This window comes from Pseudomonas sp. GM25 (assembly GCF_000282255.1).
GTDB lineage: Bacteria > Pseudomonadota > Gammaproteobacteria > Pseudomonadales > Pseudomonadaceae > Aquipseudomonas > Aquipseudomonas aphyarum.
Genome location: NZ_AKJQ01000056.1, coordinates 1 through 113,136, shown reverse-complemented (window position 1 = coordinate 113,136; position 113,136 = coordinate 1). Strand labels below are relative to the sequence as shown.

General features: G+C 61.4%; 114 protein-coding genes, 2 tRNA genes and 1 riboswitch (1 of these 117 only partly in view). Of the genes, 51 read left to right on the top strand and 65 right to left on the bottom strand.

Going from position 1 to position 113,136, the window contains the following annotated elements; all coding sequences use genetic code 11:
- Positions 1-759, bottom strand: the 5' portion of a protein-coding gene (ppk2, locus tag PMI24_RS22555) for a polyphosphate kinase 2 (protein ID WP_007958028.1). Its footprint begins 66 nt before the window's first position; only the first 759 of its 825 coding nucleotides appear in the window; its start codon is at positions 757-759; its stop codon lies beyond the left edge, outside the window.
- Between the two features lie 257 nt (positions 760-1,016).
- On the opposite strand from ppk2, the gene PMI24_RS22550 reads away from it, so the two are divergent.
- Both PMI24_RS22550 and PMI24_RS22545 read left to right on the top strand, forming a co-directional pair.
- Positions 1,017-2,417, top strand: a complete 1,401-nt coding sequence (locus PMI24_RS22550) for a DUF3300 domain-containing protein (RefSeq protein WP_007958026.1) — start codon at positions 1,017-1,019, stop codon at positions 2,415-2,417.
- Positions 2,414-3,310 (top strand): DUF2950 domain-containing protein, encoded by an 897-nt coding sequence (locus PMI24_RS22545; RefSeq protein ID WP_007958023.1) that lies wholly within the window; start codon positions 2,414-2,416, stop codon positions 3,308-3,310. Before PMI24_RS22550 ends, PMI24_RS22545 begins: the two co-directional genes overlap by 4 nt.
- A 78-nt stretch (positions 3,311-3,388) precedes the next feature.
- Here PMI24_RS22545 and PMI24_RS22540 read toward each other — a convergent pair whose 3' ends face one another.
- The 6 genes from PMI24_RS22540 to dapA form a co-directional block, all read right to left on the bottom strand.
- A complete protein-coding gene (locus PMI24_RS22540; protein WP_045121851.1) occupies positions 3,389-3,673 on the bottom strand; it encodes a hypothetical protein in 285 nt (94 codons plus the stop codon).
- Positions 3,674-4,246: 573 nt separating this feature from the next.
- Positions 4,247-4,336: transfer RNA gene (locus PMI24_RS22535), tRNA-Ser, on the bottom strand.
- An 83-nt stretch (positions 4,337-4,419) separates the two neighbouring features.
- A complete protein-coding gene (gene purC / locus PMI24_RS22530; RefSeq protein WP_007958019.1) occupies positions 4,420-5,133 on the bottom strand; it encodes a phosphoribosylaminoimidazolesuccinocarboxamide synthase in 714 nt (237 codons plus the stop codon).
- 28 nt (positions 5,134-5,161) lie between these two features.
- The gene (locus PMI24_RS22525; RefSeq protein ID WP_007958017.1) at positions 5,162-5,920 is read right to left on the bottom strand and encodes an MBL fold metallo-hydrolase; all 759 of its coding nucleotides are present in this window, start codon (positions 5,918-5,920) and stop codon (positions 5,162-5,164) included.
- Between the two features lie 4 nt (positions 5,921-5,924).
- Positions 5,925-7,040 (bottom strand): outer membrane protein assembly factor BamC, encoded by a 1,116-nt coding sequence (gene bamC, locus PMI24_RS22520; protein ID WP_007958016.1) that lies wholly within the window; start codon positions 7,038-7,040, stop codon positions 5,925-5,927.
- A gap of 17 nt (positions 7,041-7,057) precedes the next feature.
- A complete protein-coding gene (dapA, locus tag PMI24_RS22515; protein ID WP_007958015.1) occupies positions 7,058-7,936 on the bottom strand; it encodes a 4-hydroxy-tetrahydrodipicolinate synthase in 879 nt (292 codons plus the stop codon).
- Between the two features lie 314 nt (positions 7,937-8,250).
- Between dapA and PMI24_RS22510 the strand changes: the two genes are divergently transcribed.
- Positions 8,251-8,811 (top strand): glycine cleavage system protein R, encoded by a 561-nt coding sequence (locus PMI24_RS22510; protein ID WP_007958014.1) that lies wholly within the window; start codon positions 8,251-8,253, stop codon positions 8,809-8,811.
- Positions 8,812-8,821: 10 nt separating this feature from the next.
- Positions 8,822-9,295, top strand: a complete 474-nt coding sequence (locus tag PMI24_RS22505) for a peroxiredoxin (RefSeq protein ID WP_007958013.1) — start codon at positions 8,822-8,824, stop codon at positions 9,293-9,295.
- Positions 9,296-9,329: 34 nt separating this feature from the next.
- On the opposite strand, the gene PMI24_RS22500 is transcribed toward PMI24_RS22505, so the two are convergent.
- Complete coding sequence (locus tag PMI24_RS22500; RefSeq protein ID WP_007958012.1) at positions 9,330-10,400, bottom strand: AI-2E family transporter; 1,071 nt, start codon at positions 10,398-10,400, stop codon at positions 9,330-9,332.
- A 32-nt stretch (positions 10,401-10,432) separates the two neighbouring features.
- The gene (locus tag PMI24_RS22495; protein WP_007958011.1) at positions 10,433-10,672 is read right to left on the bottom strand and encodes a sulfurtransferase TusA family protein; all 240 of its coding nucleotides are present in this window, start codon (positions 10,670-10,672) and stop codon (positions 10,433-10,435) included.
- A 97-nt stretch (positions 10,673-10,769) separates the two neighbouring features.
- Here PMI24_RS22495 and PMI24_RS22490 point away from each other — a divergent pair, with 97 nt between their 5' ends.
- Positions 10,770-12,203, top strand: coding sequence for a M48 family metalloprotease (locus PMI24_RS22490; protein WP_007958006.1), 1,434 nt, complete (start codon positions 10,770-10,772; stop codon positions 12,201-12,203).
- A 76-nt stretch (positions 12,204-12,279) separates the two neighbouring features.
- On the opposite strand, the gene PMI24_RS22485 is transcribed toward PMI24_RS22490, so the two are convergent.
- The 4 genes from PMI24_RS22485 to rpoE all read right to left on the bottom strand — a co-directional run bounded on the left by PMI24_RS22485 (position 12,280) and on the right by rpoE (position 16,106).
- Positions 12,280-13,728 (bottom strand): DegQ family serine endoprotease, encoded by a 1,449-nt coding sequence (locus tag PMI24_RS22485; protein ID WP_007958003.1) that lies wholly within the window; start codon positions 13,726-13,728, stop codon positions 12,280-12,282.
- Positions 13,729-13,934: 206 nt separating this feature from the next.
- Complete coding sequence (locus PMI24_RS22480; RefSeq protein ID WP_007958001.1) at positions 13,935-14,897, bottom strand: MucB/RseB C-terminal domain-containing protein; 963 nt, start codon at positions 14,895-14,897, stop codon at positions 13,935-13,937.
- A gap of 8 nt (positions 14,898-14,905) precedes the next feature.
- Positions 14,906-15,493, bottom strand: coding sequence for a sigma-E factor negative regulatory protein (locus tag PMI24_RS22475; protein ID WP_007957999.1), 588 nt, complete (start codon positions 15,491-15,493; stop codon positions 14,906-14,908).
- A 31-nt stretch (positions 15,494-15,524) separates the two neighbouring features.
- Positions 15,525-16,106 carry an RNA polymerase sigma factor RpoE gene (gene rpoE / locus PMI24_RS22470; RefSeq protein WP_003172477.1) on the bottom strand — a complete coding sequence of 194 codons (582 nt, stop codon included), beginning with the start codon at positions 16,104-16,106 and terminating at the stop codon, positions 15,525-15,527.
- A gap of 559 nt (positions 16,107-16,665) precedes the next feature.
- Between rpoE and nadB the strand changes: the two genes are divergently transcribed.
- Entirely contained in the window at positions 16,666-18,282 is a 1,617-nt protein-coding gene (gene nadB / locus PMI24_RS22465; protein ID WP_007957994.1) for an L-aspartate oxidase, read from the top strand.
- On the opposite strand, the gene PMI24_RS22460 is transcribed toward nadB, so the two are convergent.
- Together PMI24_RS22460 and PMI24_RS22455 are read right to left on the bottom strand one after the other, a co-directional pair.
- On the bottom strand, positions 18,251-18,703 hold the full coding sequence (locus PMI24_RS22460; protein ID WP_045121850.1) for a protein YgfX: 453 nt from the start codon (positions 18,701-18,703) through the stop codon (positions 18,251-18,253). The genes nadB and PMI24_RS22460 overlap by 32 nt on opposite strands.
- Positions 18,687-18,941, bottom strand: coding sequence for an FAD assembly factor SdhE (locus tag PMI24_RS22455; RefSeq protein WP_007957989.1), 255 nt, complete (start codon positions 18,939-18,941; stop codon positions 18,687-18,689). The genes PMI24_RS22460 and PMI24_RS22455 overlap by 17 nt, the downstream gene beginning before the upstream one ends.
- A gap of 149 nt (positions 18,942-19,090) precedes the next feature.
- On the opposite strand from PMI24_RS22455, the gene ygfZ reads away from it, so the two are divergent.
- Together ygfZ and PMI24_RS22445 are read left to right on the top strand one after the other, a co-directional pair.
- Positions 19,091-20,032 carry a CAF17-like 4Fe-4S cluster assembly/insertion protein YgfZ gene (gene ygfZ, locus PMI24_RS22450; RefSeq protein ID WP_007957987.1) on the top strand — a complete coding sequence of 314 codons (942 nt, stop codon included), beginning with the start codon at positions 19,091-19,093 and terminating at the stop codon, positions 20,030-20,032.
- 35 nt (positions 20,033-20,067) lie between these two features.
- The gene (locus PMI24_RS22445) at positions 20,068-20,889 is read left to right on the top strand and encodes an HDOD domain-containing protein (RefSeq protein WP_007957984.1); all 822 of its coding nucleotides are present in this window, start codon (positions 20,068-20,070) and stop codon (positions 20,887-20,889) included.
- Here PMI24_RS22445 and PMI24_RS22440 read toward each other — a convergent pair whose 3' ends face one another.
- Positions 20,890-22,275: a sensor histidine kinase gene (locus PMI24_RS22440; protein WP_007957982.1), complete on the bottom strand. Its 1,386-nt coding sequence runs from the start codon at positions 22,273-22,275 to the stop codon at positions 20,890-20,892.
- Positions 22,268-22,939 carry a response regulator gene (locus tag PMI24_RS22435; RefSeq protein ID WP_007957980.1) on the bottom strand — a complete coding sequence of 224 codons (672 nt, stop codon included), beginning with the start codon at positions 22,937-22,939 and terminating at the stop codon, positions 22,268-22,270. Before PMI24_RS22435 ends, PMI24_RS22440 begins: the two co-directional genes overlap by 8 nt.
- A 450-nt stretch (positions 22,940-23,389) precedes the next feature.
- On the opposite strand from PMI24_RS22435, the gene PMI24_RS22430 reads away from it, so the two are divergent.
- Genes PMI24_RS22430 through PMI24_RS22415 form a run of 4 tightly spaced genes read left to right on the top strand, consistent with a single transcriptional unit; the run spans position 23,390 to position 27,427 of the window.
- On the top strand, positions 23,390-24,367 hold the full coding sequence (locus PMI24_RS22430) for a Bug family tripartite tricarboxylate transporter substrate binding protein (RefSeq protein WP_007957978.1): 978 nt from the start codon (positions 23,390-23,392) through the stop codon (positions 24,365-24,367).
- A 58-nt stretch (positions 24,368-24,425) separates the two neighbouring features.
- On the top strand, positions 24,426-24,884 hold the full coding sequence (locus PMI24_RS22425) for a tripartite tricarboxylate transporter TctB family protein (RefSeq protein ID WP_007957976.1): 459 nt from the start codon (positions 24,426-24,428) through the stop codon (positions 24,882-24,884).
- Between the two features lies 1 nt (position 24,885).
- The gene (locus PMI24_RS22420) at positions 24,886-26,400 is read left to right on the top strand and encodes a tripartite tricarboxylate transporter permease (protein WP_007957974.1); all 1,515 of its coding nucleotides are present in this window, start codon (positions 24,886-24,888) and stop codon (positions 26,398-26,400) included.
- A complete protein-coding gene (locus PMI24_RS22415) occupies positions 26,393-27,427 on the top strand; it encodes an AbrB family transcriptional regulator (protein WP_007957972.1) in 1,035 nt (344 codons plus the stop codon). Before PMI24_RS22420 ends, PMI24_RS22415 begins: the two co-directional genes overlap by 8 nt.
- Positions 27,428-27,494: 67 nt before the next feature.
- On the opposite strand, the gene PMI24_RS29265 is transcribed toward PMI24_RS22415, so the two are convergent.
- Positions 27,495-27,938: a hypothetical protein gene (locus PMI24_RS29265; protein ID WP_157222957.1), complete on the bottom strand. Its 444-nt coding sequence runs from the start codon at positions 27,936-27,938 to the stop codon at positions 27,495-27,497.
- 162 nt (positions 27,939-28,100) lie between these two features.
- The gene (ung, locus tag PMI24_RS22410; RefSeq protein ID WP_007957971.1) at positions 28,101-28,796 is read right to left on the bottom strand and encodes a uracil-DNA glycosylase; all 696 of its coding nucleotides are present in this window, start codon (positions 28,794-28,796) and stop codon (positions 28,101-28,103) included.
- A gap of 132 nt (positions 28,797-28,928) precedes the next feature.
- Between ung and PMI24_RS22405 the strand changes: the two genes are divergently transcribed.
- Entirely contained in the window at positions 28,929-30,041 is a 1,113-nt protein-coding gene (locus PMI24_RS22405) for an enoyl-CoA hydratase/isomerase family protein (RefSeq protein WP_007957970.1), read from the top strand.
- 51 nt (positions 30,042-30,092) lie between these two features.
- On the opposite strand, the gene PMI24_RS22400 is transcribed toward PMI24_RS22405, so the two are convergent.
- Entirely contained in the window at positions 30,093-30,497 is a 405-nt protein-coding gene (locus tag PMI24_RS22400) for a hypothetical protein (RefSeq protein ID WP_007957969.1), read from the bottom strand.
- Between the two features lie 178 nt (positions 30,498-30,675).
- Positions 30,676-30,939 (bottom strand): hypothetical protein, encoded by a 264-nt coding sequence (locus PMI24_RS22395; RefSeq protein ID WP_007957968.1) that lies wholly within the window; start codon positions 30,937-30,939, stop codon positions 30,676-30,678.
- A 283-nt stretch (positions 30,940-31,222) separates the two neighbouring features.
- Positions 31,223-31,323, top strand: a riboswitch (guanidine-I (ykkC/yxkD leader).
- Positions 31,324-31,386: 63 nt separating this feature from the next.
- Here PMI24_RS22395 and PMI24_RS22390 point away from each other — a divergent pair.
- The 14 genes from PMI24_RS22390 to PMI24_RS22330 all read left to right on the top strand — a co-directional run bounded on the left by PMI24_RS22390 (position 31,387) and on the right by PMI24_RS22330 (position 46,154).
- Positions 31,387-32,454: a putative urea ABC transporter substrate-binding protein gene (locus PMI24_RS22390; RefSeq protein ID WP_007957967.1), complete on the top strand. Its 1,068-nt coding sequence runs from the start codon at positions 31,387-31,389 to the stop codon at positions 32,452-32,454.
- Positions 32,455-32,472: 18 nt separating this feature from the next.
- Positions 32,473-33,288 carry an ABC transporter permease gene (locus tag PMI24_RS22385; RefSeq protein WP_007957966.1) on the top strand — a complete coding sequence of 272 codons (816 nt, stop codon included), beginning with the start codon at positions 32,473-32,475 and terminating at the stop codon, positions 33,286-33,288.
- Positions 33,285-34,073, top strand: a complete 789-nt coding sequence (locus tag PMI24_RS22380; protein ID WP_007957965.1) for an ABC transporter ATP-binding protein — start codon at positions 33,285-33,287, stop codon at positions 34,071-34,073. The genes PMI24_RS22385 and PMI24_RS22380 overlap by 4 nt, the downstream gene beginning before the upstream one ends.
- A gap of 12 nt (positions 34,074-34,085) precedes the next feature.
- Positions 34,086-34,811, top strand: coding sequence for an urea amidolyase associated protein UAAP1 (locus PMI24_RS22375; protein ID WP_007957964.1), 726 nt, complete (start codon positions 34,086-34,088; stop codon positions 34,809-34,811).
- 11 nt (positions 34,812-34,822) lie between these two features.
- Complete coding sequence (locus PMI24_RS22370; RefSeq protein ID WP_007957962.1) at positions 34,823-35,464, top strand: urea amidolyase associated protein UAAP2; 642 nt, start codon at positions 34,823-34,825, stop codon at positions 35,462-35,464.
- Positions 35,465-35,639: 175 nt separating this feature from the next.
- Entirely contained in the window at positions 35,640-39,254 is a 3,615-nt protein-coding gene (gene uca, locus PMI24_RS22365) for an urea carboxylase (protein ID WP_007957959.1), read from the top strand.
- A 25-nt stretch (positions 39,255-39,279) separates the two neighbouring features.
- Positions 39,280-41,052, top strand: coding sequence for an allophanate hydrolase (gene atzF, locus PMI24_RS22360; RefSeq protein ID WP_007957957.1), 1,773 nt, complete (start codon positions 39,280-39,282; stop codon positions 41,050-41,052).
- A 157-nt stretch (positions 41,053-41,209) separates the two neighbouring features.
- Positions 41,210-42,697 (top strand): sensor domain-containing diguanylate cyclase, encoded by a 1,488-nt coding sequence (locus tag PMI24_RS22355; RefSeq protein WP_007957956.1) that lies wholly within the window; start codon positions 41,210-41,212, stop codon positions 42,695-42,697.
- Positions 42,698-42,702: 5 nt separating this feature from the next.
- On the top strand, positions 42,703-42,921 hold the full coding sequence (locus PMI24_RS22350; protein ID WP_007957955.1) for a cysteine-rich CWC family protein: 219 nt from the start codon (positions 42,703-42,705) through the stop codon (positions 42,919-42,921).
- 33 nt (positions 42,922-42,954) lie between these two features.
- Positions 42,955-43,647: a pseudouridine synthase gene (locus PMI24_RS22345; RefSeq protein ID WP_007957954.1), complete on the top strand. Its 693-nt coding sequence runs from the start codon at positions 42,955-42,957 to the stop codon at positions 43,645-43,647.
- A gap of 315 nt (positions 43,648-43,962) precedes the next feature.
- Positions 43,963-44,847 (top strand): alpha/beta fold hydrolase, encoded by an 885-nt coding sequence (locus tag PMI24_RS22340; RefSeq protein ID WP_007957953.1) that lies wholly within the window; start codon positions 43,963-43,965, stop codon positions 44,845-44,847.
- Positions 44,848-45,016: 169 nt separating this feature from the next.
- Positions 45,017-45,090 (top strand) — tRNA-Gly (locus tag PMI24_RS22335).
- 442 nt (positions 45,091-45,532) lie between these two features.
- Entirely contained in the window at positions 45,533-45,712 is a 180-nt protein-coding gene (locus PMI24_RS29000; protein WP_007957952.1) for a type II toxin-antitoxin system HicA family toxin, read from the top strand.
- Between the two features lie 34 nt (positions 45,713-45,746).
- The gene (locus PMI24_RS22330; RefSeq protein ID WP_007957951.1) at positions 45,747-46,154 is read left to right on the top strand and encodes a type II toxin-antitoxin system HicB family antitoxin; all 408 of its coding nucleotides are present in this window, start codon (positions 45,747-45,749) and stop codon (positions 46,152-46,154) included.
- A gap of 60 nt (positions 46,155-46,214) precedes the next feature.
- Here PMI24_RS22330 and PMI24_RS22325 read toward each other — a convergent pair whose 3' ends face one another.
- Complete coding sequence (locus PMI24_RS22325; RefSeq protein WP_007957950.1) at positions 46,215-46,583, bottom strand: DUF6124 family protein; 369 nt, start codon at positions 46,581-46,583, stop codon at positions 46,215-46,217.
- Between the two features lie 522 nt (positions 46,584-47,105).
- On the opposite strand from PMI24_RS22325, the gene PMI24_RS22320 reads away from it, so the two are divergent.
- Entirely contained in the window at positions 47,106-47,834 is a 729-nt protein-coding gene (locus PMI24_RS22320) for a class I SAM-dependent methyltransferase (protein WP_007957949.1), read from the top strand.
- A gap of 40 nt (positions 47,835-47,874) precedes the next feature.
- Here the strand turns inward: PMI24_RS22320 and tam are convergent, their stop codons facing one another.
- Positions 47,875-48,645 (bottom strand): trans-aconitate 2-methyltransferase, encoded by a 771-nt coding sequence (tam, locus tag PMI24_RS22315; RefSeq protein ID WP_007957948.1) that lies wholly within the window; start codon positions 48,643-48,645, stop codon positions 47,875-47,877.
- A gap of 373 nt (positions 48,646-49,018) precedes the next feature.
- Between tam and PMI24_RS22310 the strand changes: the two genes are divergently transcribed.
- From PMI24_RS22310 to PMI24_RS22300, 3 genes are all read left to right on the top strand, one after another.
- On the top strand, positions 49,019-49,522 hold the full coding sequence (locus tag PMI24_RS22310; protein ID WP_007957947.1) for an inclusion body family protein: 504 nt from the start codon (positions 49,019-49,021) through the stop codon (positions 49,520-49,522).
- A gap of 122 nt (positions 49,523-49,644) precedes the next feature.
- Positions 49,645-50,184: an AidA/PixA family protein gene (locus PMI24_RS22305; protein ID WP_007957946.1), complete on the top strand. Its 540-nt coding sequence runs from the start codon at positions 49,645-49,647 to the stop codon at positions 50,182-50,184.
- Between the two features lie 139 nt (positions 50,185-50,323).
- On the top strand, positions 50,324-50,734 hold the full coding sequence (locus PMI24_RS22300; protein ID WP_007957945.1) for a low affinity iron permease family protein: 411 nt from the start codon (positions 50,324-50,326) through the stop codon (positions 50,732-50,734).
- 46 nt (positions 50,735-50,780) lie between these two features.
- On the opposite strand, the gene PMI24_RS22295 is transcribed toward PMI24_RS22300, so the two are convergent.
- The 8 genes from PMI24_RS22295 to PMI24_RS22265 form a co-directional block, all read right to left on the bottom strand.
- Positions 50,781-51,284 (bottom strand): DUF4142 domain-containing protein, encoded by a 504-nt coding sequence (locus tag PMI24_RS22295; RefSeq protein ID WP_007957944.1) that lies wholly within the window; start codon positions 51,282-51,284, stop codon positions 50,781-50,783.
- A 75-nt stretch (positions 51,285-51,359) separates the two neighbouring features.
- Positions 51,360-51,515 (bottom strand): KGG domain-containing protein, encoded by a 156-nt coding sequence (locus PMI24_RS28995; protein ID WP_007957943.1) that lies wholly within the window; start codon positions 51,513-51,515, stop codon positions 51,360-51,362.
- 118 nt (positions 51,516-51,633) lie between these two features.
- Entirely contained in the window at positions 51,634-52,983 is a 1,350-nt protein-coding gene (locus PMI24_RS22290) for a sensor domain-containing protein (protein WP_007957942.1), read from the bottom strand.
- Positions 52,984-53,060: 77 nt separating this feature from the next.
- Complete coding sequence (locus PMI24_RS22285) at positions 53,061-53,699, bottom strand: LysE family translocator (RefSeq protein ID WP_007957940.1); 639 nt, start codon at positions 53,697-53,699, stop codon at positions 53,061-53,063.
- 60 nt (positions 53,700-53,759) lie between these two features.
- Positions 53,760-54,176, bottom strand: coding sequence for a fosfomycin resistance glutathione transferase (gene fos, locus PMI24_RS22280; RefSeq protein WP_007957938.1), 417 nt, complete (start codon positions 54,174-54,176; stop codon positions 53,760-53,762).
- 4 nt (positions 54,177-54,180) lie between these two features.
- Positions 54,181-54,900, bottom strand: coding sequence for a hypothetical protein (locus PMI24_RS22275; protein WP_007957936.1), 720 nt, complete (start codon positions 54,898-54,900; stop codon positions 54,181-54,183).
- 35 nt (positions 54,901-54,935) lie between these two features.
- The gene (locus PMI24_RS22270) at positions 54,936-55,673 is read right to left on the bottom strand and encodes a hypothetical protein (RefSeq protein WP_007957934.1); all 738 of its coding nucleotides are present in this window, start codon (positions 55,671-55,673) and stop codon (positions 54,936-54,938) included.
- Positions 55,674-55,693: 20 nt separating this feature from the next.
- Positions 55,694-56,605, bottom strand: a complete 912-nt coding sequence (locus tag PMI24_RS22265) for a LysR family transcriptional regulator (RefSeq protein WP_177323257.1) — start codon at positions 56,603-56,605, stop codon at positions 55,694-55,696.
- A gap of 78 nt (positions 56,606-56,683) precedes the next feature.
- Between PMI24_RS22265 and PMI24_RS22260 the strand changes: the two genes are divergently transcribed.
- Positions 56,684-57,172, top strand: coding sequence for a DMT family transporter (locus PMI24_RS22260; protein WP_007957930.1), 489 nt, complete (start codon positions 56,684-56,686; stop codon positions 57,170-57,172).
- Between the two features lie 34 nt (positions 57,173-57,206).
- Here PMI24_RS22260 and PMI24_RS22255 read toward each other — a convergent pair whose 3' ends face one another.
- The 5 genes from PMI24_RS22255 to yiaY all read right to left on the bottom strand — a co-directional run bounded on the left by PMI24_RS22255 (position 57,207) and on the right by yiaY (position 62,965).
- Complete coding sequence (locus PMI24_RS22255; RefSeq protein ID WP_007957928.1) at positions 57,207-58,538, bottom strand: MFS transporter; 1,332 nt, start codon at positions 58,536-58,538, stop codon at positions 57,207-57,209.
- An 81-nt stretch (positions 58,539-58,619) separates the two neighbouring features.
- Positions 58,620-59,546 carry a hydroxymethylglutaryl-CoA lyase gene (locus tag PMI24_RS22250; RefSeq protein WP_007957926.1) on the bottom strand — a complete coding sequence of 309 codons (927 nt, stop codon included), beginning with the start codon at positions 59,544-59,546 and terminating at the stop codon, positions 58,620-58,622.
- Positions 59,543-60,736 (bottom strand): CaiB/BaiF CoA transferase family protein, encoded by a 1,194-nt coding sequence (locus PMI24_RS22245; RefSeq protein WP_007957920.1) that lies wholly within the window; start codon positions 60,734-60,736, stop codon positions 59,543-59,545. Before PMI24_RS22245 ends, PMI24_RS22250 begins: the two co-directional genes overlap by 4 nt.
- Positions 60,737-60,839: 103 nt before the next feature.
- Complete coding sequence (locus PMI24_RS22240; RefSeq protein WP_007957919.1) at positions 60,840-61,748, bottom strand: LysR family transcriptional regulator; 909 nt, start codon at positions 61,746-61,748, stop codon at positions 60,840-60,842.
- Between the two features lie 68 nt (positions 61,749-61,816).
- Positions 61,817-62,965 (bottom strand): L-threonine dehydrogenase, encoded by a 1,149-nt coding sequence (yiaY, locus tag PMI24_RS22235; protein WP_007957917.1) that lies wholly within the window; start codon positions 62,963-62,965, stop codon positions 61,817-61,819.
- Between the two features lie 154 nt (positions 62,966-63,119).
- Between yiaY and PMI24_RS22230 the strand changes: the two genes are divergently transcribed.
- A complete protein-coding gene (locus PMI24_RS22230) occupies positions 63,120-64,139 on the top strand; it encodes a DUF4917 family protein (protein WP_007957915.1) in 1,020 nt (339 codons plus the stop codon).
- Here the strand turns inward: PMI24_RS22230 and PMI24_RS22225 are convergent, their stop codons facing one another.
- Positions 64,140-64,682, bottom strand: coding sequence for a helix-turn-helix domain-containing protein (locus tag PMI24_RS22225; RefSeq protein ID WP_007957913.1), 543 nt, complete (start codon positions 64,680-64,682; stop codon positions 64,140-64,142).
- Positions 64,683-64,790: 108 nt separating this feature from the next.
- On the opposite strand from PMI24_RS22225, the gene PMI24_RS22220 reads away from it, so the two are divergent.
- Complete coding sequence (locus tag PMI24_RS22220) at positions 64,791-65,573, top strand: aldolase (protein ID WP_007957912.1); 783 nt, start codon at positions 64,791-64,793, stop codon at positions 65,571-65,573.
- Between the two features lie 26 nt (positions 65,574-65,599).
- Positions 65,600-66,481, top strand: coding sequence for a dihydrodipicolinate synthase family protein (locus PMI24_RS22215; RefSeq protein WP_007957911.1), 882 nt, complete (start codon positions 65,600-65,602; stop codon positions 66,479-66,481).
- Positions 66,482-66,554: 73 nt separating this feature from the next.
- Here the strand turns inward: PMI24_RS22215 and PMI24_RS22210 are convergent, their stop codons facing one another.
- Both PMI24_RS22210 and PMI24_RS22205 read right to left on the bottom strand, forming a co-directional pair.
- Positions 66,555-66,899 (bottom strand): YegP family protein, encoded by a 345-nt coding sequence (locus PMI24_RS22210; protein WP_007957910.1) that lies wholly within the window; start codon positions 66,897-66,899, stop codon positions 66,555-66,557.
- Between the two features lie 22 nt (positions 66,900-66,921).
- The gene (locus tag PMI24_RS22205) at positions 66,922-67,503 is read right to left on the bottom strand and encodes a DJ-1/PfpI family protein (protein ID WP_007957909.1); all 582 of its coding nucleotides are present in this window, start codon (positions 67,501-67,503) and stop codon (positions 66,922-66,924) included.
- Positions 67,504-67,672: 169 nt separating this feature from the next.
- Here PMI24_RS22205 and PMI24_RS22200 point away from each other — a divergent pair, with 169 nt between their 5' ends.
- Positions 67,673-68,587, top strand: coding sequence for a DMT family transporter (locus PMI24_RS22200; RefSeq protein ID WP_007957908.1), 915 nt, complete (start codon positions 67,673-67,675; stop codon positions 68,585-68,587).
- Here PMI24_RS22200 and PMI24_RS22195 read toward each other — a convergent pair.
- From PMI24_RS22195 to PMI24_RS22180, 4 genes are all read right to left on the bottom strand, one after another.
- Positions 68,577-69,809 (bottom strand): class I SAM-dependent methyltransferase, encoded by a 1,233-nt coding sequence (locus PMI24_RS22195; protein WP_007957905.1) that lies wholly within the window; start codon positions 69,807-69,809, stop codon positions 68,577-68,579. The genes PMI24_RS22200 and PMI24_RS22195 overlap by 11 nt on opposite strands.
- A 90-nt stretch (positions 69,810-69,899) precedes the next feature.
- Positions 69,900-70,517, bottom strand: coding sequence for a TPM domain-containing protein (locus tag PMI24_RS22190; RefSeq protein WP_007957902.1), 618 nt, complete (start codon positions 70,515-70,517; stop codon positions 69,900-69,902).
- Between the two features lie 28 nt (positions 70,518-70,545).
- Positions 70,546-71,298: a TPM domain-containing protein gene (locus PMI24_RS22185; protein WP_007957900.1), complete on the bottom strand. Its 753-nt coding sequence runs from the start codon at positions 71,296-71,298 to the stop codon at positions 70,546-70,548.
- Between the two features lie 13 nt (positions 71,299-71,311).
- On the bottom strand, positions 71,312-71,920 hold the full coding sequence (locus PMI24_RS22180; RefSeq protein WP_007957897.1) for a LemA family protein: 609 nt from the start codon (positions 71,918-71,920) through the stop codon (positions 71,312-71,314).
- A 260-nt stretch (positions 71,921-72,180) separates the two neighbouring features.
- Between PMI24_RS22180 and bglX the strand changes: the two genes are divergently transcribed.
- Positions 72,181-74,472, top strand: coding sequence for a beta-glucosidase BglX (gene bglX, locus PMI24_RS22175; protein ID WP_007957895.1), 2,292 nt, complete (start codon positions 72,181-72,183; stop codon positions 74,470-74,472).
- 133 nt (positions 74,473-74,605) lie between these two features.
- Here bglX and PMI24_RS22170 read toward each other — a convergent pair whose 3' ends face one another.
- The 9 genes from PMI24_RS22170 to PMI24_RS22130 all read right to left on the bottom strand — a co-directional run bounded on the left by PMI24_RS22170 (position 74,606) and on the right by PMI24_RS22130 (position 83,745).
- On the bottom strand, positions 74,606-75,763 hold the full coding sequence (locus PMI24_RS22170) for a phospholipase D-like domain-containing protein (RefSeq protein ID WP_007957893.1): 1,158 nt from the start codon (positions 75,761-75,763) through the stop codon (positions 74,606-74,608).
- A gap of 1 nt (position 75,764) precedes the next feature.
- Positions 75,765-76,355 (bottom strand): YceI family protein, encoded by a 591-nt coding sequence (locus PMI24_RS22165; protein WP_007957891.1) that lies wholly within the window; start codon positions 76,353-76,355, stop codon positions 75,765-75,767.
- A gap of 81 nt (positions 76,356-76,436) precedes the next feature.
- Positions 76,437-77,207: an IclR family transcriptional regulator gene (locus PMI24_RS22160; protein WP_007957889.1), complete on the bottom strand. Its 771-nt coding sequence runs from the start codon at positions 77,205-77,207 to the stop codon at positions 76,437-76,439.
- Positions 77,208-77,266: 59 nt separating this feature from the next.
- On the bottom strand, positions 77,267-78,724 hold the full coding sequence (locus PMI24_RS22155) for an amidase (RefSeq protein WP_007957887.1): 1,458 nt from the start codon (positions 78,722-78,724) through the stop codon (positions 77,267-77,269).
- Positions 78,721-80,031, bottom strand: coding sequence for a citrate-proton symporter (locus PMI24_RS22150; protein ID WP_007957885.1), 1,311 nt, complete (start codon positions 80,029-80,031; stop codon positions 78,721-78,723). Before PMI24_RS22150 ends, PMI24_RS22155 begins: the two co-directional genes overlap by 4 nt.
- A 79-nt stretch (positions 80,032-80,110) precedes the next feature.
- Complete coding sequence (locus PMI24_RS22145; RefSeq protein WP_007957884.1) at positions 80,111-81,286, bottom strand: M20 aminoacylase family protein; 1,176 nt, start codon at positions 81,284-81,286, stop codon at positions 80,111-80,113.
- Positions 81,287-81,429: 143 nt separating this feature from the next.
- Entirely contained in the window at positions 81,430-81,732 is a 303-nt protein-coding gene (locus PMI24_RS22140; RefSeq protein WP_007957883.1) for a hypothetical protein, read from the bottom strand.
- Positions 81,729-82,808, bottom strand: a complete 1,080-nt coding sequence (locus PMI24_RS22135) for a serine hydrolase domain-containing protein (RefSeq protein ID WP_007957881.1) — start codon at positions 82,806-82,808, stop codon at positions 81,729-81,731. The genes PMI24_RS22140 and PMI24_RS22135 overlap by 4 nt, the downstream gene beginning before the upstream one ends.
- A gap of 31 nt (positions 82,809-82,839) precedes the next feature.
- Positions 82,840-83,745 (bottom strand): acyl-CoA dehydrogenase family protein, encoded by a 906-nt coding sequence (locus PMI24_RS22130; protein WP_007957879.1) that lies wholly within the window; start codon positions 83,743-83,745, stop codon positions 82,840-82,842.
- Positions 83,746-83,898: 153 nt separating this feature from the next.
- Here PMI24_RS22130 and olsB point away from each other — a divergent pair, with 153 nt between their 5' ends.
- A complete protein-coding gene (olsB, locus tag PMI24_RS22125) occupies positions 83,899-84,654 on the top strand; it encodes an L-ornithine N(alpha)-acyltransferase (RefSeq protein WP_007957877.1) in 756 nt (251 codons plus the stop codon).
- Positions 84,654-85,448, top strand: coding sequence for a lysophospholipid acyltransferase family protein (locus PMI24_RS22120; RefSeq protein WP_007957869.1), 795 nt, complete (start codon positions 84,654-84,656; stop codon positions 85,446-85,448). The genes olsB and PMI24_RS22120 overlap by 1 nt, the downstream gene beginning before the upstream one ends.
- Before the next feature lie 14 nt (positions 85,449-85,462).
- On the opposite strand, the gene PMI24_RS22115 is transcribed toward PMI24_RS22120, so the two are convergent.
- Positions 85,463-86,035 (bottom strand): acyl carrier protein phosphodiesterase, encoded by a 573-nt coding sequence (locus PMI24_RS22115; protein WP_007957868.1) that lies wholly within the window; start codon positions 86,033-86,035, stop codon positions 85,463-85,465.
- 171 nt (positions 86,036-86,206) lie between these two features.
- On the opposite strand from PMI24_RS22115, the gene PMI24_RS22110 reads away from it, so the two are divergent.
- The 5 genes from PMI24_RS22110 to PMI24_RS22090 all read left to right on the top strand — a co-directional run bounded on the left by PMI24_RS22110 (position 86,207) and on the right by PMI24_RS22090 (position 89,666).
- Complete coding sequence (locus PMI24_RS22110; protein WP_007957866.1) at positions 86,207-86,509, top strand: ArsR/SmtB family transcription factor; 303 nt, start codon at positions 86,207-86,209, stop codon at positions 86,507-86,509.
- 33 nt (positions 86,510-86,542) lie between these two features.
- Entirely contained in the window at positions 86,543-87,706 is a 1,164-nt protein-coding gene (locus PMI24_RS22105; RefSeq protein WP_007957864.1) for an MFS transporter, read from the top strand.
- A 32-nt stretch (positions 87,707-87,738) separates the two neighbouring features.
- Positions 87,739-88,788 carry an alkene reductase gene (locus PMI24_RS22100; protein ID WP_007957862.1) on the top strand — a complete coding sequence of 350 codons (1,050 nt, stop codon included), beginning with the start codon at positions 87,739-87,741 and terminating at the stop codon, positions 88,786-88,788.
- A 96-nt stretch (positions 88,789-88,884) separates the two neighbouring features.
- Complete coding sequence (locus PMI24_RS29540; protein ID WP_238553860.1) at positions 88,885-89,331, top strand: toxin-antitoxin system TumE family protein; 447 nt, start codon at positions 88,885-88,887, stop codon at positions 89,329-89,331.
- On the top strand, positions 89,328-89,666 hold the full coding sequence (locus tag PMI24_RS22090) for a hypothetical protein (RefSeq protein WP_007957859.1): 339 nt from the start codon (positions 89,328-89,330) through the stop codon (positions 89,664-89,666). Before PMI24_RS29540 ends, PMI24_RS22090 begins: the two co-directional genes overlap by 4 nt.
- 232 nt (positions 89,667-89,898) lie before the next feature.
- On the opposite strand, the gene emhR is transcribed toward PMI24_RS22090, so the two are convergent.
- The gene (gene emhR, locus PMI24_RS22085) at positions 89,899-90,531 is read right to left on the bottom strand and encodes an efflux system transcriptional repressor EmhR (RefSeq protein WP_007957850.1); all 633 of its coding nucleotides are present in this window, start codon (positions 90,529-90,531) and stop codon (positions 89,899-89,901) included.
- A gap of 266 nt (positions 90,532-90,797) precedes the next feature.
- On the opposite strand from emhR, the gene emhA reads away from it, so the two are divergent.
- The 5 genes from emhA to PMI24_RS22060 all read left to right on the top strand — a co-directional run bounded on the left by emhA (position 90,798) and on the right by PMI24_RS22060 (position 99,120).
- Positions 90,798-91,955, top strand: a complete 1,158-nt coding sequence (gene emhA, locus PMI24_RS22080; RefSeq protein WP_007957848.1) for an efflux RND transporter periplasmic adaptor subunit EmhA — start codon at positions 90,798-90,800, stop codon at positions 91,953-91,955.
- 3 nt (positions 91,956-91,958) lie between these two features.
- A complete protein-coding gene (gene emhB / locus PMI24_RS22075; RefSeq protein ID WP_007957847.1) occupies positions 91,959-95,123 on the top strand; it encodes an efflux RND transporter permease subunit EmhB in 3,165 nt (1,054 codons plus the stop codon).
- Positions 95,120-96,580, top strand: a complete 1,461-nt coding sequence (emhC, locus tag PMI24_RS22070; protein WP_007957845.1) for an efflux RND transporter outer membrane subunit EmhC — start codon at positions 95,120-95,122, stop codon at positions 96,578-96,580. The genes emhB and emhC overlap by 4 nt, the downstream gene beginning before the upstream one ends.
- A 289-nt stretch (positions 96,581-96,869) precedes the next feature.
- Positions 96,870-98,129 (top strand): OprD family porin, encoded by a 1,260-nt coding sequence (locus PMI24_RS22065; RefSeq protein WP_007957843.1) that lies wholly within the window; start codon positions 96,870-96,872, stop codon positions 98,127-98,129.
- A 175-nt stretch (positions 98,130-98,304) separates the two neighbouring features.
- Positions 98,305-99,120: a methyltransferase domain-containing protein gene (locus PMI24_RS22060; RefSeq protein WP_007957841.1), complete on the top strand. Its 816-nt coding sequence runs from the start codon at positions 98,305-98,307 to the stop codon at positions 99,118-99,120.
- Between the two features lie 104 nt (positions 99,121-99,224).
- Here the strand turns inward: PMI24_RS22060 and pcaC are convergent, their stop codons facing one another.
- The 11 genes from pcaC to pcaR all read right to left on the bottom strand — a co-directional run bounded on the left by pcaC (position 99,225) and on the right by pcaR (position 110,186).
- On the bottom strand, positions 99,225-99,617 hold the full coding sequence (gene pcaC, locus PMI24_RS22055; protein WP_007957838.1) for a 4-carboxymuconolactone decarboxylase: 393 nt from the start codon (positions 99,615-99,617) through the stop codon (positions 99,225-99,227).
- 10 nt (positions 99,618-99,627) lie between these two features.
- Complete coding sequence (pcaD, locus tag PMI24_RS22050; RefSeq protein ID WP_007957836.1) at positions 99,628-100,419, bottom strand: 3-oxoadipate enol-lactonase; 792 nt, start codon at positions 100,417-100,419, stop codon at positions 99,628-99,630.
- A 12-nt stretch (positions 100,420-100,431) separates the two neighbouring features.
- Complete coding sequence (locus PMI24_RS22045; protein WP_007957834.1) at positions 100,432-101,796, bottom strand: 3-carboxy-cis,cis-muconate cycloisomerase; 1,365 nt, start codon at positions 101,794-101,796, stop codon at positions 100,432-100,434.
- A 47-nt stretch (positions 101,797-101,843) separates the two neighbouring features.
- Positions 101,844-103,139: an MFS family transporter gene (locus PMI24_RS22040; protein WP_007957833.1), complete on the bottom strand. Its 1,296-nt coding sequence runs from the start codon at positions 103,137-103,139 to the stop codon at positions 101,844-101,846.
- 220 nt (positions 103,140-103,359) lie between these two features.
- Positions 103,360-103,926, bottom strand: a complete 567-nt coding sequence (gene pcaG, locus PMI24_RS22035; RefSeq protein WP_007957832.1) for a protocatechuate 3,4-dioxygenase subunit alpha — start codon at positions 103,924-103,926, stop codon at positions 103,360-103,362.
- Between the two features lies 1 nt (position 103,927).
- Positions 103,928-104,632, bottom strand: a complete 705-nt coding sequence (gene pcaH, locus PMI24_RS22030) for a protocatechuate 3,4-dioxygenase subunit beta (protein ID WP_007957831.1) — start codon at positions 104,630-104,632, stop codon at positions 103,928-103,930.
- A gap of 36 nt (positions 104,633-104,668) precedes the next feature.
- The gene (gene pcaF, locus PMI24_RS22025; RefSeq protein WP_177323256.1) at positions 104,669-105,874 is read right to left on the bottom strand and encodes a 3-oxoadipyl-CoA thiolase; all 1,206 of its coding nucleotides are present in this window, start codon (positions 105,872-105,874) and stop codon (positions 104,669-104,671) included.
- A complete protein-coding gene (locus PMI24_RS22020) occupies positions 105,871-106,650 on the bottom strand; it encodes a CoA-transferase subunit beta (RefSeq protein ID WP_007957829.1) in 780 nt (259 codons plus the stop codon). The genes pcaF and PMI24_RS22020 overlap by 4 nt, the downstream gene beginning before the upstream one ends.
- The gene (locus PMI24_RS22015; RefSeq protein WP_003222404.1) at positions 106,650-107,507 is read right to left on the bottom strand and encodes a CoA transferase subunit A; all 858 of its coding nucleotides are present in this window, start codon (positions 107,505-107,507) and stop codon (positions 106,650-106,652) included. The genes PMI24_RS22020 and PMI24_RS22015 overlap by 1 nt, the downstream gene beginning before the upstream one ends.
- Before the next feature lie 194 nt (positions 107,508-107,701).
- A complete protein-coding gene (locus PMI24_RS22010) occupies positions 107,702-109,048 on the bottom strand; it encodes an MFS transporter (RefSeq protein WP_007957828.1) in 1,347 nt (448 codons plus the stop codon).
- A 295-nt stretch (positions 109,049-109,343) separates the two neighbouring features.
- Positions 109,344-110,186, bottom strand: a complete 843-nt coding sequence (gene pcaR / locus PMI24_RS22005; RefSeq protein WP_007917109.1) for a pca regulon transcriptional regulator PcaR — start codon at positions 110,184-110,186, stop codon at positions 109,344-109,346.
- Positions 110,187-110,828: 642 nt separating this feature from the next.
- On the opposite strand from pcaR, the gene PMI24_RS22000 reads away from it, so the two are divergent.
- Positions 110,829-111,029, top strand: a complete 201-nt coding sequence (locus PMI24_RS22000; protein ID WP_007957826.1) for a hypothetical protein — start codon at positions 110,829-110,831, stop codon at positions 111,027-111,029.
- Between the two features lie 375 nt (positions 111,030-111,404).
- Positions 111,405-112,880, top strand: coding sequence for an inorganic phosphate transporter (locus PMI24_RS21995; protein WP_007957824.1), 1,476 nt, complete (start codon positions 111,405-111,407; stop codon positions 112,878-112,880).
- Positions 112,881-113,136 lie beyond the last annotated feature (256 nt).

The window sequence follows — 113,136 nt, the reverse complement described above, 5'->3', positions numbered from 1 at the left end:
CTTGGGCAATGTCACCTTCTCTCGCGGCACCTCTTTATAGGGGATGCGACTGAGCAGGTCAGAGATGATATTGAGCCGCGCCCGTCGCTTGTCGTTCGAGTTGGCCACCAGCCACGGTGCGTAATCGGTGTCGGTCGCTTCGATCATGTCGTCCCGTGCCCGGGAGTAGTCATACCAGCGGCTGTAGGACTTGAGGTCCATCGGCGACAGCTTCCAGATCTTGCGACCGTCGACAATGCGCGCCTCCAGACGCCGGGTCTGTTCTTCCTGACTGACATTCAGCCAGTACTTGAGCAGGATCACGCCGGAACCGACAACGGCGCGCTCCACCAGCGGCACCGCTTTGAGGAACTTGTCGACCTCCTTGTCCGTGCAAAAGCCCATCACCCGCTCGACGCCGGCACGGTTGTACCAGCTGCGATCGAAGATCACCACTTCGCCGGCTGCCGGCAAATGTGGCAGGTAGCGCTGCATGTACATCTGGCTCTTCTCGCGATCGGTCGGGGCCGGTAACGCGATGACGCGAAAGACTCGCGGGCTGACCCGCTCGGTCAGCGCCTTGATGGTGCCGCCCTTGCCCGCACCGTCACGACCTTCGAAGATGATGCAGATCTTGATGCCTTCGGCCTTCACCCATTCCTGCATTTTCACCAGTTCGATATGCAGGCGGCGCAACTCGGCAAGGTAGTCCTTGTTTGACAGTTTTGTATGTTCGTCAGGTTTTTCTCGGGGCGAGTCTTTCTTCTTTCCCTTTGCCATGACCAGACCTCTCGGGTTGGAGCGACAGCCAGGCTCGTTGGCACTGCATGACCTGGAACCGGAAAGTTTAGTCATTTATCGCAAAACGCAAGCAAACGGGCGGTAACGCTCAGGCAACGTGCTTATTGCGAAAAAACCTGTGCAGTTTTTGACGGAACGCCAATCGCCAACCATTCTCCATCACGGCGCAGCGTCCGATGTCGGCCGTTGATGCCTCGAGTGTTGCAAACCTGCCATCTGGATGTGGGGAAGAGGTCATGCACAGTTCGCTCTTGCGTGCCGCGTCGCTCATGCTCGCCTTGAGCGCTGCACCGCTCTTGTTGCAGGCCGCCGATGCGCCTGCGGCCCCGGCGGCGGCTGCCGCGCCGGCCAAAGATGCCGTGTTTACCACGGAGCAGCTCGACCAGATGCTCGCGTCGATTGCCCTGTATCCAGACCCACTGCTTGCTCAAGTGCTGATGGCCGCCACGTATCCGGGAGAAGTCGCCGAAGCCGCGACCTGGTCCAAGGCGCATCCGGACGCCAAGGGCGATGACGCGGTCAAGCAAGTGGCCAGCCAGACGTGGGACCCGAGCGTGCAGGCCTTGGTGGCGTTCCCGCAGGTCTTGGCGACACTGGGGCAGGATCCGGTCTGGGTGCAACGACTGGGGGATGCCTTTCTGGCTCAGCCTGACGAACTCATGGCCGGCGTTCAGCGCTTGCGGCGTCAGGCCCAGGCGGCGGGCAATCTGCAGAGCAATCAATATCAGAATGTGACGGTGCAGAACGTAACGCCGCCCATCTCTGCCGGGACAACCAAGCCTGCCGACAACACGACCATCATCATTCAGCCCGCCGATCCGCAGGTGGTCTACGTCCCGACCTATAACCCGACCACCACTTACGGCACCTGGCCTTATCCGGCCTCGCCGCCGGTGTATTACCCGCCGCCGCCCGCTTACTATCCGGGTCAGGCACTGGTCGCCGGGCTGGCCTTCGGTACGGGCGTGGCGGTCGTTGCGTCGTTGTGGGGTAACTGCGACTGGGGCCATAACGACATCGACATCGATGTGAACCGTTACAACAACATCAACGCCAACAACCGGATTACCAACAACCAGAACAAGTGGCAGCACAACACCGTGCATCGCGATGGCGTGCCGTATCGTGACAACCGCAGCCGCGCGCAGTATGGCCGGCAGCTGGACGGTGCGGCTCAGCGTGACGCCTATCGCGGGGACAACGCGCAGCGGGCGCAGGCCCGGGAACGGGCGCGCAGTTCGATGGACAGGGCCGGTTTCGAACGCCCCGCCACCAGCAATCGGGAAGCCCGCAATCAAGTCCGCGAAGCGCAATCCGCCAATGTCGGCAATCGCATGCAAGGCGGTGCGGACAGGCCCAGAGCCGCCGACCGCGCTCAAGGCAACACGCGGGAGGCGCGCCAGCCGGGCGTCAATCAACGTGACAACCGTGCGTCCCAAGCCCGCCCTGCAGCGGGCAGTGCGCGAAACAACGCTTTCGCCGGCGCGCGCTCCCCGTCACAGACCCGAGTCCAGGCTGATCGCGGTCGGGCCAGCCAGATTTCCGCGCAACGTCCCAACACCTCCCGCGCCGCCGGACATCAGATCAGCCGGCCATCCGGCGGGGGCATGCGTCAGAGAGGAGGTGGCCGTCGATGAACATTCATTTTCTGGTCAGGAGCTGCCTGACCCTCGCGGCCGGCCTCGCATTTTCAAGCCTCGCCTCGGCCCAGCAAGTATTTCCAACCCCGGAAAAAGCCGCTGACGCCTTCGTCGAAGCCCTCGGTACACAACACGCCGATCAGAAACGCCTGACCGAACTGCTGGGCGAGGAATGGCACAGCTTCATTCCCCGTGAAGGCGTGCAACGCAGCGATGTCGATGCCTTCCTGCAGCAATACCGCGAACAGCACACCCTGGAAAAGACCGGCGACAGCAAGGCCGTGCTCTCCGTAGGACCCGATCATTGGACGCTGCCCATCCCCCTCATCAAAGACAAAACCGGCTGGCGCTTCGACATGAAAGCCGCCCAGATCGAAATCCGCGCCCGCCGCATCGGTCGCAACGAACTGGCGGCAGTGCAATCGGCGCTGGCCTACCACGACGCCCAAATGGACTACGCCTCGGAAGACCGCGACGGCGACGGCGCCCTCGAATACGCACAGAAAATCTTCAGCTCCCCCGGCAAACACGACGGACTCTATTGGCCAGAAGACGACACCAACCAGATCAGCCCCCTCGGCCCCGCCTTCGGCCAGGCCATCAACGACGAAGACTGGCACGGCTACCACTTCCGCATCCTCGACGCCCAAGGCCCGTCAGCCCCGGGCGGCGCTTACAGCTATCTGATTGGAGACAAGATGAGTCGCGGATTCGCCCTGATCGCGTGGCCAGCGAAGTATGACGACACCGGGGTGATGAGCTTCATGATCAGCCATGAGGGCCAGGTGTTTCAGAAGGATCTCGGACCGGATGGGGAAAAAGTGGCGAAGGCGATGAAGCGGTTTGATCCGGATGATAGTTGGGAAGTGGTGGATTTGGGGCAGAAGTAGTTGGGGTAGCGAATTGCGCTGGATCGGAAACGAAAAAGCCCCGCAGCTTCTCAGCTACGGGGCCGTTTTGGTGAGCGGTCATTCGTCATCGTCGCTTTCTTCATCGCCATCATCGTCCGTTGAAACAACGCCTGCGCCTCCTTCGATAAACGACTGACAGCCTTCGTTAAAGGACTCAGATGGGGTACTACAGGAATTTTCATCGTAAATTCCCTTTTCCTCGGCCCATTCATAACCGGCCTGATGCCCTGAGCAATCATCCGTACATTCATAGCCATCAAATGTAGCTGCGAAAGTTGTTGTGCTCCCCAGCATCAAGACAAACAGCGCAATTGAATAAAATGCCTTCTCTGGCAGCCTCATAACTACATGCCATCACGAGGTTTAGTGCCGAATTTTCCTGTGTACGGATTCACATTACCTTTGGTGCTGTAGTTATTGTTCCTGGTGAAGTCTGGGTTTGTAGCATGAGAGGGTCGAACATACGTTCCATTGCTTCGCGTATATCCACTAACCGAATGGTCGGAACGACTTCCGTAGGAGTAGCTGGACTTGACCGAGGAATGACTGCCGAAGCCGCTCCCGCGTGCGTGAACACTCCCTGATAGCGCCACGGTAATTGCTATAACCGCTACAGAAAAAACCTTTTTCATACAGCCCTCCATTTTTCCAACGATGATAGCTCAATGGAATCACTTCGAAAGCTCAGGCGACAAAGGGGCTTGGCACTATCGACGCCAACTCAACCTCTCTGGAAAGGATCACGCCTACGTAGGGTTATCTCTCAGAGTGCGCGAATGACTGGGTCGCTAGGTTTTTACCATTCAGAATTGAGCTAGAGATTCAGTTCTGATGCGTAAATAAACGATCCAAGTAAAAAACCCTCAGAAACGAAAAAGCCCCGTAGATTTTCATCTACGGGGCTTTTTCTATGTATGGCGGAGAGATAGGGATTCGAACCCTAGGTACCGGTGAAGGTACAACGGATTTCGAATCCGTCCCATTCGGCCACTCTGGCATCTCTCCAACGGCGCGCATCATAACAACACTTTTACCGAAAGCAAACCCTCTTTCGAAAATTTCTCCGTGCTATCAGATGCTTGCGTCGATTAAAGCGGTACGCCCAGACGGTTGGCGACTTCTTCGTAGGCTTCGATGACGTCACCGAGGCCTTGGCGGAAGCGGTCCTTGTCCATCTTCTTCTTGGTGTCCTTGTCCCACAGACGGCAGCCGTCCGGGCTGAACTCGTCGCCCAGGACGATGGAGCCATCACTGAACACGCCGAATTCAAGCTTGAAGTCCACCAGCAGCAGGCCTGCGTCGTCGAACAGCTTGCTCAGGACTTCGTTGACCTTGAGCGACAGTTCTTTCATGCGCGCCAGTTGCTCGGCGGTGCCCCAGCCGAATGCCACGACGTGGGATTCGTTGATGAACGGGTCGCCCTTGGCGTCGTCCTTCAGGAACAGTTCGAAGGTGTACGGGTTGAGCTTCATGCCCTCCTCGACGCCCAGACGCTTGACCAGGCTGCCGGCGGCGTAGTTACGCACGACGCACTCGACCGGGATCATGTCGAGTTTTTTCACCAGCACTTCGTTGTCGGCCAGCAGCTTGTCGAATTGGGTCGGAATACCGGCCGCTTCAAGTTTCTGCATGATGAAGGCGTTGAACTTGTTGTTCACCATGCCTTTGCGGTCGAGCTGCTCGATGCGCTTGCCGTCGAACGCCGAAGTGTCGTTGCGAAACAGCAGGATCAAGCGGTCAGCGTCGTCGGTCTTGTAAACCGATTTGGCTTTGCCGCGGTAGAGTTCTTCACGTTTTTCCATGATGGGCTCCGCTTGCTAAGTAGATGGGCTAGGCGATGTGGCGCCAGTCGAGCCCTGAATCTTGATCGGCCAGTTGCAGCCAGTCCGGGTCGCACCCGAGGGTGTCGACAAAACATTGCCGGGCCAGCTGCGGCAGGTTGTTCTTGCTGCTCAGATGGGCCAGGACCAGGTGTTGCAGGCCTTGCCAGCCCAACTCGGCCACCAGGAATGCCGCCTGATGGTTGTTCAAATGTCCCAGCTCGCCGCCCACCCGCTGCTTGAGAAAGTACGGGTAATGACCACGGGCCAGCATGTCGCGACAATGGTTGGACTCGATCATCAACGCATCGAGGTCCCGATAGCCGTCCAGCACCCGCTCGCAGTAAGAGCCCAGGTCAGTCAGCAGGCCGAAGCGCCGCTCACCGTCACTGAATACGTACTGGGTCGGTTCCTGCGCATCATGGGCCACGGCAATGACCCCGATGTTCAGAGCACCGATCTGCAGTTGCTCGCCACCGGTCACGAAACCGGCAGGTTCAATCGGTTTGCGCATCCCGCGCAGTGTGCCGCGACTGAGGTAGACAGGCAGATTGTAGCGCCGAGACAGCAAACCCACGCCATGCACGTGGTCGGCATGTTCGTGGGTTACGAGTATCGCGCTCAGTTGCGCCGGGTTCACACCCAGGCGCAACAGGCGTTTTTCGGTTTCCCGCAGGGAAAAACCACAATCCACCAGCACATACGTATCAGCACTGGCGATCAGCGTGCCGTTCCCTTGGCTACCGCTGCCGAGAACGGCAAAACGCATTGGATCAGCCCAGGTTGTCCTGAATCACGCTCAACACTTTGCGGGCCACATCGGCCGGCGCAACGGTGTTGATGTTTTTCTCGACGGTCACCTGAACGTTCTCGCCGACCTTGCTCAGGCGAACCTGATAACGCTCGGCGCGGGCTTCAACTTCTTCCTTGGTCGGCGCGCTGCCGAACAGGCTGCTGAAGAAACCAGGCTTCTCGTCTTTCTTCTCGGCCTTCTCGGACAAGTTGATGTAGTAGAGACCCAGGCTGCGGTTGATGTCTTCAACGCGCCATTCGCCCTGCTCCAGCGCACGACCGACGCTCGACCAGGCGCGATCCAGGTCCGTACCGACGTTCAGTACCGGGTTGCCGCTGCCGTCTTCGCTCAGGCTGACACGGCTCGGGGTATCGAAATCACGCGAAGCCAGCATCGACACCGAACCACCCTTCTCGGAGGTACGGCTCATGCTCGCGAGCATGTCGTCGACCAGCGCAGCGTCGAGGCCGGTGTTAACCGAACGGTTGGTGAAGGCCACGTCGGCGGTGCTGCCGGCAGGACGCTCGGCGCTGACCACATAGACTTCACTGGTGTTGCGCTGCACGCCCGGCTCGATGCGTACCCGCACGCGGGTTTCGCTGTCGGTGCTGACGCCGGCGGCGCTCAGGCGCTTGGCCATGGCGGCGGACAGTTCGTCGGAATGCTGCCAGGTGGTGGTGAATTCGCCGGTTTGCGGGCGCTGTTCATCCAGACGGAAACCGTTGTCCTGGAAGTACTGCACCGCCACTGGCCAGACTTCGGCCGGTGGGTGCTGGGCCATGACCCAACGTGAATCACCGCTCTTCTGCAGCGAGTAGTCGCTGGCGTCGGCAACGGCCGACAGCGGTTGAGGACGCGGAACGATGTATTCACCCTTGGCGGTGTTGTCGGCCACGTTGCGCGGGATCGGCAGCAGCGGATCCAGGCGCTTGGAGGTGCTGACATCCGGTGGCAGTTGCATCGGTGCTGTCTGTTGCGCTTCCAGGTAATCGCTACCACGGTCACGGAAATAACCTTCCGGGCCCCAGATCCATCCGCAGCCACTGGTGCTGGAGATAATCAAGGCAAGTGCGGAAAGTCCGGCCATTCGCTTCATGCGTTGTACTTCCTCAATTAAACCAGGACGTTGCACTGGCGCAGGGCCGAGCGCAGCGTTTCATGACAAGGAGCGCTCAGCCAGGTCAGCGGCAGGCGGATGCCTTGGTGCATCAGGCCCATTTCGACCAAAGCCCACTTCACCGGAATCGGGTTGGCTTCGATGAACAGGTCCTTGTGCAGCGGCATCAGTTTTTCGTTGATGGCCCGTGCGGTCTCGGCGTCGCCCTTGAGCGCGGCCTCGCACAGGTCGGCCATTTCGCGCGGGGCGACGTTGGCGGTGACGGAGATGTTGCCCTTGCCGCCCAGCAGGATCAGCTCGACGGCGGTCGGATCATCGCCGGACAGCACGATGAAGTCCTTGCTCACGCCGTCGATGATCGCCTTGGCGCGTTTCAGGTCGCCGGTCGCTTCCTTGATGCCGATGATGTTCGGCACGGTGGACAGGCGGATCACGGTCTCGGCCTGCATGTCGCAGGAAGTGCGGCCAGGAACGTTGTAGAGAATCTGTGGGATGTCGACCGCTTCGGCGATGTGCTTGAAGTGCTGGTACAGGCCTTCCTGGGTCGGCTTGTTGTAGTACGGGACTACCAGCAGGCAGGCATCGGCGCCGGCTTCTTTGGCATTGCGGGTCAGCTCGACCGCTTCGCGGGTCGAGTTGGCGCCGGTACCGGCGATCACCGGAATGCGACCGGCAACCTGTTTGACCACGGCTTTGATGACGGCGATGTGTTCTTCTACATCAAGCGTTGCCGACTCGCCGGTGGTGCCGACCGCGACAATGGCATGGGTGCCGTTCTTGAGATGGAAGTCCACGAGTTTGCTGAGGCTGTCCCAGTCAAGACGCCCTTGTGCATCCATGGGTGTGACCAGTGCCACCATACTGCCCGCAATCATGAAACCGCTCCTGCCGGAAAAAGAGAGCGGTAATGGTACTGGCGCCAAGATGCTTGCACAAGCGAAGTACTGTGCCGCCATTCCCCTTGGCGCCGCTTTTCGCTACCCTTCAGACTTTGATCGGTACTGATCAGCTTGTACGCCGGGTTCCAGTCTCCCGTTTCGGCCTCCCGGGCCCCGTTCCAGTGTCGTTGCCGTACGCTTCCTTGTTGATGGAGCCGTAGCGCCACACGAATCGGGCCTTCCGGACAGTCATTGCCCCGGCAATCAACGCCTCTCTCCCTACCGACCGCTCATCGCTTTAGGAATGCTGCATGTCCACCCCCACAGTTCGCGAACAATTCCTTGTCATCAGTGCCCTCGGCGCCAATCCCATGGAGCTGACCAACGTCCTGTGCCGCGCCAGCCATGAAAACCGCTGCGCGGTGGTCACCTCGCGCCTGACCCGCCACGGCGAGTGCAGCGCGCTGGTGCTCGAAGTCTCCGGCAGCTGGGACGCCCTGGCTCGCCTTGAAGGCAGCCTGCCGGTGCTGGCCAAGCGTCATGCGTTCACCGTCAACGTGGTGCGCAGCGCCGCCCTGGAAAACCGTCCGCAAGCCCTGCCGTACGTGGCTTACGTGTCTTCGGCGTACCGCCCGGACATCATCAACGAACTGTGCCAGTTCTTCATGGATCACAACGTCGAGCTGGAAAACCTGACCTGCGATACCTATCAGGCACCACAGACCGGCGGCACCATGCTCAACGCTACGTTCACCGTGACCCTGCCCGCCGGCACCCAGATCAGCTGGCTGCGCGACCAGTTCCTGGATTTCGCCGACGCCATGAACCTGGATGCACTGATCGAACCCTGGCGCCCACAGAACCCAATGTAAGGAAGCTTTCATGGCCGTTGTCATCGACCAACCGGTTCCGGATTTCGAAGCACCTGCCACCAGCGGGCAGACCGTCAGCCTGTCGGCCCTCGAGGGCAAGCAAGTGGTGATCTACTTCTATCCGAAGGACAGCACCCCGGGCTGCACAACCGAAGGCCAGGGCTTTCGCGATCAATACGCGGCATTCAAGGCTGCCAACACGGAAATCTTCGGCATCTCCCGCGACAGCCTGAAGTCCCACGAGAACTTCAAGTGCAAGCAGGAGTTTCCGTTCGAGCTGATCAGCGACAAGGACGAAGCCGTCTGCCAGCTGTTCGACGTGATCAAGCTGAAAAAGCTCTACGGCAAGGAATACCTGGGCGTTGATCGCAGCACGTTCCTGATCGACAAGAACGGTGTATTGCGTCAGGAATGGCGCGGCGTGAAAGTGCCAGGACATGTCGATGCAGTGCTGGCTGCTGCTCAGGCGCTGAACAAGGCCTGATGCTGTCGGCGCCCTTGCGGGCGCCGATTCATTCTCAAAGCAGTGGCGCCACCACCGGCTCCTTGCGTGGCCACGCATCGAGCACAGCCTTGAACAGTGTCGCCAGCGGAATCGCGAAGAACACTCCCCAGAACCCCCACAACCCGCCGAACAACAGCACCGCGCAGATGATTGCCACCGGGTGCAGATTGACCGCTTCGGAGAACAGCAACGGCACCAGCACGTTGCCGTCCAAAGTCTGAATGATTCCGTAGACCGCCATCAGATAAATGAACTGATCGCTCCAGCCCCACTGGAACAGCGCAATCAGCAGCACCGGCACGGTCACCACCACTGCCCCGACATATGGCACCACCACCGACACGCCAACCAAAAGCGCCAGCAGCGCCGCGTAGTTGAGCCCCAGTGCGACGAATGCGATGTAAGTCACGCCACCACAGATCACGATCTCGATGACCTTGCCGCGAATGTAGTTGGCGATCTGCCGGTTCATTTCTTCGGCGACCCGGGTGATCAGCGCCCGCTCACGCGGCAAATAGCCGCGCACCCACTCGCCGATCATTGCCCGATCCTTTAGGAAGAAGAACACCAGGATCGGCACCAGCACCAGGTAGATCATGATGTTCACCAGCAGCGGCAGGCTCGACAACGAGAATGTCAGCGCCCACTGGCCGAACTTGCCGATCTCGCCTCGCGCCGCTTCGATCGCCTGTAACACTTGCTCGTCAGAGACCAGATGCGGATAGCGCTCCGGCAGCAACAGCAGCAGCGATTGCCACTTGGCGAGCATCCCCGGCAACTCGTTGAACAAGGTGATCAACTGGTGCCAGAGCAGCGGCAGCACCACAACGATGAACACCATCAGCACGCCCATGAACAGCGCAAACACCAGACCGACCGCCGCGCCGCCGGGCACGCGCAAGCGTTCGAGCGTAACCACCAGCCCCTGCATCAGGTACGCCAGCACCATCCCGGCCAGCACCGGCGCAAGCATTCCGCCCAGCGTCAGCACCGCGGTGAAGGCGAGAAACAGCAAAACCGCCAGCACCACCGCTTCCTCATCGGAGAAGTAGCGCTGAATCCAGTCGCGCAACACTTTGAACATCAATTTTCCTTAGGTCATTTACGCGATCGGTTTCAGGCTTTTTTCAGCCAGTAACGGTAGACACCCGCCTCGTCTTCTTCACGCAGCAGCGTATGACCGGCCAATTTGGCAAAGGTGCGAAAGTCGCGTTGCGAGCCGGCATCCGTGGCAATCACCTTGAGTACCGCGCCGCTGGGCAGCTTGTTCAGCTCCATTTTGGCCTTGAGCAACGGCAACGGACAATTCAGGCCACTGGCATCCAATTCACAGTCATGGGCTACAGCGTCGGTCATGCGTCACTCCGGATCAGGTGGTCAGGCTGCCTAGAATATCTGGTCGCAGGCCCGGTGTCCGGCTACAGTAAGGTCTTTGTCGACTAAGGCTTTGTGCATGACATTTCTGCGCCCTACCCTGCTGACGCTCGCTTGCCTGCTCGCCTCACCGGGCTTCGCCGACGACCTGCCGTCACTCGGTGACGCCAGCTCTGCCATCGTCTCGCCACAACAGGAATATCAATTGGGTCGCGCCTGGCTGGCGTTGCTGCGCAGCCAGGTTTCGCAGCTCAACGATCCACAGCTCAAGGACTACGTCGAGTCCAGTGTCTATAAGCTGGTGGAAACCAGCCAGGTCAATGACCGACGCCTGGAATTCATCCTGATCAACAGTCCACAGCTCAACGCCTTTGCGGCGCCGGGCGGGATTGTCGGGGTCAACGGCGGCTTGTTCCTCAATGCGCAGACCGAGGGCGAATATGCCTCGGTACTGGCTCACGAACTGGCTCACTTGTCCCAACGCCACTTCGCCCGTGGCGTCGAGGCCTCGCAGCGGATGCAGGTGCCGATGATGGCGGCGCTGCTGGCCGGCATCGTGATCGCCGCTGCCGGCGCGGGCGACGCTGGCATCGCGGCGATTGCCGGCACCCAAGCGGCGGCCATCCAGGAGCAACGGCGCTTCTCGCGTCAGAACGAGCAGGAGGCCGATCGCATCGGCATCCTCAACCTGGAGAAGGCAGGCTACGATCCGCGCTCGATGCCGACCATGTTCGAGCGTTTGATGCGCCAGTATCGTTTCGACGCCAAGCCGCCGGAATTCCTGCTGACTCACCCGGTCACCGAATCGCGTATCGCCGACACCCGTAACCGCGCTGAACAGGCTAAACCCGGTGGCATTGAAGACAGCAAGCGCTATCAACTGATCCGCGCGCGGGTGCAGTTGACCTATGAAGAAACGCCGGGCCTTGGCGCCAAGCGTTTCCGCGCGCAACTGGATGAGAACCCGAAAAACGACGTGGCCCGTTACGGTCTGGCGATCGCTCAGATCAAGGGCGGTCAGTTGAATGAAGCACGGGAGAATCTCACGCAACTGCTGGCCAAATCGCCGAACGAGATCATTTACAACCTGGCGCAGGTCGATCTGGACATCACCAACAATAAGCTGGCCGATGCCCAGTCCCGGGTTGACCGGATGCTCAGTCAGTACCCTGGCAATTACCCGCTGAATCAGGTGCGCGTCGATCTGTTGCTGAAACAGAACCGCACCGCCGATGCAGAGAAGGCGCTGGAAGGCTTGTTGAAATCGCGTCCGGACGATCCGGACGTGTGGTATCAGGTCGCAGAAACTCGCGGACTGTCCGGTAACATCATCGGCCTGCATCAAGCCCGTGCCGAATATTTCGCGCTGGTCGGCGATTACCGCCAGGCGATCCAGCAACTGGACTTCGCCAAACGCAAGGCTGGCAGCAACTTCCCGTTATCCTCTCGTATCGACGCTCGCCAACGCGAGCTGATGGAGCAGGAGCGCATGGTCAAGGACATGATGGGTTAGCCCGCGCCGAGACAAATTCCGGACACAAAAAAACCGCCTCTTTCGAGGCGGTTTTTTTACTTCCTGGACAACTGGATCATTCAGCCAGTTTGAAGGTGATGAAGCTGGCACGGCCCTGACGCAGAACGCGCATCGACACCGAACGGTTCTTCGGCAGCGCCTTGGCGATCTCGGCAAACTCCTTGGAAGAACCAATGGCCTGATTGTTCAGGTGGGTGATGATGTCGCCCGGTTGCAGACCGATCAGGGCCGCAGGACCGTCCTGCACTTCCTTGATCACCACACCGCCCTTCAGGTCGTAGGTTTTCTTCTGCTCGGCGCTCAGCTCGGCGACCGAAACACCCAGACGATTGCTGTTGGTCTCGGCACCGGATTTCGGCAGGGCATCCAGTTCCTTGTCTTCGTCCGGAATGGCGCCGACAGTCAGCTCGACATTCTTGCGCTTGCCGTCGCGAATCACTTCGAGATTGGCTTTGGCGCCAGCCTTCAAAGCACCCACCAGATGTGGCAGGTCAGCGGACATGACGATCGGTTGACCGTTCATGCTCAGGATCACGTCACCCACTTGCAGGCCGCCCTTGGCAGCCGGGCCGTCATCCTGAATCTGCGCAACCAGCGCACCGGCCGGTTTGTCCAGACCAAACGACTCGGCCAGATCCTTGTTCACTTCCTGGATGACGACGCCCAACCAGCCACGGCTGACTTTACCGCCGCTTTTCAGCTGGTTGGAAACGTCCATCGCCACGTCGATCGGAATGGCGAACGACACACCCATGAAGCCACCGGAACGGGTGTAGATCTGCGAGTTGATCCCGACCACTTCACCGTTCAGGTTGAACAGCGGGCCACCGGAGTTACCCGGGTTGATCGGCACGTCGGTCTGGATGAATGGCACGTAGTTTTCGTTCGGCAGGCTGCGGCCGACGGCACTGACGATGCCTTGGGTCACGGTGTGGTCAAAGCCGAATGGCGAACCGATTGCGACGACCCACTGACCGGCTTTCAGGTCTTGGGATTTGCCGAGCTTCAGCACTGGCAGATCCTTGCCTTCGATTTTCAGCAGCGCCACGTCGGAGCGTGGGTCGGTGCCGATCAACTTGGCCTTCATTTCACTGCGATCAGCCAGACGAACGAGAATTTCATCGGCATCGGCGATCACGTGGTTGTTGGTCAGGATGTAGCCATCTGGCGAAATGATGAAGCCCGAACCCAACGACTGCGCTTCACGCTGGCGATCACCACGCGGAGAACGCTGTTGCGGCGGCATGCCGCGTTCGAAGAACTCGCGCAACATCGGCGGCAAGCCTTCCAGGTCAGGCATCTGCTGGTTCACTTTGCGATCCGGCAGCTTTTGCGTGGTACTGATGTTCACCACCGCAGGCGAGGCCTGTTCGACCAGTTGGGTGAAATCCGGCAAGTTGGCCGGACTGGCTGCATCAGCCGCCTGGACTGCAGGGACAGCCTGACCGAGCACCAGCACAGTGGCGAAAATGGAGAGATAAGACTTCAAGCTTGGTATCGACATACAGCTCCCGTTACGACGAGCAGGGTTAAGCGATATGGAGCAAGGAACACCGGAAACCACAGGCCGGCATTTTTGTTCCGGGAACAACAAACAAGGCCAGAGCCGAGAGGCTCTGACCTATAAAAAATTTTCGGGTGTTTTGCAAATGAAAATGCTCAGCAAACATTTCACGTCTCGACGACGAAGTGGAGATAGCTGGAATCAACTCACTGCTTGCTGGTTGCAGCGCCATCATTGCGCATCGACAGGGCAATCCGTTCGGCGGTCCCGATTGGAATCTCGCCAACCACCGTCACCATCATTTCGCCTTGAGGCGTTGTCAGACGGCGGGATACGGCAACGGTCGGGCCCAGTTGAGTCCGGGTATCGGTGACGGTTGCGCCGTTCAGCGGTTCCAGGAAGACAGAGAAACGGGCAAGACCATCGTCATACATCAGGCTGTTGACCTGGGTCTTGGTTTCCGGATCCTTGTGCGAGGAGCTGCTGGTGAGCTCGAAGCCAGGAGGCAGCCAGTCGGAACGCCAGACCTGTGCGGTCTTGACCGCAGACGCCTTGTCGCTGTCGAGGGTGACTGTCTTGCAATCGGAGTTGGCTTGCAGGTCTTTATCGGATGGAACTTCAGAGGTATCCAGCCGCGTGAACTGGAATCTCTCAAGCAACTGCCCCTTGTCGTTCAACAGCAGCGACTTGAGCGGCAGGCCCGTTTCCTTGTCCAGATGCAGTTCGAAACCGTAGCGGTGCTGATCCCGCGGCGTCAGCGATACGATCACCGCTTCACGCCCGGCCACGCGCGACTTGCCAATGACGGCAAGTTCATACCAGTTCTTCAGCTTTTGAGGATCGAGAGGGCGAGCGGCGGAATTGGGAGAATCCCCAAGCCCCGCAATCAGGGTGCCGCTGACGCATTGAGTATGCCCATCAATGCGCACGACTTCCTGAGCCGAACCGTCGAGCTGAAGCAAGCGCTCGCGGACCTGGCCATTCTGGACGCGATGCCAGATGTTGTGGGTAGAAAAGCTACCGTTACGCTCGTAAACGAATGTGCCGTGAAAGCTTTGCTGCTGCTCGGCCTGGCCCAGGCGGGTCAACCAGTCCTGAGCCTCGTCGGCGTGGGCTGGAACAATGAACCAGCCGCTGAGCAGAAGCGAAAGTAGAGGTATGGCGCGCATGATCCCCCTTAACGGTTTTCCAGGCTTGCTGCACGTGCATATGGCAGCGCGCTCTCGGTGCCTTTCAAAGCAGCCTGTTGAGCGTGTTGACGCAGGTAACCTGGCAGACGCTGATCGTGCCAGCCTGGCTGACCTTGCAGTACGCCATTGGCCATTGGGCCAGTAGCCTCCGAACTCTCATTATAGCCTGCCAATACCGCCGGGCCTTTTACCTGAGGGGTAGCCAGCACTGGCTGATTGGTTTGCTGAGCAAGTTCGACGCCAGCGATTTCGTCCTGGTTGTACAGGCGAACACCCGCCAGTACGGCAACGGTCACCGAGGCAGCTACGGCCAGACGACCGAGACTGCGCCATGGGCCGCGGGACACTTTGGCAGGGGTCGCTTCGTCTTCCAGCGCAGCAGAAACGGCCGCAGCAAGATCCAGACGTGGAAGCAACAGATCCTTGTGCATGGCTGCCCGAGCGATCTGATAACGAGCCCAGGTTTCACGGGTTTCAACATCGTCCAGTGCGTTGAGCACTCGACGCAATTCCAGTTCGTCCGCTTCGTTATCCATCACTGCGGACAGCGATTCCTGCAGGGCTTCACGACTCATGGCGTTCCTCTCTTGGCTGTCGCCGCTGTCTTTAGTTTTCCTGCAACAACGGCTGCAGGGCTTTATCGATGGCCTCCCGGGCGCGGAAAATCCGGGAGCGCACGGTACCAACCGGACATTGCATGACGCTCGCGATGTCCTCGTAACTCAGACCATCGAATTCGCGCAAAGTTAACGCCGTGCGCAAATCCTCTGGCAGTTGCTGAATGGTTCGATGGACGGTGCCTTCGATCTCATCCCGCAGCAATGCACGTTCTGGAGACTCGAGATCTTTCAGGCCGTGATCGCCGTCATAGAACTCTGCATCCTCGGAACTTACATCGCTATCCGGCGGCCGACGGCCGCGTGAAACCAGATAGTTCTTCGCCGTGTTGATGGCGATGCGGTACAGCCACGTATAAAACGCACTGTCGCCGCGGAAATTTCCAAGCGCTCGATACGCCTTGATAAAGGCTTCTTGTGCGACGTCCTGGGCTTCATGGGTGTCGTGCACAAAACGCACGATCAACCCGAGAATTTTGTGCTGATACTTCAGCACCAGCAGATCGAAAGCTCGCTTGTCGCCACGCTGAACGCGTTCGACCAGCTGCTGATCCTCTTCCTGGGTTAGCATGAACACTCCTCGATAAACTCGGAGGAGGCTTGCATGACCAAACGACCGGACTTGCAAACATAGACTCGGGCTTTTCGCAAAAGTTCTCCCCCTCCAAGCAAGTTTCCTGCGGGCTCTGATTTGGCACGCACGAAAAACGCAGCGCGGGATGAACCGGCTGCGCGAATAATCTTGTCATCGGCTCGCCGGCAAGAACCCAACCGCAGGTTCCGCATTGAAGCCGACACTGTCCCTTGTTTCGGGCAACTGTCTATTGATCTTGAGCCTCTGGCAAAAGTTCCAAATATTTATAGACGTGCCGCGCCGACATTGTGCAACCGTGAGCGGAAAAAGCGTGTTTCATCTGCGATACAGTCGCTTTTTCCCAAAACCGCTGAAAAAAACTTCCGACAAAGCGTCGGTATTTTTCCGTCACGGTAGTTTCACAATGCCATTGTCGGCCCGGCTATTGTGCCGCCCCACCCCTCTATATACTAGTGGGCTGTGTGGCTGTCTCGACTCGCCCATCCGCCTGTCCTGCGCCAACCCCGACCCGGGTCGCTTTGAGCGGAATCCTGAAATGAGCCAACAGTTTCAACACGATGTTCTGGTGATTGGCAGCGGCGCTGCCGGTTTGAGTCTCGCGCTGACCCTGCCCGGTCACTTGCGCATCGCCGTACTGAGCAAAGGCGACCTCGCCAACGGCTCGACCTATTGGGCACAAGGTGGCGTCGCGGCCGTGCTGGACGACACCGACACTGTCGAATCCCATGTCGATGACACCCTCAATGCTGGCGGCGGTCTGTGCCATGAAGACGCGGTGCGTTTCACCGTTGAGCACAGCAAGGAAGCGATCCAGTGGCTGATCGACCAGGGCGTGCCGTTCACTCGCGACGAACAATCCGGCACGGAAGACGGCGGTTTCGAATTCCACCTGACCCGCGAAGGCGGCCACAGCCATCGACGCATCATCCACGCCGCCGATGCCACTGGCGCTGCGATTTTCACCACCCTGCTGGCCCAGGCCAAAGAACGCCCGAACATCGAATTGCTCGAACAGCGGGTAGCGGTCGATCTGATCACCGAGCGCCGGTTGGGGCTGGAAGGCGAACGTTGCCTCGGCGCCTATGTGCTCAACCGCAAAACCGGGGAAGTCGATACCTTCGGCGCACGCTTCGTGATTCTGGCGTCCGGCGGCGCCGCGAAAGTCTATCTATATACAAGCAACCCCGACGGTGCCTGCGGTGATGGCATCGCCATGGCCTGGCGTTCGGGTTGCCGGGTGGCGAACCTGGAGTTCAACCAGTTCCACCCCACCTGCCTCTATCACCCGCAAGCCAAGAGCTTTCTGGTAACCGAGGCCCTGCGCGGTGAAGGCGCTCATTTGAAGCTGCCGAACGGCGAACGCTTCATGCAGCGCTTCGACTCACGTGCAGAACTGGCGCCCCGGGACATCGTCGCTCGCGCCATCGACCATGAAATGAAGCGTCTGGGTGTCGATTGCGTCTACCTCGACATCAGCCACAAGCCCGAAGCCTTCATCAAATCGCACTTCCCGACCGTCTACGAGCGCTGCCTCGGCTTCGGCATCGACATCACCAAACAACCGATCCCGGTCGTACCCGCCGCGCACTACACCTGCGGCGGCGTGATGGTCGATCAACAGGGCCGCACCGACGTGCCCGGCCTGTACGCCATCGGCGAAACCAGCTTCACCGGCCTGCACGGCGCCAACCGCATGGCCAGCAACTCGCTGCTCGAATGCTTCGTCTATGCCCGATCGGCGGCGGCGGACATTCTCGAGCAACTGCCCGACGTCGCCATCCCGCGCGCCCTGCCCGCCTGGGATGCCAGCCAGGTGACCGACTCCGATGAAGACGTGATCATCGCCCACAACTGGGACGAATTGCGGCGATTCATGTGGGACTACGTCGGTATCGTGCGCACCAACAAGCGCCTGCAACGGGCACAGCATCGCGTGCGCCTGCTGCTGGACGAAATCGATGAGTTCTACAGCAACTATAAAGTCAGCCGTGATCTGATCGAGTTGCGCAACCTGGCGCAAGTAGCGGAACTGATGATCCGCTCGGCCATGGAGCGCAAGGAAAGCCGAGGCCTGCATTACACCCTCGACTACCCGGACCTGCTGCCCGAAGCACTCGACACTATTCTGGTGCCGCCCACCTACGTCGGCTGAACTTGAGACGTACCCGCAGGCGTCGGTGCAGATCCGCCGCCTGCGAATCCCGGGGCACACAGATCGACCTGACCCGTCGCTCATCACGCAAGCGAAAGCGCAGCACCACGATCAGTGGCAGCGCCAGGCTGTCCGGGCGCAACTGCACCGCTTGCCAGCCATCGGCCTTGTTCCACAGTTGCCAGCCATCGGCGTCCCGACGCAATCCGCAAAATGCCTCGGGATGACTCAACAGGATCTGCCGCGGCAACACCCAGGCAGCGTGGGCAAGACACGCGAAAGCCCCGAGCAAACCGGCCCAGAAAGAAATCGACAATAGAAACAAAGAACCCAGCGCGAATGCCTGGGCCAGAAGATACGCCGCCAGCATCTGCCGTGAGGCATGCCAGCGGCATTCAAACGTGTTACTTGGGCTGGACACGATCCAGAATCATGCGAACCATACGTTGCAGCTCAGGATCTTCCGATTCGCTGCGCTCCATGAACCAGCCGAACATGTCCTGATCCTCGCACTCGAGCAGGCGGACATACAGCGCGCGATCCACCTCGTTCAGATTGGCGTAGACCTCTTTCACGAACGGCACCAGCAACACGTCGAGTTCCAGCATGCCGCGACGGCTGTGCCAAAAGAGGCGATTCAGTTCAACTTGTTCGACCATGGAGCCCTCCTCAAATAGGCCGCAAGTATACAGGCCCGAAGCGGGTCGAACAGTCGGCTTTGGTCGGGCACCACCGATCCTTTATCAACTACCCATTTCAACACCACCCCCTTATGATGTGCCCCAGTCTATTTACCCTGCGATGACCCATGGCCGATTCTGCTTTTTTCTGCACCCTCTCTCATGAAGGCGTTCTCGCGGTTCGCGGCGCGGATGCCGGCAAATTCCTGCAAGGCCAGCTGACCTGCAACATCAATTACCTGAGTGAAACCCAGGCCAGCCTTGGTGCCCGTTGCACGCAGAAAGGCCGGATGCAGTCGAGTTTCCGCATCGTGCTGGAAGGCGACGGCGTGCTGCTGGCGATGGCCAGCGAGCTGCTGGAGCCGCAACTGGCGGATCTGAAGAAGTACGCGGTGTTCTCCAAATCGAAACTGACCGACGAAAGCGCCTCCTGGGTGCGCTTCGGTCTGGATCATGGCGATGCTGCCCTGAGCAGCCTGGGTCTGGAACTGCCGGCAGACACCGACAGCGTGGTTCGCCACGAAGGGCTGATCGCGATTCGCGTCTCCCCTAACCGTGCCGAACTCTGGGTGCCCGCCGATCAGGCCGACACCGTCAAAGGCAAGCTGTCCGCGCAATTGACCGAAGGCGAACTCAATCAATGGCTGCTGGGACAGATCCGCGCCGGTATCGGCCAGGTCATGCCGAGCACCCGCGAGCTGTTCATCCCGCAGATGCTCAACCTGCAGGCCGTCGGCGGCGTGAGTTTCAAGAAAGGCTGCTACACCGGCCAGGAAATCGTCGCGCGCATGCAGTACCTGGGCAAACTCAAGCGTCGCCTGTACCGCGTGCAACTGGACGCCAGTGAATTGCCGGAACCGGGCACCCCGCTGTTCGCCCCGAGCCACGGCAGTTCCATCGGCGAAGTGGTGCTGGCCGCCCGTACCGAAAAGAATATTGAACTGCTGGCGGTGTTGCAGGCCGAAGCTGCCGACGCAGGCGATTTGCATCTGGGCACGGCCGAAGGTCCGGCGCTGCACTTGCTCGACCTGCCTTACGAACTGGATCGCGACCGCGAAATCCAGCGTTGATCGCAGCATTTGTTGCAACACCCTAGAGAAACGACATGAGTGAGCTGGCGGATAAGGTCCAACAGGATTTGGTTGAGGCCATCGATAACGATGACCTGGTTCTGCCAACGTTACCGGAAGTGGCCCTGCAGATTCGCAAGGCCGCTGAAGACCCGGATATCAGCGTCAGCGACCTGAGCAAAGTGATCGGCCGCGACACGGCGCTGTCGGCGCGCCTGATCAAAGTGGTCAACAGCCCGCTGCTGCGCGCCACTCAGGAAGTCACCGACCTGCACACCGCCATCACCCGGCTGGGCGTGAATTACAGCAGCAACCTGGCGATCGGTCTGGTGATGGAGCAGATCTTCCACGCCCGCTCCGACGTGGTCGAACAGAAGATGCGCGAAGTCTGGCGCAAGAGTCTGGAGATCGCCGGCGTCAGCTACGCCCTGTGCCGCCGTTACACCCAGCTCAAGCCCGATCAGGCCGCGCTCGGTGGACTGGTTCATCAGATCGGCGTGCTGCCGATCCTGACCTACGCCGAAGACCACTACGAATTGCTGTCCGACCCGGTCAGCCTCAACCATGTGATCGACCACATTCACCCGTTGCTCGGCGACAAGCTGCTACGGGTCTGGGAGTTTCCGGAGCGTCTGGTCGAGTTGCCGGGGCTGTATCAGGATCTCAAGCGCGAATCGCAGCAGATCGATTACGTCGACATCGTGCAAGTGGCCAGCCTGTATTGCCACAAGGACACCGATCACCCGATGGCCCGCATCGATCCGTTCAGCGTGCCGGCATTCCGCAAGCTCGGCATTGATCCGGACAACAAGGCGCTGTGCGCCGATCTGGAAGAATCGCGTTCGATGTTCTACTGATCAACCGGCGACAAAACTCACTCGCACCTTCAAACCCGCCTGCTCACCATCGTGCAGACTGATCTGCGCCAGATGCGCGCGGCAGATTTCCCCGACAATCGCCAGCCCCAGCCCGGAACCGGCCACTTGCTGGTTGCGCCGGTAAAAACGTTCGAACACCCGATCCCGCTCCTCCAGCGGAATGCCCGGGCCATCGTCTTCAACCTCCAGCACCGCCGGCGCCGTGACCCGCAGAATCACGTTGCCGCCCGGCGGCGTGTGCGCCAGAGCGTTGTCCACCAGATTGCTCAGCAACTCGTTGAGCAACGTCGGCTCGCCGCGCAGCCAGACCGGCTCGTCCGCTTCCAGCGCCAGCGCGACACCCCGCGCGTGGGCCAGCGGCGCCATGGCCATGCCCAATTCCCGCGCCAACTGACTCAGATCAAGCAACTGCGCTCCGCCCTCGGCAATCGCCCGGGCGCCGTTTTCCACCCGGGCCAGCGACAGCAACTGATTGGCCAGATGGGTCAGGCGATCCGTGCTTTGCGCCGAGGATTCCAATGTCTCGCGCCAGGTCTGCGGCTCGTTTGAGCGCAAGCCCAGTTCAAGTCGCGCCTTGAGCGCCGCCAGTGGCGTGCGCAGTTCATGGGCCGCATCGGCGATGAATTGCGCCTGCCGCTCGAACTGCCCGCGCAGGCGTTCGGTAAAGTGATTGAGCGCCCGCACCAGCGGCCACAATTCGTGCTGCACTTCCACCAGCGGCAACGGCCGCAGGTCATCGGGCTGACGCTCTTCCACTGCCGTGCGCAAACGCTCGATCGGCCGTAGCGCAGCACTCACCGCAAACCACACCAGCAACAACGCGCCAATCGCCAGCATCCCTAGCCGCAGCAATGTATCGGCCGCCAGACTGCGGGCCATGCTGACTCGCGCCTCGTCGGTTTCGGCAACGCGGATCTCCGCCATGCCATTCATGTTCGGCTCGCTGACAGCTTTCAGCAGGCTCACCACACGCACGTTCTGCCCCTGATATTTCGCGTCGTAAAAGCGCGCCAGGGCGGGATAACTGTCGGTTCTCGGCGTGCCCGGCGGCGGGCCCGGCAGGTTTTCGTAGCCGGAAATCAGCTGCTGATGAATGTCGTTGACCTGGTAATAGATGCGCCCGGCGCTGTCGTAAGCGAAGGTGTCGAGCGCCACGTAAGGCACGTCGGCACTGAGACTGCCATCGCGCTGCGACAGACCAGCGGCGATGGTCCGCGCCGAGGCCAGCAGCGTGCGGTCGTAGGCGGTGTCGGCAGCTTCACGACCGTTCCAGTACGCGCTCAATCCGCTGGCGAGCATCAACACCACCAGCAGCAGCGCGAGGTTCCACAGCAACCGCCAGCGCAGGCTGCTGGGCTTATGCATCGCGGCTTTCCAGCAGATAGCCCAGACCGCGGAAAGTCACGATGGCCACTGAATGGCCGTCGAGTTTCTTGCGCAGGCGGTGCACGTAGATTTCGATGGCGTCGGGGCTGGCCTCTTCGTCGAGACCGAACACCTGCGCAGCCAGTTGCTCCTTGCTCATCACCCGACCCGGACGGGCGATCAGCGCTTCGAGCACCGCCTGTTCGCGGGAGGTCAGCGTCAGCAATTCATCGCCGAGTGTGAAGCGTCGGGTGTCGAGGTCATAGGCCAGCACACCGCAACGCTGCTGGCGTTCGCCGCCGAGCACGCTACGGCGCAACAGGGCTTTGACCCGCGCTTCGAGTTCGGTGAGTTCGAACGGTTTGGCCAGATAATCGTCGGCCCCAAGATTGAGCCCATGGACCCGATCCTTGACGTCGCTGCGAGCGGTCAGCATCAGCACCGGAAGGTTCTTGCCCCGGGCCCGCAGGCGCGCCAGCACTTCGAAACCGTCCATGCGCGGCAGGCCGACATCGAGGATCGCCACCGCGTATTCCTCGCTGCCCAGGGCCAGATCGGCAGCCACGCCATCGTGCAAGACGTCCACGGTCAGACCGGTGCTCTTGAGCGCCTGGGCGACGCTTTCGGCCAGCGGCAAATGGTCTTCGACGAGCAGGACACGCATGGATCTCTACCTCATTCAGGGATGGCCGACGCCATTCTTTGCGGCGGAGTTTACAGCCGCAACCGCCACTGTGAAGCCCGAAAACACGCGAAAGAATACTGAAAGGTTAGCGAAAGGTTGGGCCGTTAGAGTCGCTTCACCGAGGGTCCCGACTGCCGACCTTCGCCGTTTTGTCTGTCCTTACACCGTAGCTTCAAAACGTAGCTCTCGAAAAACGCCTCGATGCGTTTTCGCCAATAAGAACAATAACGAGGTACTGCACCATGCTGTCCACACAGCTTCAGGTTGACCCGTTTCATTCTTCCTCTCGAATTTCCCCGTTTTCGCTTGTCAGCGCCATCGTCGGCTGCGCGGCGTTCAACCCGTCCGGGTCTGAGCCTGTTAGCCTGCGCGCGCGAAACTGCCGCACCTGAAACATCCCCAAAAACAACAACTCCCGTGGAGACACTCATGAACCGATCCCTGCGCCGTTTCGCCCTCGCCGCCAGTTGCGTGCTGTTCGCCGGCCAACTGATGGCCGAACCGAAACGTCCGGAATGCATCGCCCCCGCCTCCCCTGGCGGCGGTTTCGACCTGACCTGCAAACTGGCGCAAAGCGCGCTGGTCAACGAAAAACTGCTGACCAAACCGATGCGCGTGACCTACATGCCCGGCGGCGTCGGCGCGGTGGCGTACAACGCCGTTGTGGCGCAGCGTCCGGCCGATGCCGGCACGCTGGTGGCGTGGTCCAGCGGTTCGTTGCTGAACCTGGCCCAGGGTAAGTTCGGTCGGTTCGATGAAACCAACGTGCGCTGGCTGGCGGCGGTCGGCACCAGCTATGGCGCCATCGCCGTGAAAAGCGATTCGCCCTACAAGAGCCTCGACGATCTGGTCAAAGCCCTGAAGAAAGATCCGAGCGCTGTGGTCATCGGTTCCGGCGGCACCGTCGGCAGCCAGGACTGGATGCAGACTGCACTGATCGCCAAAGCCGCCGGGATCAACCCGCGCGACCTGCGTTACGTCGCCCTCGAAGGTGGCGGCGAGATCGCCACCGCCCTGCTCGGCGGCCATATCCAGGTCGGCAGTACCGACATCTCCGACTCCATGCCGCACATTCTGAGCGGCGACATGCGTCTGCTGGCCGTGTTCGCCGAGAAACGCCTGGACGAGCCGGAAATGAAAGACATCCCGACCGCCCGCGAACAAGGCTACGACATCGTCTGGCCGGTGGTGCGCGGTTTCTACCTCGGGCCAAAAGTCAGCGACGAAGACTACGCCTGGTGGAAAGACTCCTTCGACAAACTGCTGGCCTCGGAAGACTTCGCCAAGCTGCGCGATCAGCGTGAGCTCTTCCCGTTCGCCATGACCGGTCCCGAGCTGGACACCTACGTCAAGAAACAAGTGGCGGACTACAAGGTGCTGGCCAAAGAGTTCGGCCTGATTCAGTGATCGTCTCTGTCTAGCGCTCACGGCCCTGCCTCGCAGGGTCGTGGCCCAGGAGCTCCCCATGCTTATTCAACGCATTTTTGCCTCGGTGCTGTTGCTGGTCTGCGCCAGCCTGGCACTGATGGCCTGGCCGTATCAGGCGGCTTTTTCCTACGAACCGGTCGGCCCTCGGGCATTCCCCCTGCTGATGCTGGGCCTGATGGGCCTGGCGCTGCTGTACATGGTGTTTCGTCCGGCGCCCATCAAACACAGTGAGGACGAGCCGCCGCTGGATCGCGAAACCCTGACCAAGATCTCGATCTGCGTCGCCCTGCTGCTGGTGTTCGCCGGCTTGTTCGAACCGCTGGGCTTCATCCTCAGCAGCATTCTGATCGGCATCCCGATGGCGCGCCTGTATGGCGGGCGCTGGGTGCCCAGCGTCATTGTCACGACGCTGATGGCGATCGGTTTGTACGTGCTATTCGACCGCGTGATGGACGTACCGCTGCCCCTCGGCCTGCTCGACGTTCTGGAGAACTGATATGGATACTCTCGGTTATTTGGGTCAGGGCTTTGGCGTCGCGCTGAGTCCGTACAACCTGGTCACGGCCCTGACCGGCACGCTGATCGGCACCGTGGTCGGGTTGTTGCCGGGTCTGGGCCCGATCAATGGCGTGGCATTGCTGATCCCGATTGCATTCGCCCTCGGGCTGCCGCCGGAATCGGCACTGATCCTGCTGGCGGCGGTTTATCTGGGTTGCGAATACGGCGGCCGGATCAGCTCGATCCTGCTGAACATTCCGGGCGAAGCCTCAACCGTGATGACCACCCTCGACGGCTACCCGATGGCCCGCAAAGGCCTGGCCGGTGTGGCGCTGTCGTTGTCGGCATGGAGCTCGTTCATCGGCGCCTTCATCGCCACCTGCGGCATGGTGCTGTTCGCACCGCTGCTGGCGAAATGGGCGATTGCCTTCGGGCCGGCGGAATACTTCGTGTTGATGGTGTTCGCGATTGTCTGCCTCGGCGGCATGGCCGGTGACCGACCGTTGAAAACCTTCATCGCGGCGTTGATCGGTCTGTTCCTGTCCAGCGTCGGCATCGACGCCAACAGCGGTGTTTACCGCTTCACCGGCGACAACATTCACCTGACTGACGGCATTCAGTTCGTGGTGCTGGTGCTGGGCCTGTTCTCGATCAGCGAAATCCTTCTGCTGCTGGAGAAAACCCATCGCGGCCAGGAAGCGGTGAAAGCGACCGGGCGGATGATGTTCAACTTCAAGGAGGCGGCGTCGGTGTTCGTGGTGAACATCCGTTGCGGCCTGCTCGGCTTCATCATGGGCGTGTTGCCGGGTGCCGGTGCGACCCTCGCCAGCGCCGTGGCCTACATGACCGAGAAACGCATCGCCGGTGCCAGCGGCAAGTTTGGTCAGGGCGACGCCCGCGGCCTCGCTGCGCCGGAAACCGCCATCGGTGCCTCCGCTTGCGGCGCGCTGGTGCCGATGCTGACCCTCGGCGTTCCGGGTTCGGGCACCACGGCGGTGATGATCGGCGCCCTGTCGCTGTACAACATCACCCCCGGCCCGCTGCTGTTCCAGCAACAGCCGGACATCGTCTGGGGCCTGATCGCCTCGCTGTTCATCGCCAACATCATGCTGGTGATCCTGAACATCCCGATGATCCGCATCTTCACCCGCATCCTCGCTGTGCCGAACTGGGCACTGGTGCCGGTGATCGCGATCATTACCGGGATCGGCGTCTACGCCGTGCACGCGACCACGTTCGACCTGTTCCTGATGGTCGGCATCGGCATCTTCGGCTACATCCTGCGCAAACTGGATTTCCCGCTGTCGCCAGTCCTGCTGGGCTTCATCCTCGGCGGCCTGATGGAGCAGAACCTGCGCCGGGCGCTGTCGATTTCCAACGGTGCGCTGGACATCCTCTGGTCGAGCCCGATCACCTTCGGTGTCTGGGTGCTGACCGCGCTGATGCTGGCGTTCCCGCTGCTGCGCATCTGGCGTCGTCGCTCCGCTGCCCGGAACGCGATTGCCGATGTTTGATCGCTCCTCGTTGAAACAGTGGTGGGGAACCCCGCTGGTCGGTCTGCTTGGCGGTTATATCGCCAGCCAGATCGGCTGGCCGCTGCCGTGGATGGTCGGCTCGTTGCTGGCGATCATCCTGGTGCGCTGCCTGACCCCATGGCAATTGGCTGAAATCCCTGGCGGCCGCAAGTGCGGCCAGTGGATCGTCGGGATCGGTATCGGCCTGCACTTCACCCCACTGGTGATGGAGCAGGTGCTCAGCCACTTCGGCCTGATCTTCTTCGGCGCGCTGGTCACCAGCCTGTCGGCGGTGGTCGGCGTGTGGCTGATGCGCCGCACCGGTGAGGATCGCGCCACGGCGTTTTTCTCCAGCATGCCCGGCGGCTCCGGTGAGATGGTCAACCTCGGTGCACGCAACGGCGCGATGCTCAGCCACGTCGCGGCCGGGCAGAGTCTGCGGGTGTTGGTGGTGGTGTTGTGTGTTCCGGCGGCGTTCAAGTATCTGCTGGGTGACGGCACTCCGATTTCACACGCCGGCAGCGTCGACTGGCGCTGGCTGGCGATTCTTTTTCCGGCGGGCGGCCTGCTCGCCTGGCTCTGGCAACGTCTGCGCCAACCCAATCCGTGGCTGTTCGGCCCGTTGCTGGTGAGTGCGACAGTTAGCATCGCCTGGGACTTACACATCAGTCTGCCCAATGGCGGCAGCCAGATTGGCCAGTGGCTGATCGGCAGCGGGCTGGGTTGTCACTTCAACCGGCAGTTCTTCCGCCGCGCACCGTCGTTCATGGGGCGCACGCTGATCGGCACGGCGCTGACCATGTTGATCGCGACACTGGCGGCGTTGGGGCTGAGTGCACTGACCCACCTGGATCTGCGTTCGCTGACCTTGGGCATGATGCCCGGCGGAATCGCCGAGATGAGCCTGACGGCGGAAACCCTGCAATTGTCGGTGCCGCTGGTGACGGCGATGCAGGTGATGCGGTTGTTGTTCGTGTTGTTTCTGGCGGAACCGTTGTTCAAATACTGGAACAAGACTGCGCAATAAGGGGTTAAAGCGGGAGGTGCGCTAAAAGAAGGTGCCCGACCCGCTGGATCGCCTTCCCACTGACAAACTAAGCGTTGACCTCAAAGCGACCAAAAGAAAGCGCTAACCTTCTTGTACCGCCTTCCAATTGCGCAATGGCCTCAAAGTGTGAAGATTTACAATTTTTCGCCGTGGGATTGTTATCTAGATCAATTGATCCAGAAATAAGAGTGTAGCGCTCCCCCACCCCAAACTCCTGCACGGTGTATACACCTTCAACCTTCCTGGGCCCGATTTCATGTACTCCAGCTTCTGTCCCGGCAGGGAAATACAGCAATAATGCGCTAGACCACTGCGGGATTTCGCTATGGCCTATGACCCGCAATTGCCCGTTGCCAAGAACTTGCAGATACAGCTCGTTCGCAGTGAAATTGGCATGCGAATCCCTGTTACGAAAGCGGCTTGTTTCAAATGAGAAATCACCTTCCGCTCTTGGTAAGGCTTTTATTTCTTCAAACGTCAAATTTTCCACGTCGACCTCCTGAAACCGAATTAACGCAGATGGACAAGCGCCCCTGCGTTCAAACATTTGGCGGTTTAAAGAAGCCCGCGTCTACTGTCAGATATTACAGGTTGTACGCATAATCCGATTAACGGTTAACAACAGGCGAAGTCTTTCATTGCACGTGCCTGTTTATATAACAGGCGGCAAACGCCACTCGATCGGTGCTTCGCCGTTCTGCTCCAGGAATTTGTTGGTGCGGCTGAAGTGCCCGCAACCGAGAAAGCCGCGATAAGCCGACAGCGGTGACGGGTGCACCGAGGTCAGCACCAGATGCTTGGTGGCGTCGATCAGCTTCTGTTTGCTCTGCGCATGAGCGCCCCAGAGCATGAACACCAGATGCGGTTGCTGCTGGCTGACCACCTCAATGATCCGGTCCGTAAAGAACTGCCAGCCCTTGTCCTTGTGCGCATTGGCGTTGGCGCGCTCGACGGTCATGGTGGTGTTGAGCATCAACACGCCCTGATCGGCCCAGCTCTGCAGATAGCCGTGGTTGGGAATGTCGATGTTCAGGTCGCGCTTCAGCTCTTTATAGATGTTGACCAGCGACGGCGGCGCCGGCACGCCCGGTTGCACCGAGAAGCACAAGCCGTGGGCCTGGCCCGGGCCGTGGTACGGGTCCTGGCCGAGGATGACCACTTTTACCTTGTCCAGCGGCGTCGAATTCAGCGCGTTGAAGATCATCGGGCCCGGCGGATAGATTTCCTTGCCGGCCGCCCGCTCCTGCTGCAGAAAAGTGCGCAACTCTGCCATGTAGGGCTGGTCGAATTCGGCACGCAGTGCCTCCTTCCAGCTCGGTTCGAGTTTGATACGGTCGTCAGCAGTCATGGTCATACCCGGCAAAAACAATGGGGCGAACCCTAGGAAAGCCGACCACGCTTGTCAATTGATCTGACGCAGATCCGGCACTTTCCCACACAGCGATCATACTGATCGTTCAAATTCCCGATCGAGGTCACGATGAATCTGCACTTCGAAGAACTCACCGGCACCGACGGCGCGCGCATCGGCGTGGCCACGCTGGATGCCGAAAAGTCGCTCAATGCGCTGTCCCTGCCGATGATCCACGCCCTGAGTGACAAACTGAACGCCTGGGCCAAGGATCCGCAAATCGTCTGCGTGCTGCTGCGCGGCAACGGCGCCAAGGCCTTCTGCGCCGGCGGCGAAGTGCGCAGCCTGGTGGAAGCCTGTCGCGCCCATCCCGGCGAAGTGCCGCCGCTGGCCGCACAGTTTTTCAACGCTGAATACCGTCTGGACTACAGCCTGCACACCTACCCGAAACCGTTGATCTGCTGGGGCCATGGCTATGTGCTCGGCGGCGGCATGGGCCTGCTGCAAGGCGCGAGCATCCGGATCGTCACGCCGAGCAGCCGACTGGCGATGCCGGAAATCAGCATCGGTCTGTACCCGGACGTCGGCGCCAGTTGGTTCCTGTCACGACTGCCGGGCAAGCTCGGCTTGTTCCTCGGCCTGACCGGCGCACACATGAACGGCCGCGATGCGATCGATCTGGATCTCGCCGACCGTTTCCTGCTCGACGAACAGCAACAGGAACTGATCGACGGCTTGTTGCAGCTGAACTGGCAGGAACAAACCGCCATGCAGCTCAACAGCCTGCTCAAGGCGCTGCAGCAGGAAGCCGTGGCGCAGATGCCCGAGGCGCAATGGCTGCCGCGTCGACAGCAGATCGATGAATGGCTGGATGTCAGCGACGTCACCTGCGCCTGGAAAGCCATCAGCCTGCATCGGGACAACAGCGACCTGTTGATTGCCCGTGCGGCGAAAACCATGAGTGAAGGCTCGCCACTGACGGCGCATCTGGTCTGGGAACAGATCATTCGTGCCCGCCACTTGTCGCTGGCCGAAGTCTTTCAGATGGAATACACCCTGAGCCTCAATTGCTGCCGGCATCCGGAGTTCAGCGAAGGGGTTCGGGCGCGGCTGATCGACAAGGATCACAAACCACACTGGCACTGGCCGGACATCGCCCGGGTGCCGGACGCGGTGGTCGAGGCGCACTTTCACAAGGTCTGGGAGGGGCGGCATCCGTTGGCGGATCTCTCCAGCTACTGAAATCCAGGCACAAAAAAAGCGGCGCTCAATGCGCCGCTTTTTTGCGGGGGGTTACCAGCGGTTGCCGTGCCGGTTGTAATCGCCGCGTCCACTGTGACGGTCGTAGTTGCCACGACCCCGGCGATCATCCCAGCCACCGCGACGATGGTCGTCCCAGCGTCCGCGATCATGACCGTGCCAGCGACGGTTCTCGTAGTAACGCGGGGCCGGTTGGTAGTAACGAGGCGCCGAGTAGTAGCGTGGAGCCGGTTGGTAATAGCGTGGCGCTGGCTGGTAGTAGCGCGGCGCCGAATAATACGTGCTGCCGCCGCTGTAATAAGTGCCACCGCTGTTGTAGTACGAAGGTGCCTGCGATGTGTAGACCTCTGAGCTGTAGTAGCCATCTCCGTAGGAATAAGGGACGCATCCGCCAAGGGAAAAAAGCATCACGGTAAACAGAAGAATTCGGCGATACATGGCGGCCTCCTGGACCGCGGGTAGCCACACCAGCGACGCTGGCAGGCGTCAGTCTTTCATTCGGCGACTGACGGAATATCTGACAGCGATTTCGGCATCCGGTGCGTTTCTGCAACAACTTGAAACAAGTGATTCATGAAACCTTGTTCATGCAGAAACGCCGTCATTCAGCCGCTGATTAGTGGTGCCCACCGTGGTATCCGCCGCCGTGATAACCCCGTCCGTAACCGCCGCGATAGCCATAGCCGCCGTAGTAATAGCGGGCGCCGCCGTAGTACCGCGGACCGTAATAACCACCGTAGTAATAAGGCGAGTAATAGCCGGGAGAGTAATAGGGCGTGGAGTAAACATCGTAGCCGCCGGCGTAGTAGTAACAACCGGACAGCCCCAGACCGAACACCGCAGCGAACAGTGCCCGACGCAGCATTTTCTTGAGCAGCATGGCGGCCTCCTGAAAGACCTGTGACAGCAGTCGGCACAGACCGGCTGACATCAGGTTTGACTGGCTAACCGCTAACGAGTGCCCACGCCGAACGCGCATCGGATCAGCGGCCATAGCGCTGCATCACGGTGCAAGCGCGCACCAACACAAAGCGCTGAATGCACCTGCCAACTGAGCCCCTCCACCCACAAGCCACGTGGCAGACGGCTCGCCGCGACTTGGCACGCCTCTCGCTTTAGCAAACCCGTGCAGGAGTCATCACAGGTTCGCGGCACCACAATTTGCAATGGCTGACTAGGGTTCCGGCTCGCATCTGCGAGTGGCTGGTCCGAGAGTTGGCGACCTCCAGTTGAGGTTACACGGCGGGACAAAAGCCCGGGAGACAAGCCACCGTTCGCGGTGCCGCGTTGCCTTCCTGTCCGCCCTCGATCAACTGGAGAATCCGCCATGTCACGACTACGTTTCCCCACCCTGCTCGCCGCCGCCTTCGCCGCCCTCCTCAGCAGCCAGACCCAGGCTGCGCAGAAAGACCATTTCAGCGTGTGCTGGACGATCTACGCCGGCTGGATGCCATGGGAATACGCCGGCAGCCAGGGCATCGTCGATAAATGGGCGAAGAAATACGGGATCAAGATCGACGTGGTCCAGCTCAACGACTACGTCGAATCGATCAATCAATACACCGCCGGTCAGTTCGATGGCTGCACCATGACCAACATGGATGCGCTGACCATTCCGGCCGCCGGTGGCGTCGACAGCACCGCGCTGATCGTCAGCGATTTCTCCAACGGCAACGACGGCATCGTCCTCAAGGGTGACGGCAAGAAAGTCGCCGACCTGAAGGGCATGGACGTCAACCTGGTCGAACTGTCGGTCTCGCATTACCTGCTGGCCCGCGCGCTGGACTCGGTCGACCTGACCGAAAAAGACCTGAAAGTGGTCAACACCTCCGACGCCGACATTTCCGCCGCGTTCAACACCGAGCAGGTCAACGCCGTCACCACCTGGAACCCGATGCTCTCGGACATCAAGGCCAAACCCGGCGTGACCGAAGTCTTCAACTCCAGCCAGATCCCCGGCGAAATCATGGACATGATGGTGGTCAACAGCGCCACCCTCAAAGACAACCCGGCGCTGGGCAAGGCGCTGACCGGCGCGTGGTTCGAAGTGGTCGATTTGATGAACGCCAGAAACGCCGCCGGCAAAGCCGCGCTTGAGCACATGGCCAAAGCTTCGGGCACCGATCTGGCCGGATTCCAGGCGCAGCTGGACACCACCAAACTGTTCGCCACGCCGAAAGAAGCCCTGGCGTTCGCCACCAGCAAGCAACTGCCGGAAACCATGCGCAAAGTTGCCGAGTTCTCGTTCCAGCACGGCTTGCTCGGCGAAGGCGCCAAGGACACCAGTGCCGTCGGCATGACCTTCGCCAACGGCGTGACCAGCGGCGACACAGGCAATCTCAAGCTGCGTTTCGATCCGACTTACGTGCAGCTGGCCGCCGACGCCAAGCTGTAAGCCACGGAGGATTTGGCCATGCGCCTGATCAATCGTCACCCGGATCGACCGAGTCGCCTGCTGCTGGTGATCCTGCCTTTCGCCCTGGTGCTGTTCGCCTACTTCATGGGCTCGGCGGAGCGTCTGGCGGACAACCCCAACGACAAACTGCTGCCCAGTGCGGTGCAGATGAGCGATGCGGTCAAACGCCTGGCGTTCAATGCCGACAGTCGCACCGGTGAGTACCTGCTCTGGCAGGACACCGTGTCGAGTCTCGGACGCCTGGCCATCGGCCTCGGCATCGCGGCGCTGGCCGGGTTGTGCCTGGGCATGGCGGCCGGCACCCTGCCGCTGTTCGGCGCACCGTTGTCGCCGATGCTGACGGTGTTATCGATGGTGCCGCCGCTGGCGATCCTGCCGATTCTGTTCATCGTCTTCGGCCTCGGCGAGCTGTCGAAAGTGATGCTGATCGTGATCGGAATCACCCCCGCACTCGCCCGTGATCTGGAACAGCGCGCGCGGGACATTCCGGTCGAACTGCTGATCAAGGCGCAGACCCTCGGCGCCTCGACCTGGACCCTGATGCTGCGTGTGGTTCTGCCGCAACTGTTGCCGCGCCTGCTGATTTCACTGCGGCTGATGCTCGGCTCGGCGTGGCTGTTCCTGATCGCCGCCGAAGCCATCGCCTCCACCGACGGTCTGGGCTACCGGATTTTCCTCGTGCGCCGTTACCTGGCGATGGATGTGATCCTGCCGTACGTGGTGTGGATCACCCTGCTTGCCTGGCTGATGGATTGGGGCCTCAAGCGCCTGACCCGGCGCGCATTCCCCTGGTATGAGGGGGCGGCCAAATGAGCTTCATCACAGTGAAAAACGTCTGGCAGCAATACGCCGACCAAATGGTGCTCGAAGGCTTGAACCTCAGCGTCAACGAGGGCGAGTTCTGCACGCTGGTCGGTGCCTCGGGCTGCGGCAAGTCGACCTTCCTGCGCCTGCTGCTGGGTCAGGAAACCGCCAGTCGCGGCGAGATTCTGCTCGACGGTCAGCCACTGGCGCGCGAGCCGGATGCGAGCCGTGGCGTGGTGTTCCAGCGCTACTCGGTGTTCCCGCACCTGTGCGTGCTGGACAACGTCGCCCTCGGCCTCGAACTGCCCCGGGCGCCACTGCTCGGGCGTCTGTTCGGCAGCGCCAAACGGGACGTCCGCGAGCAGGCCTCGGCGCTGCTGCAAAAAGTCGGCCTCGGCCATGCGCAGGACAAGTACCCGGCGCAACTGTCCGGCGGCATGCAACAGCGGCTGGCGATCGCCCAGGCGTTGATCATGAAACCGCGCGTGCTGCTGCTCGACGAACCGTTCGGCGCGCTCGATCCGGGCATTCGCAAGGACATGCACGCGCTGCTGCTGACGCTGTGGCGCGAGACGCAACTGACCGTGTTCATGGTCACCCACGACCTGTCCGAAGGTTTCAGCCTCGGCACCCGTCTGCTGGTGTTCGACAAGGTCCGCCTCGACCCGCACGCCCCCGGTGCCTATGGCGCACGCATCACCTACGACATCCCTTTGAACAGCGACCGCCGCGCCGAACGCGCCGCCGTCGACGCCCTGCCGGTGCAACTGGCGAGCGCCCTTCGAACCGCTTGAGAGGAATTTCCCATGACTGATTCAACCCGAATTTTTCCACCCTTCGCCGAAGAAACCCTGCCCGGCGGCGGTCACCGCTCCTTCGTCTTGAAGCGCGGGCAACTGCTGCGCCTGACCGACCTGCGCGGTGGGGCCAACGTCAGCCTGACTTTGCTCAACGCCAACGAAAAAACCGAGCGCCTGAACCTGCCCGACAGCCTCAAATGCCAACATACCGCCAAGCTGACCGTCGGCCATTGCCTGTACTCGGACATGGGCCGCGTGCTGGCGGCAATCACGGCGGATACCTGCGGCTGGAGCGACAGCCTCGGCGGTGTGCTGTGCGCCGAGGAAGTCACGGAAAAATACGGTCAGGGCCGCTATCAGGAACTGCGCAACGGCTTCTTTCGCAACGGCACCGACAACCTGCTGGTAGAGCTCGGCAAGTGGGGGCTGGGCCTGTCCGACCTGCTGATGACCCTCAACCTGTTCAGCCGAGTCAACGTCGACGACAGCGGGCGTTTGCATTTCGTCGAGGGCCATTCGCAGGCCGGTGACTACATCGAACTGTATGCACCGATGGACACCCTGGTTGTGCTCACCGCTCTGCAACATCCGCTGGATCCGTCGCCGCAATACGCCCCCAAACCGCTGAAGCTGAGCTGGATGAACGCTGACCCGAGCGTCGCCGAGCACTGCCGTACCTCGCGCCCGGAGAACGAGCGCGGCTTTATCAACACCGACCGTTTGTTCGCCTGAGGATCGTCGCCATGTCAGTTGCTATCGCCACTTCGCAAAAACAACCCGACGCTGCGGTGTACCGCGCCACCATTCCCGCCGGCGAACCCTGGCTGATGGAGGTCAAGGCCGGCCAGACCCTGCGCATCCTCGATCTGGAAGGCAATCAGGCGGTCGACACCTTGTTCTACAGCGCCGCCAATCCCCGTGAGCGCTACGACGTGCAACGCACATTGCGCCGACAAAACAACGTCTACCTGAGCACCGGCAGCGTTTTGTATTCCAACCTCGGCAAACCGATGCTGACCCTGATTGCCGACACTTGTGGCCGTCACGACACCCTCGGCGGCGCCTGCGCGCAGGAGAGCAACACCGTGCGCTACGCCCTGGAAAAACGCTACATGCACAGCTGCCGCGACAACTACCTGCGCGCCTGCGCCCACGACGGACGCCTGGGCAAAGGTGACATCGGGCCGAACATCAATTTCTTCATGAACGTGCCGGTGACTGCCGAGGGTGGCCTGACCTTCGAAGACGGGATTTCCGCCCCCGGCAAATACGTCGACCTGCGCGCGGAGATGGACGTGATCGTGCTGATCTCCAACTGCCCGCAATTGAACAACCCGTGCAACGCCTACAACCCGACACCTGCGGAGCTACTGGTATGGAACTGAAATTCGTCCGTCTGCGCCGCTGGTTGTTTGCCCTGTGCCAGGCGCGCTCAGGCCAGTGCCTGAAAAAGTGAAATGATTTCGCCGTCGGGGACGACCCTGGCGCCTGAACAAAAACGGCGGGACGGCCCGCCTCCCAGTCGAGCCCGCACCCTGCGCGGGCTCCAGGGGTTTCTCCATGTTCGAAAAAGTCCTGATTGCCAACCGTGGCGCGATTGCCTGCCGCATTCTGCGCACCTTGCGTGAACTGCACGTCGAAGGCGTCGCGGTGTACTCCGAAGCCGATGCCGCCAGCCTGCACATCCTGCAAGCCGAGCAAGCCCACAGCCTCGGCGAAGGCGCAGCGGCCGGCACCTATCTGGCCGTGGACAAGATTCTCGCCATCGCCAAAGCCACTGGCGCCACCGCGATCCACCCCGGCTACGGCTTCCTCTCGGAAAACGCCGCGTTCGCCGAAGCCTGCGCAAACCATGGCATTGCCTTCATCGGCCCGACACCGGAGCAACTGCGGGTGTTCGGCCTCAAGCACACCGCACGGGCTCTGGCCAAACAGCACGGCGTGCCGATGCTCGAAGGCACCGAACTGCTCGACAGCCTCGATGCTGCACTGATTGCCGGCGCGCAGGTCGGTTATCCGGTGATGCTCAAAAGCACTGCCGGTGGCGGTGGCATCGGCATGCGTGTGTGCCGTAACGCCAGCGAACTGAGCGAGTCATTCGAGGCAGTGAAGCGCCTCGGCCAGAACAACTTCAGCGACGCCGGAGTGTTCATCGAGAAGTACATCCAGCGTGCGCGGCATCTGGAAGTCCAGGTGTTCGGCGACGGCCACGGCGCGGTGATCGCCCTCGGCGTACGCGACTGCTCGGTGCAGCGGCGCAATCAGAAAGTCCTCGAGGAAACCCCGGCACCGAACCTGCCCGAAGGCATGGCGGATGAGCTGTGCGCGGCGGCGATCAAACTGGCCAAAGCGGTGAATTACCGCAGCGCCGGCACCGTCGAATTCGTTTTCGACAGCGATGCGCAGCGCTTCTATTTTCTCGAAGTGAACACCCGGTTGCAGGTCGAACACGGCGTTACCGAACAGGTGTGGGGCGTCGATCTGGTGCGCTGGATGATCGAGTTGGCGGCCGGTGACTTGCCGCCGCTGGCCGAGTTGTTCGCAGGCCTGCAACCGCAGGGGCATGCGATTCAGGCGCGGCTGTATGCCGAGGATCCGGGCCGCGATTTCCAGCCCAGCCCCGGCTTGCTGACAGCGGTCGATTTCCCCGTCGCCGATGGCCGGCATCTGCGCATCGACACCTGGGTCGAGGCCGGTTGCGAGATCCCGCCCTACTTCGATCCGATGATCGCCAAACTCATCAGCTGGGCGCCGACCCGCGAACAGGCGCGTGCCGATCTGCATCAGGCCCTCGGCGACAGCCTGCTCTACGGCGTGGAAACCAACCGCGACTACCTGCGGCAGATTCTGCTCGATACGCCGTTCGCCAGCGGTCAGCCCTGGACCCGTTGCCTGGAAGGCCTGGTGTACCGGGCCAACACGTTTGAAGTGCTGAGCGCCGGCACCCAGACCAGCGTCCAGGACTACCCCGGTCGCCTCGGCTACTGGGCGGTCGGCGTGCCACCTTCGGGGCCGATGGACAGCCGCGCGTTGCGTCTGGGCAATCGTTTACTGGGCAACGATGAAGGCCTGGCCGCGCTGGAAATCACCATGAGCGGGCCGTTGCTGCGCTTCAATTGCGATGCAGTGGTGGCCGTGACCGGCGCACCGATTGCCCTGACACTCGACGGCCAGCCGCAGGCGATGAACACCGCCCTGCTGATACCGGCGGGCAGTCAATTGCATCTGGGCAATCTGCCGGGCGCCGGGGCCCGCAGCTACCTGTGCCTGCGCGGCGGCGTGCAAGTGCCGGATTATCTGGGCAGCAAAAGCACCTTCACGCTCGGTCAGTTCGGTGGTCATGGCGGGCGGGCCTTGCGCGCCGGTGACGTGCTGCATGTGCCGGCCTTGAGTGAGCGCAGCGCCGGGCAGACGTTGGCGCCCCATCACGTCAGCGAATTACCTGCCGTGCGCCGGATCCGCGTCATCTACGGCCCCCATGGCGCGCCTGAATATTTCACTGAAAACTACATCGGCACCTTTTTCGCCACGCAATGGGAGGTGCATTTCAACTCCAGCCGCACCGGCGTGCGCCTGATCGGGCCGAAACCAGAGTGGGTGCGCGCCGACGGCGGCGAGGCCGGGCTGCATCCGTCGAACATTCACGACAACCCCTACGCCATCGGCGCCGTGGACTTCACCGGCGACATGCCGGTGATCCTCGGCCCGGATGGCCCGAGTCTTGGCGGGTTTGTCTGCCCGGTGACGGTGATCGAGGCAGATCTCTGGCAGCTCGGGCAACTGAAGGCCGGGGACAAGGTGCAGTTTGAGCCGGTCGATCTCAAGACCGCACGCGATCTCGCCCTCAAGTGGGATGCCTGTGGGAGCAGGCTTGCCAGCGATGGGGCCCGACCAGACACCACACCCACATCATCACAGACGTTGGTTTCGCCAGTGGTGCTGGATTTGGGTCAGGCGGACACGCGACTGGTCGCACGACTGTCCGGCGATACACATCTGCTGCTGGAAATCGGCGCCCCGGAGCTGGATCTGGTCCTGCGCTTCCGGGCCCACGCACTGATGCAGGCGCTGCAAGCCTCAGCCCTGCACGGCGTGATCGACCTGACTCCGGGCATCCGCTCGCTGCAGGTGCACTACCAGCCCGAACAATTGCCGCTGGCCGATCTGCTCGGCATCGTCGCCGGCGAGTGGAACGCCGTGTGCAGCGCCACTGACCTGCAAGTGCCGTCGCGAATCGTCCACTTGCCCCTGTCGTGGGACGATCCGGCCTGCCAGTTGGCGATCGAGAAATACATGACCACCGTGCGCAAGGACGCGCCGTGGTGCCCGAGCAATCTGGAGTTCATCCGCCGCATCAATGACCTGCCCAACCTCGACGAGGTGCAACGCACGGTGTTCGATGCGAGCTATCTGGTGATGGGCCTCGGCGACGTCTACCTCGGTGCGCCGGTCGCCACACCGCTCGACCCGCGCCATCGGCTTGTGACCACCAAGTACAACCCGGCACGCACCTGGACTGCCGAGAACTCGGTGGGCATCGGCGGCGCCTACATGTGCGTCTACGGCATGGAAGGCCCGGGCGGCTATCAGTTCGTCGGGCGTACCTTGCAGATGTGGAACCGCTATCGCGAAGTCGCCGCGTTCGAAGGCAAACCGTGGCTGCTGCGCTTCTTCGACCAGATCCGTTTCTACCCGGTCAGCGCCGACGAACTGCTGCGCATCCGTCGGGATTTTCCCCTCGGGCGTTTCGACCTGAACATCGAACAGAGCCAGCTCAACCTCGGCGACTTTCAAGGGTTTCTCAACCGCGAAGCCGAGAGCATCCACGCTTTTCGCCTGCAACAACAAGCGGCGTTCAACGCCGAGCGCGAACGCTGGATCGCCAGCGGCCAGGCGCATTTCGACAGCGAAGAGGCCGTGCCGCAAAGCCAGGAAGAAACACCGCTGGCCAGCGGTCAGCAGAGTGTCGACAGCCACATTGCCGGCAATCTGTGGCAGGTCCAGGTCGAGGTCGGGAGTCGCGTCGCGGCCGGTGATGCGCTGGTGATTCTGGAGTCGATGAAGATGGAAATCCCCGTGCTCGCGCCGCTGCCCGGCGTGGTCCGGGAGATTCGCGTGCAACCTGGTTCGGCGGTACGCGCCGGTCAACGGGTCGTGGTGCTGGAACTCGACTGAACCCATTTTTGCAAAGGATGACCTCATGAATCTGCAACTCGATGCCCTGCGCCAGGCCTACCGCGACGGCCAGACCACACCGCGCAAATTGCTGTTGGCCCTGCGGGAAAAAGCCGCTGCGCTCAATCCCGACTATCACCTGTTTATTCATCTGCTCAGCGTCGAGGAACTGGAACCGTACCTCGCCAGCCTCGACGGCCGTGATCCCGAGAGCTTGCCGCTGTATGGCGTGCCGTTCGCGATCAAGGACAACATCGACCTTGCCGGTGTCCCGACCACGGCCGCGTGCCCCGCATTCGCCTACCTTCCCGAACGTTCGGCAACCATCGTCGAACAGTTGCTGGCGCTGGGCGCGATTCCGCTGGGCAAGACCAACCTCGACCAGTTCGCCACCGGCCTCAACGGCAGCCGCTCGCCGTATGGCGCCTGCCCGAACAGCGTGTTGCCGGAATATCCCTCCGGTGGTTCCAGCGCCGGCTCTTCGCTGGCGGTGGCGCTCGGCGTCGCCAGTTTTGCCCTGGGCACCGACACCGCAGGCTCGGGACGGGTGCCGGCAGCGCTGAACAATCTGCTGGGACTCAAAGCCACCAAAGGCCTGATCTCTACCGCAGGCGTGGTGCCGGCCTGCCGCACGCTGGACTGCGTCACGACCTTCACCGCGACCGCACGCGAGGCGAGCCAGTTGCTGGCACTGACCGCCCGCTTCGACCCTCGGGATGAATACAGCCGCAGCAATCCGGCGTGGAATGACGGCTCGGCATTCGGTGCTCCCAAACCCTTCCGGTTTGGCGTACCGCGGGCGCAGGATCTTGAGTTTTTCGGTTGCCCCGAAGGCCCGCTGCTGTTCGGCGACGCCATCGACCGTCTGAAGGCTCTGGGCGGCGAAGCGGTCGAACTGGATCTGTCACCGTTCCTCGAAGCTGCGCGGTTGTTGTACGAAGGGCCGTGGGTCGCCGAGCGTTACAGTATCGCCGGCGAACTGATGGAACAGCGTCCCGAAGCAGTGCTGCCGGTGATCCGCGCGGTGCTGGCCAAGGCCCCGGCGGTGACGGGCGTGCAAGCGTTCCGTGCGCAGTATCGACTGCAAGCGCTCAAAGCCGTTTGCGATCAGGCCCTCGACGGACTCGACTGCGTGCTCACGCCCACCATCGGCCGCCCGGTGACCCTGGCCGAACTGGACGCCGAGCCGGTGCTGCGCAACGCCGAACTGGGTTACTACACCAATTTCATGAACCTGCTGGATTACGCGGCCGTCGCCGTGCCCAGTGCGGTCATGGACAACGGTTTGCCGTGGGGCGTAACGCTGTTTGGCCGGGCGTTCACCGACCAGTATCTGCTGGGCTTGGCGGACGCCTTGCAGCGCCAGCAGAATCCGGCGCTGCCGACACCGGCGAGTCCGGCACGCAATGACCGGGCGCGGCTGGTGGTCTGCGGCGCGCACCTCGATGGGTTGGCCCTGAACTGGCAGTTGCAGCAACGCGGCGCACGCCTGATCGAAGTCACCCACAGCTCGAAGGACTACAAACTCTACGCGCTGGCCGGCGGCCCACCGCTGCGTCCGGGCATGCTGCGCGTGGCGGAAGGCGGCGTGGCAATCGAGGTGGAAGTCTGGGAGTTGCCAAGCCGCGAACTCGGTTCATTCCTGACCGGCATCCCGGCCCCCCTCGGGTTGGGCAAGGTACAACTGGCGGACGGCCGCTGGGAGAGCGGTTTCATCTGCGAACCCTACGGGCTGGCCGGAGCGTTCGACATCAGCCATCTGGGTGGCTGGCGCGCCTACCTGGCCAGCCGCGACTGACCCGAAAACCCGGCAAATCGCCGACCCTCTCCCTGCTGGAGAGGGTCGGTGAAAGAGCGGCGTCTGATTACCCGTCATTTCAGGCACAAATCCCGCAGTTTTTTCCCGGCCATCTCACTAGAATGCTGCCATCGGGCCACCGTCGACGGAACTGCCAATGCCGCTCAGATCTGCGTTTTACTCTCAACGTTCGCTGGTATTGACTCTGGTCGCCCTCCTCGGCGCAGGTTTCCTCGCCACCTCGCTGCTCAGCTACTACGCCTCGCGCGCGTCGATCCGCGACAACATCGTCAACACCGAACTGCCGCTGACCTCCGACACGGTGTACTCGGAAATCCAGAAAGACCTCGTCAGACCGATCCTGATTTCCTCGATGATGTCCCGCGACACCTTCATGCGCGACTGGGTGGTGAACGGCGAGAAAGACAGCGACCAGATGACCCGCTACCTCGACGAGGTCATGACCCACTACGGCGCCTATACCGCATTCTTCATCTCCAACAGCACCCACACCTACTACCACGCCAAGGGCGTGCTCAAGCAGGTGAAAATCGACGAGCCGCGCGACGCCTGGTACTTCCGTGTACGCGACATGAAGGATCCGTACGAGATCAACGTCGACCCGGACCTGGCCAACAAAGACAACATGACCTTCTTCATCAACTACAAGGTCTATGACTACAACGATCGCTTCATCGGCGCCGCCGGCGTAGGGCTGACGGTGGACGCGGTGATCAAGCTGATCGACAAGTACCAGCAGCGCTATCAACGCAGCGTTTACTTCGTCGACACCTTCGGCCGACTGGTCTTGACCGGTGCCGAGGGCGGGCCGGAGGGGGCGCCAGTCGGGAAAAGCCTGAACGACCTCGACAGCATGAAAAGCCTGGTCAGCCAGTTGCCCAAACCCCACAGCGGCAGCTACGAATATTCCGCCCACGGTCAGGGACATTTCCTCAACGTGCGGTTTATTCCGGAGTTGAACTGGTACCTGTTCGTCGATAAACGCGAAGACGGCGCACTGAGTGAAATCCGCCAGTCGTTGTACCTCAATCTGCTGATCTGCCTGCTGGTGACGTTGATCGTACTGGCGCTGGTCAACCGCTTGATCCGCCGCTATCAGGAAAAAATCCACGCCCAGGCCACCCTCGACAGCCTCACCGAACTGCCCAACCGTCGTGGCTTCGACCTGCTCGCCGTGCAAGCGCTGCACGAAGCTCACCGCGAGCCGAAACCGCTGACCGCGCTGTTGCTGGATCTGGACCACTTCAAGGTCTTGAATGACACCTACGGACACATGGCCGGCGATCAGGTGCTGATCGGGTTCGCCCGGGATCTGCAAAGCTGCCTGCGACATTCCGACATCGTCTGTCGTTGGGGCGGTGAGGAATTTATCGTGCTGCTGAAGGACACCGACGGCGAGACCGGTCAGAAGATTGCCGAGAAGATCCGCCAGCACGTCGAACAGCATGAATATGCCTACAACGGTCATACCCTGAATCTGACGGTCAGCATCGGCGCAACCACCCTGCAACGGGATGACACCTTGCACAGCCTGCTGTCCCGGGCCGATCATGCGATGTACCGGGCCAAACAGACCGGTCGTAACCGCACCTGCGTGGAAATGCCTCACTCGACCTATGCCTGACACTCATGAACAAACCTGACCTCTGCCCGGCCTGCGGCGCGCGCAACGACTGTACCCTGGCCGACCCGCGCACCGCCGACCGTGCCTGCTGGTGCTACGGCGTTTCCATCGATCCGGCAGTGCTCGAAGCCCTGCCGGCGGAACTGCGCGACAAGTCCTGCCTGTGCCCGCGTTGCGCCCAGGTCGAGGCGCAACTGCAAGCGGCCAAGCCGTCGATCCCGTAAGATGCGCGCCCCGCTACCTGCCGATTCCTGATCATGCGTGTCGACCGTTTCCTCAGTAACCTGCCCCGCTACAACCGCAAACAGGTTCGCCTGTTGCTGGTGGAAAAGCGCGTGCGCATTGACGGAAAAGTCGTCAGCGACCCTCACAGCGAAGTCCTGGAATTCAGTCGCGTCGAAGTCGACGACGAAGTGCTGCAAAGCGGCAAACAGGCGCGCTACTTCATGCTGTACAAACCGCAGGGCTGCGTCAGCGCCACCCGCGATCCCGAGCATCCGACCGTGCTCGACCTGATCCACGAGCCGGACAAGGACGACCTGCACATCGCCGGACGCCTGGACTTCAACACCACCGGGCTGATGCTGATCACCAACGATGGCAGTTGGTCGCGGCGCCTGACCCAGCCGCAGACCAAACTGCCGAAGGTCTATTACGTCGAGACCGAACAGGAGATCGGCCCGGAATATGCGATCAAGTTCGCCGAGGGGATCTACTTCGCTTTCGAGGACCTGACCACCCAACCGGCGCAGCTGGAAGTGCTCGGCCCGCGAACTGCGCGGCTGAGCATCGTCGAAGGTCGTTACCATCAGGTGAAGCGCATGTTCGGCCACTTCAACAACAAAGTGCTGCGCCTGCACCGCGAATCCATGGGCCCGCTGCCGCTGGATCACGCGCTAAAACCGGGCGAGTACCGCGCTTTGCGCACCGAAGAGATTCATTTGTTCTAAGCAGCCGACCGCTCAGCAGAAGTTGTCGAACAATTTACCAACGGCACTTGCGCGATCCGGATCCCCCTGCTTGAATCAGGACGTCGGCCAAATTGTGACCGATGAGTCACACATAACTTCTAAGAAACTTTTTGTCGGTAGAGAGCCTCAAGGCTCCGCCTCAGCCGGCAGATTGACCGCCAATAACAATACCCGTCGACCAGCTGTAACGGATCGACATGGGCTCCAAAATTCCAGGCGTATGCCTACCTGTCACAAAGCTCGTGCAATCTCTATTTGCGCGCATACCCGCTTGCTTGCCAGGAGTCTTATGACATGAGGCCAGAAATCGCTGTGCTGGATATACAGGGTCAGTATCGGGTTTACACGGAGTTCTATCGCGCAGACGCCGCAGAAAAGACCATCATTCTGGTCAACGGCTCGATGGCCACGACTGCGTCGTTTGCACAAACCGTGAAAAATCTGCACCCGCAATTCAACGTGGTCTGCTACGACCAGCCCTACGCGGGCAAGTCGAAAGTCCACAACCGCCACGAGAAACATCTGACGAAAGAAGTCGAAGGTCTGATCCTGCTGGAGCTGATCGACCACTTCGCGGCCGAACACGTGCTGTCGTTCTCCTGGGGTGGCGCCGCGACCATGGTCGCCCTCGCCCATCAGCCTCGGCGCATCGAAAAAGCCGTGATCAGCTCGTTCTCACCGGTGATCAACGCGCACATGCTCGATTACCTCGAACGCGGCGTCGAATGCCTCGGCCAACGTGACGGCGACCGGGTCGGCCACCTCGTCAACAACACCATCGGCAAACACCTGCCGTCGCTGTTCAAGCGCTTCAACTATCGCCACGTCAGCAGCCTGGCCGAGCACGAATACGGGCAGATGCACTTTCACATCAACGACGTGTTGCACAGCGATCGTCAGTGCTATCTGAACGCGGCGAAGAAAATCAACGTACCGGTGCTGTTCCTGAACGGCGAATGGGACGAATACACCGCCGCCGAAGATGCGCGCCTGTTTGGCAGCCACGTGGCGCAAAGCACCTTCACCACCCTGCAGGCCACCGGGCACTTCCTCGACATGGAACACAAATCCGCCTGCCGGGACAGCCAGAACGCCCTGCTCGGTTTCCTGAAACCGGCGCAACAGGCCAGCCGAACGCGTTACCAGCTCGTCCAGGATCACCATGCATTGGCCATTTGAAACAGTGTCGTCACGAGCGAGCCTGCGCGGCTGAGAATCAGCCGTCCTACAGCCGGCAGTGCTTGCCCGCGATTGACCGATCTGGCTCTGATTCAGGCTTTTCCACTCGCCACACGCAAAGAAAACTTCAAATCCGTGGCCGAGTCTGGTACAAAGTCAGCCGCTCTGAGCGGGTGTCGTATAATGGCATTACTCCAGCTTCCCAAGCTGATAACGAGGGTTCGATTCCCTTCACCCGCTCCAATCGAATTCATGTCCTGCGTCGAGGTTTGACGGGGGATGCGCAAACAGAAAAAACCGGCCTTGATGGCCGGTTTTTTTGTGTCCGGGATTTAGGGCAAATCCCGTTCACTACGCCGAGAGCGGACATTACTTGCACTTCTTAACTCCATTTCACTGTGGGTTATCACGTCAAAATCGAGATAAGCCCCAAAATATTGGAATTGGAGGTCGCCTCAGAAACTTACTTTGGCCAGGAACCCACACCTGTTGAGCCTCAACGCCAACCCATTGGATTTCATGGAAACGGCCTGCAATACACTCCCCATCCTGCTGAAGTATCCCCGCCTAGACTTCTTCGTGACCGCCGCCTCCATCAAAGGACGATGACCGCTCGGTGGTTATAGTGTTGATCGATAAAAAATCGTGGGTATAGTACCCACCAAGCACACCACAGGGAGGTGTTGTGAATAGCCGTTTTCTAATTGGCCAGCTCGTCGCAGACGGTTGGTATCTGGTGCGGGTCAGAGGCAGTCATCATCACTTCAAGCATCCGACCAAACCTGGTCTGGTCACAGTGCCTCACCCGAAGAAGGATCTGCTCAAGAAAACGGCCATCAGTATTTTGCAGCAGGCGCTGCTTTGACTTATCAGGTCAACTGCGCCGTGGAGGACGACACATGCTTTACCCGATCGCGATTTCAGTGGGTGATGAAGGACATGCCTGGGGAGTGGAGGTGCCGGATATTCCAGGCTGCTTCTCCGCTGGAGATGATCTGGACGACGCAATGGCCATGGCTCGCGAAGCCATCGAAGGCCATTTCGAGATTCTGGCCGAAGACGGCTCGCCCATCCCGCCGGCCAACAAGGTCACACTGCATGCAGCCAACCCCAAATACGCTGGCTGCACGTGGGCGGTGGTTGATATCGATGTGACCAAATACCTGGGCAAAGCTCAGAAACTCAACATCACATTGCCGGGCTATCTGCTCAATCGAATCGATGAGTACGTGTTGCACCATCCGGAAGAGAAAAGCCGCTCCGGATTCCTGGCCTCGGCGGCGCTCAAGGTTTTGCAGCAACGTTGAAGCGGGAAAAAAACCGGTCGCGACGACCGGTTTTTTTATGCCTGCCAGAACAGCTGCAATTCAGTCCTTCACCTCAACATGATCCAGCGCCTGATTCACCGCCAATTCCCCCAGCATCACCAGTTGCGCAATGCCTATCGCGGTTCTGCGGTGGGCGGGGTCGAGGGTGGCGGCGAAGTTGTTGAGCATCTCGGATGCCGAGCCCAGTGATTCGCTGGCGTTGGCCAGCAGGGATTCGGTGTCGTAGGCCGGGTTGGCGAAGTACATCGGGTCGGGTTGGTTGTTCGTGCCCATGACATGGGCGCCGGGGCAGAGGTAGTGATCGAGGGCGCGGTTGGCGGCGTCGTTGAGTTTTCTGGAGTCGACTGAGGTGTAGGGGGATGTTGGGGCTGTTTCGACCTCGGGGGGATTGGGTGTTGGCTTGAACATGATTTGATACTCAGTGTGATGGTTAGAGCTGCCCCATTCGGTTCCACGCGAAGGGAGGGCAGCTGTACGCAGGTTGGAACCCGGGCCACCAAGCAAAACCCGACAGACTCGAAGTCTCCCGCGCACAGCCGCCATAACAGAGTGCACACCATCAAGGTGCGCAAGCATACGTCATGAACGACGCTTTGCATTCAGTGAAGTCGCCGGGGTTCCAATCCCGATCGCCGATTCATCAGCGACCTTCACAGGCTAGAGCCCGCACTTCCGACGGACAACCTGAAAACCTTGTGGGAAGGTTCAGTAAACGGAACCCACTCTTTAAACATCCCGAATCGAAAAACCGCGTTTACAGATCCCCAACACTCCGCCGGTTCTCACACTCGTCACGACCCGCTAGCATTTCCCCATCGCCCACCACCCTCCCCCTGCGCGGCCATCGACGAATACGCGCCATCACCTTTCGAGGGATTCAAAACCGTGGCTCCCAAGCCACCCAAATCAAATTCAAAGAGCAGCAAACCCATGACCCAGAACATCTACGACGATCCCGAATTTTTCCAGGGCTACAGCCAGATGAACCGCTCCATCGGCGGCCTCGATGCCGCGCCGGAATGGCCTGCGCTGAAAGCCTTGCTGCCCTCCCTGCACGGTTTGCAGGTGGTGGATCTGGGCTGCGGCTATGGCTGGTTCTGCCGCTGGGCCAGCGAACAAGGCGCTGCCGAAGTGCTGGGGCTGGATGTCTCGGAGAAAATGCTCGAACGTGCGGAGGAAACCACCTCGGCCGAGAACATCCGCTACGAACGTGCCGACCTGGAACAGCTCGATTTACCTACGTGCACATTCGATCTGGCCTACAGCTCACTGGCGCTGCACTACATCAAGGATCTTTCGGGGCTGTTCGCCAAGCTGCACGCGGCGCTTAAACCCGGTGCGCATTTTGTGTTTTCCATCGAGCACCCGATCTTCATGGCGCCGCGCAATCCGGGCTGGCTGATCGACAGCGAAGGCAACAAGCGCTGGCCGCTGGAAAGTTATCAGATGGAAGGCGAGCGGGTGACCAACTGGCTGGCCGACGGGGTGATCAAGCAGCATCGTACGGTCGGCACGCTACTCAATGCGTTGATCGGCGCAGGCTTCACGATTCAACACGTCAATGAATGGGGCCCGAGCGATGCCGAAGTAGCCGCACAACCAGCGCTCGCTGAAGAGCGTGAGCGACCAATGATGATGCTGGTCGCCGTACAGCGCTGACGACAAAAGAAAGGGCCGATCAAATCGGCCCTTTTTCATTTCAACGTGTGGCGACAATGAACAACCGCGGAAACGGCAACAGCACCGAACCATCCGCCAGCGCCGGATACGCCGTCGCGACCTCCGCCAGATATTGCGCCAGATAATCCGCCCGCTCGGCCTCAGTCAGCGGACTGAGGAACGGAATAAGACCACTGCCCTTGAACCACTCGACAACGCCTGAAGCCCCGCCCGCCAACTGATGGTGATACGTGGTGCGCCACACATCGACCCGCGCGCAATGCGGCCGCAGCATCGAGAAATAGGCACTGGCATCCGCCATTTCGGTTCGCTGCCCCGCCGCGCCCGCGAGTTTGCTGGCCCACGGCCCGTTGGCAGCCACTTCACGCATCAACCGATGGGACGGCTCGTTGAGGTTATCCGGCATCTGAATCGCCAGACTGCCACCCTGCGCCAATTTGCCCGCCAGCGCCGGCAACAACGTCGCGTGATCCGGCACCCACTGCAATACCGCGTTGGCAAAGATCACATCGAACGGCCCCGTATCCGCCCATTTATCGATGTCCGCCACTTCGAACTGCAACTGCGGCAGACGCTTGCGCGCGGCATCGATCATGTCCGACGAACTGTCGAGCCCCTGCACTTTCGCCCCCGGAAAACGCTCCACCAGTAGCTCGGTCGAGTTGCCGGGGCCACACCCGATATCGACCACGGAACGCGCCTCGGGCGTGGGAATCGCCGCCAGCAGATCGCGGGCCGGGCGGGTGCGTTCATCTTCGAAAGTGACGTATTGCTTGGCGGACCAGGTCATTGCGTTCTCCTGTCGGGGGCATTCCAGCGGTTCGTTACGATACAGGCTGCGTGGCCCCCAGCTCCAGATCGACAAATGGCAAACGGAGTCCGACGTATCGATGGTTATCGCCAAATCGCAGGCCCTTATCACCCAATTGACCGTCCGTCGAACCGGTTAAGCGCAATTTTGACAGCCTTCAATACCTGCCTATAGTCAATTTGCGGCAGTCGGAAGGAACCCGGCCTATCAGTCGTCCTGCAGGGAGCAGGTCCGCTCATCTCTCGTGAACGGTGGGTTCCGTCAGTAGTGTGTTCGCAACGGCCAAACGGCAAGCAACATGGTCGCGCCTGAAACCTGTATCAGGCATTCACTATGAACAAGGAGCTTTACCATGTCTCGAGTCACGGATGTGCTGGTCACGATCGACACCGAAACCATTCTGAAAAAGTATCCCGGCATCAGCAAAGACCCGAAGAATCCGACGCTGATCGATTGGCATCACGTGTACATGGTCACCAACCAGGACAACGTGGTCAGCGGCCAGGCCGGTGGTGAGCTGGACCTCAAGGCACAAGTCGGTGACCTGATCCGCTGGCGTGAAACCAGCCTGTCGCAAAGCTTCGAAACCGCAGTGATCTTCTACAAATTCATCGGCAACCAGGGTGCCGACCTGATCTCCCCGCCCTCGCCGCGCAAGGCTACAGCCTGTGTTGCGGTGCCAAATACCAGCAATCCTTCGGTGCCCAGCTGCCAGAAAGTCGATAACCACTATTGGTCCTCGGAAACCCTTTCGTGCGGTCGCGTGACCTATCACTTCCACTTCCTGATCGTCGACCGCAACTGCCAGATCATCGGCTGCTGTTCGTGGGATCCATTCATTTCCATTCACAACTGACGTTGCTTCGGGCTCTTTGGCAACAAAGGGTCCGACGGATTCGCTACCGCTTCGGCCAATCAGGATGTATGTCCGGCCGAAGCGGTTGGCGTCTTGCGCCAACATCATGAAAGGAATCCATGATGACCACCGAACCGATCCCCTCACCGTCTTCCATCACCGAGAACGCGCACAATATTCTGTTGATCGTCGATGCCGAATCAATACGCTCGCGCTATCCGGACCCCAGCCTGAATTCCGAATCGCCGACAATCATCAGCGATGGATTCGTCTTTTTCACCGCAGGTAACGAAGCAAATAAAATAGTTACAAATGACAGCAAAGTCACTTTACCTGTCGACATTGGTCGTATTGTTCATTTTCGCGGAAGAACGGTCAGTCTCATCGCCGAGCATAGCGTTGTGGTCTACGGCATGAAGGTCGACACGAACACCGTACTTTCAGATCCGGCCCTGCAAGTACACCCGGACCTCACGGTCCCCGCCCCCAACCCGGATAAACCGACTGAACCGGGCAGCCAGAAGGCCCACGATCACTTCTGGGCGTGCACACCCAAAGCTCCAGGCACGGCAAAGCTCGAACTGAAGTTCATGCTGGTCAACCAGCAATGCGAGGCTGTGGGGTACTTCAGCTGGACCACTGAAGTTGAAGTGACGAACTGAACCACAAAAAACCGGCCGCCTGGGCCGGTTTTTTATCAATCGTGGTAGCTGCCCCGTAAGGCCACGAGCCTTGTGAGTAGAATTTTCCGCATCCCCCCGATGTCTGAATTTCAAGCTCCCCCCAACAAGGAACACGGCCATGAAATTCGCAAAGATTTCGCAAACGCTGGCGCTCTGGGCCGGCAGCCCCAAAACGTTCATGGGGGCTTTGATTCTGATCGGGCTCTGGGGGTTGAGCGGGCCGATTTTCGATTACAACGATACCTGGCAACTGATCATCAACACCTCGACCACGATCATCACGTTCCTGATGGTGTTCCTGATCCAGAACACCCAGAACCGCGACACTGACATCCTGCATTTGAAACTCGATGAGTTGCTGCGGGTGAACAAGGAGGCGCAGAACGCGATGCTCGGGCTGGAGTCGCTGGATCTCAAGCAGCTGGAGGCGTTGCGCCGGCATTACCGGGCGATGGGCGAGAACGAGGTGTTTGACCTGGAAGGTCTGGGGGACAAGAGCAAGCCGAAGCAGGATCTGAACGATTGTTGAAGCAAACAAAAAACGGCGCCATGAGCGCCGTTTTTTTGCCTCGGATTTAGCGGCTTGCCTGAAGAGCCCGAGCCATTTCCAGATGGCTCTGGAGTTTCGGCAGTGTCTCGTCGGCAAACGCCTTGATCTCCGGCACGTCGGTGGTCTGGGCTTCCTGCTGGATCTGTTCGATGGCTTCTTCCGTGGCTTTGACCTGGCTGGCGGCGTAGGCCTGATCGAAACTCGCGCCCTCTTTGACTTCCGGCATCAACGCCTTGGCCTTGTCGGCGACTTCTTCGCGGGGCGCAACCGGGAGGTCCAGTTTCTTGGCGATTTTCGCCAGATGCTGGTTGGCCGTGGTGCGGTCGTTGATGACGACGATAGTGTAATCCTTGACCTCTTTGGACTCGGCCTTGCTGTGCGCCATACGACTGGCCTCGATGTCGGCCATGCCTTTGGCCGAGGCTTCGTTTATGAAGTCGGCGGGCGACTGGGCAAACGCGCTGCTGGCAAACAACCCCAGCAGGCTGACAAAACTGATGTGGCGTACTCGGGTGGCCATCCGGCTCATGGTCGCGCCCTCCTTCTTTGCAGATTCAAGCGGGAGCTTGCGCCCCCGCCTCTCAATCAAAACAACCTTCGCCGACTACTTCGATTTCTGAGCAGGCTTGCGGCCCATGTCGGTTTTAGGCTCTTTGTCGACAGTCGTGGTGGTGGTTTTCCCACCTTTGCGACCGACTTCAGACGCCTTCGTTCGATCGTTGGCGAAGTTTCCCGAGTTCGAGTTTCTTGAGTTAGGCATGATTCTCTACCTCTTGGCATTGATCGTAAGCGAGCAGGTGCCCGCCTAGATTGAGAATTTCCTGACCGCCAAAGGTTTAGAAAAGTTGCCGTCGTCGCGACGAACGGTGACCCGCCAATCAGCTGTCCAGCCGCCGATGATTCAAGCGTTTGGCGGCGTACATGGCCTGGTCGGCATGACGGAACAGTTGCTGTTCCTCATCGCCATGCTCGGGATAACGGGCCACGCCGATGCTCGGTTCGATGTGCAGGTTGTGCCCGTCCAGGCGCATGGGTTGCACCAGTACCTGTCGGATTTTTTCCGCCACGCTGTCGGCATCGTCGGCGGCGTGGACGCTGTGCAGCAGCACCACAAATTCGTCGCCGCCGATCCGCGCCACGGTGTCGGTTTCGCGCACACAGCCTTTGAGCCGGTTGGCCACCGTCTGCAACAGCATGTCGCCGACCCCATGGCCAAACGTGTCGTTTACCTGTTTGAAGCGATCCAGATCGACATACAGCAGCGCCATGTGCCCGGACTGTTCCCGCGCATGGCTGAGCGCGGCCTTGAGCCGGTCGCGCAGCAGCTCGCGATTAGGCAACTGGGTCAGTTGATCGTATTGCGCCATGCGTCGCAGGCGGGCGTGCAGTTGCTGGCGCTCGATGGCGGTGGCGACCTGGGCGCAGACGTATTGCAGCAGTTCCTTGTCGCGCTCGGTGTAGCGCTCGCCGCCGGGCAGGCTTTTGACGATCAGCGCGCCGATGGTGCGGTCTTTCGAACTCAGCGGTACACCGAGCCAGCACGGCGATTGCTGACCGACCACCAGCGCGGCGAACTCCGGCGGCGCGTGGGGGCAATCCGGGGTCAGCAGGATTGGCTGACCGCTGCGGATCACTTCCGCACACAGGCGACCGGTGACGGTGCCGGGTTGCTCCGGTTGCAACTCGTCATCGTCGACGTGATAGGGAAAATTCAGCTGCGCGCAGTGTTCGTCGTACAGCGCCACCGAGAAATTCAGCGCCGGCAGCCACTCGCCGATGATCAGGTGGATACGCTTGAACAGCGCCAGCAGATCCTCCGCCGCATGGGCCGCTTCGGAGATCGCGTACAACGCCGCCTGACGGGATTCGGCGAGTTTGCGCTCGGTGATGTCCCGGGCCACGGCGATGCGCAGTTGGTCGACCTCCGACCACCGCGCCGACCACAGGATATGCACGAGGCTGCCATCCTTGCGCACGTAGCGGTTTTCGAAGTTGTGCTTGGGCTCGCCGCCCATGATGTCGCTCGCGGCGGCCAGGGTGCGCTCACGGTCGGCCGGGTAGACGTAGTCGATCATCGACTGGCCGATCAGTTCGTCAGGCGTGTAGCCGAGAATCCGCTCGCAGGCCGCGCTGACAAAAACGAAACGACCTTGCTTGTCGACCGCGCAAACGGCGTCCAGCAACAGATCGATGTAACTCGCCAGCGGCGCGGAATTTCGGCTTTCCATGGTTCAGCGTGGGTGTCCGGGCAATGCAGCACTGTTCAACCATCCGTGACCTCGACCTCGCATCCCAGCGACTGTTTTCAAGCCTTGTTCGGCATCAACCCCGGCAGCGCATGCACCAGCGCGTTGATGGCAAAACCGATGAACATGATCCCGCACAACCGGGTGATCGCCAGTTCATGACGCTGGTACAGGGTACGCACCTGGCGCGCTCCGACGATGCCAATGAGGATAGCGTAGGCGAGCAATCCGCCGAGGAAGCTCAAGGCGATCAGCATCGGCAGCATCGACCAGTTGAGCAGTTCGGCGCGACTCGACAGCAGCGCGGTAAAGGTCGCTACCGCCACCGGGTAAGCCTTGGGGTTGGTCAGGCCGAACAGGATGCCGTGCCAGAACGGCTGACGCGCCGCGCCCTGCGGCTGCTCACCGTTGCTGCGCTTGGCCCGCACCGCACGCCAGCCGAGCCAGAACAGGTACAGGCCGCTGAGTACACCGAGCACATCGAACGCGGTGCTGCCGATTTCCCGGGCGCCGACAATCGCGATCAGCGCGGTGCTGCACCAGATCACATCGCCCAGCAGATGCCCGCACAGGAACCCCGCCCCGGCCCGCCGCCCACGTGCAGCGCCAATGCCGAACACCGCCAGCACACCCGGCCCCGGCGTGATGCCGTAAATGAAACCCGAGGCCAGCACGGCCATTAGCAACGATGGAGTCATGGAAAACCTGCAAGTCCCGGAAAACGTGGCCGCCAGTCTATCCCAGCGGTTTGTGAATATTCACGGCTCGTTGAAAAAACGCATCCCCGCATAGGGCTTTTGCCGACACGCGGCCAGTCGCGAGGCCAGATCACCGACGTGGGCTTCGAGTTTGTGCCCGTCCGGGTCGAGGAAGTAGAACGACGCGCCTTCGCTGCGGTTGTCGCGCCATTCCTGCACGTTGGCGGCGCGAAGCTGTTGCACGAACAGCGGGAAGTCCGCCGCGGCGAGGCTGAAGGCGTAATGGGTGTAGTCGGCGGCGGGTTCGGGATTTCGCTTCGGATCTAGGGACAGGCACAACCACAATCCCGGAAGCGACAGATAGGCACCGGCGTCCCAGGTGGCCTCGACTCGCAGCTTCAGCACGTCGCGGTAGAACGCGAGGCTGCGGTCCAGATCGGTGACGGCGAGGGTCAGGTGGTTGAGGCCGGTGAGCATCGGGTCAGTAACCTCTGAGGTCTTCGGGAATGGTGTATTGCTTGCCGTCGTAGGTCAGGGTGATTTGGTTTTTGGTCAGGTCGGTGGTTTTGGAAACGCACTCTTTGCCTGACTGGGCCGATGTGGACACCGAACCACTCGAAGAAACGATCAAATCTGCAAACCCATTGTGGCTGAACGGGCCGATTTCGACAGTTCTGCGAATTTGCGTGTCCTTGTTTTCACACTCCCCCGTACCCTCGCCGAACTCCTTGCGAATGACCAGACCTTCCAATACAGGTCGTAGCTTTGCGCCTTCGCGGACGTACAGCGTCAAGTCTGTCCTCGCATAGGGATTGGCTCTCGATAGATGGACAGAGAAATCCGAGCGCAGGCCGAACGCGCGAACGTCCGACGCGAGACGGTAACGGGCGGTATCGATCTTCAGGTCATCGAACCGGGTAGCATCGGAGTTGTAGGCGCCGGGCTTGGTATAAGTCGCCACCGGTTTGGCGTCGGAAGCGTTGAGCAGTGAGAGTTCCAGGTCGAACACTCCATCCTGGTCACCTTCGGAATCGGGCACGAATGTGGACTTCGCCGAAATCGCCTTGTCGGGGAAGGCCGGCCACACTTTGCAGCGTGACAGGGAGTGTCCGTCGAGTTTTTTTACCTGACAGGCAGCGTGGACCTGAGTGGTGACGGCCAGAAAGCCGAGGGCGAAAAGAAGTCGGGTTGAGGTGAGCATTGTTCTTCCTTGAAATAAGTCGCGTTGGCTCTGTATCACTCGATGGCTTTGAAACCTTTAGGCAAGACGTAGGATTTTCCGTCGTAGCGAAGGATCGTCAGCACAGGTTTACCGGTTGTGGTTTTCTCATCACAAGTGTCTGGATCGCCTTTGCCAACAGTACCCGTAGTCACCGATTTGACGATCAGATCGGCGTAACCATGAGAACTGGTCACTCCAATTTCGATAGTGCGCAGGGTACTGGCGCGCTCGCCCGCACAATTTCCATCCCACTCTCCGTTGTAGCGATACACCACAAGCCGATCCAGCACTGGCCGTAACGTGTCGCCCTCTTTCACGTAAAGGGACAGCGAAGCCTCATCCATGGGATTGACGCGGGAGGAGCCTTTGAAGACGACTCGAACACCAAAGGCCCGAATTTCAGGGGTCAATTTGTAGCGCGCCGTATCGAACTCCAGACTTTCCAGCGCGAACGCATCGGACTGGAATGCAGAAGGCTTGTGATAGGTGGCCAGAGGCTCCGGATCCTCGACCGAGACAACAGAGAGAGCAAGATCGTAACTGCCGACATCACCGGTTTTGCCATACACCGGATCCGGCTCAAACTTGGAGACAGCCTTGAGCGTCAAACCAGGAAAAGCCGGCCACGCCTTGCAAACTGAAAAATCCCGCGCGCCCGTCACAGGCGCAGGCACACAATCAGCCAACACCTGCCCCGCCATCATCGCCCCACACAGCGCCACCCAACCAACAACCCCAGACTTCAATGTCACGCCCCGCTCCTTGATGTTCTTCAGCCGCGCACTATCCCCTGCTCAATCCGTCGATTCAACCAGTTCAACGCCTGATCCCCGCCCCGCCGCTTGTGCCATGCCGACACAAACGTGAACGGCGCAATTTCAAACGGTGGCGGCACGATGATCAGCGATTCGTCAGCCACCTCATTCAACGCCCGCGAAGCGACGGTCAGGATCAGGTCCGTGCCGCTGATGAACTGCGGCGCAACGCTCCAGTGCGGCAGGCTGATGGCGACGCGGCGGCGTTCGCGCAGGGCGGTCAGGGTGCGTTCGATTTCCGGGGTGCCGCTGCCGCGCATTTCCAGCAAGACATGAGGACGGGAGAGATAGGTTGGCAGGTCGAGAACACCTCCGGCGGGAAGGCTCCGGCGATCCAGAAGGCAGACGTAGCGCTCCTCGAACAGCGGCGTGCTGCGCAGTTCGCCGGGCAATTCGGGGAGTACGCCGGCGGCGAGGTCGATGTCGCCGTTGAGCAGGCCTTCGACCATGCCTTCGCGGCTGGCATGGCTGATTTGCAGGTCGATGCCCGGCGCTTCCGCGCGCAAGGTGCGAATCAGCCCGGGCAGGATGATCGCCGCGCCGTAGTCTGACATTGCGAGGCGAAAGGTCCGACGGGCGCTGGCAGGATCAAAGGTGTTCGGCGCCAGCAGCGATTGCACTTGGGCCAAGGTTTCGGCCAGCGGCGCCGCCAGCTCCAGCGCCCGCGCGGTGGGCACCAGCCCCGAACCGGCCCGCACCAGCAATGGATCACCGAGCAAGTCGCGCAAGCGCGCCAGTGCATGGCTGACTGCCGGTTGACTCAGGTGCAGGCGTTCGGCGGCGCGGGTCACGTGTTGCTCGCCGAGCAAGGCGTCGAGAATCACCAGCAGGTTGAGGTCGATGCGGCGCAGATCATTCATTCGATGCATGTTCCAGATACCAAAACAGAATTTAAATCTGCTCGACGAATACCCTAGAGTCCAGCAAAACCTTGCCGGAGAACGATCATGGGAACGATGCAGTGGGTCGGATTGCTGCTGTTGGCGGTATTCGCCGGGGCGGTGGTGCCGTTCCAGAGTGCGATCAACATCAATCTGGCCCGGGGGTTGGGGCATCCGCTGTGGGCGACGCTGACTTCGCTGGTGGTGAGTGTGCTGGTGTTGTTGCCGGTGATTGTCGCCCTGCGCCTGCCATTGCCGTCGCTGGCCCTCGCCAGCAAGCTGCCGTTGTGGATGTGGACCGGCGGCGCGTTCGGGGTCTGCTTCGTCGCATTGGCGGTGGTATTGCTGCCGAAGCTGGGGGCTTCGGGATTTCTGGCGCTGGCTTTGGCCGGGCAAATGATCACGTCAATCGTGCTGGATCACTTCGGCCTGTTCGGGTTGGTGGAGAGGCATCTGACGTTGCCGCGTGTGTTCGGCGCAGTATTGTTGATGGCAGGAGTGGCGCTAATTCAGTTTGGTGACTCGGCTGCCAGGTCAATGGCACCGGCGGGCTGATCGATCGCGTTATCGGAACGATCAGCCCGAAGCCTCAGTACTTATCCAGCGTGCGCAATTTCTGCGGCAGGCCCCACAGCAGCAACGCTGCCGCGATCAGCGCCGCCACGCCGATGACATACAGCGCCGGCGTGGTGCTGCCGGTCAGGTCCTTGATCCGGCCGACCATCACCGGGCTGACGATACCGCCGAACTGCCCCAGTGTATTGATCACCGCAATCCCGCCCGCCGCACCGGCCCCGGCGCCGGCCAGCAGCTTCGGTGGCAGGGTCCAGAAGCTCGGAATGGCGGCGATGATCCCGGCCCCCAGCAGGCCGAGAGCGACGATCAGGAACGTGGTGTGGCTGGCAAAAATCCCCGCGCTGAAGAAGCCGATGGCGCCGACGATCACCAGCCCCGCGACAAACTTGCGCCGCTCACCCGTGGCATCGGACAAACGACCGATCACCACCATGCTGATCGCGCCACAGATGTACGGGATCGAGGTCAGCAGACCGATCATCACCGGACTTTCGGTACCGGCACTGCGGATCAGTTGCGGAGCCCAGAAATTCAGGCCGTAGGACGCGACCTGGATCAGGAAGTAGATCAGCCCCAGCGTCAGGAAACCCGGAATCTTCAGCGCCGCCAGCAACGAGCCGCCACTCTTGTGCGGTTCGTGATGGGCGATGCGGCTGGCCAACAGTTTTTTCTCTGCCGGGGTCAGCCAGTGCGCGTCCTCGATGCGGTCCTTGAGCAAGGTCAGCACCAAAAAGCCCAGGCCGATGCACGGCACACCGCCGAGCAGAAACAACCAGTGCCAGCCGCGCATTTGCAGCACGCCGTCGAGGTGCTCCAGCACCAGTCCGGAGAACGGCGCGCCGACCAGCCCGGCAAACGCCGAGGCCAGGAACAGCATCGAAGTGATGCGGCCACGGAAGTGCTGCGGAAACCACAGCGTCAGGTAATACAGCACGCCGGGGGCGAAACCGGCCTCCATTGCACCGATCACAAAGCGCAGCACGTAGAACTGCCATTCGCTGTTGACGAACACCATCAGCGCCGTCGCCACGCCCCAGGACATCATGATCCGGGCGATCCAGCGCCGCGCGCCGACCTTGTACAGCATCATGTTGCTCGGCACTTCGAACAGCACGTAACCGACCACGAACAGCCCGGCGCCGAGACCGTAGGCGGTGTCGCTCAGGCTCAGGTCGGTCTGCAACTGGAACTTGGCGAAGCTGATGTTGATGCGGTCGAAGAAGGCGAACAGGTAGCAGACCATGATCAATGGCATCAGGCGCCAGGCGACCTTGCTGACCAGGGCTTTTTCGGCGTCGTGATCGACGGACGGGCTCGCGCCCGCCTCCATTACATTGAGGCTCATAGCGTTGTCTCCAGGCGGACTGCCGGTGGGCGTCCGATTGTTTTTGTTGTCTGGTTCGGGTGAGTCAGCGAGCGTGTGACATCAGGTGGGGATCGGGTGCAGGTCGCAATTGCGTCCGGCCTTGGCCAGTTGCCCTGGTACTTCGTGGCCCAGCAGCGCGGGCAAACCACGGGACAGTTTCAGCAACAGCGGCAGGTCGATGCCGGTGTGAATACCGACTTCATTGCAGAGGTTCACCAGATCTTCGGTGCAGATGTTGCCCGATGCGCCGGGCGCAAACGGACATCCACCGAGCCCGCCCAACGCCGCGTCGAAACGCCGGGCACCCGCTTCGTAAGCCGCCAGCACGTTGCACAATCCCAGGCCTCGGGTGTTGTGGAAATGCAGGGTCAGGTCCGCCGCCGAAACCCGCTGCAATACCCGTCGCACCAGTCGATCGACCTGTCGCGGATTGGCCATGCCAGTGGTGTCGGCCAGGGTGATGCCCTGAATGCCCAGCTCCTGATAGGCCTCGACGATTTGCAGCACGCGGTCTTCGTTGATCGTGCCCTCAAACGGGCAACCGAAGGTCGTCGCGATGCTGCCGTTGAGCCGCACGCCCGAGCCGCTGGCGAAGCTCACGATCTCGCCGAACGCTGCCAGCGAGGCTTCGCAACGCATGCGCATGTTCGCCAGGTTGTGGGTCTGGCTGGCGGACATCACCAGATTCAGTTCATCGGCGCCGGCCTCCAGTGCCCGTTGCGCGCCCTTGAGGTTGGGAATCAGCGCGACGTAAATCACTCCTGGCTGACGCTGGATACTCTTGAACACCTGCTCGCCATCGCGCAGGGCCGGGATCGCTTGCGGCGAGACGAACGAGCCGGCCTCGATGCGGCTGAATCCTGCCTGTGACAGTTGATCGATCAGTGCGATCTTGTCTTCGGTCTCGACCCAGGTCGGTTCGATTTGCAATCCGTCCCGTGGCGAGACTTCCTGGACGATCAGGGTCTGCGAGTAATCGCTGATCATTGCACCACCCCCTGGCTTTTCAGGCGTTCGATGTCCGAGGCGGTCAGGCCGAGACCGGCGAGAATACCGTCGGTGTGCTGACCGAGGCCGGGGCCCGACCAGTTCACTCCGCCGGGGGTTTCCGAGAGTTTGGGCACGATGCCCGGCATCTTCACCGTTGCCCCGCCGGGCAGCTCGGCATCGAGCAACATGTCCCGGGCCTGATAGTGCGGATCGGCAACGATGTCGGCCACCGAGTAGATGCGGCCGGCCGGCACTTCGGCGGCTTCCAGCGCCGCCAGTACGTCATTGATCGGCAGACTGCTGGTCCAGTGAGTGATGGCGGCGTCGAGCAGACCGCTCTTCGCAGCGCGACCGTCGTTGTGGGCGAATTCTTCGGCTTCGGCCAGATCATCCCGACCGATCACCTGCATCAGGCGCTTGTAGATCGGGTCGCTGTTGCCGGCGATCACCACGTAGGCGCCGTCAGCCGTGAGGTAGGTGTTGGACGGTGCGATGCCCGGCAACGCGCCGCCGCTGCGTTCGCGGACATGGCCGAGCATGTCGTATTCCGGCACCAGGCTTTCCATGACGTTGAACACGCTTTCGGCCAGCGACACATCGACAATCTGCCCGCCACCCTGCCCGGTCTTGACCCGCAGCAGCGACATCAGCGCGCCGATGACCGCGTGCAGCGAAGCCAGCGAATCGCCAAGGCTGACACCGACCCGCGCCGGTGGCGAACCGGGGGTGCCGGTGGTGTAGCGAATGCCGCCCATGGCCTCGCCGATCGCGCCGAAACCGGGACGGTCGCGGTAGGGGCCGGTCTGGCCGTAGCCGGAAATGCGCACCAGCGTCAGGTTGGGGTTCAGCGCGTGCAGCACGTCCCAGCCCAGGCCGAGTTTTTCGAGGGCGCCGGGGCGCAGGTTTTCGATAATCACGTCGGCATCGCGTGCCAGTTGCTTGACCAGTTCGATGCCTTCGACGGACTTCAGATTGAGCGCCAGGGATTTCTTGTTGCGCGATTGCAGGTACCACCACAGCGACGTCCCTTCGTGCAGCTTGCGCCATTTGCGCAGCGGGTCGCCCTGACCCATGGCTTCGATCTTGATCACTTCGGCGCCGAATTCGGCAAGCATGCGCGCGGCAAACGGCGCGGCGATCAGGGTGCCGATTTCGATCACTTTGATCGCACTCAGGGGGGCAGTCATCGCGGGGTACCTCTTGTTCTTGGAATTGCAGCCAAGGCTAGAGGAACGTCATGGCTGCAATCCAGCCGTCACTCGGCAACGGGCGTTCGCCAAACGCGAACGCTCAATTGCCTGCGCGCAAGTGCTCGAACAGGATCCGGCTCACCGGCGACAACCCCGCCTCGTCACGCACTACCACGATCAAGTCGCGATCCGACCAGCCATCGGTCAGCGGCACCGCTTGCAGCCCCAACGCCCGCCCGAACAATTCATAGGCGCGCTGCGGCAGGATGCCGATGCCCATGTTGGCCTGCACCATCCGGCACACCGCGTCGAAACCCGGCACATGAATGCGGATGCGCAGCACCTTGCCGGCCTGACGCGCGGCGGCGTGGGTGCGCATGTTGATCGAACTAGCGGCATGCAGGCCGACGTAATCGCTGTCGAGGGTTTCACTGAACGCCACGGATTCACGTGCGGCCAACGGGTGCTCGGGCAGCATCACCACCACCAGTTTGTCCCGGCGATAGCGCACGCTGTGCAGGCCTTTGATGTCGCTGTCGCTGGAGCAGATGCCCAGATCCGCCACGCCATCGAGCACGCCCTGAACCACCCCGGCACTGGGCCGTTCCTCAAGGTCGGTCTTGACCTGCGGGTGTTGCGCGGCGAAGTCGCGCAGGTCTTCGGGAAGAAACTGAATGATTGCCGACAGGTTCGCCAGCATCCGCACATAGCCGCGCACACCGTGGCTGTGCTCGCCCAGTTCGAGGCCCATTTTCTCGACGTTGAACAACATCTGCCGGGCGTGGTGCAACAGGGTTTCGCCGGCCGGGGTCAGGGTCATGCCCTTGGCCTGACGCACGAACAGGCTGATGCCCAGCGCTTCCTCCAGTTCCATCAAGCGCTTGCTCGCTGCCGACACGGCTATCGCCTCGCGGGACGCGGCACGGGTCAGCGTGCCTTCCTCGTGGACGGCGACGAACAGTTGCAGGGTGATCAGGTCGAGGCGGCGGATCAGGCTTTTTTGCAGCATGCAGGACTCGGCGATGGCAGCGCGGACGAACACGCAGCATAGCGTTGTTCGCCCGCCTCGCGCCCGCCTCAGAAGGCGCTGCGGAAAATCTCCTCGATCTGCCGCTGATCCGCCGCCCGCGGATTGGTGAAGCCGCAGGCGTCTTTCAGGGCGTTGGCGGCGAGTACCGGGATGTCGGTGCATTTGGCGCCCAGATCACGCAGGCCACCGGGAATCTCGACGTCTCGGGCCAGGCAACGGATCGCATCAATCGCGGCTTTTGCGCCCTCTTCCGGACTAAAACCGCGAATATCGGCGCCCATGGCGTGGGCCACATCAGTCAGGCGATCGGCACAGACCAGCGCGTTGAACGTCTGCACATGCGGCAGCAACACCGCGTTGCACACGCCGTGAGGCAGATCGTAGAAACCGCCCAACTGGTGCGCCATCGCATGCACGTAACCGAGGGACGCATTGTTGAACGCCATGCCCGCGAGGAACTGCGCATACGCCATGTTTTCCCGCGCGGCCAGGTCGCTGCCGTCGCGCACGGCCAGGCGCAGGTTGCTGCTGATCAGGGTCATGGCCTTCAGCGCGCAAGCGTCGGTGATCGGGTTGGCGGCGGTGGACACGTAGGCTTCGATCGCGTGGGTCAGTGCGTCCATGCCGGTGGCGGCGGTCAGGCCTTTCGGCATGGCGACCATCAGCGCCGGGTCGTTGACCGACAGTAGCGGCGTGACGTTGCGGTCGACGATGGCCATTTTCACGTGGCGGGTTTCGTCGGTGATGATGCAGAAACGGGTCATCTCGCTGGCCGTGCCGGCGGTGGTGTTGATGGCGATCAGCGGCAGTTGTGGCTTGGCCGATTGATCGACGCCTTCGTAGTCGCGGATCTGCCCACCGTTGGTGGCGCACAACGCAATGCCCTTGGCGCAGTCGTGGGGCGAGCCGCCGCCGAGGGACACGACAAAATCACAGCGACTGTCCTTGAGCAGCGCCAGCCCGGCCTCGACGTTGGCGATGCTCGGGTTGGGTTTGGCGCCGTCGAAAATCACCGAATCGATGTCCTGCATCGCCAGTTTCTCGGCGATCATGGTCGCCACGCCGGCCTTGGCCAGACCGGCATCGGTGACGATCAGCGCCTTGCGAAAACCGTAGTTGCGGATCGCGTTCATGGCGTCGTCGAGACAGCCGCCGCCCATGATGTTGACTGCTGGAATGAAAAAGGTGCTGCTCATGGCGCGTCTCCTGACTGGGGCCGAATCGACTCCTGCGATCCGGCGGATACACACAGGATCGACCGATCGGTCACGGCGGATGTTGATCTGGCTCAATGCCCGCTCGTGATAAAGTCGCCGCCCATCTGCCCTTTGTTTTGAGACGTGCCCTGCAATGACCGATTTTCTGGATGTCGACGCCACACTCGAAGACTGGAACGCGTTGCGCGCCACCACCGACTTCCGCGGTCTGCTGCTGGGCAACGGCGCCAGTCGTGCGGTGTGGGACGATTTCGGCTACGACTCGCTGTTCGAAAACGCCCGCACGGTGGAAGAAAAACCCCTGAGTCCGTCGGAACTGAGCGTGTTCGACGCGATGCAGACGCGCAGTTTCGAGCAGGTGCTCGGCGCGCTGAAAACCACCAGCCGGGTCAACAAGGCGCTGGCCGTCAGCTCGGCCGCACCGCGCAACCGCTACTACGCGATCAAGGAAGCGCTGATCAACACCGTGCACGCGGTACACATTCCGTGGCGGCTGATCGAAGCCTCGACTTTGGCGACCCTGAACAGTGAACTGGCGCGTTATCGCACGGTGTTCACCACCAATTACGACCTGCTCAATTACTGGGCTTTGCAACATCAGGGTGAGGTCATCGACGACCTGTTCAACGGCCCCGATGCCAGTTTCGATCTGTGCGAAAGCAGCACGGAAAAACCGCGTCTGCTGTACCTGCACGGTGGCCTGCATCTGGTGCGCAATCAGGACGGCACCGCGCGCAAACTGACCGCCACCGAGGGCACGCTGCTCGGCAGTTTCGCGATCAACAACACGATCAAGACGCTCGACGACGTGCCGCTGTTCGTCAACGAAGGGCCGAGCGCCGACAAGCTCAAGACCATCCGCAGCTCGGATTACCTGTCGTTCTGCTACGACCAGTTACTCGGTCACGGCGACAACCTGTGCATCTTCGGCCACGCCCTAGGCGAGCAGGACAGCCACCTCGTGCGCGCCCTGCGTCTGGCGAAACCGAAGACCGTGGCGATCTCGATCTACCCACGCAGCGCGGCGTTCATCCAGCACCAGAAGCGCCACTACGCAAAGCTGTTCGAGGGCACGGGCGTCGAGTTGCGGTTCTTTGATTCCAAGAGCCATGCGCTAGGGAATCCGAAGCTGTCGGTACCGGTCGAGGTCTGATCACTCCTCGCTGCTGTGCACCACCACCAGCAACTGCGCCTGCACCTCGCCCACTGAGCGGATGCGATGGGGTTTCTGCGCATTGAAGTGCAGCGCATCGCCCCGCTCCAGCAGCACCCGTTCGTTCACGAAGTCCACTTCGACCTGGCCTTCGTGGACGAACAGGAATTCCTCGCCCAAATGCTCCTTGAAGGTTTTGTCGGTGAATTCGCTCGGCGGATAAATGATGAACGGCAGCAAGCTGCGTTCGCTGACCTGATGAGCCAGCACCGCATAACCTGGGCTGTGATCGTTGGCCGCCAGCGACTGGCGTTCGTGGCTGCGCACCAGGCTGTAGCTGTCGAGGCTGACGTTGTCTTCGGAGAACAGCTCCTCGACTTTCACGTTCAGCGCCTTGGCCAGTTTCAGCGCGGCGGCAATCGACGGCGTGTTCAACCCGCGCTCGACTTTCGACAGATAACTCTTGGTCATGCCGGATTTCTCGGCCAGCGCCTCAAGGGTTACGCCAAGTTTTTTTCTCAATAATTTCAAACGGATAGACATGCGAAGCGATTAATCCAGCAAAGGAAAGACGATTTGTCCTTGCCAATGACACAAAGTGTCATATAGCCTCTTAAGTGTCATCCATGGCAACCACCACAGGACACGGATATGGCGAAGACATTAGCACTACCCAAAGACGAACTGGTCAAGCAAGCGCTGACCCAGATGCAAAAAAGCCTGGCGGATAATACGTGGACAGACCGGCAAAAGCTGGCCCTGACCTGCCGGATCCTCTTCGAGAACGGCCACGATTCGGGCCTCGCCGGGCAGATCACCGCCCGTGGCCCGCAGCCGGGCACTTACTACACTCAGCAACTGGGCCTGGGTTTCGACGAAATCACCGCGAGCAATCTGCTGCTGGTCAACGAAGACCTGGAAGTGCTCGAAGGCCACGGCATGGCCAACCCGGCCAACCGTTTCCACAGCTGGGTGTACCGCGCCCGGCCGGACGTGAACTGCATCATCCACACGCACCCGACGCACATTGCCGCGCTGTCGATGCTGGAAGTGCCCCTGCAGATTTCCCACATGGACCTGTGCCCGCTGTACGACGATTGCGCGTTCCTTGAAGGCTGGCCGGGTGTGCCGGTGGGCAACGAAGAAGGCGAGTTGATTGCCGGGGCGTTGGGCGACAAACGGGCGATCCTGCTTTCCCACCATGGGCAGCTGTCGACCGGCACGACCATTGAGGAAGCCTGTGTCATAGCGCAACTGATCGAACGCGCCGCCAAGCTGCAGCTGCTGGCGATGGCCGCCGGGACGATCAAACCGATCATCCCCGAGCTGGGTCGCGAGGCCCATGACTGGGTCTCGAAACCCAAACGCCATGCTGCCGCGTTCAACTACTACGCCCGGCAGAACCTGCGTCAGCACGCCGATTGCCTGAACTGAACACCTCATCCTTGCGGAGCACTCTCATGTCCAACATTCACGGCATCATCGGCTACACCATCACCCCGTTCGGCGCCAATGGCGAAGGCGTTGACCTGCCGGCCCTCGGCTGCTCCATCGACCGCCTGATCGCCGGCGGCGTCCACGCCATTGCGCCATTGGGCAGCACCGGCGAAGGCGCCTATCTGAGCGATGCGGAGTGGGACCAGGTCGCCGAGTTCAGCATCAAACACGTGGCCAAGCGCGTGCCGACCGTGGTCAGCGTGTCCGACCTGACCACCGCCAAAGCGGTACGCCGCGCCCGTTTCGCCGAGGCCCATGGCGCCGACGTGGTGATGGTGCTGCCGACGTCCTACTGGAAGCTGACCGAGGCGGAAATCCTCGCCCACTACCGCGCCATCGGCGACAGCATCGGCGTGCCGATCATGCTTTACAACAACCCGGCCACCAGCGGCACCGACATGTCGGTGGAGCTGATCCTGCGCATCGTCAACGGCGTGGAAAACGTGACCATGGTCAAGGAGAGCACCGGCGACATCCAGCGCATGCACAAGCTGCAACTGCTCGGCGAAGGCCGCGTGCCGTTCTACAACGGCTGCAACCCGCTGGCGCTGGAAGCGTTCGCGGCCGGGGCGAAAGGCTGGTGCACGGCGGCGCCGAACCTGATTCCGCAGCTCAATCTGGATTTGTACGAAGCCACGCTGGCGGGGGATCTCGGCAAGGCGCGGGAGCTGTTCTACCGCCAGTTGCCGCTGCTGGATTTCATCCTCAAGGGCGGGTTGCCGGCGACGATCAAGGCCGGTCTGCGACTGACGGATCTGGAAGTCGGCGATCCGCGTTTGCCGGTGTTCCCGCTGAGCGAGGCCGGGCGTGATCAGTTGCAGGCCATTCTCAAAAGCCTGAGCTGATCTTCAGGCACAGCAAAAACCCAGTGGGATCGGCGCACTGCCGGCCCCACGGGGTTTTGTGTTGAAGGTGGATTCAAAGCACCGGCAGTGTCTTGTCCTTGATCACCTTGGACGGCCCGTTGGCCTTGACGCTGGCGATGCCTTTGGCACACGCCGCGTCCGATGAGTAGGATTCGCTGCTGCCGATGATCTGGTGATTGGCCGCCTTGAGGTTGAAGTAGGGGTGGCCGTCCTTCGTCGATTTTTTCTCGTAGCGTTCGTCCAGCGGGCTGTTGGTCTGCACCGAGGCAATGCCGTTTTCGGCGGCCGTGCGGGTGGTGTACAGCTCGCTGGTCAGAATGGTTTCGGCATTCGCCGCTTTCAGTACGAACTTGAATTGGCCGTTGCTGCTTTTGCTCAACTCATACCATCCGGACATGTTGCTTCTCCTTATCGATGTGTCACAGGGTGATTTTGGTTCCGAGCAACCCGAGGAAACCCGCTAGCCATTTCGGGTGCGCCGGCCAGGCGGGCGCGGTGGCCAGGTTGCCCTGGACGTGGCCGTCCGTGACCGGGATGTCGATGTAGGTGCCGCCGGCCAGCCGCACTTCCGGGGCACAGGCCGGATAGGCGCTGCACTCCCGCCCTTCGAGAATTCCCGCTGCTGCCAGCAGTTGCGCGCCGTGACAGACGGCGGCAATCGGCTTGCCGGCCTTGTCGAAAGCTCGCACCAGTTCGAGGACTTTTTCGTTCAGTCGCAGGTATTCCGGCGCACGGCCGCCGGGCACCAGCAGTGCGTCGTAATCCTTGGCATCGACCTTGGCGAAATCGAAGTTCAGCGCGAACTGGTGACCGGGTTTCTCGCTGTAGGTCTGGTCCCCTTCGAAGTCATGGATCGCGGTGCGCACGGTCTTACCGGCAGCTTTATCCGGGCACACAGCATGCACGGTGTGCCCGACCATTTGCAGGGCCTGAAACGGCACCATCACTTCGTAGTCTTCGACGTAATCGCCGACCAGCATCAGAATTTTTTTCGCGGCCATGGACAGGACTCCTCTGGTGAATGCGCAGGAATATTCACAGTAGCCCAAGGACCGCGATGGCGTTCGCAAACTGTATGGATAACTCTGCGCTCAGCTGTAACAGCCCGATTGCCGTGGTTTGTGGCTAGATGAAGACACCTCCCTGCCACCCTCGAATCTGGTTGCCAACATGTCTTCGCGCGAAAACACCGGCATGGCCCTCGGCCTGCTCGGCGTGGTGATTTTCAGCCTCACCCTGCCCTTCACCCGCATCGTGGTGCAGGAACTGCACCCGCTGCTCAACGGCCTGGGCCGTGCGTTGTTCGCGGCGATTCCGGCGGCGGCGCTGCTGTTGTGGCGACGGGAAAAGTGGCCGACCTGGAAGCAGGTCAAAGGCCTGAGTCTGGTGATCGCCGGGGTGATTCTCGGTTTCCCGGTGCTGTCGGCGTGGGCCATGCAAACCTTGCCGGCGTCCCATGGCGCGCTGGTCAACGGTTTGCAGCCGCTGTGCGTGGCGCTGTACGCCGCGTGGCTGTCCCATGAACGACCGTCGAAAGCCTTCTGGGCCTGCGCCGCGTTGGGCAGTGCGCTGGTGCTGGGTTATGCGTTGTACACCGGCGCCGGCAGCATTCAGGCCGGGGATTTGCTGATGTTGGGTGCGATTGCGGTAGGCGGCCTGGGTTATGCCGAGGGCGGGCGTCTGGCCCGGGAGATGGGCGGCTGGCAGGTGATCTGCTGGGCGCTGGTGCTGTCGACGCCGCTGCTGATCGGCCCGGTGCTGTATCTGGCGTTCCAGCATCAGGGTGCGGTGTCGACGAAAACCTGGTGGGCCTTCGGTTATGTCGCGCTGTTTTCGCAGTTTCTGGGCTTCTTCGCCTGGTACGCCGGGCTGGCCATGGGTGGCATTGCCCGGGTCAGTCAGATCCAGTTGTTGCAGATCTTCTTCACCATCGCGTTTTCCGCGCTGTTCTTTGGGGAACACGTGGAGCCGATCACCTGGCTGTTTGCCTGCGGCGTGATCGCGACGGTGATGCTCGGTCGCAAGACCGCGGTGCGCCCGGCGCAACCGGGCACCTTACCGGCCGGGGTTCAGCTCAAGCCTTGAGCTTCAGCAGGCCGTCAGCGAGCAGCAGGGTTTCGAGGCAGTGCTCGCTGATCTGGTAGAAAGCCTTCAGCTCCTGAATCTTCACCAGCAACTGAGTCGGGTCCACCGGCTCGGCGCGCTTCACGGCGAGGATCATCTTGTTCTTGTTGGTGTGGTCCAGGGAGATGAACTCGAACACCTTGGTCTCGTAACCGCAGGCTTCAAGGAACAGCGCACGCAAGCTGTCGGTGACCATTTCCGCCTGCTGGCCCAGGTGCAGGCCGTATTGCAACATCGGCTTGAGCAGCGCCGGGCTCTGGATCTGCAAGCGGATCTGTTTGTGGCAGCACGGCGAGCACATGATGATCGATGCACCGGAGCGGATGCCGGTGTGGATCGCGTAGTCGGTGGCGATATCACAGGCGTGCAGGGCGATCATCACGTCCAGCTCACTCGGCGCCACGCTGCGCACATCGCCGCATTTGAACACCAGCCCCGGGTGTTCCAGCTTCGCGGCGGCGGTGTTGCACAGGTTGACCATCTCTTCACGCAGCTCGACGCCGGTGACTTCGCCCTCGGCCTTCAACGTGTTGCGCAAATAGTCATGAATGGCGAACGTCAGATAACCCTTGCCCGAACCGAAATCCGCCACCCGCACCGGTTTGTCCAGGGCCAGTGGCGACGAGGTCAGGGCGTGGCTGAAGACTTCGATGAACTTGTTGATCTGCTTCCACTTGCGCGACATCGCCGGGATCAGCTCGTGCTGGGCGTTGGTCACGCCCAGATCCTTGAGGAACGGCCGATTCAGATCGAGGAAACGGTTTTTCTCGCGGTTGTGCTCGGCGGAAGGCACTTCGCGCAATTGCTGAGGTTTGCTCATGAACAGCGAGCTCTTGCCCTTTTTGCTGTATTCGAGCTGGGCTTCGTCAGTCAGCGCCAGCAAATGCGCATTTTTGAACGCCGACGGCAGCAGCCCGGCAATCGTCGTCACCGCTTCGTCCAGCGGCAGGTTCTTGGTGATATCGCGGGTCTTGTAGCGATAAACGAAGGACAGGCACGGCTGCGCCTTGACCGTCACAGGCTTGATGATGATCCGCTGCAGATCCGCTTCTTCGCCGACGTACTTTGCCAGCACCAATTTGATGAAGCCGTTCTGTTCGAGGCTGGTTTGCAGCAGCTCGATGAACCGGGCGTGGTGATCGGGCGCCGGTTTGGCAGATGCGGAGGGAGCGGTAACGGACATGGGAAAAAACGGCCTCGGACGGGCAAATCGGGAATGGGCGCTAGTTTAGGGGGGATGACGTTCGAGGGCACGGCTAATTTCCCGAACGGCTTATCCCAACACCACCAACCGATTCGGCAACTCATTCCTCACCTGCGTCACCGGCACATGCACCTTCAGCAACTCCCCGCACGCCTCGATACAAGTGACAAACCCCTGCAACGTCTGCCCCTGCCTTACCTGCTCGGTAAACGCCGCGACAATCGAATCCCAGCTCTTGTTATCCAGCTTTCTGGAGATCCCTTCATCCACCAGAATTTCCACATACCGCTCCGCCTCGCAGACAAAAATCAGCATGCCGGTGCTGCCCACCGTGTGATGCAGGTTCTGTTCGAGAAACTGCCGACGCGCCAGGTTCGAGGCGCGCCAGTGGCGGACGTGGCGCGGGATCAGATGAGTGGTGACCTTGGGCAGGCGAAACACCAGGCACAGCACGACAAAACTGACCCACTGCACCAGCAACAGGCTGTGCATCGTCAGCCAGCCGGTCAGGTAGTGCACGATACCCGGCACCACCAGCGCCAGCAGGCTGGCCCACAGCAGCGGGATGTACGCGTAGTCGTCGGCGCGGGCCGCGAGCACCGTCACCAGTTCGGCGTCGGTGTCGCGCTCGACCCGGGCGATGGCCTCGGCGACCTTGCGTTGTTCGTGTTCAGTCAGTAATGCCATGTCGTGAAGTGCCTGCTCATTATTGTTATCACCAGCCGCCGGAGGACCCGCCCCCGCCGAAACTGCCACCGCCGCCGCTGAAGCCCCCGCCTCCACCGCCGCCGCCAAAACCACCGCCACCAAAGCCGCCCCCTCCTCCGGAGCCGCCCCGGCCGGCGGGAAGGATACCGAGCATCTGGCAGACAAAAACAGTCAGGATGAACAACATCACCAGAAATACGAACAACGCCGGGTGCCGCGAGACAAAATCATCGGCGGGATCGCCAGCCGATTCATACACCGTGGACGGTTCGTCCAGCGGATTGCCGCCCAGTACCACCAGCATCGCCGCCACGCCGTCGCTGATGCCCTTGCTGAAGTTGCCGGCCTTGAACGACGGTGTGATCACCTGATGGATGATCACCGAACTCTGGGCATCGGTCAGGCGATCCTCCAGCCCGTAGCCGACTTCGATGCGCAATTTGCGCTCGTCCCGGGCGACGATCAACAGGGCGCCGTTGTTCTTGTCCTTCTGGCCGATGCCCCAGTGCCGGCCGAGTTCGACGCCGTAGTCCTCGATGGTGGCGCCTTGCAGGTTCGGCAAGGTCACGACCACCAACTGCTCGCCGGTCGCCTGTTCGTGGGCCTGCAATTGCTGGCTCAGTTGCGCGCGCACCGACGGCTCGATCATCTGCGCGTCGTCCACCACCCGCCCGGTCAGCGCCGGAAAGGTCAACTCGGCCCGGGCGCTGACGGCGAACAGCCACAGCATCAGCACCAGGCCCATCTTCAACACACGCATGGGCATCACCGGGTCAGAACTTCACTTCCGGGGCCTTGTCCGCGCCGGGGCTGGTGGCTTCGAAGGTCTCGCGGATCGGCAGATCGCTGTACATCACGCTGTGCCACAGGCGACCGGGAAAGGTGCGGATCTCGGTGTTGTACTTCTGCACTGCCAGAATGAAATCCCGTCGGGCCACGGCGATGCGGTTTTCCGTGCCCTCGAGTTGCGATTGCAGGGCGAGGAAGTTCTGGTTGGCCTTCAGGTCCGGATAGCGTTCGGACACCACCATCAAGCGGCTCAAGGCACCGGTCAGTTGATCCTGGGCCTGCTGGAACTGCTTGAGCTTTTCCGGGTTGTCGAGGGTGCTGGCATCGACCTGGATCGAAGTCGCCTTGGCCCGGGCCTCGATAACGGCGGTCAGGGTTTCTTCCTCGTGCTTGGCGTAACCCTTCACGGTTTCCACCAGATTGGGGATGAGGTCGGCGCGCCGCTGGTACTGGTTCTGCACCTGGCCCCAGGCGGCCTTGGCCTGTTCGTCGAGGGTCGGGATGTTGTTGATGCCGCAAGCGGTCAACAACGTGGCCAGCACCAGCAAGGTGGCGACCTGCAAACGCGAGCGGTAGACAGGACTGACATTCATAGGACGGGTGCTCCCTTGCACATTTCATGAAAATTCGAGCGCGAAACCTTCTCGGTCGGCTCTTGGGGCATAATCGCCCGCGCCACTGGATTGCGGCGGGCCGATGGGCTAAAAAGAGGCCCTGCGCGATCACGCTGCTCGATCCGGCAGCGTTTATTCGGCGTCGTTTTTTTGCGTCAACACCCGAACAACAATAGTCGCTCCCTAAATTTTGGCTGGCCGGCGTTGTAACGCCGTTTGCGCCCTTGAGAAAACTATTCATGAAGAAGCTGTGTTTGCTGGGCCTGTTCGTCAGCCTGGCCAGTCATCAGGTACTGGCCGCCACGACCCCGGTACCCCTGGAAAACAAGGACGCGTTCATCAGCAACCTGATGAAGCAAATGACCCTCGACGAGAAGATCGGCCAGTTGCGCCTGATCAGCATCGGTCCGGAAATGCCTCGCGAACTGATCCGTAAAGAGATCGCCGCTGGCAACATCGGTGGCACGTTCAACTCGATCACCCGCCCGGAAAACCGTCCGATGCAGGACGCTGCCATGCGCAGCCGCCTGAAGATCCCGATGTTTTTCGCGTACGACGTGATCCACGGTCACCGTACGATTTTCCCGATTCCGCTGGCCCTGGCATCGAGCTGGGACATGGACGCCATCGGCCAGTCCGGGCGCGTTGCCGCCAAAGAGGCCGCCGCCGACAGCCTCGACATCACCTTCGCGCCGATGGTCGACATCTCCCGCGACCCGCGCTGGGGCCGTAGCTCCGAAGGTTTCGGTGAAGACACCTACCTGACCTCGCGCATCGCCAAAGTCATGGTCAAGGCCTATCAGGGCGAGACCCCAAGCGCAGCCGACAGCATCATGGCCAGCGTCAAGCACTTCGCCCTGTACGGCGCTGTCGAGGGTGGTCGCGACTACAACACCGTCGACATGAGCCCGGTGAAGATGTACCAGGACTACCTGCCACCGTACCGCGCGGCCATCGACGCCGGCGCCGGCGGCGTGATGGTGGCGTTGAACTCGATCAACGGTATCCCGGCCACCGCCAACACCTGGCTGATGAACGACCTGCTGCGCAAGGACTGGGGCTTCAAGGGCCTGGCGGTCAGCGACCACGGCGCGATCTTCGAACTGATCAAGCACGGCGTGGCCCGCGACGGTCGTGAAGCAGCGAAGCTGGCGATCAAGGCCGGCATCGACATGAGCATGAACGACACCCTGTACGGCAAAGAGCTGCCGGGGCTGCTCAAGTCCGGCGAGATCGAACAGAAAGACATCGACAACGCGGTGCGTGAAGTCCTCGCCGCCAAGTACGACATGGGCCTGTTCAAGGACCCGTACCTGCGCATCGGCAAGGCTGAAGACGATCCGGCCGACACCTACGCCGACAGCCGCCTGCACCGCGCCGACGCCCGTGAAGTGGCGCGTCGCAGTCTGGTGCTGCTGAAGAACCAGAACGAAACCCTGCCGCTGAAGAAGACCGCCAAAGTCGCGTTGGTCGGCCCGCTGGCCAAGGCCCCGATCGACATGATGGGCAGCTGGGCCGCCGCCGGTCGTCCAGCACAATCGGTGACCCTGTTCGACGGCATGAGCAATGTGATCGGCGACAAGGCGAACCTGATCTACGCCCGTGGCGCCAACATCACCAGCGACAAGAAGGTTCTCGACTACCTGAACTTCCTCAACTTCGACGCCCCGGAAGTGGTCGATGACCCGCGTCCGGCCAACGTGTTGATCGACGAAGCGGTGAAAGCCGCCAAGGATGCAGACGTAGTGGTTGCAGCCGTGGGTGAATCCCGTGGTATGTCCCACGAATCGTCGAGCCGCACCGACCTGAACATCCCGGAAAACCAGCGCGAGCTGATCCGTGCCCTGAAAGCCACCGGCAAGCCGTTGGTGCTGGTGCTGATGAACGGCCGTCCGCTGACCATCCTCGAAGAGAAAGAACAGGCCGACGCGATTCTGGAAACCTGGTTCAGCGGCACCGAGGGCGGCAACGCCATCGCCGACGTGCTGTTCGGCGACTACAACCCGTCGGGCAAACTGCCGGTGACCTTCCCGCGCTCCGTGGGCCAGATCCCGACCTACTACAACCACCTGAGCATTGGCCGGCCGTTCACGCCGGGCAAACCGGGCAACTACACCTCTCAGTATTTCGATGACACCACCGGGCCGCTGTTCCCGTTCGGTTACGGCCTGAGCTACACCAACTTCAGCCTGAGCGACATGGCGCTGTCCTCGACCACCCTGAACGCCACCGGCAAGCTCGACGCCAGTGTCATGGTCAAGAACACCGGCAAGCGTGACGGCGAAACCGTGGTGCAGCTGTATATCCAGGACGTCACCGGGTCGATGATCCGTCCGGTCAAGGAGCTGAAGAACTTCCAGAAAATCATGCTCAAGGCTGGCGAGCAGAAAGTCGTGCACTTCACCATCACCGAAGATGACCTGAAGTTCTACAACGCCCAGCTCAAGTACGCAGCCGAGCCTGGCAAATTCAACGTGCAGATCGGCCTGGATTCCCAGGACGTGACGCAGCAGAGCTTTGAATTGCTGTAACAGTTTTCACACCGCAAAAACCTGTGGGAGCGAGCTTGCTCGCGATGAGGCCATGACATTCAATATCTATGTTGTCTGTCGGATCTCTATCGCGAGCAGGCTCGCTCCCACATTTGGTTTTGAGGTGTAACGACTATCCGCGTCTATCCAGCAGATTGACCACCACCCGATCCACCCACCCCCAGATCCGCTGCTTCACCCGCCGCCACAACGGCCGGCGCTGCCATTCCTCCAGACTCACCTGCTGACTCAGGCCAAAGTCCTTCTCGAAACTCGCCGCCACCGCTGCCGTCAATGACGGGTCCAGCGCTTCCAGATTCGCTTCAAGATTGAAGCGCAGATTCCAGTGATCGAAATTGCATGAACCGATGCTGACCCAATCGTCCACCAGCACCATTTTCAGGTGCAGGAAACACGGCTGGTATTCGTAGATTTTCACCCCGGCCTTGAGCAGGCGCGGGTAGTAGCGATGCCCCGCATAGCGCACCGACGGATGATCGGTGCGCGGCCCGGTCAGCAGCAGGCGCACGTCGAGACCTCGGGCGGCAGCCTTGCGCAGGGAGCGGCGGATTTTCCAGGTCGGCAGAAAGTACGGCGTGGCCAGCCAGATCCGTTTCTGGCCGCTGTTCAGCGCGCGGAACAACGATTGCAGAATGTCGCGGTGCTGGCGGGCGTCGGCGTAGGCCACGCGGCCCATGCCCTCGCCCGTGTCCGGCACGCGCGGCAGCCGTGGCAGGCCGAAATGCGCGTTGGGCCGCCAGGCCCGGCGATGGCGGTTGGCGATCCATTGGCGGTCGAACAGCAATTGCCAGTCGAGCACCAGCGGGCCGGTGATTTCCACCATGACCTCGTGCCATTCGCTGGTGTCGTGGCCCGGCGTCCAGAACTCATCGGTGACCCCGGTGCCGCCGACCACCGCCAGACGCTGGTCGACCAACAACAGCTTGCGATGATCGCGATAGAAATTGCCGACCCAGCGCCGCCAGTTCAGCCGATTGTAAAAACGCAGCTCGACCCCGGCACCGGTCAGCCGCCGGCGCAACGTGAGGGTGAAGGCGAGGCTGCCGTAATCGTCGAACAGGCAACGCACCCGCACGCCCCGCTCCGCCGCCAGCACCAGCGCCTGCACGATGGTTTCGGCACAGGCGCCGGCTTCCACCAGATACAGCTCCAGTTCGATCTGCTCGCGGGCGCGGGCGATCTCGTCGAGCATACGCGGGAAGAATTGCGGGCCGTCGATCAACAGCTCGAAGCGGTTGCCATCACGCCACGGAAACACCGCGCCGCGCATGTCAGCGCGCCGTGAAGATCAGCACCGCACCCACCGGCACCGACAGACTGATGGCCGACAGGCCGGCCATGTTGCGCAGGCTTTCCAGGCCCGGCAGCAGATCGAAATCCTCGGCGCTGATCACCAGCGGCTCCAGGGTCACCACTTGAAAGCGTCGGTCATCGAGGCGCGTGGCGAGCAGTTCGGCGGGGTATTCATGCTGTTTGCCGTGCAGATTGACGGTCAGCGGCAGGCGCAATTCAAGCTGCGCGCCGGGGGCCAGATCGTTGATCGGGCGCAGGTCGATTTGCGTAGTGATGGTCGCTTCGGGGAATTGCTCGATCTGGAACAACTCCTTGCGCATGCGCTCGTCGCGCAGCGGGATGCCGCTGTTGATCGAGTCCAGCTCGACTTCGACTTCGGCGCGGCCATCGGGATCGACCTTGCCGTGCAGCACCAGAAAGCGCTGCACTTCGGACACGTTGGCGTTTTTCGTGCTGACGAACGACAGCCGCGACGACTCGCCGTCCAGATACCAGTTGGCCTGGGCCGGCAGCGCAGCGGCGCCCAGCAGCAGGCCGGCGAAGGCGTTGCACAGAGAACGGTTGAACATTGAAGACTCGTGGGGCCGATAAACCTGCACGAACCTTAACTGGCCACGGCGTTATTGCAAACTGTCAGTCTGTGCAAACGCTCAGGCCAGTGCCTGCTGCACCTCGCCGATGCTCGACGCGAGGCTGTTGAGATGCAGGCTCAGCACCCGCTCCACCGGCGCCTGATCCATCGGCCAGTGAAGCGCCATGCTGCCGACCAGTTGCCCTTGCGCGCGGATCGGCAAGGCCACCGCGCGAATCAGGAACGGCAGGCGCACCGGGTATTCCCAATAGCCTTCGGTGCGCTGGCCGAAGCCCTGATGCAAGGCTTGCTCGGTGGCCTGCAATACACCGTCATCCGCCAACTGTTCGCGTTCGGCCAAGCGCTTTACGTCCTGGCTGTCGAGTTCGCCAAGGCACGCGCGACCCATGGCCGAATGAAACAGGCTCGCGTGATGGCCGACGATTTGGCAGTTGTTCGGATAGCGCTTGCGCAACACCTGCGGGATTGCGCTTTCCATCACTTCGACCCGTTCGCCGTCGAAGCACGACAGATCCGCCACCAGCCCGGTGCGCTCGCTGAGCTCCAGCAACATCGGCGCGGCGCTCTCCACCAGATGGCGCTTGAAGCGTTGCTGGCGATCACCGAACAGGCGCTTGGCGCACAACCGGTAGCGGCGGTCGCTGAGGCCGCGATAGATCCAGCCCTGCTCCTGCAAGGTCGCGAGCATCCGCGACACCGTGGCCTTGGGCAGCGACGTCAGGTAGTGCAATTCCTCCAGCCCCAGCGCCTGATGCTCGCCGAGCAACTCGACGATGGCCAGCGCCCGTTCGACCGAGCGCACGCTGCCGGTGTCTGCCTTGCTGCCCATGTGTTCGACCTCCATGGATACGGATGAAAGATCACTTCGTGCAGCAAGATGCGGGCCGCTCAGGCCGATTGCAGGCATGCCGGCGGTCGCCGTTCGACCCAGCGGGTCAGCTGTTCATGGGCGTAAGCCAGTTGCAGCACTGCCCGATCCGCCTGGGCCGGGCCGATGATTTGCAGGCCCATCGGCAGCCCGGCCGGGTTGAAACCGACGGGCACGCTGATGCTCGGCAGCCCCGCCAGAGTCGGGCCGATCACCACTTCCATCCAGCGGTGATAGGTGTCCATGGTCTGCCCGCCGACGACTCGCGGCCACGGCTGCTGTGCATCAAAAGGGAACACTTGGGCGGTGGGCAACAGCAGAAAATCGTAACGCTCGAACAACTCGCTCAACGCGCGATACCACTCGCTACGCGCGACCGACGCCTGATAGACCTCGGCTGCCGTCAGACGCAGACCGCCCTCGATTTCCCATTGCGCTTCGGGTTTGAGCAGCGCCCGTTTTTGCGGATCGGCATAAGCCGCGCCGAGGCTGCCCTGCACCAGAAAATGCCGGTGGGTGAGCCAGGTCTGCCACAGGCGGTCCATGGAGAAGTCCGGCTGACAGGCCTCGACCTGACAGCCCAGCGCACTGAAATCCGCCAGCGCCGATTCGCACAGGCTCAACACGCCGTCGTCCATCGGCAGATAGCCGTTGTAATCGCCGAGCCAGCCGAGGCGCAGGCCGCTGCAGTCCTGTTGCAGATCCAGCCCGAAATCCCGTGGTTCATCGGCCAGCGACAGCGGCACGCGCGGATCGTAGCCGGCTTGGGTCGAAAGCAATCGCGCAACGTCGGTGACCGTGCGGCCCATCGGTCCTTCGGTGGCCAGTTGCTGGACGAACACTTCCGGCATCGGGCCATGGGGCACGCGGCCCTGGGACGGACGAAAGCCGAATACGTTGTTGAATGCCGCCGGGTTGCGCAGCGAGCCCATCATGTCGCTGCCGTCGGCCACCGGCAGCAGGCGCAGGGCCAGCGCCACCGCCGCCCCGCCGCTGCTGCCGCCGGCGATCAGGCCCGGATCGTAGGCGTTGGTGGTGGTGCCGAACACGCTGTTGTAGGTCTGCGAGCCAAGGCCGAATTCCGGGACGTTGCTCTTGCCGATGATGATCGCGCCGCAGTCGCGAACCCGCGCCACGCTGATCGCATCGTGCTGCGGCACTTGCTCGGCGAACAGCGGCGAGCCGAGGGTCGTGCGCAATCCGGCGGTGGCCGCCAGGTCTTTGATCGCCTGGGGCATACCGTGCATCCAGCCCCGGGATTCGCCGCGATCCAGTTGCCGGTCGCATTCTTCGGCCTCGCTCAGCAGCACGTCTTGCGGGCGCAGCGAGACCAGCGCGTTGACCGCCGGATTGAAGCGGTCGATGTGCGTCAGATACGCCTGCATCACCTCGCGGCACGACACCTTGCGGGCATGGATCGCCCGGGACAGCGCATCGGCGTCGAGGGCGACAATCGGATCAATGGCTAACGGACTCACGGTTTCACTCCCAGGTTGAGCGCAACGGATTTCTTTGCGCGTGGTGCCTCCTGCAAACAGTAAGTACCGAGCAGGGTCAGCAGGCAAGCGAACAGGACATAGAACGACGGCGCCACCGGGGTGTTCAGAACTTTACTCAGCCAGGTGACGATCAGCGGCGCGAAACCACCGAACACCATCACCGCCACGTTGTAGGCCACCGACACGCCGGTGGAGCGCACTTCAATCGGGAACTGTTCGGCCAGTGCCGTCGGAGCCGGACCGAAGAACCCGCCAATCGCCGTGCACAGCAGCAGTTGCATCACCAGCAAACGCTCGATCGAAGGCGCCGCCGCGACCCACACATACAGCGGATAGACCATGACGAAAAACGCCAGGGTGAAGGCCATCAGCACCGGCCGCCGACCGAGGCGATCCGACAGGGCACCGGAGAACGGAATCACCACGGTCATCAACCCCACCGCGAGCATCTGCACCAGCAGCACCTGATCCAGCGGCAAGCCGAGGTTCTTGTGGGCGAAGGTCGGCATATTCACCAGCACCACGTAGAACGACACCGTCGCCCCGCAGGCCAAACCCATCGACACCAGCAGACTACGGCGATGTTCGCGCAGCACCTGCCACAAGCCCGGCGCGGCGCCTTTGGCTTTCTTGCGCGCTTCGAGAAATTCTTCCGGTTCTTCCATGTGCTTGCGAATCCACAAGCCCACCGGGCCGATCAACAGGCCGAGCACGAACGGAATCCGCCAGCCCCAACTGTCCAGCGCTTCGGGGGAAAACAGGTGCGTGACCAGCGCCACCATCGCCGCGCCGCTGAACACCGCCAGGCATTGCCCGACCAGTTGCCACGAACCGTACAAACCCTTGCGATGGGCCGGCGCGCTTTCCACCAGAAACGCCGTGGCACTGGCGTACTCACCGCCCGTGGCAAAGCCCTGAAGCATCCGCGCCACCACGATCAGCAACGGCGCGCCCATGCCGATGGCGGCGTAGTTCGGTGCGAACGCGATCAGGGCGATGGACACGGTCATCAGGCGGATGATCATCTGCATCGCCGCCTTGCGACCTTTGCGGTCGGAGTAGATGCCGAGCAGGATGCCGCCCACCGGGCGCATGAAAAAACCGACGCCGAAAGTCGCCAGCGCCATCAGCAGCGAGGCGTAGTCGTCGTCGGACGGGAAAAATTGCCGGGCGATGATGCTCGCCAGAAAGCCGTAAACGATGAAGTCATACCATTCCAGGGCGTTGCCGATGACGGCGGCGACCACTTGCCGGGTGCGCGAAACGCCTTCGTTGGAAGTCTGCATGGGGATTCTCCAGAAGCTGTTGGTTGACCACGCAGGCACGTGCGCACCTGCGTTCCAGCGGCAGCAAAAAGTGAAGAAATCAGGCCGGCTTGAGCCAGCTCTCGGTGAGCGCGCCCCAATACGCCGCGCCGGTCAGCAGAATGTCATCGTTAAAATCGTAGGCCGGGTTATGCACCATCGGCCGCGCCACGCCGTTGCCGATGAACAGGTAGGCGCCGGGGCAACGCTGGAGCATCCAGGCGAAGTCTTCGCTGCCCATCAGTTTGGGGGTGTTGCCATCCACGGCATCGGTGCCGACCAGTTCGACGCCGACCTGACGGGCGAACTCGGTTTCAGCGGCGTGGTTGACCAGCACCGGGTAGGCCGGGCGGTGCTCGATGGTTGAGGTGCAGCCGAAGCTTTCGGCCTGGGCTTCGATGATCGAGCGCACGCGGTCCAGGGTCTGTTCGCGAACCTCGGCATTCAGCGCACGCAGGCTCAGGCGCAGGATCGCCTGTTGCGGAATCACGTTCGCCGCCTCGCCGGCCTGCAATGCGCCGACCGTTACCACCGCTGCCTGCTGCGCGTCGATGTTGCGCGCGACCACGGTTTGCAAAGCCATCACCACACTCGCTGCGGCGACCAGCGGATCCACCGCCAGATGCGGCATCGAGCCGTGGCCGCCGACGCCTTCAATCATCACCGTGAGCAGATCCTGCGAAGCCATCATCGGCCCTTCGCGAAAGCCCAGATGCCCCGCTGGCAAACCCGGCATGTTGTGCATGCCGAACAGCGCGTCGCACGGGAAGCGCTCGAGCAGGCCATCGGCAAGCATCGCTTCGGCCCCGCCCTGCCCCTCTTCGGCGGGCTGAAAAATCAGCGTCAGGGTGCCGTCGAACTGACGGGTCGCCGCCAGATAACGCGCCGCACCGAGCAACATCGCGGTGTGCCCGTCGTGGCCACAGGCGTGCATGCAGCCTTGATGACGGCTGCTGTAGGCGACGCCGGTGTTCTCGATGATCGGCAGCGCATCCATGTCGGCCCGCAGCCCGAGTTTGCGTGTGCTGCTGCCGTTGCGCAGCACGCCGACCACGCCGGTCTTGCCGACGCCGGTGTGGACTTCATAGCCCCAGTCTTCGAGCGACCGGGCGACCAGCGCCGAGGTGCGGCTTTCCTCGAAACCGAGTTCAGGGTGGGCGTGAATGTCCTGGCGGGTGGCGTGCAGGTCGCTGGCCACGTCGTTGAGCCAGGCCAGAATGTGCTGATGTCGGGGCATGACGGTTCTCCTCGCGCGGGTGTTCCCGGTCTTGTTGTTCGGTGTTGTTTCACGACACGTGAACGGCAGGTCGTGCTCACCGCCAGATAACCGCGAGACACGCGAGAGGACAATCGAATGTGGTTCCACAGGGTGGAACCGGATCAGGGTTGCAGGCGACAGCCCTGGCGCTCGCCTTGCCACTGGGCGCTGTTGCTGCGTCCCAGGCCGCTGGCGGTGACGATTTTTTGCGTGCGGTCATCGGTCAGTTCGCTGGGCAGCCATTGCTTCACGTAGCCCCGGCAATACTCGGCGTCGTTGTTCATGACGTAGCGGCACGAGCAATATTCCTTGGCGGTGTAGGCGCTGATGATGTCCGGGAAGGCCCACAGGTTTTCGCGCTCGTGCCAGCCCCAGCCCAGCAACACGATCAATAGCACCAGCAGGATGCGTCTGAGCAGTTTCATGGCCGCACCGCCCCGAGCACGCGCTTGAGCAATTCGTTGTGGCGATAGCTGCCGTCGCGGTCATCGGCGTAGCGCACGATCACCAGTTTTTCGCTCGGGATCACGTACAACGCCTGGCCCCAATGACCGAGGGCGGCGAAGGTGTCGGGCGGTGCTTCGGGCCATGGCGGCGGCGCGCCGTCTGCCGGGCGATTGAGCCACCACTGGCCGCCGGGTACGGCTTCGTCCTGATGGGCCTTGTAGCCGGCGAAGGGTTGGCGATTGAAGGCGACCCAGTCTTTGGGCAGCAACTGCCGGTCGTTCCAGCGTCCGTCCCGTTCCATCAACAGGCCGATTCGCGCCAAATCCCGCGCCGTCATATAGGCGTAGGAAGACGCGACGAAGGTGCCCGTGGCATCGGTTTCCCATGTGGCATGGCGGATGCCCAGTGGATCGAAAAGTGCTGTCCACGGATAGTCGGGATAACGCTGCGGGCCGACGATAGTTTTCAGCGCGGCAGCCAACAGATTACTGTCGCCGCTGGAATAACGGAATGCCTGCCCCGCCGGCGCGTAGCTGTCGTGATCGGCGGTGAAGGCGGCCATGTCGCGGTGGCCACGGGTATAGAGCATCGCCACCACCGAGGACTTCAGCGGGGCGTATTCGTAGTCTTCCTGCCAGTCGATGCCCGAGGCCCAGTGCAGCAGATCCTTGAGGGTGATGGCCGGGTGTTTTTCCAGCACCGGGTAAAACTTCGCGGCCGGATCATTGAGCTTGAACAGGCCTTCGCCGTACGCCACGCCGAACACCGTGGCCATCAGGCTTTTGCTGATCGACCAGGTCAGGTGCGGGGTGTCGGCGGTGGTCGCGGCGGCGTAGCGTTCGTAGATGACCTGGCCGTCGCGGATCACCAGCAAGGCGTCGGTGCGGATGCCCTGGCGCGTGCTGTCATCGCGAGTCGGGAAGGCGTAGGCCTCCAACGCATCGACGGTCGGACTGGTGAGTTTCGCGCCGGTCGGCCATTGCTCGCCCGGCCATTGTTCGGCCTGAACCGTGAAGCTGATCAACAGCAGAAACAGGGACAGGCCTTTGAACATGGTGAGGGCTCTGGGGATGAACCTGACAAGACTAGCCGGCGTTCATGACAGATGTGTTTTGACTTGCCGCCAACGCCTTGGCCAGTCGTTTGGCCCGCGCGCCAGCCGCCAGCTGCATGACCGACTGATCGCGCTGCCACATCGCCGCCCACTCAGGATTGCCGTCACGCAGGGCCTGATCGACTTCCGCTTTGAGCCCGTCGAACTGCGCAAACAATCCGCCGAGCAACACATGCCCGGCGGGATTGTTCGGCGGCTGGCGACTGACCTCCGAACATCCGGCCAACAGCGCCAGCAAACGCAATTGCAGCGGCTGCGGCCAGCCGCTGTCCTGACCGACGCCGTACAACCACGCGGTCATTGCACTCAACACGTAAACGTCTTCAAGGGTACGGAACGGTTTGACGTAGGCATCCCAACCGTCCCCGGCGAGCAACTCACACAACGCATCGTCGAGATGCAACCGGCCATGGCTGATGTCGGGCATCAACGGCAACGCCGGGAGTTTTTCCACCCGCACGCCGGGTTCGCCGGGATACACCACCGCCAGACTCAGGCGCGGTGATTCGCCGGGTTGTTCGTTGCGCGCGGCGATCAGCAGCCAGTCCGCCGCATCGCCGGCGGTGACGAAATCCTTTTGCCCGGTGAGACGCAGATCCGTGAGCCGGGTCTGCATGTCCGCCGGGCGCAGGCTGCGCTGCTCGGTCGCACACAACGCGCCGAGGCTCGGCGGCGCACTCGGCCAGAGCATCCGCAACGCCGCCTGATAGCCCACCAGAAACGCCAGCCCCGGCGATGCCATCCGCCGCCCTCCCGCCACCGCCAGTTCGAACGGCGTCACGCTGCCCAGTTGATGCAGCAACGTGGCGAAACCCTCCGCCAGATCGGCAACAGCGGGCAGGCGTTCGCGGCATTCAAGCAGGGTCGACCAGGTCATCAGAGGCTCCTCGTGGGCTGTCATATAAGCATCACCAAACATTCATGGCGATGACACCGGGGCTACATAGCCTGACTTTGCACAACACGGCTGCATAAAGAAAGTCGATCGGCTGCAACCCATGACGGGTTCAAGGCCCGTACGGAGATTCACATGACTCAGATCGCCCGCATCAGCGACACCGGCAATGAACGCCGCCTGCAAGCCGAACGCCTGATCGGCGCCGAGGCCTTGCAGCAAGCCCAGGCCTTGCGCTTCAACGTGTTCAGCGGCGAGTTCAACGCCAAGCTGAACGGCGCGGAGCTGGGTCTGGACATGGATGACTATGATGTTCACTGCAGCCACATCGGCGTGCGTGACCTGAACACCGGCCGCCTGGTGGCGACCACCCGTTTGCTCGATCACACCGCCGCCAGCAGCCTGGGCAAGTTCTACAGCGAAGAAGAATTCAGCCTGCACGGCCTCGCCGGTCTGCAAGGCCCGATCCTGGAAATCGGCCGCACCTGCGTCGACCCGGCCTACCGCAACGGCGGCACCATCGCCGTGCTGTGGGGCGAACTGGCCGAAGTGCTGAATCAGGGCGGCTACAGCTATCTGATGGGCTGCGCAAGCATCCCGATGCAGGACGGCGGCGTGCAGGCCCACGCGATCATGCAGCGCCTGCGCGAGCGTTATCTGTGCACCGAACACCTGCGCGCCGAACCGAAGAATCCGCTGCCAAGCCTCGACATTCCGTCGAACGTGATCGCCGAAATGCCACCGCTGCTCAAGGCCTACATGCGCCTGGGCGCGAAGATCTGCGGCGAGCCGTGCTGGGACGAAGATTTCCAGGTCGCCGACGTGTTCATCCTGCTCAAGCGCGACGAACTCTGCCCGCGCTACGCCAAGCACTTCAAGGCGGCCGTGTGATGAGCCGGCTGCGGGTGTACGCGCGGATCGCGCGAGTGCTGCTGGTGGTGACGCTGGGCCTGAGCATGGCCAGTGTCTTCGGAGTATTCGAACGTCTGGGTCTGGCCCATTCGATGGAGCGTCGGCAGCGCTGGTCGCGTTTTTTCATGGCGCGTTTGAGCAATGCCCTGCCCTTTCGCGTGACCGTTCACGGCGAGCTGCCGAAGCAGCCGATGCTGTGGGTCAGCAACCATGTGTCGTGGACCGACATTCCGCTGCTCGGGATGCTCACGCCGCTGTCGTTTCTGTCCAAGGCTGAAGTGCGCACCTGGCCGGTGGCCGGCTGGCTGGCAGCGAAGGCCGGCAGCCTGTTCATCCGTCGCGGCTCGGGCGACAGCCAGTTGATCCGCAAGCAGATGACCCGTCACCTGCAAACCGATCATCCACTGCTGATGTTCCCGGAAGGCACCACCACCGACGGCCGTTCGCTGCGTACCTTTCATGGTCGCCTGCTGTCGGCGGCGATTGATTCCGAGGTGAAGCTGCAACCGGTGGCGATCCGTTATCTGCGCGACGGCAAGATCGATTCGCTGGCGCCGTTCATTGGTGACGATGATCTGCTGTCGCACCTGATGCGCCTGTTCAGCAACGACTGCGGCGATGTCGAGATTCATCTGCTCAAGCCGATTGCCTGCCAGGGCCGCGAACGCGCGGCACTGGCGTACGAAGCCCAGCAAGCGGTGCAGAAAGCCTTGTTCGGTGATGTGCTCAAACCGGTCGAAGCGCAACACGCCCGCGATCTGATCGCGGCCTGATCGGCGAAGCCTGCCTACAGCTGCCGGCCGGCAAAGTCCTGCAGCTGTGGGTAGAACAAACGAAAGTCCTCGCTCAACGGTTCGTACAACCGGCGCAATTCCTCCATCGCCCCCGCCAGTTCTTCAGGCCGGGTCAGGCGCCGGGAGATCCCGCGCAACACCTGCTCCAGCACTTCGAATTGCTGATACGAACCCAACCAGTCATTGGCGACCATGTGCGGGGCGATCTTCGCCAGGCGCTCGGGCAATTGCCGCTCGCTGGACAGCACGCGATAAACGTCGGTGGTGAATTGGCCGAGCGGCCGGTCGGCGTATTGCGTCCAGTCCCGCGCCAGACAATGGTCGAAAAACACGTCGAGAACGATGCCCGCGTAACGGCGGCGAGTCGTGGAAAACCGCGCCAGTGAAGCGTCCACCAATGGATGGCGATCAGTGAACACGTCGATCTGTCGATGCAGGGCAATCGCCGCTTCGATCTCCGGGTCGAACTGCCCTTGCAGCCGCCCTTTGACGAAATCGCCATACAGACTGCCAAGCAGTTGACCGGGGCGCTGGCCACCGAGGTGTAAATGTGCGAGATAGTTCATGGGCGCAGCTTAGCACCGCGCCCGCGTTTGTTTACACCTCACATATCGTTATAACCCGATATACCGATTTATGCGGTCATCAGATCAAATTCATATTGGTATATCGCGAAGTACCGATTTAAAGTTCGCCTCATCGCGATATAGCGCTACACACATCACGAGCACCCAGCCATGAACATTGACCTCGACGAAATAATAAAAGCCCTGGCACACCCAGTACGGCGAGACATCCTCAACTGGCTGAAAGACCCGAAAGCCCAGTTTCCGGAACAGATCCACAACCACGAGTACGGCATCTGCGCCGGGCAGATCGATCAACGTTGCGGCCTGTCGCAATCGACCGTTTCCGCCCACCTGGCCACCCTGCAACGGGCAGGACTGATCAGCAGCCAGAAAGCCGGCCAGTGGCACTTTTTCAAACGCAACGAGGACGTGATCCAGGCGTTCCTCAGCACCCTCAGCAAAGAGCTCTGACCCTTAACGTCAGCCAGCCAAAAGGAACCAACGATGCCCCTCTCGCTACTCATACTCGCCTTGAGCGCCTTCGCCATCGGCACCACCGAGTTCGTCATCATGGGCCTGCTGCCCAATGTGGCGGCCGACCTCGGTGTGTCGATTCCCGGCGCCGGCTGGCTGGTGACCGGCTACGCCCTGGGCGTGGCGATTGGTGCACCGTTCATGGCAATGGCCACTGCAAAACTGCCGCGCAAGGCTGCACTGGTAACGCTGATGGGCATCTTCATTATCGGCAACCTGCTCTGCGCCATCGCCACTGACTACGAGGTGCTGATGTTTGCCCGAGTGGTTACCGCCCTCTGCCACGGTGCGTTCTTCGGCATCGGTTCGGTGGTCGCGGCCAACCTGGTGGCGCCGAACAAACGCGCCTCGGCCGTGGCCCTGATGTTTACCGGCCTGACCCTGGCCAACGTGCTGGGCGTACCGCTGGGCACCGCGCTCGGTCAGGAAGCCGGTTGGCGCTCGACCTTCTGGGCAGTGACCGTGATCGGTGTGATCGCGCTGATCGGCCTGATCCGCTTCCTGCCGGCCAAACGTGACGAAGAAAAACTCGACATGCGTGCCGAACTGGCCGCGCTCAAAGGCGCCGGAATCTGGCTGTCCCTGAGCATGACCGCGCTGTTCGCCGCCTCGGTGTTCACCCTGTTCACTTACGTCGCGCCGCTGCTGGGCGATGTCACCGGCGTCTCGCCTCGTGGCGTGACCTGGACCCTGATGCTCATCGGCCTGGGCCTGACCGTCGGCAACATCATCGGCGGCAAACTGGCCGACAAAGGCCTGGCCGCCACGCTGATCGGCGTGTTCATCGCCATGGCCGTGACCTCCACCGTACTGACCTGGACCAGCATCGCGCTGATCCCGACCGAAATCACCCTGTTCCTCTGGGCTACCGCGTGCTTCGCCGCCGTGCCTGCCCTGCAAGTGAACGTCGTGACCTACGGCCAGGCCGCACCGAACCTGGTCTCGACCCTGAACATCGGCGCCTTCAACGTCGGCAACGCCCTCGGCGCCTGGGTCGGCGGCAGCGTCATCGCCCACGGCTACGGCCTGACCAGCGTGCCTCTCGCCGCCGCAGCACTCGCGGTCCTGGCCCTGCTGGTGACCCTGATCACATTCCGCCAGAACGGCAATCCCGAGCTGGCCACCGCTAACTGATTCACTCACTTACCTCACGAGGGTTGTATCTCATGGCAACAATTTTCGATCCGATCAAACTGGGCGACCTCGAGCTGTCCAACCGCATCATCATGGCGCCGCTGACCCGCTGCCGCGCCGACGAAGGCCGCGTACCGAACGCGCTGATGGCCGAGTACTACGTACAACGCGCCTCGGCCGGCCTGATCCTCAGCGAAGCCACCTCGGTGACCCCGATGGGCGTCGGCTACCCGGACACCCCCGGAATCTGGTCCAACGACCAGGTGCGCGGCTGGACCAACGTGACCAAGGCCGTTCACGCTGCCGGCGGCAAGATCGTCCTGCAACTGTGGCACGTCGGCCGGGTTTCCCACCCGTCGTACCTGAACGGCGAAGCGCCGGTTGCACCGAGCGCCATCCAGCCTAAAGGCCACGTCAGCCTGGTTCGCCCGCTGGCCGACTATCCAACCCCGCGTGCACTGGAAACTGCTGAAATCGCCGACATCGTCGACGCCTACCGCGTTGGTGCAGAGAACGCCAAGGCGGCCGGTTTCGACGGCGTGGAAATCCACGGCGCCAACGGCTACCTGCTAGACCAGTTCCTGCAAAGCAGCACCAACCAGCGCACCGACATCTACGGCGGCTCCCTGGAAAACCGTGCCCGTCTGCTGCTGGAAGTGACCGATGCCGCGATCGAAGTCTGGGGCGCCGGTCGTGTTGGCGTACACCTGGCACCGCGCGCCGACTCCCATGACATGGGCGACGACAACCTGGCCGAGACCTTTACCTACGTCGCTCGCGAACTGGGCAAGCGTGGCATCGCCTTCATCTGCTCCCGCGAGAAAGAAGGCGCCGACAGCCTCGGCCCACAACTGAAAGAAGCCTTCGGCGGCGCATACATCGCCAACGAGCGCTTCACCAAGGACAGCGCCAACGCGTGGCTGGCCGAGGGCAAGGCTGACGCCGTGGCATTCGGCATCCCGTTCATTGCCAACCCGGACCTGCCAGCCCGCTTGAAAGCCGACGCACCGCTGAACGAACCGCATCCGGAAACCTTCTACGGCAAAGGCGCGGTCGGCTACCTCGACTACCCGACGCTGTAAGCCACACCGCAGAAACACAAAAGCCCCCGACTCGCGAGAGTCGGGGGCTTTTTATTTGAGAGGAAAATCACTTCGCAACTAACCCTGGGGGGGCTGATGCAAACTTCTGGAACAGTTGTTTTCACCCCGCATCCGGACCATGCAATAAGATCGTTGGCCCGCGGCAGGGCAGTACGCGACTCTTATGAGGCAATCGGCTCGAACATGGCAGCGAAGAAAGGTGGCAAGAAAAAGGAACCCAGGCTTGAACGCTTTGATGATTCTTTTGTAATCCCCGATAGAAAAGGCAACGGCCAGATACGGATTCAATACCTGAAAAATGCAGAAACTGGTCAAGTCATCACGTATAGCATGGCCTACATCAACGACACGATCTGTCCCGTGGACAATGGCCGGGTGATAGGCTACGACAATGCTCATGGGGAGCATCATAAACATGACATGGGCGTTTATGTCCCAGTCGAGTTCGAATCCCTGGAGAGGACACTTGAATTATTTCAGGACCAATGGCATCAATATTTGAAACAGAGGAAAAGCAAATGAAGACAATCATCAGGCACGAAACCGAAGAGGATTTTTTCGCCCGTATGACTTCGCTTGCGAGAAAACTTGATCGTAAGGAGCCGGTAGAAGCGTACGAAAGCTGCAGCTTTGAAGATGTTGATGAAATGAATTCATTCAGATCCGAGCAAGAGAGAATGGAGCGTAAAGCCTCCTTGACCTTGATTGCCGGAGGTGGAGTGCCGAAGGCCAAGTCCAGAGGCCCACATGCCTTTGTGGTAAGTCTGCACAGATTCAAGAATGCCCAATGGATTCTTAAAAGATTGAGCGCTAAAGCCGACAAGCCTCTTGCGAAACACAGAAAGGTGAAGTCGTAACAGACTCGAAGAGCCCGCCTTGCCAAGCGGGCTTTTTCTTGGCCCCCCACAAACCAGGCGCTCACATTCGTTCACAGGCTCGACACAAAATCCCTACAAAATACGTAGCTCGCTACATATCAACCCGCGCCGCAGAGGTATATAAAAGCATCCCATTGCAGCGGGGCGAGTGAACAGGGATCTTCACCCTCCTCCGTCATTGACACAAACTGATCCAATAACGAATTTTGTTTCATTTGCGCAGGCTGGGGCTCAGGCGCAGCATATCCAGCCCGGTATCGACCCAGCGCTCGGCCTCGGCGTACAGTTCGAAGCTGTCCGGCGCCAACAGCCATCCATAAAGGAGGCCGTCGATATAGGCGTGAATGCTGATGGCTGCCCGGGCAGTGTCGAGGTCTGCCGGCAACTGCCCACGATTGACCGCATTACTCAATGTCAGCGCGATCCGCACATTGCAATCGAGGCTGGCGGTCCGGCGCTGCTGGCGCAGATCGCACATTTCATCGGTGAATTCGCACTTATGAAACAGAATTTCGTTGATACGCCGGGTCTTCGGGTCCAGCGCAACTTGATGAAACAAATGAATCAGCAATTTGCGCATGCAGCCCAGCGGATCGGGTTCGTCCTCGCTTTCGCTGGCTTTGGCCAGTTCGTCCAGCGGCTCATGCAGGGTATCGAGCATGGCTTGCAGCAGATCGGCCTTGTTGCTGAAGTGCCAGTAGATGGCACCGCGCGTCACCCCGGCCAGGGTGGCGATGTCCGACAGAGTCGTGCGGGCCACGCCCCGCTCATAGAAGGCCTTCTCGGCCGCTTCGAGAATCTGGCTGCGCGTTTCCTGAGCTTCCTCTTTGGTACGACGGACCATGGCAGTAAAACCTCAAACAGGATGTTTCAGGGATGGCTGAATATCCGCTGAATAAAAAAGGGTTGATCTCTCGCGGATCGGCTCCCCGGCCTACAATTTCAGACCTTGCGACGACTTTTGTAACAGGGTGGATACGACGCCAAGGTGTTTACAAACAACCATGAACGTAAGTATATTCCTTAGCAAGCTACTTATCCACCCGGTAACCCTTTTTTACCCTTCCACACTTCTTGTGCGCTTTTCGCGCGCCTGACCCGAGGATCTTCATGCAATTCAAGCCAGCTGTTACCGCTCTGGTCACTGCCGTCGCCCTGGCATCGCTGCTCAGCGGATGTAAAAAGGAAGAGGCGGCTCCCGCCGCACCACCTCCTCAGGTCGGCGTCGTCACTCTGCAACCACAAGCCTTTACCCTGACTTCCGAATTGCCGGGCCGCACCAGCGCGTTCCGCATCGCCGAAGTTCGTCCGCAGGTCAACGGCATCATTCTCAAGCGTCTGTTCAAGGAAGGCGGCGATGTCAAAGCCGGCCAGCAGCTGTATCAGATCGATCCGTCGGTCTATGAAGCGACCCTGAAAAGCGCCGAAGCCAACCTGCGTTCGACCAAGTCGATCTCCGACCGCTACAAGCAACTGGTCGACGAGCAGGCCGTCAGCCGTCAGGAATACGACACCGCCGTGGCCAACCGCCTGCAATCGGAAGCGTCGTTGCAGACAGCACAGATCAACGTGCGCTACACCAAGGTCTACGCACCGATCTCCGGTCGTATCGGCCGTTCCTCGGTAACCGAAGGCGCGCTGGTCAGCAGCGGCCAGACTGATGCGATGGCCGTGATCCAGCAACTGGACCCGATCTACGTCGACGTCACCCAGTCCTCGGTCGAGTTGCTGGAACTGCGCCGCGAACTGGAAAGCGGCCGTCTGCAAAAAGCCGGCGACAACGCCGCTGCGGTCAAGCTGACCCTGGAAGACGGCAGCCAGTACAAGCTCGACGGTAAGCTGGAATTCTCCGAAGTGTCGGTCGATCAGACCACCGGTTCCGTGACCCTGCGCGCTGTGTTCCCGAACCCGGATCACACCCTGCTGCCGGGCATGTTCGTCCACGCGCAGTTGCAGGCCGGTGTGAACAGCGCCGCGATCCTCGCACCGCAACAAGGCGTGACTCGCGACCTCAAAGGCACCCCGACCGCGCTGGTCGTCGGCCCGGACAACAAGGTCGAACTGCGTCAGCTCAAGGCCAGCCGCACCGTCGGCAGCCAGTGGCTGATCGAAGACGGCCTGAAGGCCGGCGATCGTCTGATCACCGAAGGGCTGCAATTCGTCAAACCGGGTGTTGAGGTCAAAGCGACCGAAGCCACCAACGTCGGCAACAAGAACCCGGCCCCCGCTCAGGCAGCTGACAAAGCCGCCGGCGGCAAAGGGGAGTAATCCATGTCAAAATTTTTCATCGACCGTCCGATTTTCGCCTGGGTAATTGCCCTGGTGATCATGCTGGTCGGGGCACTTTCGATCCTGAAACTGCCGATCAACCAGTACCCGAGCATTGCGCCACCGGCCATTGCAATCTCCGTGACCTACCCGGGTGCTTCGGCACAGACGGTTCAGGACACCGTGGTCCAGGTGATCGAGCAGCAGCTCAACGGTATCGACAACCTGCGTTATGTGTCCTCGGAAAGTAACTCCGACGGCAGCATGACCATCACCGCGACCTTCGAGCAAGGCACCAACTCCGACACCGCTCAGGTCCAGGTCCAGAACAAGCTGAACCTGGCCACCCCGCTGCTGCCGCAGGAAGTGCAGCAACAGGGTATCCGCGTGACCAAGGCAGTGAAGAACTTCCTGCTGGTGATCGGGGTGGTGTCGCGTGACGGCAGCATGACCAAGGACGACCTGTCCAACTACATCGTGTCGAACATGCAGGACCCGATCTCGCGGACCGCCGGTGTCGGCGACTTCCAGGTCTTCGGTGCCCAGTACGCGATGCGCATCTGGCTCGACCCGGCCAAGTTGAACAACTTCAACCTGACCCCGGTCGACGTGAAAACCGCGATTGCGGCGCAGAACGTCCAGGTTTCGTCCGGTCAACTCGGCGGCTTGCCTGCCGTGCAGGGCCAGCAACTGAACGCCACGATCATCGGCAAGACTCGTCTGCAGACCGCCGAGCAGTTCAAAGAAATTCTGCTCAAGGTCAACAAGGACGGCTCGCAGGTTCGCCTCAAAGACGTCGCCGACGTCGGCCTTGGTGGCGAGAACTATGCGATCAGCGCCCAGTTCAACGGCAGCCCGGCTTCCGGTCTGGCTGTGAAACTGGCCAACGGTGCCAACGCCCTCGACACTGCAAAAGCACTGCGCAACACCATCGACAGCCTCAAGCCGTTCTTCCCGCAAGGGATGGAAGTGGTGTTCCCGTATGACACCACTCCGGTGGTGACCGAGTCGATCAAAGGCGTGGTTCACACCCTGGTCGAAGCGATTGCACTGGTGTTCCTGGTGATGTTCCTGTTCCTGCAGAACTTCCGCGCCACCGTCATCACCACGATGACCGTGCCGGTGGTATTGCTCGGTACGTTCGGCATCCTCGCGGCGGCCGGTTTCAGCATCAACACCCTGACCATGTTCGGTATGGTATTGGCCATCGGCTTGCTGGTGGACGACGCCATCGTCGTGGTGGAAAACGTCGAGCGGGTGATGAGCGAAGAAGGCTTGTCACCGAAGGAAGCGACCAAGAAATCCATGGGCCAGATCCAGGGCGCCCTGGTTGGTATCGCCCTCGTTCTGTCGGCGGTATTGCTGCCGATGGCGTTCTTCAGCGGCTCCACCGGTGTGATCTACAAGCAGTTCTCGATCACCATCGTGTCGGCCATGGCGTTGTCGGTACTGGTCGCGCTGATCTTCACCCCGGCGCTGTGCGCCACCATGCTCAAGGCGATTCCGCACGGTGAGCACGGCGCGCCGAAAAAAGGTTTCTTCGGCTGGTTCAACCGCAACTTCGACCGTGGCGTCAACAGCTACGAGCGCGGTGTCGGCAACATGCTGTCGCGCAAGGCACCGTATCTGCTGGCCTACCTGCTGATCGTGGTCGGCATGATCTGGCTGTTCACCCGCATTCCGACCGCGTTCCTGCCGGAAGAAGACCAGGGCGTTCTGTTCGCCCAGGTTCAGACGCCAGCCGGTTCCAGTGCCCAGCGCACTCAGGTGGTGGTGGATGAAATGCGTGAATTCCTGCTGCGTCCGACCAAGGACGGCGGTGAAGGCGACGCAGTAGCCTCGGTGTTCACCGTGACCGGCTTCAACTTCGCCGGGCGTGGCCAGAGCTCGGGTATGGCGTTCATCATGCTCAAGCCGTGGGACGAACGTAACGCCGACAACAGCGTGTTCAAACTCGCCGCCCGCGCCCAGCAGCACTTCTTCAGCTTCCGCGATGCGATGGTGTTCGCCTTCGCCCCGCCGGCAGTACTGGAGCTGGGTAACGCCACCGGTTTCGACGTGTTCCTGCAGGACCGCGCCGGTATCGGCCACGAGAAGTTGATGGCCGCACGCAACCAGTTCCTCGGCATGGCCGCGCAGAGCAAGGTGCTCACGCAGGTCCGTCCGAACGGTCTGAACGACGAGCCGCAATTCCAGCTGGAAATCGATGACGAGAAGGCCAGTGCCCTGGGCATTACCATCGCCGACATCAACAACACTCTGTCGATTGCGCTGGGCAGTAGCTACGTCAACGACTTCATCGACCGTGGTCGGGTGAAGAAGGTGTACGTGCAGGGCCGGCCAGACTCGCGCATGAGCCCTGAAGACCTGAAGAAGTGGTACGTGCGCAACGCCAGCGGCACCATGGTTCCGTTCTCCGCGTTCGCCAAGGGCGAGTGGATCTACGGTTCGCCGAAACTGGCGCGTTACAACGGCGTTGAAGCGGTCGAGATCCTCGGTGCCCCGGCTCCGGGTTATTCCACCGGTGAAGCGATGGCCGAAGTCGAGGCGATTGCCAAGAAACTGCCGGCCGGCGTGGGTATCTCGTGGACCGGTCTGTCGTACGAAGAACGACTGTCCGGCTCGCAGGCTCCGGCGCTGTACGCCCTGTCGCTGCTGATGGTGTTCCTGTGTCTGGCGGCGCTGTATGAAAGCTGGTCGATTCCGATCGCGGTCATGCTCGTGGTACCACTGGGGATCATCGGTGCGCTGATGGCCACCAGCCTGCGCGGTCTGTCGAACGACGTTTACTTCCAGGTGGGTCTGTTGACGACCATTGGTCTGGCGGCTAAAAACGCCATTCTGATCGTCGAGTTCGCCAAGGAATTGCACGAGCAGGGACGCAGTCTGCGCGATGCGGCCATCGAAGCCTGCCGCATGCGTCTGCGACCGATCATCATGACGTCGCTGGCCTTCGTCCTCGGTGTTGTACCGTTGGCTATCTCCACCGGCGCAGGTTCGGGCAGTCAACACGCGATCGGTACCGGCGTGATTGGCGGTATGCTCACCGCAACGATCCTGGCGATTTTCTGGGTTCCACTGTTCTTCGTCACTGTGTCGTCCATGGGTCAGCGCAAAAACGCCGGCAAGGATGACGCCATAGAAACTCCTAAAGAGGCTGGCCAATGAGCAAGTCGCTACTCTCCATCGCAGTCGCCGCCTTCGTGCTGAGCGGTTGCTCGCTGATACCGGATTATCAGCAGCCTGAAGCACCGGTGGCCGCGCAGTTCCCGCAGGGCCCGGCGTACTCGCCGGCCCAGGCACCGGCGCAGGCCGCTGCCGAGCAGGGCTGGAAGCAGTTTTTCCATGACCCTGCCCTGCAACAGCTGATCCAGGTCGCCCTGGAAAACAACCGCGACCTGCGCGTCGCGGCGCTGAACATCGACGCCTACGCGGCTCAATACCGCATCCAGCGTGCCGACCTGTTCCCGGCCGTGTCGGCCAACGCCAGCGGCAGCCGTCAGCGGGTTCCGGCCCGTGCGTCGCAGACCGGTGATTCGACGATCACCAGCTCCTATTCCGCCACCGTCGGCATCAGCGCCTACGAACTCGACCTGTTCGGTCGGGTTCGCAGCCTGAGCGAACAAGCGCTGCAACAATACTTCGCCACCGAAGAAGCGCGCCGCAGCACCCAGATCAGCCTGGTGGCCAGCGTGGCCAACGCCTACCTGACCTGGCAGGCCGACAAGGAACTGCTGAAGCTGACGCAGGACACCCTCGGTGCCTTCGAGGAAAGCTACAAGCTGACCAGCCGCAGCAACGAAGTCGGTGTGGCCTCGGCGCTGGACCTGGCGCAGTCGCGCACCTCGGTTGAAAACGCCCGGGCACAATTGGCGCGTTACACCCGTCAGGTCGCTCAAGACGAAAACAGCCTGACCCTGCTGCTCGGCACCGGCGTGCCGGCCAACCTGCAAGCGGCCAAGCCGCTGTCGGATGACCTGCTGGCCGACGTGCCGGCCGGTCTGCCGTCGGATCTGCTGCAACGTCGTCCGGACATCCTTCAGGCCGAGTACAACCTGAAGGCGGCCAACGCCAACATCGGCGCGGCCCGTGCAGCGTTCTTCCCGAGCATCAGCCTGACCGCCAACGCGGGCAGCCTGAGCCCGGACCTGTCCGGCCTGTTCAAGGGCGGTTCGGGCACGTGGCTGTTCCAGCCGCAGATCAACCTGCCGATCTTCAACGCCGGCAGCCTGCGCGCCAGCCTCGACTACGCCAAGATCCAGAAGGACATTGGCGTGGCGAACTACGAGAAGTCCATTCAAACGGCCTTCCAGGAAGTCGCCGACGGCCTGGCCGCCCGCCAGACCTATACCGAGCAGTTGCAGGCGCAGCGTGACTTCGTTCAGGCCAACCAGGATTACTACCGCCTGGCCGAACGTCGCTATCGCATCGGCGTCGATAGCAACCTGACCTTCCTCGATGCCCAGCGTCAGCTGTTCAGCGCGCAACAATCGCTGATCACCGACCGCCTCGCGCAGCTGACCAGTGCGGTCAACCTGTACAAGGCCCTGGGCGGTGGCTGGAATGCGCAGACCGCGCAGAACGAGCCGCTCAAGGAAGAAGCGCCGAAGATGAAGTTGTTCTGATCATCCGGTGAACACAAGAAGCCCGCCGATTTGGCGGGTTTTTTGTTGCCTGCCAATCTTGCGTTCGATAATCGCCCGAATTCCACTTTCGCCGATTGAATCGCCTCGCCCGCGCCCCGCACCATTTGAGCCACAAAACCAATAACAACAGGTTCGACACCATGCTCCCGCGCCCTGCTCCATCCGGCTGATCGCCGCCGCTTCGCCCCCTGATTCCATTGAATTCCTGCGCCTCAGAAACGGCCGCAGCGCCCCCGTTCGCCCAAAAAAACAAGAGAGACCCGAGCCCATGACAACGTCCCCTGCGCCCTACGCACTTCCCGGCCTGATCGCCCTCGCCCTGGCCGGCGTCGCGCTGCCCGCTGCGGCTGAAGAAGCCGGTTTCACCGAAGGGGCCAAGGTCAACCTGAACCTGCGCAACTTCTACATCAACCGCAACTTCACCAACCCGACCAAGGCTCAGGGCAAGGCTGAAGAGTGGACGCAGAACTTCATCCTCGACGCCAAGTCCGGTTTCACCCAGGGCACCGTCGGGTTCGGCATGGATGTGCTGGGGTTGTACTCGGTGAAGCTCGACGGCGGCAAAGGCACCGGCGGCACCCAGGCATTGCCGCTGGATCATGACGGGCGTCCGGCGGACACCTTCGGCCGCACCAACGTGGCGTTCAAGGCCAGGCTGTCGCAGACCGAAGTGAAGGTCGGCGAGTGGATGCCGGTGCTGCCGATCCTGCGTTCGGACGACGGTCGCTCGCTGCCCCAAACCTTTCGCGGCGGCCAGATCACCTCGAAGGAAATCGACGGCCTGACCCTCTACGGCGGCCAGTTCCGCGCCAACAGCCCCCGCGACGACAGCAGCATGAGCGACATGTCGATGTTCGGCAAAGCGGCGTTCACCTCGGATCGCTTCAACTTCCAGGGCGGCGAATACGTGTTCAACGACAAGCGCACGCAGATCGGTCTGTGGAACGCCGAACTCAAGGACATTTACAGCCAGCAGTACGTCAACCTGATCCACAGCCAGCCAATCGGCGACTGGACCCTGGGCGCCAACCTCGGTTTCTTCTACGGCAAGGACGACGGCAGTGCTCGCGCCGGCGACCTCGACAACAAGACCTGGTCGGGGATGTTCTCCGCGCGATACGGCGGCAACACCTTCTACGTCGGCCTGCAAAAACTCACGGGCGACAGCGCCTGGATGCGGGTCAACGGCACCAGCGGCGGAACGCTCGCCAACGACAGCTACAACTCAAGCTACGACAACGCGCAGGAACGTTCCTGGCAACTGCGCCACGACTACAACTTCGCCGCCCTCGGCGTGCCCGGCCTGACCCTGATGAACCGCTACATCAGCGGCGACAACGTGCACACCGGGACCATCACCGACGGCAAGGAATGGGGCCGCGAATCGGAACTGGGCTACACCGTGCAAAGCGGCGCACTCAAGGACCTGAACGTCAGATGGCGCAACTCGACCATGCGCCGTGACTTCAGCAACAACGAGTTCGACGAGAACCGTCTGATCGTCAGCTATCCGATCAGCCTGCTCTAAGGCTCAGCACCATCCGTCAGGATTAATGGTACGGCGCCAGCCGACGCGTAGAGTGGATCCACCTGAAGGACTCAGGTGCTCCACCCTCTTCGCTTCCGTTATCTGTTGATGTCGGTCCTCAAGACTTGGCCAGGTTGTCATCGGAAGACCCTGCTGATCACTGGAGGACGACCTCATGATCACCCGACTCAACCCCGCTCCCGTCGACAAAGACTGGGATGCCAGGGCGTACGAGCAGTTTTCCCGTCTCAGGCAACAACCGGTCGATGAACTGCTCGGCCGCGTCGAGCTGGACAATCCTCAACGCATTTATGACCTCGGTTGCGGCACCGGGATTGCCACGAAGGTTCTGGCCAATCGCTGGCCGCAGGCAAATCTCAAAGGCATCGACAGTTCGAAAGACATGCTTCAGGTCGCCCGTTGTCTGCCGATCAAGGCGCGCTGGCAACACGCCGAGCTGCAACACTGGAAACCCCGCAAGCCGGCCGACCTGCTGTTCGCCGCGGCCGTGCTGCATTTCATCGATGACCATCAAACGCTGTTGCCGGGACTGCTTCGACACCTCAACCCCGGCGGTTGTCTGGCCGCGCATATTCCGGACTGGCGCGATGCGCTGTGGTATCGGCTGATGCTCGACACCCTCGACGATGCCGGACCCTGCGGGCGCCCCATCGGCACTGCGCAATTGCGCCAGCGCATGGCGGCGCGGCCGTTGTTGCCGCTGGAGGATTACTACCGATTGCTCGCGCCGCTGACCCGGTCGCTGGATATCTGGGAAACCGAGCAGTTGCAGGTCGTTGGCGGCAAGTCGCCGGTTTATGACTGGGTAAAAGTGTCGGCGCTACGGCCGGTGATGCAGGGACTGACGTCAGAGGAACAGGCGCGCTTCATTTATCACTACCTGATGCGGGTGCACGCGCATTATCCGCAGGAAAAAAACGGCCATACGTTGTTTGCGTTCAAGCGGATTTTCATTGTCGCCAAGGTTTGAATCGGCGCGGCAAATACCGCCATCGCTAGCAGGCTAGCTCCCACAATGGACCGCATTTCACTGTGGGAGCTAGCCTGCTAGCGATGGCGTCCGCTCAGTCGCCGTCAATCCCGGGATTCGACACCCAGCTCATCCCACACCGATTCGGCCAGATGGAACGTCGCATTCGCCGCCGGAATCCCACAGTAGATTGCGCTCTGCATGATCACTTCCTTGATCTCGCCACGGCTCACGCCATTGTTGGCCGCCGCCCGCAGGTGCAACTTCAGTTCACCTTCGCGGTTCATGCCGATCAGCATGGCGATGGTGATCAGGCTGCGGGTGTGGCGTGGCAGGCCCGGGCGGGTCCAGATATCCCCCCAGGCGTGACGGGTGATCATCTCCTGGAACTCCGAGTTGAACTCGGTCAGCGTGGTCAGGCTGCGATCGACGTGAGCGTCGCCGAGCACCGCGCGGCGCACTTGCATGCCGTCGTCGTAACGTTGTTTCTCGTCCACGGAAATCCCCTCAATCGGCCAGCAAAAAGATCAGCACGCGGTCGCTGAACGCGTCGCCGGCCTGAACGTTGGAAAGGTGCGCCGCATAAAACTCGGCGTACTCGGCACCGCGCACATGCTCCTGAATGAAATGCCCGCCGGAGGGTGGCGTCACCGCATCTTCGGTACCGGCGATCACCAGCAGCGGCGCCTTGATCAACGACAACTGCTCACGGAAATCCGCATCGCGCACCGCCGCGCAGTTGGCGGCATAACCTTCAGGATTGGTCGCGGCCAGCATGTCGGTAATCTGCTTGGCGGCTGCCGGATTGGCGGCAGAAAAGTCCGGGGTAAACCAGCGGGCAATCGAGGCATCGCGCAACGCGACCATCGCCGCCGGGCCGTCGCGCAGCACGGTTTCGATGCGTGGGTTCCAGACTGACGGGTCGCCAATTTTTGCGGCGGTATTGCAGACGATCAGTTTGTTCAGACGCTGGCCGGCGTTGATCCCCAGCCACTGGCCGATCAACCCGCCCATCGACAGACCGCAGAAATGCGCGCGTTCAATGTGCAGCGCATCCAGCAGCGCCAGCACGTCGCGACCCAGTTGCTCGATGCTGTAAGGGCCCGGCGTCACCAGCGACTGGCCGTGCCCGCGCGTATCAAAACGCAGCACGCGAAAATGTTCGGTGAAGGCCGGCATCTGCACGTCCCACATATGCAGGTCGGTGCCCAGCGAGTTCGACAGCACCAGCACCGGCGCATCGGCCGGGCCTTCCAATGTGTAATGCAGTTCGCCATCGGCGAGTTGAACGAAAGCCACAGCCCTCTCCTTTCAGTCAGACAATGCGTTGTGTTCGGCCACCGCTCGCTCGACCCAGACCTGCGCCTGACCGAGGTAATGGGCGGGATCGAGCAGATGATCCAGTTCGGTTGCGCTCAGTTCGGCGGTCACTTGCGGCTCGTCACCGAGTACCGCCCGCAAGTGGCGCTGTTCGGCCACCGCTCGTTTGCAGCATTGTTCGAGCAAATGATGCGCAGTGTCGCGGCCGACCCGTTGCGCGAGCACGATGCTCACTGCTTCGGCCAGCACCAGACCTTGGGTCAGTTCCAGGTTGCGGGCCATGCGCCCGGCATCAACCTCCAGACCGTCGGCCAGCAACCGCGCCTGTTGCAGCGCACCCGACACCAGGCAGCAGATGTCCGGCAGGGTTTCCCATTCGGCGTGCCACAAACCGAGGCTGCGTTCGTGTTCCTGGGGCATGGCGCTGAACAGTGTCGAGACCAGCCCCGGCACGCGGGTGGCGGCGCCGATCAACACCGCGGCGCCCACCGGATTGCGCTTGTGCGGCATGGTCGAGGAACCCCCCTTGCCCGGCGCCGACGGTTCGAACACTTCCGCCGCTTCGGTCTGCATCAACAGGCTGATGTCGCGGCCGAATTTGCCGAGGCTGCCGGCGATCAGGCCGAGCACCGCGCCGAACTCGACGATGCGATCACGCTGGGTATGCCACGGTTGTTCCGGCAGGGTCAGTTGCAGTTCTTCTGCCAGCGCCCGGGCAATCGGCAATGCCTGTTCGCCGAGCGCCGCGAGGGTGCCGGACGCGCCGCCGAATTGCAGCACCAGCAGTCGCGGCTTGAGCTCGCGCAGACGCTGACGACTGCGAGTGATCGCGCCGAGCCAACCGGCGATTTTCATCCCTAGGGTGACCGGGGTCGCGTGTTGCAGCCAGGTACGCCCGGCCAGTGGCGTCGCGGCGTGGCGCTGCGCCTGAATGGCGAACGAGTCGGCCAGTTGCGCCAGTTCCCCTTCAATCAACGCCAGCGCCTGACGCAATTGCAGCACCAGCCCGGAATCCATCACGTCCTGGCTGGTGGCGCCCAGATGCACGTAGCGCTCGGCTTCGGCATCGGTCGCAGCGATCTGTTTGCCCAATGCCTTGACCAGTGGAATCGCCGAGTTGCCGGCCGTGGCAATCGCCTCGCCCAGCGCTGCGAAATCGAACAGCCCGGCGCGGCAGGCGTTTTCGATAGACACGACAGCATTTGCCGGAATCAACCCGACCCGCGCTTCGGCCCGGGCCAGCGCCGCTTCGAAGTCGAGCATCGCCTGCACCCGGCCCTGATCGCAGAACACGTCGCGCATATCGCGGGCAGTAAAGTAGGCATCGAACAATTGATTGCCCGGTCGCTGAGTCATAAACAGTCCTTGCCGGCGCGGGCCGGTGTGGCCCGCGCGCATCGGTTTTAAAGGTCGTGGTGCAAATACTTCGCTTCTTTGGGCAGGCGCAGGCTGAACAGGAACGCCACGGCCATCATGATCGTGACATACCAGTAGAACGCGTTTTCCATCCCGCCGGCCTTCAGGCTCAGGGCGACGTATTCTGCCGAACCACCGAAGATCGCGTTGGCCACCGCATACGCCAGACCAACGCCGAGGGCGCGGACTTCCGGCGGGAACATCTCGGCTTTCACCAGACCGCTGATCGAGGTGTAGAAACTGACGATCGCCAGCGCCACGGTAATCAGCACAAAGGCCAGGAACGGGCTGCCGACACTTTTCAGGCTGAGCAGGATCGGCACCGTGAACAACGTACCGAGGCCGCCGAACCAGAGCATCGAGCTACGCCGGCCGATCTTGTCGGCGAGCATGCCGAACAGCGGCTGCATGCACATGTACAGGAACAGCGCGCCGGTCATGATGTAGCTGGCGGTCTTGGCGTGCATGCCGGCGGTGTTCACCAGGTACTTCTGCATATACGTGGTGAAGGTGTAGAAAATCAGCGAGCCGCCGGCGGTGTAGCCGAGCACGGTGATGAACGCGGCCTTGTGGTCGCGAAACAGTGCGCGGATGCTGCCGGCGTCCTTGTTCTCGCGCATTTCCTTGCTGGTGGTTTCTTTCAGCGAACGGCGCAGGAACAGCGAAATCAGCGCGGCGGCCGCACCGACCACGAACGGAATCCGCCAGCCGTAGGCACGCAATTCTTCTTCGGTGAGGAACTGTTGCAGGATCACCACCAACAATACCGCCAGCAGTTGCCCGCCGATCAGCGTCACGTACTGGAACGAGGCGAAGAACCCGCGCTGGCCCTTGAGCGCGACTTCGCTCATGTAGGTCGCGGTGGTGCCGTACTCGCCACCCACCGACAGGCCTTGCAGCAGACGCGCGAACAACAGCAGCAGCGGCGCCCAGACGCCGATGTCCTTGTAGGTCGGCAGACAGGCGATCAGCAACGAGCCGAAGCACATCATCAGGATCGAGATCAGCATCGAGTTCTTGCGCCCGTGCTTGTCCGCCACCCGGCCGAAAATCCAGCCGCCGATCGGTCGCATCAGGAACCCGGCGGCGAAGACGCCTGCCGTGTTGACCAGCTGCACCGTGGGGTTGTCGGAGGGGAAAAACGCCGGGGCGAAATAAATCGCGCAGAAGGCGTAGACGTAGAAGTCGAACCATTCGACGAGGTTGCCGGACGACGCGCCGACAATGGCGAAGATGCGCTTGCTGCGCTCTTCACCGGTGTAATGGGAGGTGAGGGTTGTCATTGTTTTTCACTCGATAGGGACAGTGAGAGTCTAGACACACTTTGCAACAGTCCCGTTCCACATTGGATCAGCAACACGGACCTCAGATCGTTCCCACGCTCTGCGTGGGAATGCCGCCATGGACGCTCTGCGTCCACTGTGACGCGGAGCGTCACGGTATGCATTCCCACGCGGAGCGTGGGAACGATCACTACTCTGCGCGGGAACGATCGGTGTTCTTTCAATAATCGAAGAACACGGTTTCCGCATCAGTGCCCTGCAGAATCACATTCCACTGATAAACCCCCGCCGCATCCGGCTTCGCCAGCAACGTGGTGCGGCGCTCGGCCGGTACGCATTCGAGCAGCGGGTCATTGACGTTCGCCGGATCGCCTTCGAAGTAGATCCGCGTCAGCAAGTGCTTCACCAGACCGCGCGCGAACACCAGCACCACCAGATGCGGCGCCTGGGTCGAGCCCTTCAGGCCTTCGACCGTGCCCGGCTTGATGGTGGTGAAACGGAAGCGCCCTTCGGCGTCCACCGGCACCCGGCCAAAGCCTTCGAAATTCGGGTCGAGCGGTTTGGCCTGCTCGTCTTCCGGGTGATCGTATTTGCCGGCGGCGTTGGCCTGCCAGACTTCGAGCATGGCGTCGTTGACGACATCGCCGTTGCCATCCACCACTTGCCCGCTGATCGCCACGCGCTGGCCGAGGGTCAGTTCGTTGGCGAGGTTTTCACGGTTCAGCCAGGTCAGGCCGATGTGGTAATACGGCCCGACGGTGTGGGACGTGGTCGCAGTCAGGGTCATCTCATTTCTCCATCGGCGTGGCTTCGCGGCCGCGCAGCACGATGTCCCAGCGATAAGCGAGGGCGTAGGACGGAATGGTTTTTTCCAGATCGAAAGCGGCGATCAGGCGTTCCTTGGCCGAGGTGTCCGGCACGCAGTTGTAGATCGGGTCGTACGGCAGCAGCGGGTCGCCCGGGAAATACATTTGCGTAACCAGGCGCGTCAGGATGCTCGGCCCGAACAGCGAGAAGTGCACGTGGGCCGGGCGCCAGGCGTTGTGATGGTTGCCCCACGGATAGGCGCCGGGCTTGATGGTCTGGAACTGATACCAGCCGTCGGCGTCGGTCACGGTGCGGCCGGTGCCGGTGAAATTCGGGTCCAGCGGTGCGTCGTGCAGGTCGCGGGCGTGGTTGTAGCGACCGGCGGCGTTGGCCTGCCAGATCTCCACCAGAATCCCCGGCACCGGCAGACCGTCTTCGTCGAGCACACGCCCGTGAATGATGATCCGCTCGCCGAGCGGTTCACCCTGATGCTGGGCGGTCAGATCGTTATCAGTGTCGGCCACACGCTCGGCGCCGATGGTCGGGCCGGTGATTTCCGACAGCGAGTGCGGCAGAAACACCAACGGCTTGGACGGCGAGCGCAGATTGGTGGATTGATAATTCGGGTGCAGGTACGGCGGCTGGGTGCCTTCCTGCGGGCGGCGGTAACCAGGCTTGTCAGTCATTTCGCTTTCCTCTGTTCTTGTTCGTCACGGCTTGCGTCAGACGCGTTCGATGGCCAGGGCCAGACCCTGGCCGACACCGACGCACATGGTCGCCAGACCTTTCTTGCCACCGGTCTTTTCCAGCTGATGCAGGGCGGTCAGCACCAGACGTGCGCCGCTCATGCCCAACGGGTGACCGAGGGCAATCGCGCCGCCGTTCGGGTTGACCTGGGCCGCGTCGTCCGCCAGCCCCAGCTCGCGCAATACCGCCAGACCCTGGCTGGCAAACGCTTCGTTGAGTTCGATCACATCGAAATCGCTGACTGCCACACCGAGGCGTTCAGTGAGTTTGCGCACCGCCGGCACCGGGCCGATGCCCATCACCCGTGGCGCGACCCCGGCGCTGGCCATGCCCAGCACTTTGGCGCGGGCGGTCAGACCGTGTTTTTTCACCGCTTCCGCCGAGGCCAGAATCAGCGCGGCGGCACCGTCGTTGACGCCCGAAGCGTTGCCGGCGGTGACGGTCTTGTCCGGGCCGTTGACCGGTTTCAATTTGGTCAGGGCTTCAAGCGTGGTGTCGGCGCGAGGGTGTTCGTCCTGGCTGACCACGGTTTCGCCCTTCTTGTGGGCGATCCGCACTTCGACGATTTCTTCGGCTAAGTAGCCGGCAGCCTGGGCAGCGGCAGTACGTTGCTGACTGCGCAGGGCGAAAGCGTCCTGATCCTCGCGGGAAATTTCGTAATCGTCGGCGACGTTGTCGGCGGTCTGCGGCATCGCATCGACGCCGTACTGGGCCTTCATCAACGGGTTGATGAAACGCCAGCCGATGGTGGTGTCTTCCAGCTTCATGTTGCGCGAAAACGCCGCATCAGCCTTGCCCATCACGAACGGCGCGCGGGACATCGACTCGACACCACCGGCAATCGCCAGCTCCATTTCGCCGCTGGCGATGGCGCGGAACGCTGTACCGATGGCATCCATTCCCGACGCGCAGAGGCGATTGAGGGTGACGCCCGGAACGCTCTCCGGCAGACCGGCCAGCAACAGCGCCATGCGCGCCACGTTGCGGTTGTCTTCGCCGGCCTGGTTGGCGCAGCCGAGGAATACTTCGTCGATGGCGCTCCAGTCCACCGACGGGTTGCGTTCCATCAGGGCCTTGATCGGCACGGCGGCCAGGTCGTCGGCGCGAACTGCCGCCAAACCACCACCAAAACGACCGATGGGCGTACGGATCGCATCGCAGATATAAACGTCGCGCATCATGCTTCTCCCGGTGCCTGGCCGTGGGCCGCTGCGGTGCGGGCTTCAAGATCGCGCAGGGCGGTCAGCTCGACCTCGGTCGGTTCGGCGGTGGTGGCCACGCTGTCGGCAAAACGGATCGCCCAACCGGTGGCGGCGACCACTTGCTCGCGGGTCACGCCCGGGTGCAGTGCGGTGACCACGAATTCGTGGGTGCCCTCTTCCGGCTCCATGATGCACAGGTCAGTGATGATCCCGACCGGGCCGGCGCCCGGCAGGCCCAGACGTTTGCGCGAATCGCCGCCCTCGCCATGGCCGACCGAGGTGATGAAATCGAGTTTGTCGACAAACGAACGCGCCGACTGTTTAAGGATGATCAGCACGCTTTTGGCGGAACCGGCGATCTCCGGCGCGCCGCCGGCACCCGGCAGGCGCACTTTCGGCTGGTGATAGTCGCCAACCACGGTGGTGTTGATGTTGCCGAAACGGTCGACCTGGGCTGCGCCGAGGAAACCGACGTCGATGCGTCCGCCCTGCAGCCAGTAGCGAAAAATCTCACCGGTCGGCACGACGGTGTCAGCGGTTTCCGCCAGTTCGCCGTCACCGATCGACAGTGGCAACACGCTGGGTTTGGCGCCGATAGGGCCGGATTCGTAGATCAGCACCACGTCCGGCGACGAGGTCAGGCGCGCCAGGTTGGCGGCTTTCGACGGCAGGCCGATGCCGACGAAGCACACCGAGCCGTTCTTCAGGCGACGGGCCGCCGCAACGGTCATCATTTCATTGGTGGTGTAAGTCATTACTTGGCCTCCGAAGCAGCGGCCAACTTGGCCTGGAACTCGCTGAAGTCAGCGCAGCCATGGATGTATTCGTTGATCCACGCGGTAAACGTCTCACGGTCGCGGGCGATCGGATCCCACGCCTGATAGAAACGGTTGTCACGCTCGGTGTAACCGTGGGCGTAGGACGGATGCGCGCCACCGGGTACATGGCAGACCGCGCTCAAGGCCCAGGTCGGCAGCACGCAGGCGTTCATCGGGGCGTTGAGGTTGTCGACGATTTCTTCGACGGTGACGATGCAACGCTTGGCGGCCAGTGCGGCTTCTTTCTGCACACCGAGGATGCCCCACAGCAGCACGTTGCCCTGACGGTCGGCCTTCTGGGCGTGGATCACGGTCACGTCCGGACGCACCGACGGCACCGCCGCCAGCACTTCACCGGTGAACGGGCAAGTCACGGATTTGATCAGCGGGTTGACCTTCGGCAGGTCGGAACCGGCGTAAGCCCGCAGCACCGCGAATGGCAGGCCGGAGGCGCCGGCGACGTAGGCATTGGCCAGGTCGGCATGGCTGTGTTCTTCGATTTCCAGCGCATGCGGCCATTGTTTCTCGACCGCGTCGCGCAGACGATGCAGCGAACCCACGCCAGGGTTGCCGCCCCAGGAGAAGATCAGCTTGCGTGCACAGCCGGCACCGATCAGTTGGTCGTAGATCAGGTCAGGCGTCATCCGCACCAAGGTCAGATCTTTCTTGCCCTGACGAATGATTTCATGACCCGCCGCCGTAGGGATCAGGTGAGTGAAGCCTTCGAGCGCGACGGTGTCGCCGTCGTTGACGAATTGCTTCACCGCGTCGTGCAGCGAAAGGATCTCAGCCATGGAGCGGGCTCCTGTTTTTGTAATGAATCGCCAGTGATAAAAAGGCGCGAGGTTCTGCGCCGGAGTCACTGAAGATTAAGCCGCTGATTTTCGCCAAACAATCCGATAATCGACTGAGTGTTCGTTTATCGAACAGATTGTTATCTGCCTAATGATCACTCCCGCACCGCGTGCGGGAGTGAAGGACGTCGATATCAGGTCGCGTCCGCGTGACTGACCAGGCCCTTGATCACCACCGCTGCGGTGGCCAGGCCCGCCGGAATCACCAGCGCCGTCAGCACCTGTTCGAAATTCCAGCCCAACCCCAACAGGGTCGCGCCCATCCACGCCCCGAGAATCGCGCCGAACCGGCCGATCCCGAGCATCCACGACACACCGGTCGCCCGGCCTTGGGTCGGATAAAACCGCGCCGCCAGCGACGGCATCGCCGATTGCGCACCGTTGACGCACATGCCCGCCACCAACACCAGCGTCGCCAGCAGCGTGATGTTGCCCAGGCTCTGCCCCACCGCGTAGGCAAACACCCCGGCCAGCAGGTAGAAAATGCCGATGACCTTGTGCGGATTGAACCGGTCCATCGCCCAGCCTACGCCGACCGCGCTCAACACCCCGCCGAACTGGAACAGCGCGCCGATAAACGCCGCCTGCTCCATGCTCGCGCCACTGTCGCGCATCAGGGTCGGCAGCCAGCTGGTCAGCAGGTAAACAATCACCAGCCCCATGAAGTAGGTCAGCCACAGCAGCAACGTGCCGACGCTGTAAGTGCCGGAGAAAATCACCGCGAACACATTGCGCGCTTTTACGGTTTTCTGTTCGGGCACGCTGAAACTCGCGGCCTGAGCGACGGTGGCCGGGTCAATGGGCGCGAGGGTCTTGCGCACTTTGTCGGTGCCGCGATTGCGCACCACCAGATAACGCGCCGACTCCGGCAGCCAGAGCAGCAACACCACGGTGAGGATCAGCGGCAGGATCCCGCCGATCAGCAACAGGCTGTGCCAGCCGAACGCCGGAATCAGCTTGGCCGAGATGAATCCACCGCCGGCCATGCCGAGGTTGAAACCGCAGAACATGCTGGTCACCAGCAACGACTTCTTGCGCTCCGGGGTGTATTCCGACAGCAGCGTGGTGGCGTTCGGCATCCCGGCGCCCAGCCCCAGACCGGTGAGGAAACGCAGCACCAGCAATTGATCGACATTGGTGGCGTAGGCCGAAGCCAGGCTGAAAGCACCGAACAGAAAAACCGCGCCGACCAGTACGACTTTTCGCCCGAAGCGGTCAGCCAGCGGCCCGGAGCCCAGCGCGCCGAAGACCATGCCGATCAGCGCGGCACTCATCACCGGGCCGAGGCTGGCGCGGTCGATGCCCCAGTCCTGGGACAGGGCCGGCGCGATAAAACCCATGGCCGCGGTGTCGAGGCCATCGAGGAACACAATCAGGAAACACAGGATCACGACGCGCCATTGATAGCGCGAGATCGGTTGGGCGTTGATAAAGGACTGCACGTCGAGGCAGTGACCTACAGCGGACTGAGGCTGGTTCATTATTTTTATTCCACGCAAGAAAACGCAGTCGAACGGCGGCCGGCCAGAGAGCGGCACGGTCACAACTATATAAGGAAGGAATCAGGCGTTGCGCTAATACCGGCAACAGGAACGGGAGCGGCGACAGTCGGGGAACGTGCGCATGGGAAGTTGCCTCTTGTCATTATTATGGGAGTCGACAATCCGGCGGGCTCATTCACATTCGCGCCGGATGACGCTGCCGCGACATTAATGATCCGGGGGTTTTAGCGTCAATTCGATAAACGCAACTCTGTGCGTTTATCGAACAGCTTCATCAGGCAAACAATTGCGCACTGAGGTCGCGACTGGCGCTCAACAGGCCCGGCAGAAAGCGCTGCTCCAGCTCGGTGCGGCTGACGCGACCGGCGTGGGTGCTGACGTTGAGCGCGGCCACCACCTGGCCGGAAGCGTCGTAGACCGGCACGGCAATTGAACGCAGACCTTGCTCCAGTTCCTGATCGACGATGCACCAGCCCTGCTGCCGCACTTCCTGCAGACATTCGAGCAAGGCGTCGGGGGTGTGAATCGTGCGACTGGTCTTGGCGACCAGTTCGGCGTGGTCGAGGTATTCGCGCAGCGAGGTGTCGTCCAGCGCTGCCAGCAGGATTCGCCCCATGGACGTGCAATACGCCGGCAAACGCCCGCCCACCGACAGGTCCACCGAAATCAGACGCTGAGTGGTGGCCGAACGGGCGATGTACAAAATGTCGTCGCCCTCCAGCGTGGCCATGTTGCAGGCCTCGTGGAGTTGCTCGCTCATGCGGTCGAGATACGGCTGGGCCGAGACCGCCAGCGGCGTCGAAGACAGATAGGCGTGACCGAGGGTCAGCACTTTGGGCAGAAGCGAATAAGTGCGCCCGTCGGTGGTTGCGTAGCCGAGCTTGATCAGCGTGTGCAGGCAACGGCGCACGGCGGCGCGGGGAATTTCCGTGCGGTGGCTGATCTGGGCGATGGTCAGGTGGCGCTTGCGCTCCTGAAACGCCTGCACCACCGCCAGGCCACGGGCCAGGGAGGTCATGAAATCCGGATCACCGGTCAGGGCCTGGATACGCTTGGCCGGTGAAGCGACGATCGGCGGCGCTACCGAGGTGAAGGAATTGCGCATTTGATCGTTCATGTCAGGTCCTTTTTTTCTTGTTCGGATCAACGGCTATACAAGCGGCTCGCCGGCGGATACACAAGCGACAGACCGCCAACACCGGGCGATTATCGAACCGTCGACCGATAATCGCAATCGCCCTGGCCTCCTCGGCCGGGCTGTTCAGGCCGGATTTGAACTTGGAACGCCGGTGCGGTTTAAGCGCCTTAGTTGTTCGACTAAATGGCGCCAGAAACCAAACACTGCGCAACAACGATGCAACTATTGATAAAAGTTGCACGTCACAAAACAATCACACATCCGGAACCGTTTTTAACTTGGCAAAGATAGTCAATCCCGATTCGGCCGCTATAATGCACCTCAGTGACACCGCGCTTTTATTTGCCGACGGTGCCACCCGCTGGCGCGATGTCCATCGCCGCCGGCCCCGGCCAGCGCCTGATGCTCATTACTCATGCACCGCCAGCGCGCTCGCTGAAACAGGAAACTGATGCTGCGTCAGTTTTAATCTGGTGCCGTAGCCGCCTGCAACATGGAAGTCCTGACCGTCTTCCCGACAACACCGCTGCCTGTCCGGGCAAGCGCTTGTTGGTGAACCGGTTAAATGATTCGTTGCAGTGCGTTCACCAGACATTTATCTCAACTCATACAGGTAGCACTGTGACGAAAGACGAACTGCGCGCGGAACTTGAGCGCCAGGAACAACGTTACAAGGAAGTTTACGGCGGGGAAGTCACCACCTACGCCGCCCAGCCCGAACCAGAACGCAAAGCCTGGCGTAAACGCCCTACCGTTCAGGATCAGGTCTTCCAGCAAGAACTGAAAAAAATGGAAGAGGAACTCAAAGCCGAAGAGCCGTGATGCCTTCCTTTGAGACTTTCGAGGGTAAGCGTACTCACCGGGCTACAAGCACGGTGGACTGACGATGCCTTGCGCGCCCGCTACCCGCGGGCAGCGGCCAACTCCCCTGTATTGCACAGGTCTGGAGCATGTCAGACGCGTTTCTCAGATATTTCATACAAGTTTCAGCCCCCTCCCGACAACCGGCCAATCCGCCGGCTCATCGCATTTTTCTCAATTAAATCAACACCTTGCAAAACCCTGTAAAAAGCTAGGGTAATGCACCTTGATACAAATTAATTTGGCGAAGAAGCTTACCGATGAGCAGGTAGGGGATCGATTTCCAGTCTTTTCTGGCATAATCGCGCCCCCTTATGACCGGGTCAGAAAACCTTCATGATCGATTTATTCAGCGGACTGGATGCCTGGGTGCTTGTGAGCCTCCTGCTCGCCCTGACATTTGTCCTCGCCTTCGAGTTCATCAATGGATTTCATGACACCGCTAACGCGGTAGCCACTGTTATCTACACCAAAGCGATGCCGCCTCACCTGGCGGTGTTCTTCTCGGGCGTGTTCAACTTCCTCGGCGTACTGCTGGGCGGCGTTGGCGTGGCGTATGCCATCGTGCACCTGCTGCCGGTAGAACTGTTGATCAACGTAAACACCGGCCATGGTCTGGCAATGGTGTTCTCGCTGCTCGCCGCCGCGATCGCCTGGAACCTGGGCACCTGGTACTTCGGTATCCCGGCCTCCAGCTCGCACACGCTGATCGGTTCGATCCTCGGTGTCGGCCTGGCCAACGCCCTGATCAACGAAATTCCACTGGCTGACGGCGTCAACTGGCAGAAAGCGATCGATATCGGCGCCTCGCTGGTGTTCTCGCCGATGGCCGGCTTCCTGATCGCCGCGCTGGTGCTGATCGGCCTGAAGTGGTGGCGCCCGCTGTCGAAGATGCACAAGACGCCGGAACAGCGCCGCAAGATCGACGACAAGAAACACCCACCGTTCTGGAACCGCCTGGTCCTGGTGATCTCGGCCATGGCCGTCAGCTTCGTGCACGGTTCCAACGACGGCCAGAAAGGTATCGGCCTGATCATGCTGGTACTGATCGGTATCGTGCCTGCGCAGTTCGTACTCGACCTGAACAGCACCACCTACCAGATCGAACGTACCCGCGATGCGACCCTGCACCTGAGCCAGTTCTACAAGCGCAACGCCGACACCCTGGGCGAGTTCCTGGCCCTGGGCAAAAGCGTGGAAGGCGACCTGCCGGAGAAATTCCGTTGCAACCCGCAACAGACCGAACCGACCATCGCCGCCCTGCTCGACACCCTCAAAGGTGTAGCCGACTACCACTCGCTGTCCTCGGAAAGCCGCATCGAAGTGCGCCGCTACCTGCTCTGCCTGGACGACACCGCGAAGAAAGTCAGCAAACTGCCAGGCCTGGCGCCTCGCGAGAAAGCTGACCTGGACAAACTGCGCAAAGACCTGACCACCACCACCGAATACGCCCCGTTCTGGGTGATTCTGGCGGTCGCCCTGGCCCTGGGCCTGGGCACAATGGTCGGCTGGAAACGTGTGGTACTGACCATCGGCGAGAAGATCGGCAAGCAAGGCATGACCTACTCGCAAGGCATGTCGGCCCAGATCACCACCGCCAGCCTGATCGGCATGGCCAACATCTTCAGCCTGCCGGTGTCCACCACCCACGTCCTCTCCTCGGGCGTGGCCGGCACCATGGTCGCCAACAAAAGCGGCCTGCAAGGCGGCACGGTGAAAACCATCCTCCTGGCCTGGGTCCTGACCCTGCCAGCCACCGTGGCCCTGTCGGCCGGCCTGTTCTGGCTGGCGTCGAAGGCGCTGGGTAGCTGATAGACTGATGTAGTGAAGAAGGCGTGATTCGAAAGGATCACGCCTTTTTTGTTGCTTCCAGAAATGGAACGCGGAGCGTCCCGGGCTGCATTCCCACGCAGAGCGTGGGAACGATCAAGCAAAAGCAGTCCGCATTCGCTTTTCGCCTCTCACCACTCAAAACGATGAGCGTTAGCTCGAGTACCGCTTTTGACGTGCCGGCCCCATCGGAAGGCTGAGTGGAGGGATTTATCCGGGGGGTGGGAGCGCAGCGACC

Coding starts and splice junctions, on each gene's coding strand:
- PMI24_RS22045 (WP_007957834.1), bottom strand. CDS start 101,796: ATGACTCAGCGACCGGGCAATCAATTGTTCGATGCCTACTTTACTGCC.
- PMI24_RS22285 (WP_007957940.1), bottom strand. CDS start 53,699: ATGACTCCATCGTTGCTAATGGCCGTGCTGGCCTCGGGTTTCATTTAC.
- PMI24_RS22255 (WP_007957928.1), bottom strand. CDS start 58,538: ATGAGCCTCAATGTAATGGAGGCGGGCGCGAGCCCGTCCGTCGATCAC.
- emhA (WP_007957848.1), top strand. CDS start 90,798: ATGCAATTCAAGCCAGCTGTTACCGCTCTGGTCACTGCCGTCGCCCTG.
- PMI24_RS22210 (WP_007957910.1), bottom strand. CDS start 66,899: ATGTCCGGATGGTATGAGTTGAGCAAAAGCAGCAACGGCCAATTCAAG.
- PMI24_RS22430 (WP_007957978.1), top strand. CDS start 23,390: ATGAACCGATCCCTGCGCCGTTTCGCCCTCGCCGCCAGTTGCGTGCTG.
- tam (WP_007957948.1), bottom strand. CDS start 48,645: ATGACCTGGTCCGCCAAGCAATACGTCACTTTCGAAGATGAACGCACC.
- PMI24_RS22165 (WP_007957891.1), bottom strand. CDS start 76,355: ATGTTCAACCGTTCTCTGTGCAACGCCTTCGCCGGCCTGCTGCTGGGC.
- PMI24_RS22415 (WP_007957972.1), top strand. CDS start 26,393: ATGTTTGATCGCTCCTCGTTGAAACAGTGGTGGGGAACCCCGCTGGTC.
- PMI24_RS22105 (WP_007957864.1), top strand. CDS start 86,543: ATGCCCCTCTCGCTACTCATACTCGCCTTGAGCGCCTTCGCCATCGGC.
- PMI24_RS22325 (WP_007957950.1), bottom strand. CDS start 46,583: ATGTTCAAGCCAACACCCAATCCCCCCGAGGTCGAAACAGCCCCAACA.
- PMI24_RS29540 (WP_238553860.1), top strand. CDS start 88,885: ATGCAAACTTCTGGAACAGTTGTTTTCACCCCGCATCCGGACCATGCA.
- PMI24_RS22115 (WP_007957868.1), bottom strand. CDS start 86,035: ATGAACTATCTCGCACATTTACACCTCGGTGGCCAGCGCCCCGGTCAA.
- pcaF (WP_177323256.1), bottom strand. CDS start 105,874: ATGATGCGCGACGTTTATATCTGCGATGCGATCCGTACGCCCATCGGT.
- bglX (WP_007957895.1), top strand. CDS start 72,181: ATGAAGAAGCTGTGTTTGCTGGGCCTGTTCGTCAGCCTGGCCAGTCAT.
- PMI24_RS22010 (WP_007957828.1), bottom strand. CDS start 109,048: ATGAACCAGCCTCAGTCCGCTGTAGGTCACTGCCTCGACGTGCAGTCC.
- PMI24_RS22135 (WP_007957881.1), bottom strand. CDS start 82,808: ATGTTCAAAGGCCTGTCCCTGTTTCTGCTGTTGATCAGCTTCACGGTT.
- PMI24_RS22425 (WP_007957976.1), top strand. CDS start 24,426: ATGCTTATTCAACGCATTTTTGCCTCGGTGCTGTTGCTGGTCTGCGCC.
- dapA (WP_007958015.1), bottom strand. CDS start 7,936: ATGATTGCGGGCAGTATGGTGGCACTGGTCACACCCATGGATGCACAA.
- PMI24_RS22455 (WP_007957989.1), bottom strand. CDS start 18,941: ATGGTCGAACAAGTTGAACTGAATCGCCTCTTTTGGCACAGCCGTCGC.
- PMI24_RS22300 (WP_007957945.1), top strand. CDS start 50,324: ATGAAATTCGCAAAGATTTCGCAAACGCTGGCGCTCTGGGCCGGCAGC.
- PMI24_RS22110 (WP_007957866.1), top strand. CDS start 86,207: ATGAACATTGACCTCGACGAAATAATAAAAGCCCTGGCACACCCAGTA.
- olsB (WP_007957877.1), top strand. CDS start 83,899: ATGACTCAGATCGCCCGCATCAGCGACACCGGCAATGAACGCCGCCTG.
- PMI24_RS22475 (WP_007957999.1), bottom strand. CDS start 15,493: ATGAGTCGTGAAGCCCTGCAGGAATCGCTGTCCGCAGTGATGGATAAC.
- fos (WP_007957938.1), bottom strand. CDS start 54,176: ATGCTCACCGGCCTCAACCACCTGACCCTCGCCGTCACCGATCTGGAC.
- PMI24_RS22200 (WP_007957908.1), top strand. CDS start 67,673: ATGTCTTCGCGCGAAAACACCGGCATGGCCCTCGGCCTGCTCGGCGTG.
- PMI24_RS22420 (WP_007957974.1), top strand. CDS start 24,886: ATGGATACTCTCGGTTATTTGGGTCAGGGCTTTGGCGTCGCGCTGAGT.
- atzF (WP_007957957.1), top strand. CDS start 39,280: ATGAATCTGCAACTCGATGCCCTGCGCCAGGCCTACCGCGACGGCCAG.
- ygfZ (WP_007957987.1), top strand. CDS start 19,091: ATGGCCGATTCTGCTTTTTTCTGCACCCTCTCTCATGAAGGCGTTCTC.
- emhR (WP_007957850.1), bottom strand. CDS start 90,531: ATGGTCCGTCGTACCAAAGAGGAAGCTCAGGAAACGCGCAGCCAGATT.
- PMI24_RS22065 (WP_007957843.1), top strand. CDS start 96,870: ATGACAACGTCCCCTGCGCCCTACGCACTTCCCGGCCTGATCGCCCTC.
- PMI24_RS22275 (WP_007957936.1), bottom strand. CDS start 54,900: ATGCTCACCTCAACCCGACTTCTTTTCGCCCTCGGCTTTCTGGCCGTC.
- PMI24_RS22510 (WP_007958014.1), top strand. CDS start 8,251: ATGTCCACCCCCACAGTTCGCGAACAATTCCTTGTCATCAGTGCCCTC.
- PMI24_RS22205 (WP_007957909.1), bottom strand. CDS start 67,503: ATGGCCGCGAAAAAAATTCTGATGCTGGTCGGCGATTACGTCGAAGAC.
- PMI24_RS22190 (WP_007957902.1), bottom strand. CDS start 70,517: ATGGCATTACTGACTGAACACGAACAACGCAAGGTCGCCGAGGCCATC.
- PMI24_RS22375 (WP_007957964.1), top strand. CDS start 34,086: ATGACTGATTCAACCCGAATTTTTCCACCCTTCGCCGAAGAAACCCTG.
- ung (WP_007957971.1), bottom strand. CDS start 28,796: ATGACTGCTGACGACCGTATCAAACTCGAACCGAGCTGGAAGGAGGCA.
- PMI24_RS22220 (WP_007957912.1), top strand. CDS start 64,791: ATGGCGAAGACATTAGCACTACCCAAAGACGAACTGGTCAAGCAAGCG.
- PMI24_RS22160 (WP_007957889.1), bottom strand. CDS start 77,207: ATGGGCAGCAAGGCAGACACCGGCAGCGTGCGCTCGGTCGAACGGGCG.
- PMI24_RS22340 (WP_007957953.1), top strand. CDS start 43,963: ATGAGGCCAGAAATCGCTGTGCTGGATATACAGGGTCAGTATCGGGTT.
- PMI24_RS22040 (WP_007957833.1), bottom strand. CDS start 103,139: ATGACAACCCTCACCTCCCATTACACCGGTGAAGAGCGCAGCAAGCGC.
- PMI24_RS22230 (WP_007957915.1), top strand. CDS start 63,120: ATGACCGATTTTCTGGATGTCGACGCCACACTCGAAGACTGGAACGCG.
- PMI24_RS22310 (WP_007957947.1), top strand. CDS start 49,019: ATGTCTCGAGTCACGGATGTGCTGGTCACGATCGACACCGAAACCATT.
- PMI24_RS22290 (WP_007957942.1), bottom strand. CDS start 52,983: ATGGAAAGCCGAAATTCCGCGCCGCTGGCGAGTTACATCGATCTGTTG.
- PMI24_RS22245 (WP_007957920.1), bottom strand. CDS start 60,736: ATGACTGCCCCCCTGAGTGCGATCAAAGTGATCGAAATCGGCACCCTG.
- PMI24_RS22525 (WP_007958017.1), bottom strand. CDS start 5,920: ATGCGTTTTGCCGTTCTCGGCAGCGGTAGCCAAGGGAACGGCACGCTG.
- pcaG (WP_007957832.1), bottom strand. CDS start 103,926: ATGACCCTGACTGCGACCACGTCCCACACCGTCGGGCCGTATTACCAC.
- PMI24_RS22345 (WP_007957954.1), top strand. CDS start 42,955: ATGCGTGTCGACCGTTTCCTCAGTAACCTGCCCCGCTACAACCGCAAA.
- purC (WP_007958019.1), bottom strand. CDS start 5,133: ATGGAAAAACGTGAAGAACTCTACCGCGGCAAAGCCAAATCGGTTTAC.
- PMI24_RS22405 (WP_007957970.1), top strand. CDS start 28,929: ATGAATCTGCACTTCGAAGAACTCACCGGCACCGACGGCGCGCGCATC.
- PMI24_RS22020 (WP_007957829.1), bottom strand. CDS start 106,650: ATGACTTACACCACCAATGAAATGATGACCGTTGCGGCGGCCCGTCGC.
- PMI24_RS22215 (WP_007957911.1), top strand. CDS start 65,600: ATGTCCAACATTCACGGCATCATCGGCTACACCATCACCCCGTTCGGC.
- PMI24_RS22545 (WP_007958023.1), top strand. CDS start 2,414: ATGAACATTCATTTTCTGGTCAGGAGCTGCCTGACCCTCGCGGCCGGC.
- PMI24_RS22170 (WP_007957893.1), bottom strand. CDS start 75,763: ATGCGCGGCGCGGTGTTTCCGTGGCGTGATGGCAACCGCTTCGAGCTG.
- PMI24_RS22320 (WP_007957949.1), top strand. CDS start 47,106: ATGACCCAGAACATCTACGACGATCCCGAATTTTTCCAGGGCTACAGC.
- PMI24_RS22490 (WP_007958006.1), top strand. CDS start 10,770: ATGACATTTCTGCGCCCTACCCTGCTGACGCTCGCTTGCCTGCTCGCC.
- PMI24_RS22380 (WP_007957965.1), top strand. CDS start 33,285: ATGAGCTTCATCACAGTGAAAAACGTCTGGCAGCAATACGCCGACCAA.
- PMI24_RS22130 (WP_007957879.1), bottom strand. CDS start 83,745: ATGACCTGGTCGACCCTGCTTGAATGCCGCGAACGCCTGCCCGCTGTT.
- PMI24_RS22370 (WP_007957962.1), top strand. CDS start 34,823: ATGTCAGTTGCTATCGCCACTTCGCAAAAACAACCCGACGCTGCGGTG.
- emhB (WP_007957847.1), top strand. CDS start 91,959: ATGTCAAAATTTTTCATCGACCGTCCGATTTTCGCCTGGGTAATTGCC.
- PMI24_RS22295 (WP_007957944.1), bottom strand. CDS start 51,284: ATGAGCCGGATGGCCACCCGAGTACGCCACATCAGTTTTGTCAGCCTG.
- PMI24_RS22265 (WP_177323257.1), bottom strand. CDS start 56,605: ATGCATCGAATGAATGATCTGCGCCGCATCGACCTCAACCTGCTGGTG.
- uca (WP_007957959.1), top strand. CDS start 35,640: ATGTTCGAAAAAGTCCTGATTGCCAACCGTGGCGCGATTGCCTGCCGC.
- PMI24_RS22100 (WP_007957862.1), top strand. CDS start 87,739: ATGGCAACAATTTTCGATCCGATCAAACTGGGCGACCTCGAGCTGTCC.
- PMI24_RS22140 (WP_007957883.1), bottom strand. CDS start 81,732: ATGAAACTGCTCAGACGCATCCTGCTGGTGCTATTGATCGTGTTGCTG.
- PMI24_RS22120 (WP_007957869.1), top strand. CDS start 84,654: ATGAGCCGGCTGCGGGTGTACGCGCGGATCGCGCGAGTGCTGCTGGTG.
- PMI24_RS22485 (WP_007958003.1), bottom strand. CDS start 13,728: ATGTCGATACCAAGCTTGAAGTCTTATCTCTCCATTTTCGCCACTGTG.
- PMI24_RS22355 (WP_007957956.1), top strand. CDS start 41,210: ATGCCGCTCAGATCTGCGTTTTACTCTCAACGTTCGCTGGTATTGACT.
- rpoE (WP_003172477.1), bottom strand. CDS start 16,106: ATGCTAACCCAGGAAGAGGATCAGCAGCTGGTCGAACGCGTTCAGCGT.
- PMI24_RS22540 (WP_045121851.1), bottom strand. CDS start 3,673: ATGAGGCTGCCAGAGAAGGCATTTTATTCAATTGCGCTGTTTGTCTTG.
- PMI24_RS22240 (WP_007957919.1), bottom strand. CDS start 61,748: ATGCTGCAAAAAAGCCTGATCCGCCGCCTCGACCTGATCACCCTGCAA.
- PMI24_RS22225 (WP_007957913.1), bottom strand. CDS start 64,682: ATGTCTATCCGTTTGAAATTATTGAGAAAAAAACTTGGCGTAACCCTT.
- PMI24_RS22090 (WP_007957859.1), top strand. CDS start 89,328: ATGAAGACAATCATCAGGCACGAAACCGAAGAGGATTTTTTCGCCCGT.
- yiaY (WP_007957917.1), bottom strand. CDS start 62,965: ATGAGCAGCACCTTTTTCATTCCAGCAGTCAACATCATGGGCGGCGGC.
- PMI24_RS22445 (WP_007957984.1), top strand. CDS start 20,068: ATGAGTGAGCTGGCGGATAAGGTCCAACAGGATTTGGTTGAGGCCATC.
- PMI24_RS22350 (WP_007957955.1), top strand. CDS start 42,703: ATGAACAAACCTGACCTCTGCCCGGCCTGCGGCGCGCGCAACGACTGT.
- pcaR (WP_007917109.1), bottom strand. CDS start 110,186: ATGAACGATCAAATGCGCAATTCCTTCACCTCGGTAGCGCCGCCGATC.
- PMI24_RS22435 (WP_007957980.1), bottom strand. CDS start 22,939: ATGCGTGTCCTGCTCGTCGAAGACCATTTGCCGCTGGCCGAAAGCGTC.
- PMI24_RS22480 (WP_007958001.1), bottom strand. CDS start 14,897: ATGCGCGCCATACCTCTACTTTCGCTTCTGCTCAGCGGCTGGTTCATT.
- PMI24_RS22180 (WP_007957897.1), bottom strand. CDS start 71,920: ATGAATGTCAGTCCTGTCTACCGCTCGCGTTTGCAGGTCGCCACCTTG.
- PMI24_RS22305 (WP_007957946.1), top strand. CDS start 49,645: ATGACCACCGAACCGATCCCCTCACCGTCTTCCATCACCGAGAACGCG.
- PMI24_RS22330 (WP_007957951.1), top strand. CDS start 45,747: ATGCTTTACCCGATCGCGATTTCAGTGGGTGATGAAGGACATGCCTGG.
- PMI24_RS22390 (WP_007957967.1), top strand. CDS start 31,387: ATGTCACGACTACGTTTCCCCACCCTGCTCGCCGCCGCCTTCGCCGCC.
- bamC (WP_007958016.1), bottom strand. CDS start 7,040: ATGAAGCGAATGGCCGGACTTTCCGCACTTGCCTTGATTATCTCCAGC.
- PMI24_RS22260 (WP_007957930.1), top strand. CDS start 56,684: ATGGGAACGATGCAGTGGGTCGGATTGCTGCTGTTGGCGGTATTCGCC.
- PMI24_RS22150 (WP_007957885.1), bottom strand. CDS start 80,031: ATGCAGACTTCCAACGAAGGCGTTTCGCGCACCCGGCAAGTGGTCGCC.
- PMI24_RS22550 (WP_007958026.1), top strand. CDS start 1,017: ATGCACAGTTCGCTCTTGCGTGCCGCGTCGCTCATGCTCGCCTTGAGC.
- PMI24_RS28995 (WP_007957943.1), bottom strand. CDS start 51,515: ATGCCTAACTCAAGAAACTCGAACTCGGGAAACTTCGCCAACGATCGA.
- PMI24_RS21995 (WP_007957824.1), top strand. CDS start 111,405: ATGATCGATTTATTCAGCGGACTGGATGCCTGGGTGCTTGTGAGCCTC.
- PMI24_RS22185 (WP_007957900.1), bottom strand. CDS start 71,298: ATGCGTGTGTTGAAGATGGGCCTGGTGCTGATGCTGTGGCTGTTCGCC.
- PMI24_RS22395 (WP_007957968.1), bottom strand. CDS start 30,939: ATGCTGCTCAAGAAAATGCTGCGTCGGGCACTGTTCGCTGCGGTGTTC.
- PMI24_RS22495 (WP_007958011.1), bottom strand. CDS start 10,672: ATGACCGACGCTGTAGCCCATGACTGTGAATTGGATGCCAGTGGCCTG.
- PMI24_RS22505 (WP_007958013.1), top strand. CDS start 8,822: ATGGCCGTTGTCATCGACCAACCGGTTCCGGATTTCGAAGCACCTGCC.
- PMI24_RS22145 (WP_007957884.1), bottom strand. CDS start 81,286: ATGCCCCGACATCAGCACATTCTGGCCTGGCTCAACGACGTGGCCAGC.
- PMI24_RS22400 (WP_007957969.1), bottom strand. CDS start 30,497: ATGTATCGCCGAATTCTTCTGTTTACCGTGATGCTTTTTTCCCTTGGC.
- nadB (WP_007957994.1), top strand. CDS start 16,666: ATGAGCCAACAGTTTCAACACGATGTTCTGGTGATTGGCAGCGGCGCT.
- PMI24_RS22060 (WP_007957841.1), top strand. CDS start 98,305: ATGATCACCCGACTCAACCCCGCTCCCGTCGACAAAGACTGGGATGCC.
- pcaH (WP_007957831.1), bottom strand. CDS start 104,632: ATGACTGACAAGCCTGGTTACCGCCGCCCGCAGGAAGGCACCCAGCCG.
- PMI24_RS22250 (WP_007957926.1), bottom strand. CDS start 59,546: ATGATCAGCGATTACTCGCAGACCCTGATCGTCCAGGAAGTCTCGCCA.
- emhC (WP_007957845.1), top strand. CDS start 95,120: ATGAGCAAGTCGCTACTCTCCATCGCAGTCGCCGCCTTCGTGCTGAGC.
- PMI24_RS22015 (WP_003222404.1), bottom strand. CDS start 107,507: ATGGCTGAGATCCTTTCGCTGCACGACGCGGTGAAGCAATTCGTCAAC.
- PMI24_RS22195 (WP_007957905.1), bottom strand. CDS start 69,809: ATGTCCGTTACCGCTCCCTCCGCATCTGCCAAACCGGCGCCCGATCAC.
- PMI24_RS22440 (WP_007957982.1), bottom strand. CDS start 22,275: ATGCATAAGCCCAGCAGCCTGCGCTGGCGGTTGCTGTGGAACCTCGCG.
- PMI24_RS22500 (WP_007958012.1), bottom strand. CDS start 10,400: ATGTTCAAAGTGTTGCGCGACTGGATTCAGCGCTACTTCTCCGATGAG.
- PMI24_RS22385 (WP_007957966.1), top strand. CDS start 32,473: ATGCGCCTGATCAATCGTCACCCGGATCGACCGAGTCGCCTGCTGCTG.